116 protein-coding genes and 5 tRNA genes (2 of these 121 only partly in view) are annotated in these 109,588 nt (G+C 67.9%); 53 read left to right on the forward strand and 68 right to left on the reverse strand.

Annotation, left to right across the window (positions count from 1 at the left end; genetic code table 11):
• The 6 genes from EP28_RS06500 to carB all read left to right on the forward strand — a co-directional run.
• On the forward strand, positions 1-1,074 hold the 3' portion of the coding sequence (locus EP28_RS06500) for a sodium:solute symporter family transporter (protein ID WP_080506079.1). Its footprint begins 528 nt before the window's first position; the window shows 1,074 of its 1,602 coding nt (coding positions 529-1,602); the start codon falls outside the window, past its left edge; its stop codon occupies positions 1,072-1,074.
• Positions 1,075-1,082: 8 nt separating this feature from the next.
• Positions 1,083-1,229, forward strand: coding sequence for a hypothetical protein (locus EP28_RS14385; protein WP_196219625.1), 147 nt, complete (start codon positions 1,083-1,085; stop codon positions 1,227-1,229).
• A 68-nt stretch (positions 1,230-1,297) separates the two neighbouring features.
• Positions 1,298-2,302 (forward strand): GTP 3',8-cyclase MoaA, encoded by a 1,005-nt coding sequence (gene moaA, locus EP28_RS06505; RefSeq protein ID WP_049983190.1) that lies wholly within the window; start codon positions 1,298-1,300, stop codon positions 2,300-2,302.
• Positions 2,303-2,397: 95 nt separating this feature from the next.
• Positions 2,398-2,931 (forward strand): DUF5815 family protein, encoded by a 534-nt coding sequence (locus EP28_RS06510; protein ID WP_049983191.1) that lies wholly within the window; start codon positions 2,398-2,400, stop codon positions 2,929-2,931.
• Between the two features lie 131 nt (positions 2,932-3,062).
• Entirely contained in the window at positions 3,063-3,278 is a 216-nt protein-coding gene (locus EP28_RS06515; RefSeq protein WP_049983192.1) for a hypothetical protein, read from the forward strand.
• A 150-nt stretch (positions 3,279-3,428) separates the two neighbouring features.
• Positions 3,429-6,659 (forward strand): carbamoyl-phosphate synthase large subunit, encoded by a 3,231-nt coding sequence (gene carB, locus EP28_RS06520; protein ID WP_049983193.1) that lies wholly within the window; start codon positions 3,429-3,431, stop codon positions 6,657-6,659.
• A gap of 14 nt (positions 6,660-6,673) precedes the next feature.
• On the opposite strand, the gene EP28_RS06525 is transcribed toward carB, so the two are convergent.
• Entirely contained in the window at positions 6,674-7,288 is a 615-nt protein-coding gene (locus tag EP28_RS06525; protein ID WP_230455268.1) for a nitrous oxide reductase accessory protein NosL, read from the reverse strand.
• Between the two features lie 111 nt (positions 7,289-7,399).
• Here EP28_RS06525 and EP28_RS06530 point away from each other — a divergent pair, with 111 nt between their 5' ends.
• Genes EP28_RS06530 through EP28_RS06540 form a run of 3 tightly spaced genes read left to right on the forward strand, consistent with a single transcriptional unit; the run spans position 7,400 to position 11,108 of the window.
• Positions 7,400-9,436: a NosD domain-containing protein gene (locus EP28_RS06530; RefSeq protein WP_049983194.1), complete on the forward strand. Its 2,037-nt coding sequence runs from the start codon at positions 7,400-7,402 to the stop codon at positions 9,434-9,436.
• Between the two features lie 32 nt (positions 9,437-9,468).
• The gene (locus tag EP28_RS06535; RefSeq protein WP_049983621.1) at positions 9,469-10,224 is read left to right on the forward strand and encodes an ABC transporter ATP-binding protein; all 756 of its coding nucleotides are present in this window, start codon (positions 9,469-9,471) and stop codon (positions 10,222-10,224) included.
• On the forward strand, positions 10,221-11,108 hold the full coding sequence (locus tag EP28_RS06540) for a hypothetical protein (protein ID WP_049983195.1): 888 nt from the start codon (positions 10,221-10,223) through the stop codon (positions 11,106-11,108). Before EP28_RS06535 ends, EP28_RS06540 begins: the two co-directional genes overlap by 4 nt.
• Positions 11,109-11,114: 6 nt before the next feature.
• Here EP28_RS06540 and EP28_RS06545 read toward each other — a convergent pair whose 3' ends face one another.
• Positions 11,115-11,489 carry a DUF7471 family protein gene (locus EP28_RS06545; RefSeq protein ID WP_049983196.1) on the reverse strand — a complete coding sequence of 125 codons (375 nt, stop codon included), beginning with the start codon at positions 11,487-11,489 and terminating at the stop codon, positions 11,115-11,117.
• Between the two features lie 140 nt (positions 11,490-11,629).
• Here EP28_RS06545 and EP28_RS06550 point away from each other — a divergent pair, with 140 nt between their 5' ends.
• On the forward strand, positions 11,630-12,133 hold the full coding sequence (locus EP28_RS06550; RefSeq protein ID WP_049983197.1) for a winged helix-turn-helix transcriptional regulator: 504 nt from the start codon (positions 11,630-11,632) through the stop codon (positions 12,131-12,133).
• A 13-nt stretch (positions 12,134-12,146) separates the two neighbouring features.
• On the opposite strand, the gene EP28_RS06555 is transcribed toward EP28_RS06550, so the two are convergent.
• Positions 12,147-13,889, reverse strand: coding sequence for a cryptochrome/photolyase family protein (locus EP28_RS06555; protein WP_049983198.1), 1,743 nt, complete (start codon positions 13,887-13,889; stop codon positions 12,147-12,149).
• Positions 13,890-14,024: 135 nt separating this feature from the next.
• On the opposite strand from EP28_RS06555, the gene EP28_RS06560 reads away from it, so the two are divergent.
• The 5 genes from EP28_RS06560 (at position 14,025) to EP28_RS06575 (ending at position 17,007) form a co-directional block, all read left to right on the forward strand.
• Positions 14,025-14,711, forward strand: coding sequence for an SDR family NAD(P)-dependent oxidoreductase (locus EP28_RS06560; RefSeq protein WP_049983199.1), 687 nt, complete (start codon positions 14,025-14,027; stop codon positions 14,709-14,711).
• Between the two features lie 181 nt (positions 14,712-14,892).
• The gene (locus tag EP28_RS06565) at positions 14,893-15,090 is read left to right on the forward strand and encodes a hypothetical protein (protein ID WP_049983200.1); all 198 of its coding nucleotides are present in this window, start codon (positions 14,893-14,895) and stop codon (positions 15,088-15,090) included.
• A gap of 86 nt (positions 15,091-15,176) precedes the next feature.
• On the forward strand, positions 15,177-16,154 hold the full coding sequence (locus tag EP28_RS06570; protein ID WP_049983201.1) for an aldo/keto reductase: 978 nt from the start codon (positions 15,177-15,179) through the stop codon (positions 16,152-16,154).
• A 153-nt stretch (positions 16,155-16,307) separates the two neighbouring features.
• Positions 16,308-16,463, forward strand: a complete 156-nt coding sequence (locus EP28_RS14390; protein WP_196219615.1) for a hypothetical protein — start codon at positions 16,308-16,310, stop codon at positions 16,461-16,463.
• Positions 16,464-16,557: 94 nt separating this feature from the next.
• Positions 16,558-17,007, forward strand: a complete 450-nt coding sequence (locus EP28_RS06575) for a hypothetical protein (protein ID WP_049983202.1) — start codon at positions 16,558-16,560, stop codon at positions 17,005-17,007.
• Positions 17,008-17,038: 31 nt separating this feature from the next.
• Here EP28_RS06575 and EP28_RS06580 read toward each other — a convergent pair whose 3' ends face one another.
• Positions 17,039-17,452 (reverse strand): Lrp/AsnC family transcriptional regulator, encoded by a 414-nt coding sequence (locus tag EP28_RS06580; protein WP_049983203.1) that lies wholly within the window; start codon positions 17,450-17,452, stop codon positions 17,039-17,041.
• Positions 17,453-17,548: 96 nt separating this feature from the next.
• Here EP28_RS06580 and carA point away from each other — a divergent pair, with 96 nt between their 5' ends.
• Both carA and surE read left to right on the forward strand, forming a co-directional pair.
• Positions 17,549-18,610, forward strand: a complete 1,062-nt coding sequence (gene carA / locus EP28_RS06585; RefSeq protein ID WP_049983204.1) for a glutamine-hydrolyzing carbamoyl-phosphate synthase small subunit — start codon at positions 17,549-17,551, stop codon at positions 18,608-18,610.
• A gap of 51 nt (positions 18,611-18,661) precedes the next feature.
• Complete coding sequence (surE, locus tag EP28_RS06590) at positions 18,662-19,534, forward strand: 5'/3'-nucleotidase SurE (RefSeq protein WP_049983205.1); 873 nt, start codon at positions 18,662-18,664, stop codon at positions 19,532-19,534.
• 65 nt (positions 19,535-19,599) lie between these two features.
• On the opposite strand, the gene EP28_RS06595 is transcribed toward surE, so the two are convergent.
• The 27 genes from EP28_RS06595 to EP28_RS06725 form a co-directional block, all read right to left on the reverse strand.
• Entirely contained in the window at positions 19,600-19,824 is a 225-nt protein-coding gene (locus tag EP28_RS06595; protein ID WP_049983206.1) for a hypothetical protein, read from the reverse strand.
• Between the two features lie 343 nt (positions 19,825-20,167).
• Positions 20,168-21,646, reverse strand: a complete 1,479-nt coding sequence (gene secY / locus EP28_RS06600) for a preprotein translocase subunit SecY (protein WP_049983207.1) — start codon at positions 21,644-21,646, stop codon at positions 20,168-20,170.
• A gap of 2 nt (positions 21,647-21,648) precedes the next feature.
• On the reverse strand, positions 21,649-22,143 hold the full coding sequence (locus tag EP28_RS06605) for an uL15m family ribosomal protein (protein ID WP_049983208.1): 495 nt from the start codon (positions 22,141-22,143) through the stop codon (positions 21,649-21,651).
• Positions 22,140-22,604 carry a 50S ribosomal protein L30 gene (locus EP28_RS06610; RefSeq protein WP_049983209.1) on the reverse strand — a complete coding sequence of 155 codons (465 nt, stop codon included), beginning with the start codon at positions 22,602-22,604 and terminating at the stop codon, positions 22,140-22,142. Before EP28_RS06610 ends, EP28_RS06605 begins: the two co-directional genes overlap by 4 nt.
• Entirely contained in the window at positions 22,604-23,251 is a 648-nt protein-coding gene (locus tag EP28_RS06615; RefSeq protein ID WP_049983210.1) for a 30S ribosomal protein S5, read from the reverse strand. Before EP28_RS06615 ends, EP28_RS06610 begins: the two co-directional genes overlap by 1 nt.
• Positions 23,244-23,801, reverse strand: a complete 558-nt coding sequence (locus EP28_RS06620) for a 50S ribosomal protein L18 (RefSeq protein ID WP_049983211.1) — start codon at positions 23,799-23,801, stop codon at positions 23,244-23,246. Before EP28_RS06620 ends, EP28_RS06615 begins: the two co-directional genes overlap by 8 nt.
• Positions 23,801-24,262, reverse strand: a complete 462-nt coding sequence (locus EP28_RS06625) for a 50S ribosomal protein L19e (protein WP_049983212.1) — start codon at positions 24,260-24,262, stop codon at positions 23,801-23,803. Before EP28_RS06625 ends, EP28_RS06620 begins: the two co-directional genes overlap by 1 nt.
• Positions 24,255-24,962, reverse strand: coding sequence for a 50S ribosomal protein L32e (locus tag EP28_RS06630; protein ID WP_049983213.1), 708 nt, complete (start codon positions 24,960-24,962; stop codon positions 24,255-24,257). Before EP28_RS06630 ends, EP28_RS06625 begins: the two co-directional genes overlap by 8 nt.
• A 3-nt stretch (positions 24,963-24,965) precedes the next feature.
• Positions 24,966-25,499 carry a 50S ribosomal protein L6 gene (locus EP28_RS06635; RefSeq protein ID WP_004047214.1) on the reverse strand — a complete coding sequence of 178 codons (534 nt, stop codon included), beginning with the start codon at positions 25,497-25,499 and terminating at the stop codon, positions 24,966-24,968.
• A 2-nt stretch (positions 25,500-25,501) separates the two neighbouring features.
• Positions 25,502-25,894, reverse strand: a complete 393-nt coding sequence (locus EP28_RS06640) for a 30S ribosomal protein S8 (RefSeq protein WP_004047215.1) — start codon at positions 25,892-25,894, stop codon at positions 25,502-25,504.
• 2 nt (positions 25,895-25,896) lie between these two features.
• Positions 25,897-26,070 (reverse strand): 30S ribosomal protein S14, encoded by a 174-nt coding sequence (locus tag EP28_RS06645; protein ID WP_049983214.1) that lies wholly within the window; start codon positions 26,068-26,070, stop codon positions 25,897-25,899.
• On the reverse strand, positions 26,067-26,591 hold the full coding sequence (locus EP28_RS06650) for a 50S ribosomal protein L5 (protein WP_049983215.1): 525 nt from the start codon (positions 26,589-26,591) through the stop codon (positions 26,067-26,069). Before EP28_RS06650 ends, EP28_RS06645 begins: the two co-directional genes overlap by 4 nt.
• Positions 26,584-27,309 carry a 30S ribosomal protein S4e gene (locus EP28_RS06655; protein ID WP_049983216.1) on the reverse strand — a complete coding sequence of 242 codons (726 nt, stop codon included), beginning with the start codon at positions 27,307-27,309 and terminating at the stop codon, positions 26,584-26,586. The genes EP28_RS06650 and EP28_RS06655 overlap by 8 nt, the downstream gene beginning before the upstream one ends.
• Positions 27,306-27,662, reverse strand: coding sequence for a 50S ribosomal protein L24 (gene rplX, locus EP28_RS06660; protein ID WP_049983217.1), 357 nt, complete (start codon positions 27,660-27,662; stop codon positions 27,306-27,308). The genes EP28_RS06655 and rplX overlap by 4 nt, the downstream gene beginning before the upstream one ends.
• Before the next feature lie 2 nt (positions 27,663-27,664).
• Entirely contained in the window at positions 27,665-28,063 is a 399-nt protein-coding gene (locus EP28_RS06665) for a 50S ribosomal protein L14 (RefSeq protein ID WP_049983218.1), read from the reverse strand.
• Positions 28,063-28,407 carry a 30S ribosomal protein S17 gene (locus tag EP28_RS06670; protein ID WP_049983219.1) on the reverse strand — a complete coding sequence of 115 codons (345 nt, stop codon included), beginning with the start codon at positions 28,405-28,407 and terminating at the stop codon, positions 28,063-28,065. The genes EP28_RS06665 and EP28_RS06670 overlap by 1 nt, the downstream gene beginning before the upstream one ends.
• Entirely contained in the window at positions 28,398-28,856 is a 459-nt protein-coding gene (locus EP28_RS06675; RefSeq protein WP_049983220.1) for a ribonuclease P protein component 1, read from the reverse strand. The genes EP28_RS06670 and EP28_RS06675 overlap by 10 nt, the downstream gene beginning before the upstream one ends.
• A 2-nt stretch (positions 28,857-28,858) precedes the next feature.
• Complete coding sequence (gene rpmC / locus EP28_RS06680; protein ID WP_049983221.1) at positions 28,859-29,071, reverse strand: 50S ribosomal protein L29; 213 nt, start codon at positions 29,069-29,071, stop codon at positions 28,859-28,861.
• Complete coding sequence (locus EP28_RS06685) at positions 29,071-30,003, reverse strand: 30S ribosomal protein S3 (RefSeq protein ID WP_049983222.1); 933 nt, start codon at positions 30,001-30,003, stop codon at positions 29,071-29,073. The genes rpmC and EP28_RS06685 overlap by 1 nt, the downstream gene beginning before the upstream one ends.
• Entirely contained in the window at positions 30,003-30,467 is a 465-nt protein-coding gene (locus tag EP28_RS06690) for a 50S ribosomal protein L22 (RefSeq protein WP_049983223.1), read from the reverse strand. The genes EP28_RS06685 and EP28_RS06690 overlap by 1 nt, the downstream gene beginning before the upstream one ends.
• A gap of 3 nt (positions 30,468-30,470) precedes the next feature.
• Entirely contained in the window at positions 30,471-30,896 is a 426-nt protein-coding gene (locus tag EP28_RS06695) for a 30S ribosomal protein S19 (protein ID WP_049983224.1), read from the reverse strand.
• Positions 30,893-31,615 (reverse strand): 50S ribosomal protein L2, encoded by a 723-nt coding sequence (locus EP28_RS06700; RefSeq protein ID WP_049983225.1) that lies wholly within the window; start codon positions 31,613-31,615, stop codon positions 30,893-30,895. The genes EP28_RS06695 and EP28_RS06700 overlap by 4 nt, the downstream gene beginning before the upstream one ends.
• Position 31,616: 1 nt before the next feature.
• Positions 31,617-31,871: a 50S ribosomal protein L23 gene (locus EP28_RS06705; protein WP_049983226.1), complete on the reverse strand. Its 255-nt coding sequence runs from the start codon at positions 31,869-31,871 to the stop codon at positions 31,617-31,619.
• Complete coding sequence (gene rpl4p, locus EP28_RS06710; protein ID WP_049983227.1) at positions 31,868-32,614, reverse strand: 50S ribosomal protein L4; 747 nt, start codon at positions 32,612-32,614, stop codon at positions 31,868-31,870. The genes EP28_RS06705 and rpl4p overlap by 4 nt, the downstream gene beginning before the upstream one ends.
• 3 nt (positions 32,615-32,617) lie before the next feature.
• Entirely contained in the window at positions 32,618-33,634 is a 1,017-nt protein-coding gene (locus EP28_RS06715; RefSeq protein ID WP_049983228.1) for a 50S ribosomal protein L3, read from the reverse strand.
• Between the two features lie 4 nt (positions 33,635-33,638).
• On the reverse strand, positions 33,639-34,505 hold the full coding sequence (locus EP28_RS06720; RefSeq protein WP_049983622.1) for a putative RNA uridine N3 methyltransferase: 867 nt from the start codon (positions 34,503-34,505) through the stop codon (positions 33,639-33,641).
• A 170-nt stretch (positions 34,506-34,675) separates the two neighbouring features.
• Entirely contained in the window at positions 34,676-35,965 is a 1,290-nt protein-coding gene (locus EP28_RS06725) for a PQQ-dependent sugar dehydrogenase (protein ID WP_049983229.1), read from the reverse strand.
• Between the two features lie 122 nt (positions 35,966-36,087).
• Between EP28_RS06725 and EP28_RS06730 the strand changes: the two genes are divergently transcribed.
• Together EP28_RS06730 and EP28_RS06735 are read left to right on the forward strand one after the other, a co-directional pair.
• Positions 36,088-36,158: transfer RNA gene (locus EP28_RS06730), tRNA-Gly, on the forward strand.
• Positions 36,159-36,392: 234 nt separating this feature from the next.
• Entirely contained in the window at positions 36,393-36,941 is a 549-nt protein-coding gene (locus tag EP28_RS06735) for a DedA family protein (protein ID WP_049983230.1), read from the forward strand.
• Positions 36,942-36,970: 29 nt separating this feature from the next.
• Here the strand turns inward: EP28_RS06735 and EP28_RS06740 are convergent, their stop codons facing one another.
• Together EP28_RS06740 and EP28_RS06745 are read right to left on the reverse strand one after the other, a co-directional pair.
• Positions 36,971-37,927, reverse strand: coding sequence for a class 1 fructose-bisphosphatase (locus EP28_RS06740; protein WP_049983231.1), 957 nt, complete (start codon positions 37,925-37,927; stop codon positions 36,971-36,973).
• 3 nt (positions 37,928-37,930) lie between these two features.
• Complete coding sequence (locus tag EP28_RS06745) at positions 37,931-38,734, reverse strand: class I fructose-bisphosphate aldolase (protein WP_049983232.1); 804 nt, start codon at positions 38,732-38,734, stop codon at positions 37,931-37,933.
• Between the two features lie 389 nt (positions 38,735-39,123).
• Here EP28_RS06745 and EP28_RS06750 point away from each other — a divergent pair, with 389 nt between their 5' ends.
• The 3 genes from EP28_RS06750 (at position 39,124) to EP28_RS06760 (ending at position 42,762) form a co-directional block, all read left to right on the forward strand.
• Positions 39,124-40,065 carry a UbiA family prenyltransferase gene (locus EP28_RS06750; protein ID WP_049983233.1) on the forward strand — a complete coding sequence of 314 codons (942 nt, stop codon included), beginning with the start codon at positions 39,124-39,126 and terminating at the stop codon, positions 40,063-40,065.
• A gap of 84 nt (positions 40,066-40,149) precedes the next feature.
• Positions 40,150-41,838 (forward strand): histidine kinase N-terminal 7TM domain-containing protein, encoded by a 1,689-nt coding sequence (locus EP28_RS06755; protein WP_049983623.1) that lies wholly within the window; start codon positions 40,150-40,152, stop codon positions 41,836-41,838.
• A 63-nt stretch (positions 41,839-41,901) separates the two neighbouring features.
• On the forward strand, positions 41,902-42,762 hold the full coding sequence (locus EP28_RS06760; RefSeq protein WP_049983234.1) for a 3-hydroxyacyl-CoA dehydrogenase family protein: 861 nt from the start codon (positions 41,902-41,904) through the stop codon (positions 42,760-42,762).
• 25 nt (positions 42,763-42,787) lie between these two features.
• On the opposite strand, the gene EP28_RS06765 is transcribed toward EP28_RS06760, so the two are convergent.
• The 4 genes from EP28_RS06765 to EP28_RS06780 form a co-directional block, all read right to left on the reverse strand.
• The gene (locus EP28_RS06765; RefSeq protein ID WP_049983235.1) at positions 42,788-43,468 is read right to left on the reverse strand and encodes a hypothetical protein; all 681 of its coding nucleotides are present in this window, start codon (positions 43,466-43,468) and stop codon (positions 42,788-42,790) included.
• A 71-nt stretch (positions 43,469-43,539) separates the two neighbouring features.
• Positions 43,540-43,818 carry a hypothetical protein gene (locus tag EP28_RS06770; RefSeq protein WP_049983236.1) on the reverse strand — a complete coding sequence of 93 codons (279 nt, stop codon included), beginning with the start codon at positions 43,816-43,818 and terminating at the stop codon, positions 43,540-43,542.
• A gap of 35 nt (positions 43,819-43,853) precedes the next feature.
• The gene (locus EP28_RS06775; protein WP_049983237.1) at positions 43,854-45,167 is read right to left on the reverse strand and encodes an MFS transporter; all 1,314 of its coding nucleotides are present in this window, start codon (positions 45,165-45,167) and stop codon (positions 43,854-43,856) included.
• Positions 45,168-45,328: 161 nt separating this feature from the next.
• On the reverse strand, positions 45,329-47,113 hold the full coding sequence (locus EP28_RS06780; protein ID WP_049983238.1) for a PAS domain S-box protein: 1,785 nt from the start codon (positions 47,111-47,113) through the stop codon (positions 45,329-45,331).
• A 142-nt stretch (positions 47,114-47,255) separates the two neighbouring features.
• On the opposite strand from EP28_RS06780, the gene EP28_RS06785 reads away from it, so the two are divergent.
• The 5 genes from EP28_RS06785 to EP28_RS06805 all read left to right on the forward strand — a co-directional run bounded on the left by EP28_RS06785 (position 47,256) and on the right by EP28_RS06805 (position 51,204).
• Positions 47,256-48,719 (forward strand): DNA polymerase Y family protein, encoded by a 1,464-nt coding sequence (locus EP28_RS06785; RefSeq protein WP_049983239.1) that lies wholly within the window; start codon positions 47,256-47,258, stop codon positions 48,717-48,719.
• A gap of 64 nt (positions 48,720-48,783) precedes the next feature.
• Entirely contained in the window at positions 48,784-49,227 is a 444-nt protein-coding gene (locus EP28_RS06790; RefSeq protein WP_049983240.1) for a hypothetical protein, read from the forward strand.
• Between the two features lie 22 nt (positions 49,228-49,249).
• Positions 49,250-49,843, forward strand: coding sequence for an NUDIX hydrolase (locus EP28_RS06795; RefSeq protein WP_049983241.1), 594 nt, complete (start codon positions 49,250-49,252; stop codon positions 49,841-49,843).
• 123 nt (positions 49,844-49,966) lie between these two features.
• Positions 49,967-50,935, forward strand: coding sequence for a CPBP family intramembrane glutamic endopeptidase (locus EP28_RS06800; protein ID WP_049983242.1), 969 nt, complete (start codon positions 49,967-49,969; stop codon positions 50,933-50,935).
• Positions 50,936-51,024: 89 nt separating this feature from the next.
• Positions 51,025-51,204, forward strand: a complete 180-nt coding sequence (locus EP28_RS06805; RefSeq protein WP_049983243.1) for a hypothetical protein — start codon at positions 51,025-51,027, stop codon at positions 51,202-51,204.
• A gap of 85 nt (positions 51,205-51,289) precedes the next feature.
• Here EP28_RS06805 and EP28_RS06810 read toward each other — a convergent pair whose 3' ends face one another.
• Complete coding sequence (locus tag EP28_RS06810; protein ID WP_196219616.1) at positions 51,290-52,642, reverse strand: putative ATP-dependent zinc protease; 1,353 nt, start codon at positions 52,640-52,642, stop codon at positions 51,290-51,292.
• A gap of 106 nt (positions 52,643-52,748) precedes the next feature.
• Between EP28_RS06810 and EP28_RS06815 the strand changes: the two genes are divergently transcribed.
• Positions 52,749-53,786 carry a succinylglutamate desuccinylase/aspartoacylase family protein gene (locus EP28_RS06815; protein ID WP_049983244.1) on the forward strand — a complete coding sequence of 346 codons (1,038 nt, stop codon included), beginning with the start codon at positions 52,749-52,751 and terminating at the stop codon, positions 53,784-53,786.
• A gap of 24 nt (positions 53,787-53,810) precedes the next feature.
• On the opposite strand, the gene EP28_RS06820 is transcribed toward EP28_RS06815, so the two are convergent.
• Complete coding sequence (locus EP28_RS06820; protein ID WP_049983245.1) at positions 53,811-54,395, reverse strand: NAD(P)/FAD-dependent oxidoreductase; 585 nt, start codon at positions 54,393-54,395, stop codon at positions 53,811-53,813.
• Between the two features lie 126 nt (positions 54,396-54,521).
• Here EP28_RS06820 and EP28_RS06825 point away from each other — a divergent pair, with 126 nt between their 5' ends.
• Positions 54,522-56,300 carry a S8 family serine peptidase gene (locus EP28_RS06825; RefSeq protein WP_049983246.1) on the forward strand — a complete coding sequence of 593 codons (1,779 nt, stop codon included), beginning with the start codon at positions 54,522-54,524 and terminating at the stop codon, positions 56,298-56,300.
• A 41-nt stretch (positions 56,301-56,341) separates the two neighbouring features.
• Here EP28_RS06825 and EP28_RS06830 read toward each other — a convergent pair whose 3' ends face one another.
• Entirely contained in the window at positions 56,342-57,217 is an 876-nt protein-coding gene (locus tag EP28_RS06830; RefSeq protein ID WP_049983247.1) for a hypothetical protein, read from the reverse strand.
• Positions 57,218-57,381: 164 nt separating this feature from the next.
• On the opposite strand from EP28_RS06830, the gene EP28_RS06835 reads away from it, so the two are divergent.
• Positions 57,382-57,455: transfer RNA gene (locus EP28_RS06835), tRNA-Tyr, on the forward strand.
• A gap of 313 nt (positions 57,456-57,768) precedes the next feature.
• Here the strand turns inward: EP28_RS06835 and EP28_RS06840 are convergent.
• The 3 genes from EP28_RS06840 to EP28_RS06850 form a co-directional block, all read right to left on the reverse strand.
• Complete coding sequence (locus tag EP28_RS06840; protein WP_049983248.1) at positions 57,769-60,213, reverse strand: DUF2309 domain-containing protein; 2,445 nt, start codon at positions 60,211-60,213, stop codon at positions 57,769-57,771.
• On the reverse strand, positions 60,203-61,687 hold the full coding sequence (locus EP28_RS06845) for a proton-conducting transporter transmembrane domain-containing protein (RefSeq protein WP_049983625.1): 1,485 nt from the start codon (positions 61,685-61,687) through the stop codon (positions 60,203-60,205). Before EP28_RS06845 ends, EP28_RS06840 begins: the two co-directional genes overlap by 11 nt.
• A 300-nt stretch (positions 61,688-61,987) precedes the next feature.
• Positions 61,988-62,494, reverse strand: coding sequence for an Lrp/AsnC family transcriptional regulator (locus tag EP28_RS06850; RefSeq protein ID WP_049983249.1), 507 nt, complete (start codon positions 62,492-62,494; stop codon positions 61,988-61,990).
• A gap of 81 nt (positions 62,495-62,575) precedes the next feature.
• Between EP28_RS06850 and EP28_RS06855 the strand changes: the two genes are divergently transcribed.
• Positions 62,576-63,052: a universal stress protein gene (locus EP28_RS06855; protein WP_049983250.1), complete on the forward strand. Its 477-nt coding sequence runs from the start codon at positions 62,576-62,578 to the stop codon at positions 63,050-63,052.
• A 54-nt stretch (positions 63,053-63,106) separates the two neighbouring features.
• Here EP28_RS06855 and EP28_RS06860 read toward each other — a convergent pair whose 3' ends face one another.
• The 5 genes from EP28_RS06860 to EP28_RS06880 form a co-directional block, all read right to left on the reverse strand.
• Positions 63,107-63,730, reverse strand: coding sequence for a DJ-1/PfpI family protein (locus EP28_RS06860; RefSeq protein ID WP_049983251.1), 624 nt, complete (start codon positions 63,728-63,730; stop codon positions 63,107-63,109).
• Between the two features lie 181 nt (positions 63,731-63,911).
• Positions 63,912-64,601, reverse strand: coding sequence for an SCO family protein (locus tag EP28_RS06865; protein ID WP_049983252.1), 690 nt, complete (start codon positions 64,599-64,601; stop codon positions 63,912-63,914).
• Between the two features lie 60 nt (positions 64,602-64,661).
• Positions 64,662-65,525, reverse strand: a complete 864-nt coding sequence (locus EP28_RS06870) for a sulfite exporter TauE/SafE family protein (protein WP_049983253.1) — start codon at positions 65,523-65,525, stop codon at positions 64,662-64,664.
• Between the two features lie 195 nt (positions 65,526-65,720).
• Positions 65,721-65,795 (reverse strand) — tRNA-Glu (locus tag EP28_RS06875).
• 119 nt (positions 65,796-65,914) lie between these two features.
• Positions 65,915-66,979, reverse strand: coding sequence for a zinc-binding metallopeptidase family protein (locus tag EP28_RS06880; protein ID WP_049983254.1), 1,065 nt, complete (start codon positions 66,977-66,979; stop codon positions 65,915-65,917).
• A 138-nt stretch (positions 66,980-67,117) separates the two neighbouring features.
• Here EP28_RS06880 and EP28_RS06885 point away from each other — a divergent pair, with 138 nt between their 5' ends.
• A complete protein-coding gene (locus EP28_RS06885; protein ID WP_049983255.1) occupies positions 67,118-68,182 on the forward strand; it encodes a zinc-dependent metalloprotease in 1,065 nt (354 codons plus the stop codon).
• 80 nt (positions 68,183-68,262) lie between these two features.
• Here EP28_RS06885 and EP28_RS06890 read toward each other — a convergent pair whose 3' ends face one another.
• The gene (locus EP28_RS06890) at positions 68,263-69,018 is read right to left on the reverse strand and encodes a hypothetical protein (RefSeq protein ID WP_049983256.1); all 756 of its coding nucleotides are present in this window, start codon (positions 69,016-69,018) and stop codon (positions 68,263-68,265) included.
• Positions 69,019-69,249: 231 nt separating this feature from the next.
• Here EP28_RS06890 and EP28_RS06895 point away from each other — a divergent pair, with 231 nt between their 5' ends.
• Genes EP28_RS06895 through EP28_RS06905 form a run of 3 tightly spaced genes read left to right on the forward strand, consistent with a single transcriptional unit; the run spans position 69,250 to position 72,778 of the window.
• Positions 69,250-70,383, forward strand: coding sequence for a tRNA (guanine(26)-N(2))-dimethyltransferase (locus tag EP28_RS06895; protein WP_049983257.1), 1,134 nt, complete (start codon positions 69,250-69,252; stop codon positions 70,381-70,383).
• A gap of 60 nt (positions 70,384-70,443) precedes the next feature.
• Positions 70,444-71,760: a YihY/virulence factor BrkB family protein gene (locus EP28_RS06900; RefSeq protein WP_049983258.1), complete on the forward strand. Its 1,317-nt coding sequence runs from the start codon at positions 70,444-70,446 to the stop codon at positions 71,758-71,760.
• A gap of 34 nt (positions 71,761-71,794) precedes the next feature.
• On the forward strand, positions 71,795-72,778 hold the full coding sequence (locus tag EP28_RS06905) for a phosphatase PAP2 family protein (protein WP_049983259.1): 984 nt from the start codon (positions 71,795-71,797) through the stop codon (positions 72,776-72,778).
• Between the two features lie 135 nt (positions 72,779-72,913).
• On the opposite strand, the gene glnA is transcribed toward EP28_RS06905, so the two are convergent.
• Positions 72,914-74,284: a type I glutamate--ammonia ligase gene (gene glnA, locus EP28_RS06910; protein ID WP_049983260.1), complete on the reverse strand. Its 1,371-nt coding sequence runs from the start codon at positions 74,282-74,284 to the stop codon at positions 72,914-72,916.
• Between the two features lie 126 nt (positions 74,285-74,410).
• On the opposite strand from glnA, the gene lrp reads away from it, so the two are divergent.
• Positions 74,411-74,872, forward strand: coding sequence for an HTH-type transcriptional regulator Lrp (gene lrp / locus EP28_RS06915; protein WP_049983261.1), 462 nt, complete (start codon positions 74,411-74,413; stop codon positions 74,870-74,872).
• Between the two features lie 82 nt (positions 74,873-74,954).
• Here the strand turns inward: lrp and EP28_RS06920 are convergent, their stop codons facing one another.
• Together EP28_RS06920 and gap are read right to left on the reverse strand one after the other, a co-directional pair.
• Complete coding sequence (locus EP28_RS06920) at positions 74,955-76,175, reverse strand: phosphoglycerate kinase (RefSeq protein ID WP_049983262.1); 1,221 nt, start codon at positions 76,173-76,175, stop codon at positions 74,955-74,957.
• 100 nt (positions 76,176-76,275) lie between these two features.
• On the reverse strand, positions 76,276-77,328 hold the full coding sequence (gap, locus tag EP28_RS06925; RefSeq protein ID WP_049983263.1) for a type I glyceraldehyde-3-phosphate dehydrogenase: 1,053 nt from the start codon (positions 77,326-77,328) through the stop codon (positions 76,276-76,278).
• Positions 77,329-77,501: 173 nt separating this feature from the next.
• Here gap and EP28_RS06930 point away from each other — a divergent pair, with 173 nt between their 5' ends.
• Entirely contained in the window at positions 77,502-77,891 is a 390-nt protein-coding gene (locus tag EP28_RS06930; RefSeq protein ID WP_049983264.1) for an Hsp20/alpha crystallin family protein, read from the forward strand.
• Positions 77,892-77,939: 48 nt separating this feature from the next.
• Here EP28_RS06930 and EP28_RS06935 read toward each other — a convergent pair whose 3' ends face one another.
• Positions 77,940-78,842: an ATP-grasp domain-containing protein gene (locus tag EP28_RS06935; RefSeq protein ID WP_049983265.1), complete on the reverse strand. Its 903-nt coding sequence runs from the start codon at positions 78,840-78,842 to the stop codon at positions 77,940-77,942.
• Positions 78,843-79,057: 215 nt separating this feature from the next.
• Here EP28_RS06935 and EP28_RS06940 point away from each other — a divergent pair, with 215 nt between their 5' ends.
• A complete protein-coding gene (locus EP28_RS06940; protein WP_049983266.1) occupies positions 79,058-81,568 on the forward strand; it encodes a PAS domain S-box protein in 2,511 nt (836 codons plus the stop codon).
• A 110-nt stretch (positions 81,569-81,678) separates the two neighbouring features.
• Here the strand turns inward: EP28_RS06940 and EP28_RS06945 are convergent, their stop codons facing one another.
• From EP28_RS06945 to EP28_RS06955, 3 genes are all read right to left on the reverse strand, one after another.
• Positions 81,679-82,008: a 4Fe-4S dicluster domain-containing protein gene (locus tag EP28_RS06945; protein ID WP_049983267.1), complete on the reverse strand. Its 330-nt coding sequence runs from the start codon at positions 82,006-82,008 to the stop codon at positions 81,679-81,681.
• A gap of 127 nt (positions 82,009-82,135) precedes the next feature.
• Positions 82,136-83,908, reverse strand: coding sequence for a glutamate--tRNA ligase (locus EP28_RS06950; protein ID WP_049983268.1), 1,773 nt, complete (start codon positions 83,906-83,908; stop codon positions 82,136-82,138).
• A 124-nt stretch (positions 83,909-84,032) separates the two neighbouring features.
• Positions 84,033-84,527, reverse strand: a complete 495-nt coding sequence (locus EP28_RS06955) for a CBS domain-containing protein (RefSeq protein ID WP_049983626.1) — start codon at positions 84,525-84,527, stop codon at positions 84,033-84,035.
• A 132-nt stretch (positions 84,528-84,659) separates the two neighbouring features.
• Between EP28_RS06955 and EP28_RS06960 the strand changes: the two genes are divergently transcribed.
• A complete protein-coding gene (locus tag EP28_RS06960; RefSeq protein ID WP_049983269.1) occupies positions 84,660-84,929 on the forward strand; it encodes a hypothetical protein in 270 nt (89 codons plus the stop codon).
• 19 nt (positions 84,930-84,948) lie between these two features.
• Here EP28_RS06960 and EP28_RS06965 read toward each other — a convergent pair.
• Positions 84,949-85,102, reverse strand: a tRNA-Met gene (locus EP28_RS06965).
• Positions 85,103-85,316: 214 nt separating this feature from the next.
• Between EP28_RS06965 and EP28_RS06970 the strand changes: the two genes are divergently transcribed.
• The 4 genes from EP28_RS06970 (at position 85,317) to EP28_RS06985 (ending at position 89,626) form a co-directional block, all read left to right on the forward strand.
• Entirely contained in the window at positions 85,317-86,573 is a 1,257-nt protein-coding gene (locus EP28_RS06970; protein ID WP_049983270.1) for a DUF7115 domain-containing protein, read from the forward strand.
• 105 nt (positions 86,574-86,678) lie between these two features.
• On the forward strand, positions 86,679-87,419 hold the full coding sequence (locus EP28_RS06975; protein ID WP_049983271.1) for a hypothetical protein: 741 nt from the start codon (positions 86,679-86,681) through the stop codon (positions 87,417-87,419).
• 265 nt (positions 87,420-87,684) lie between these two features.
• Positions 87,685-89,253, forward strand: a complete 1,569-nt coding sequence (locus EP28_RS06980; protein ID WP_196219624.1) for a (R)-citramalate synthase — start codon at positions 87,685-87,687, stop codon at positions 89,251-89,253.
• Between the two features lie 61 nt (positions 89,254-89,314).
• The gene (locus EP28_RS06985) at positions 89,315-89,626 is read left to right on the forward strand and encodes a DUF8081 domain-containing protein (RefSeq protein ID WP_049983273.1); all 312 of its coding nucleotides are present in this window, start codon (positions 89,315-89,317) and stop codon (positions 89,624-89,626) included.
• A gap of 49 nt (positions 89,627-89,675) precedes the next feature.
• Here the strand turns inward: EP28_RS06985 and EP28_RS06990 are convergent, their stop codons facing one another.
• Positions 89,676-90,041: a group I truncated hemoglobin gene (locus EP28_RS06990; protein ID WP_049983274.1), complete on the reverse strand. Its 366-nt coding sequence runs from the start codon at positions 90,039-90,041 to the stop codon at positions 89,676-89,678.
• Between the two features lie 24 nt (positions 90,042-90,065).
• Here EP28_RS06990 and EP28_RS14105 point away from each other — a divergent pair, with 24 nt between their 5' ends.
• Positions 90,066-90,212, forward strand: a complete 147-nt coding sequence (locus EP28_RS14105; RefSeq protein WP_155118440.1) for a hypothetical protein — start codon at positions 90,066-90,068, stop codon at positions 90,210-90,212.
• Here EP28_RS14105 and EP28_RS06995 read toward each other — a convergent pair.
• The 3 genes from EP28_RS06995 to EP28_RS07005 form a co-directional block, all read right to left on the reverse strand.
• Positions 90,194-90,278, reverse strand: a tRNA-Ser gene (locus EP28_RS06995). The genes EP28_RS14105 and EP28_RS06995 overlap by 19 nt on opposite strands.
• A gap of 89 nt (positions 90,279-90,367) precedes the next feature.
• On the reverse strand, positions 90,368-90,919 hold the full coding sequence (pyrE, locus tag EP28_RS07000) for an orotate phosphoribosyltransferase (protein ID WP_080506080.1): 552 nt from the start codon (positions 90,917-90,919) through the stop codon (positions 90,368-90,370).
• 116 nt (positions 90,920-91,035) lie between these two features.
• Positions 91,036-94,566 (reverse strand): PAS domain-containing protein, encoded by a 3,531-nt coding sequence (locus tag EP28_RS07005; protein ID WP_049983628.1) that lies wholly within the window; start codon positions 94,564-94,566, stop codon positions 91,036-91,038.
• Positions 94,567-94,887: 321 nt separating this feature from the next.
• Between EP28_RS07005 and EP28_RS07010 the strand changes: the two genes are divergently transcribed.
• Together EP28_RS07010 and EP28_RS07015 are read left to right on the forward strand one after the other, a co-directional pair.
• A complete protein-coding gene (locus tag EP28_RS07010) occupies positions 94,888-96,204 on the forward strand; it encodes an HAD family hydrolase (RefSeq protein WP_049983275.1) in 1,317 nt (438 codons plus the stop codon).
• Between the two features lie 76 nt (positions 96,205-96,280).
• Complete coding sequence (locus EP28_RS07015; protein ID WP_049983276.1) at positions 96,281-97,381, forward strand: geranylgeranyl reductase family protein; 1,101 nt, start codon at positions 96,281-96,283, stop codon at positions 97,379-97,381.
• A gap of 38 nt (positions 97,382-97,419) precedes the next feature.
• Here the strand turns inward: EP28_RS07015 and EP28_RS07020 are convergent, their stop codons facing one another.
• Positions 97,420-97,884, reverse strand: coding sequence for a TRAM domain-containing protein (locus EP28_RS07020; RefSeq protein ID WP_049983277.1), 465 nt, complete (start codon positions 97,882-97,884; stop codon positions 97,420-97,422).
• 110 nt (positions 97,885-97,994) lie between these two features.
• On the opposite strand from EP28_RS07020, the gene EP28_RS07025 reads away from it, so the two are divergent.
• The 4 genes from EP28_RS07025 (at position 97,995) to EP28_RS07040 (ending at position 101,905) form a co-directional block, all read left to right on the forward strand.
• Positions 97,995-99,233, forward strand: coding sequence for a mandelate racemase/muconate lactonizing enzyme family protein (locus EP28_RS07025; RefSeq protein WP_049983278.1), 1,239 nt, complete (start codon positions 97,995-97,997; stop codon positions 99,231-99,233).
• 214 nt (positions 99,234-99,447) lie between these two features.
• Positions 99,448-100,422 (forward strand): ABC transporter substrate-binding protein, encoded by a 975-nt coding sequence (locus tag EP28_RS07030; RefSeq protein WP_049983279.1) that lies wholly within the window; start codon positions 99,448-99,450, stop codon positions 100,420-100,422.
• Positions 100,419-101,141, forward strand: coding sequence for an ABC transporter permease (locus EP28_RS07035; RefSeq protein ID WP_049983280.1), 723 nt, complete (start codon positions 100,419-100,421; stop codon positions 101,139-101,141). Before EP28_RS07030 ends, EP28_RS07035 begins: the two co-directional genes overlap by 4 nt.
• A complete protein-coding gene (locus tag EP28_RS07040) occupies positions 101,141-101,905 on the forward strand; it encodes an amino acid ABC transporter ATP-binding protein (RefSeq protein WP_049983281.1) in 765 nt (254 codons plus the stop codon). Before EP28_RS07035 ends, EP28_RS07040 begins: the two co-directional genes overlap by 1 nt.
• Before the next feature lie 118 nt (positions 101,906-102,023).
• On the opposite strand, the gene EP28_RS07045 is transcribed toward EP28_RS07040, so the two are convergent.
• Positions 102,024-102,380, reverse strand: a complete 357-nt coding sequence (locus EP28_RS07045; protein ID WP_049983282.1) for an RNA polymerase Rpb4 family protein — start codon at positions 102,378-102,380, stop codon at positions 102,024-102,026.
• A gap of 1 nt (position 102,381) precedes the next feature.
• The gene (locus EP28_RS07050) at positions 102,382-102,675 is read right to left on the reverse strand and encodes a 50S ribosomal protein L21e (protein ID WP_049983283.1); all 294 of its coding nucleotides are present in this window, start codon (positions 102,673-102,675) and stop codon (positions 102,382-102,384) included.
• 220 nt (positions 102,676-102,895) lie between these two features.
• Here EP28_RS07050 and mptA point away from each other — a divergent pair, with 220 nt between their 5' ends.
• Positions 102,896-103,825 (forward strand): GTP cyclohydrolase MptA, encoded by a 930-nt coding sequence (gene mptA / locus EP28_RS07055; protein ID WP_049983284.1) that lies wholly within the window; start codon positions 102,896-102,898, stop codon positions 103,823-103,825.
• 27 nt (positions 103,826-103,852) lie between these two features.
• Here mptA and EP28_RS07060 read toward each other — a convergent pair whose 3' ends face one another.
• Together EP28_RS07060 and EP28_RS07065 are read right to left on the reverse strand one after the other, a co-directional pair.
• Positions 103,853-105,511, reverse strand: coding sequence for a DUF255 domain-containing protein (locus EP28_RS07060; protein WP_049983285.1), 1,659 nt, complete (start codon positions 105,509-105,511; stop codon positions 103,853-103,855).
• A 196-nt stretch (positions 105,512-105,707) separates the two neighbouring features.
• On the reverse strand, positions 105,708-105,929 hold the full coding sequence (locus tag EP28_RS07065; RefSeq protein WP_049983286.1) for a DUF8028 family protein: 222 nt from the start codon (positions 105,927-105,929) through the stop codon (positions 105,708-105,710).
• A gap of 220 nt (positions 105,930-106,149) precedes the next feature.
• Here EP28_RS07065 and EP28_RS07070 point away from each other — a divergent pair, with 220 nt between their 5' ends.
• Complete coding sequence (locus EP28_RS07070) at positions 106,150-107,385, forward strand: hypothetical protein (protein WP_049983287.1); 1,236 nt, start codon at positions 106,150-106,152, stop codon at positions 107,383-107,385.
• Between the two features lie 67 nt (positions 107,386-107,452).
• Here the strand turns inward: EP28_RS07070 and EP28_RS07075 are convergent, their stop codons facing one another.
• Complete coding sequence (locus EP28_RS07075) at positions 107,453-108,250, reverse strand: inositol monophosphatase family protein (protein WP_049983288.1); 798 nt, start codon at positions 108,248-108,250, stop codon at positions 107,453-107,455.
• A gap of 134 nt (positions 108,251-108,384) precedes the next feature.
• Here EP28_RS07075 and EP28_RS07080 point away from each other — a divergent pair, with 134 nt between their 5' ends.
• Positions 108,385-108,642, forward strand: coding sequence for a hypothetical protein (locus EP28_RS07080; RefSeq protein ID WP_049983289.1), 258 nt, complete (start codon positions 108,385-108,387; stop codon positions 108,640-108,642).
• 15 nt (positions 108,643-108,657) lie between these two features.
• Here the strand turns inward: EP28_RS07080 and EP28_RS07085 are convergent, their stop codons facing one another.
• Positions 108,658-109,588 carry the 3' portion of an MBL fold metallo-hydrolase gene (locus EP28_RS07085; RefSeq protein WP_049983290.1) on the reverse strand. 314 nt of this gene lie beyond the right edge of the window, so only the last 931 of its 1,245 coding nucleotides appear in the window; its start codon lies beyond the right edge, outside the window; its stop codon occupies positions 108,658-108,660.

Here is a 109,588-nt window from a genome sequence, read left to right on the forward strand (position 1 = left end):
GTCGCCAGCGTGTTCACGGACACGCTTCAGGCGATCGTGATCTTGCCGCTTCTGGCGGTGAGCTTCGCCGGAGCGGTCCTCGCGCTCGGCGGGGCGGGGTCGCTCCACGCCGCAGCGACGTCGGCCGACCCGACGCTTCTCGACCCGACGTTCGGACCGGGCGTCGCCTTCGGCGTGTACGTCGCGTTCGCGGTGCTCGGCGCGAACATGCTGAATCAGGGCGTGTGGCAGCGCGTGTACGCCGCGCGCGACGACGAGTCGGTTCGCCGCGGGTTCGTCGTGGCGGCGGTGGCCGTGATCCCGCTGGTGTTGCTCGCGGGGCTGTTCGGGATCGCCTCCGCGGCGCTCGGGCTCACCGCCGACGGCGGCGCGTCGGTCGCCTTCTTCCTCCTCGTGGTCGAGGCGTTCCCGGAGTGGGTGGCGCTGTCCGTCGTCGTCCTCGCGGTGCTTCTCGTCGCCAGCTCCGCCGACACGATGTGTAACGCCATCGCGAGCCTCGTCACCGTCGACCTCGCGCGGGTGGTCGACGCCGAGGGGCGAACGCTCGGTCGCGCCGGTCGCCTGCTCACCGCGCTCGTCGCGGTCGGCGCGGCCGTCGTCGGCGCGCAGGGGTACAGCGTGCTCGCGCTGTTCCTCACCGCGGACCTCGTCGCGGCGGCCGTCTTCGTCCCGTTCCTCGCCGGCCTCTGGTCGACGAGCCTCTCGGACCGCGGCGCGGTCGCCGCCAGCCTCGTCGGGCTGGCGGTCGGCATCGCGTACTTTCCGCAGTTCGCCCCGGCGCTCGCGGCGCTCCCGATTCCGACGCCGACCCCGTCGTTCCTCGTCTCGTTCGCCGGCGCGACGATCGTCTCAACTGCCGCCACCGCGGTCGCTCACGTCGTCGGCGGCGAACAGGCCGATCTCGGAACCCTCGGCGCGGAGATCCGACGACTCGATAGCCCGATGACCGACGGGGGCGTGGTCGCGGAGAGCGGCGACGGCGACGTGACCGCTGAGGGCGGCGACGAGAGAGGCACCAGACCCACCGACGGCGACGACGCGGCCGAGCGGACCGACGGGGGTGTGGAGGCGTGACGCCGCCCGTGCTCGCAACGCTCGGACCGACCGCGTTCGCCGCGCTCGTGTGGGGGTCGCTCGCGCTCGTCGCGGTCGTGTTCGGGTACGTGGTGACAGCGTACGCGCGGGAGGCGCTGGGGGCTGTCGGCGTCGACGACGGCGGGAGAAGATAACCGAATTCGGTTTCCTCACCCGCCGATCGAACCAGATATTTAAGCGATCCCAGCGGGTTCGTGTGAACATGAACGGGCCGCTCGCGGACGACTTCGGACGGGAGGTGACAGGGGTGCGGATCTCGCTTACCGACCGGTGTAACTTCGACTGCGTCTACTGTCACAACGAGGGGCTCGGCGACACGCGCGGCCCGATGGAGCCGAGCGAATCGGAGATGAGCGCGGACGACGTGGTTCGATTCCTGGAGGTCGTCGAGGGGTACGGCGTCGACTCCGTGAAGTTCACCGGCGGCGAGCCGATGTTGCGACAGGATCTAGAGGAGATAATCGAGCGCACGCCGGAGTCGATGGAGGTGTCGATGACGACCAACGGGACGTTCCTGCCGGGGCGCGCCGCGGACCTGAAGGCGGCCGGACTCGACCGGGTGAACGTCTCGCAGGACGCGCTCGACCCCGACGACTTCGCCGAGGTGACGAAATCGGGCGCGTACGAGCAGGTGTTAGAAGGCGTGAAAGCCGCCGTCGACGCCGGACTCGACCCCGTAAAGCTCAACATGGTCGTGTTCTCGCACACCGCGGGCTACGTCGAGGAGATGGTCGAGCACGTCGCCGACAACGAGGGACTCCAGCTCCAGCTCATCGAGTACATGCCGGAGCTGACGGGCAAGCCCGAGTGGAACATCGACATCGGGCGCGTCCACGACTGGCTCGCGGCGGAGGCCGACCGCGTCGAGCACCGCGAGATGCACGACCGCAAGCGGTACTTCGTCGGCGAGGACGCTGATGGAGCGGGCGGCGGCATGGTCGAGATCGTCGACCCCGTCGAAAACGAGGAGTTCTGTGCGAACTGCGGCCGCGTGCGCGTCACGCACGAGGGGTACCTGAAGGGGTGTCTCAACCGCAACGACGACCTCCGGTCGATGGGCGAGATGACCCGCGAGGAGATAGCCGAGACGTTCGAGGCGGTCGTCGCGAACCGCGTCCCCTACTACGGCGAGTACCTGATAGAGAACGACGACGGCGAGTACGAGATCAACGACGCGTACCTCGGGACGCCGCCCGCGGCGGACTGACGTCGCGCCGTCCGCGGCGGGCTGCCCGTGTCCGAGGTCGCCGGCGAGTCGTTCCGTTCCGCGCCTTTTAATCCCGTGAGCGGCCAAGTGCGCCCATGTCCCAGCCGCGCGTCCCCGGTGGCGATGAGAACACGCTGGAGCTGCCGTGCGGAGAGACGATCGGCGTCGGCGATCTGGATCTCGGGATGCGCGAGTTCGCGTGCGACTGCGGCGAGACGCACGCGGTCGTGATGGACGTCCACCCCCCGGAGCGCTTCCTCCCCGACTTCCTCGTCGACGTGCTCCGCGAGGCGATCGAGACGACGAGCGAAGAGATGCCGGAGTTCGACACGCCGCACCTGCTCGGCGTCGTGTTAGAGGAGTTTCCCGACCGGGTCGTCGCGCACGACGCGACCGAGAACGCCGACGTCGGCTACGCGATGGCGTGGGTGACGGCGTTCGACTCTCGTCGACTCCACGAGATCGTCGTCGAACTCGTTGTCGAACTGATGGAACACGCCGTGAGCCACGCCGACGACGACGAGGCGCTGTCGGCGTTCGAAGCGGAGATGGTCGAGTTCGACGTGAGCGAGTTCGTCGACCAATACCGCGCCGAGCGTGACCTCGAAGCAGAGGACCCGTACGCCTGACGATCCCGTCCGCTGACGCGGCCGACATCGGACGAAACGCGTGTGAACCGCCGTCTCAGCGGGCGTGTCAGACAGTTGTCCGACTCGTGTCTCACTGAACCCTATATGCACCGGGACCGTACGTAAGACGTATGAGCACCGGTGAATTCGACCGGTACGAGCGCATCCGCGACGTGCTCGCCGACGCCGACGAGCCGCTCACGGCGCGGGAGATCCTCGCGCTCGTGGAGGAGCGCGACGGCATCGACAGTCCACACCGCGTTGCGACCGTGCTGGGGCGGCGAGCCGAACGCGGGGAAGTAGAGGTCATCGCTGACCGACCGTACCGCTACGCGCTCGACGCGTGATGCGACCGCGGCCGCTCGCGGCGTCACGCCACGACGCGTGTGTCGCATCGCCGCAATATGACACACCATACCTTGCGAAAATCGCAAACTGATTGCGAGATTCGTATTCTATCGTCGGCCTTATTACGATGAACGTATTCCGTCCGCTCAATGAGCGAGGACCGGACCATACTGCTCATCGGTAGCGGACCGATACAGATTGGACAGGCGGCGGAGTTCGACTACTCCGGAGCGCAGGCGTGCCGCGCGCTTCAGGAGGAGGGCGCGCGCGTCGTCTTGGTGAACTCGAATCCGGCGACTATCATGACCGACCCGGATACGGCGGACCGGGTCTACATCGAGCCGATCACGCCGGAGGCGATAGCGGAGGTCATCCGGATCGAAGAGCCCGATGGCGTCATCGCCGGGCTCGGCGGACAGACCGGGCTGAACGTCACCGCCGAACTCGCCGAGCAGGGCATTCTCGAAGAGCACGACGTGGATGTGATGGGGACGCCGCTCGACACAATCTACGCGACGGAGGACCGCGACCTGTTCCGCCAGCGGATGGAGAACATCGGCCAGCCGGTACCCAAGTCGACGACCATCTCGCTCGGTGAGGACGAGTCGGTCACGGACTTCGACGAGGCGGCGTTCCGCGAGCGCGTCAGGGACGCCGTCGATTCGGTCGGCGGGCTTCCCGTCATCTCGCGGACGACGTACACGCTCGGCGGCTCCGGCTCCGGCGTCGTCGAGGAGTTCGACGAGCTGGTCGAGCGCGTCCGCAAGGGGCTGCGGCTCTCGCGCAACAGCGAGGTGCTCATCACCGAGTCCATCGCGGGCTGGGTCGAACTGGAGTACGAGGTGATGCGGGACGCCGACGACTCCTGTATCATCATCTGCAACATGGAGAACATCGACCCGATGGGGATCCACACCGGCGAGTCGACGGTCGTGACCCCCTCGCAGGTGATCCCGGACGACGGCCACCAGGAGATGCGCGACGCAGCGCTCGGCGTCATCCGCGAACTTGGGATCCAGGGCGGCTGTAACATCCAGTTCGCGTGGCACGACGACGGTACTCCCGGCGGCGAGTACCGCGTCGTCGAGGTGAACCCGCGCGTCTCCCGGTCCTCGGCGCTCGCCTCGAAGGCGACCGGCTACCCGATCGCCCGCGTGACCGCGAAGGTCGCCTTGGGCAAGCGGCTCCACGAGATCGAAAACGAGATCACCGGCGAGACGACGGCCGCCTTCGAACCCGCGATCGACTACGTGGTGACGAAGGTGCCGCGCTGGCCGATCGACAAGTTTGACGATGTGGACTTCGAGCTCGGGACGGCGATGAAGTCGACGGGCGAGGCGATGTCCATCGGACGGACGTTCGAGGAGAGCATGGTGAAGGCGCTCCGCTCGTCGGAGTACGACCCGGCCGTCGACTTCGGCGAAGTGGCAGACGCCGAGCTGGAGTCGGCGTACCTCGAACGCCCGAGCCCCGACCGGCCGTACGCGATGTTCGAGGCGTTCGATCGCGGCTACAGCGTCGACGACGTGATCGACCTGACTGGGATCCACCGCTGGTACGTCGAGCGCTTCGAGAAGATCGCCGACGGGACGGCCGCGGCCGCGGAGGGCGACTTCACCGAGGCCGCCATGGTCGGCCGGACGGACGCCGAGATCGCGGCGACCGCGACCGCCGGCGGCGTCGAGGCGGACGTGAGCGACGTGGAGACACAGGTGCCGGACCGGACGTACAAGCAGGTCGACACCTGCGCCGGCGAGTTCGAGGCGTCCACGCCGTACTACTACTCCGCACGGCTCCCCGAATTCATCCAGGACGCAGACACCGCGGGCGCGGCCGACGAGGTCCGCGTCGACCCCGACGTCGAGAGCGTCGTGGTCGTCGGCGGCGGCCCGATCCGCATCGGGCAAGGCGTCGAGTTCGACTACTGCGCGGTCCACGCGGTCCGCGCGCTCCGCGAACTCGGCATCGACGCGCACGTCATCAACAACAACCCCGAGACGGTCTCGACGGACTACGACACCTCCGACGGGCTGTTCTTCGAACCCATCTCTGCTGAGGAGGTCGCAGACGTGATAGAGACGACCGGCGCGGACGGTGTGATGGTCCAGTTCGGCGGGCAGACCTCCGTGAACGTGGGCGAACCGCTCAAAGCGGAGATCGACCGCCGCGGGCTCGACTGCAAGGTGCTGGGCACGAGCGTTGAGGCGATGGATCTGGCGGAAGACCGGGACCGCTTCAACGTCCTGATGGACGAGATTGGCGTCGCCCAGCCGGAAGGAGGAACCGCCACGAGCGAGGCCGAAGCGCTCGATTTGGCCCACCAGATCGGCTACCCCGTCCTCGTCCGTCCCTCCTACGTGCTCGGCGGCCGCGCGATGCGGGTCGTCGACAACGACGCGGAACTCGAAGAGTACATCGAGGAGGCGGTCCGGGTCTCGCCCGACAAGCCGATCTTGGTCGACCAGTTCCTCGCCGACGCGGTCGAACTGGACGTCGACGCCGTCGCGGACGGTGAAGACGTACTGATCGGCGGCGTGATGGAACACGTCGAGAGCGCCGGTGTCCACTCCGGCGACTCCGCCTGTATGATCCCGCCCCGCTCGCTCGACGACGACACCCTCTCGCGTGTTCGCGAGGTGACGGAGGACATCGCCCGCGCGCTCGACACCGTCGGGCTGCTCAACGTCCAGCTCGCCGTCACGAGCGTCCACGACGACGACACAGAAAGCGAGGTGTTCGTGCTGGAGGCGAACCCACGCTCCTCGCGGACGGTCCCGTTCGTCTCGAAGGCGACGGGCGTCCCGATCGCGAAGCTCGCGGCGAAGGTGATGACGGACGGTGTCTCGCTCGCCGACCTCGACGCGGCAGAGCAGATCCCGGAGCACCTGAGCGTGAAGGAGGTTGTCCTCCCGTTCGACCGCCTGCCGGGGTCGGACCCGCGGCTCGGCCCGGAGATGAAATCGACCGGCGAGGTCATGGGCACCGCCCGGTCGTTCGGAAAGGCGTACGACAAGGCGCAGGACGCGACGAGCAAGCCGATCCCCGAGTCCGGCACCGCCGTCGTCGACCTGTCGGCCGAGGAGTTCCCCGATCCCGACACGGAGGCGGGCGAGGCGCTCGTCGAAGGGTACGCAGAGCACTTCCAGTTGAGCGAGGCGACGGACCTGATCGAGGCCGCGAAACACGGCGAGATCGACCTCATCGTCTCGCGCCAGCGCGAGCTGCTGGAAACAGCCGTCGAAGAGGAGATAACGTACTTCTCGACGTACGCCTCCGCGCAGGCGGCGCTCGAAGCGATCGAGCACGCGGACGACGACATCGACGTGATGGCCGTCTCAGACCGGCCGAAGCGCGTCGAGAAGTGGGGCGCGACCGAGTGAGCGGCCGAAGCTGATTATAACGCTTCGAGCGTCGCCCGGTCGACCTCGGTCGCCGGCATCGACTCGCCGCCGTACTCGGCGACGAAGGACTCGGCGTCTGCGTCCTCGCTGAACGGGACTAGATCCGGCCCCATCGCGCCGACGATCTCGCTCCGCGCGACGATCGTGAGAGCCGTGGCCCGCGCGAACGCGTCCGCGTCGGTGTGCGACGAGAGCATCGTGTCTGACCCCTCCTCGTACACCTCGTAGTCGACGGTCGAGTAGTCGGTGAGGAACGTGGCGAGCGGCGTTCGACCGTTGTCTTCGGCGTCGAACCGGTAGGTGTACGTGCAGGTGCCGCTGCAGAACTGGGCGGGGCGGCCGCCCTCGGGCTCGTCGTCCTCGAAGTGGACCTGACCGACCGTCCCCGGGTGGTCGGCGATGATCATCCCGCACTGGTCACAGGCCTGATCGTCGGCGATCGAGACGGGCGTGATCGACTCGCTCGTCTCGTTCGAGCCGCCGAGACACCCGGCCGCCGCCGTCGCGAGGCCGCCGCCGATCCCGGCCAGCGCGCGGCGGCGCGACACTGTCGTTCGGATCCCGTTCGACCGCTGCGGTTCCGGTGGTGAGGCGTCGTGGTCTGTCACGTACACGAGTAGGGATACGTCGGTCTTAGACCCTCGGGAGCCGTTCAGCGACCCGTTCGAGGAACAAACCAAACCGGCTAAACGGACGGAGGACGAACGGTTCCGCAATCAGTGTTCGATCCATACCGCGATCGGTCCGGACGCGCGCTCGCGGCACTCCTCCTGTTCGCGCTCGCGACCGCGGTCGCGACGGGCGCGGCGTTCGCCGCGGACCCGAGCGACGCCGCGCCGTCGCCGGTGGCGTACGACGACGTCGTCGAACTGGGGCTCTCGAGCGAGACAGACGCGCTCATGGCGGGCGACGCGACGCTTCCACGGGTGCAAGTGTTCTACTCGCAGCTGCAGTACGTCGTCGGCTACAACGGCGTCGAGTCGTTTGCGTCGGCGCTCGCAGCCGACCGCACCGAGCGGCAGTTCGGCTACCCGATCGCGGCATACGTCGAGACGTTCGATTCGAGCCGCCCGGGCGTCACCGACGAGGGGCTGTTCGCCGCCGAGCTCGCCGGGGAGTGGACGCCCGCGTCCGAGGCGGTCTACGTCGTCGGCAGCGAGGCGCGCTCGCCGGCAGGCGAAACCGTGGTGCCGTTTCGCGACCGTGACGCCGCGGCGGCCTTCGTCGACGACCACGGCGGAACCGTGATCGGGTGGGAGACGCTTCGGAGCCGCTCGTTCGACACGGACACCGCGGCGGTCGTGCGGGAGACGGCACCGCGACGCTGGGGCGAAGCCGACCGGCGGATCGCGGCCGCGGCGCGCCGGAGCGACCGTCCGGTCTCGGTCGTCGTCGGCGAGGACGCACCCACGATACAGGCCGCGGTCGACGCCGCTCCGGCGGACACGACCGTCGTCGTTCCGCCCGGAACCTACGATGAGACGGTTGCTATCACGAAGTCGGTGACGGTGTCGGGCGGCGGGACGGGCGGCGACGGCGGGTCGCAGAGTGAGGCGACACGGCTTCGCGGCGACGGGAACGGGTCGGTCCTCACCGTTCGTGCGCCGAACGTCTCTATCACCGGACTGCGGATTTCGGGTACCGGAACGCAGACGCGGGACCCGGAGGCCGCGAGCCGCCCGCCCGAGGAGGGCGAGGCGTGGGACACGAACATCCGGCTCGGGTACGGGCACGGCGACGCAGGAGTGAAAGCGGTCGCCGCCCCGGGGCTCTTTATCGACGACGTGACCGTCGACACCGAGGCCAGCGGACTGCTCCTCCGCGAGGAGTCCGACACCGTGGTCCGCAGGCTCCGCGTCGACGGGACCGAGGCGTGGCAGGACGGATTCATGGGTATCGTCGGAATGCAGTCGCGCGTGACGGTGACCGACAGCGCGTTCGTCGGCGGGCGCGACGGGGTGTACCTCCACCGCGCTGACGGGTCGATCGTCCGAAACTCCTCGTTCGCCGGCAACCGGTACGGGACACATCTGATGTACACGGGCGAGACGCTCATCGCCGACAACGCGTTCCGGAACGAGACGTTCGGCGGGATCACGGTGATGACGCGTCCGGCGGGCAACGCCATCGTCGGCAACGACGTGCGGGACTCCAGCGCGGGGATACAGGCCTCGGGAACGCGCACGTACGTCGGGTACAACACCCTCGCCGGCAACGACCTTGGGTTCTCGACGAGCGCGCGCGGGTCGCTGTACGAGCACAACGTGGCCGCGAACAACGCGCTCGGCGCGCGCGCGACGACCGTCGTTCCGTCGAGCCGAGTCGTCGCGAACGACTTCGTCGGCAACGACGTCCACGCCGACGCCGGACCGGGCGCGCTCCGCGTCTGGGCCGACGACGACCGCGGCAACTACTGGGAGGGGGCGGGCGTGAGCGCCGAACTCGGCCTCGCCGCGCCCGGCGAGCGGGCCTACCGGCCGACCGCGCCGGTCGACGCCGCGCTCGCCCGCGAGCCGGCGGCGATCCTCGCGAGCGAGTCCCCAGCGGCCACCCTCCTCGATCGGCTCCGCGGGACGGTTCCAGGGGCCCGCACGGGCGGTATCCTCGACCCCGCGCCGTCTCCCGAACCGCACGCTCCCGACCGGGTCGCGAGCGCGACGGACCCAGACGGTGACCCCGTCCACGGCGACTGGCGGGGACGCTCCGACAACGCGACCGCGGCGACAGACGACGCGACCGCGGAGGTGGTCGCGTGAGCGACGACGTCGACGAGGACGCGCTCGCTGCGATGTCCGACGTCTCCCGGAGCTACGGCGGCGTCACGGTGCTCGGTGACGTTTCGCTGTCCGTCTCGCCCGGCGTCACCGCGGTCGTCGGGCCGAACGGTTCCGGGAAGTCGACGCTTCTCGGCATACTCGCCGGCGTGACCGAGCCGACGACCGGGGAGGTCAGCCACGGCGGCGCAGACGCGCGCAAACCGATCGGCTATCTTCCGCAGCGCGTGCCGTTCCGCGACGGGTTCACCGCACGGGAGACGCTCGCATTCTACGGGCGACTCGTCGACGCCGACCCGGACGCCGCGCTCGAACGAGTCGGGCTCGCCGACGCCGCCGGCAAGCGCGTCGAGTCGCTGTCAGGTGGAATGCGCCGCCTGCTCGGAATCGCACAGGCGCTCCTCGGCGATCCGCCCGTCGCGGTGCTCGATGAGCCCGCGAGCGGTCTCGACCCGACGATGCGCGAGCGAGCGTTCCGGACCGCCACCGAGCGCGCGCCCGAGGGGACCGCCGTGGTGATCAGCTCTCACAATCTCGAACTCGTCGAGGCGCACGCGGACCACCTCGTCGTCCTCGACCGTGGCCGCGTCGCCGCAGCCGGCCCGCTCGATCGGCTGCGTGTCGACTACGACGCCGAGAGCGTCGACGAACTGTACCGCGCCGCGACCGGACGGGAGGGGGAGACCGAAGCGGAGTCGGCCGCCTCTGTCGACGGGGACGAACGCGAGACGGACGACTCCGTCCATGTGACGGGGGTGTCCGACCGATGACGGGAGCCAAGCGCGATCGGATCGGTCTCGGGGTCCGGCTGCGCGGGGTCGACACCGTGTTCCGGCGCGAGTTGGCCACAGTGGCGCGAACACCGGGATACGCCGCACTTGCCGTCGGTCTCGGTATCGCGCTGTTCGGATTGGTCGCCGTCGGCGGCGGCGGCGCGACCGGATTCGTCCCGGCGATTGTCGACCTGCTCTTACCGGTCGAGGCGCTCGTGCCCGCGGCCGCGGTCGTGCTCGGGTACCGCGCGCTGCTCGCTGACGGGGCCACAGGCGAGCTCGCGGTGATCCGGACGTATCCGGTCGGCGTCGCGAGCTACGTCACCGGCGTGTTGCTGGCGCGGTTCGTCGCGCTCGCGGTCGTGGTCGGCGGTCCCGCGGCGCTCGTCGGCGTGTACGTCGGCCTGACGGCGGCCCCCGACACCGGCATCTTCGCCACGCACGCCGGCGTCGACTCGCCGTTCTTGTACGTGCGGTTCCTCGCGTTCGTGCTCGGACTCGGCGCGGCGTACCTGTCGGTCGCGGCGGCCGTCTCCGCGGTCGCGTCGAGCCGCCGGAGCGCGATCGCGCTCGGCGCGCTCGTGCTCGGCGGCGGGGTTCTCGGCGGCGATCTCGCTCTCTTGGAGTCTCTTTCCGCCGGAACCGCGGCCGCGGCGACGCCGGATCTGCTCGCGCTGACGCCGAACGGCGCCTTCCGCGGACTCGTCTTCGAACATGTGATCGGGGTGGCCTTCCAGCCCGAGACCGACTTCGTTCCGACCGGGCGAGCGCTCGCGTCGCTCGCTGGGTGGACGCTCGCCGGCGCGGTCGGCGGCGGCGCGTCGCTCGCGCTTGCTCGACACGTCGACGCGGCGATAGAACGGGTCCGCTCCGGCGAGTGAGGCAAGTCAGTCGTCGGACGGATCGTCCGTCTCGGAGCGTGTCTCAGCCGTTTCCGGAACCGACCCCGGCGCGTGCGCGTACACCGCGTACAACACGATCGCCGACACCAGGAAGTCGAGGCTGTGTTCGACGAAGTGGTGGACCAGCATCGGGACGACGCCGAGCACGGTGCCCGCACCGACGACGGAGCGAGCCAAGAGCGCGCCGACGGCAAGGCTTATCAGCCGGTACTGCAGTGACCGCCGCCGGCGATACGCCAGCAGGCTCACGAGAAAGAGGAGGCCCGTTCCGACGCCCGCGACGGCGACGACGACGAGCAGGGGAAGCGATCCCTCTACGCCCCAGCTACCGGCCGTCGACGACGCCGCAATCGGACTCACGCGTGACTACGGATTACGCCGCGATGGATAAGAAGCCACGCCTCGTGAGCCTCGCGGCCGCCTCGGACCGGGCCGGTCTCGCGAACGGAGAACGCGCGGACGCCTTTTATTCGGGCGACCGGTAGCGTCGACGACAACCGATGCCGGACACCAGAGCCCGGGTCCGCGAACACGTCCGCGAGACCCCCGGCGTACACTTCAACCGAGTGAGCCGCGACCTCGAGATCGCAACCGGACAGGCGCAGTATCACCTGCGGCGGCTGGTCGGCGACGGCGAGGTCACGGCCGACCGGATCGCCGGACAGACGCACTACTTCGACCCGCAGTTCGACCCGTGGGAGCGGGCGGTGATCGCGTTCCTCCGGCGCGAGACCGCCCGCGGTATCATCGTCCGCCTTCACGCAGACGGGCCGGCGCGCCCGGTCGATCTGGCGGACGACCTCGGTCTGGCGCGCAGCACGGTGTCGTGGCACGTCTCGAACCTGACAGAGCGCGGCGTCGTCGAGAAGTCGACCGACCACCCGATGACACTCTCTCTCTCGCGGCCCGAACGGACGGCCGACCTGCTCGATGCGGTGTCGCCGTCGCTCCCGGACCGGATCGTCGACCGGTTCGTTCGTACCGTGGACAGCCTGTTCGAGTGACGGTCACGTCGGGCTACAGCTCGCCGGCTTCGGCCAGTTTCCGGACCTCTCGCGCGCGCTCGCGGATCGCCGCCCACTCCGCGTCGTCTTTGTCGTCGACGTGCGAGTACATCAGCCCCATGCGCCCGGTGCCGCGAAGCGTCTCCTCGTGGTCGGCGAGAAACTCCCAGTAGAGCGCGTTGAACGGGCAGGCCCCCTCGCCGGTCGTTCGGGAGACGGCGTACGGACAGTCGGCGCAGTGGTCGCTCATCCGGTTCACGTAGCTTCCGGAGGCGGCGTACGGCTTCGAGGAGAGGAGATCGGTGCCGAACGACCCCATTCCGACGACGTTCGGCGTCGTCACCCAGTGGTAGGCGTCGACAAACCCGAGGTGGAACCACTCGTTGAGCGCGGCCGGCCGGGTCCCGTAGAGCAGCGCGAAGTTCGACAACACCATCAGCCGTTCGATGTGGTGGGCGTAGCCGTGCTCGCGGACGTGGCCCACCGCCGCGGAGAGACACCGCATCTCCGTCTCGCCGTCCCAGTATGCGGGCGGGAGGTCCCGCGTCTGGTCCAGCCGGTTCGCCGTCGCCAGTCCGGGCATCGCCTCGCGGTAGACGTGACGGACGAACTCGCGCCAGCCGAGCACCTGCCGAATGAACCCCTCCGCCGCGTTGAGCGGGACGGGCGGGAGGTCGGCGTCGATCGTCGACCCGTCGTCCCCGTCGATGCTCGCGCCGTCGGCGGCGAAGTCGTCGAGCGAGGTCGCGGCGGCCCCACCGCCGCGCCCGTGCGCCGCGCGGTCGTACGCGCCAGGCTCGACGCCGCGCGCCTCGTAGGCCGCCTCGACGGCGCGGACGGGCTCGCGCGGGTCGAGCAGCCCGAGGTTGATCGCGGGCGAGAGCAGCGAATGCGCGAGGAACGGCTCGCCGCCGACCATGGCGTCCTGGTACCGGCCGAACGCGGGGAGTCCCTCGCGGACGAACGCGTTGAGCGCCCGTTCGGCCTCCTCGCGCGTGACGGGCCACGCGAAGCCGGGTCCGTCGTCGGTCCCGTCGAGCGACTCGGCTCCCCATGTGTCGAACCGATCCACAACCCACGCGTGGGTCTCGCGGGTCAGCTCGTCGGGCTCGAACCGTGGCCGTTCCGGCGGGGTCCAGTCGTCCGGCGGCGTCTCCCGGTTCAGGTCGTCGTAGTTCCACTCGCCGCCGACCGGGTCGTCGCCGTCCATCAGCACGCCAGTCTCGCGGCGGACGTGTCGGTACCACCCCTCCTGTCGGTACGTGCGGGTCGCGGTGCCGTCGTCGGTAATCGTAGTCTTGCCCGCATCCGACTCCCGCCGGTCGTCAGCCCACGCCCGCCACGCTGCCGGCGTCGTCCAGAACAGTTCGTTGTCGAGGAGGGTCAGAGTCGCACCGCGCTCGCAGACCAGTTCGCGGAGCCGCTCGCCCGCCCCGTGGCTCGCAGGACGCATGAGCCGGAGGTCGGCGTCGGCGGTGTCTCCCGGACCGCCCCCGTCCCGGTCGGCGAGGAACGCATCGAGACCCTCGCCGAACGACTCGGCGCGGACGTATCGGACGTCGTGTCCGCGGTCGCGGAGATCGTCGCGGAAGTGGCGCATCGCCGAGAAGACGAGCGTCAGCTTGTGCGCGTGGTACGGCTTCCGGTCGGCGAACCCGTGGGCTTCGATCAGGAGGACCTCGTCCGCGTCGACGAGCGCGTCGAGGTCGCGGTTGAGCTGGTCGCCGAGCAGCCACAGCGTCGTCCGGTCGCTCACGCGCCGGCTACGGGCGGGGGAGACATAGCTTTCGGGGGCGACCCGTTGAGTCGAGGCTCTCGTCGCCGCGGGCGTCGACGTGGTCTCGGTCGCCGGCGAGCGCACGCTTTTGTCGCCGGCGACTCTTGTGTGTCCATGCCACGAACTGCAGTCGTCGCGGGTGTCGGTCCGGGACTCGGAGAGTCGATCGCGCGTCGCTTCCACGAGGAGGGGTGTCGCGTCGCACTGCTTTCGCGTTCGACCGACCACACCGAATCGGTCGCGGCGGACCTCGGCGAGCGCGCGCTGACCGTCGCGGCTGACGTGACCGACCCGGACGCGGTCGACGCCGCCTTCGAGACGGTTCGAGACGCGTTCGGCCCGATCGACGCGCTCGTCTTCAACGCCAGCGGTGGGGCGTGGAAGGGCGTCCGCGACATCTCGCTTTCGGAGTTCGAGCACGCGCTCGGCGTTTCTGCGACCGGCGCGCTGTGCTGCGTACAGGCGGCTATCGACGACATGCTCGACGGAGACGGCGGAACGGTCATCTTCACCGGCGCGACCTCCTCGGTCCGGGGACGCGGCGGAGCCGCCGGATTCAGCGCTGGCAAGTTCGCCGCTCGCGGGCTCGCGGAGTCGATGGCCCGGGAACTCGGTCCTGAGGGGATCCACGTCGCTCACACCGTGATCGACGGGCAGATAGCCCCGCCGTCAGGAACGGACGACCCCGAGTCGTTCCTCGATCCCGACGCGATCGCGGACGCCTACTGGACCCTCGTCACCCAAGACCGCTCGGCGTGGACGCTGGAACTGGATCTCAGACCGCACGTCGAAGAGTTTTGAGCCGGGACCGCGGCGGCCGACCCGGTCCCGCGACGGCCGACGGTCCCGGCCCCGTCCGGTTCGGTGGCAGCCCCGCATCGGAGGGGAGCGGAGGCGACCGCCGATATTCCGTATCGGGGAGGGCGTAGAGACGACCGGCAACATCCCGCGTTTTTATGCCGCGTCACGGAGAGTCGGTCGCATGGACAACGTCCTCACGAACTGGCTGCTCGGCCTGATCGCCGCCCTCCTCGCCGTGCTGGTGCTCGCGACGACCGGCCCGGAGTTCCTGTTTCCGCTCGCCCCGGTCGCGAACGTCCTCGCGCTCGTCACCTTCCTCGCCTTTGTCATTCTCACCGGGGCGTTCCTCGTCTACACGGCGTCGTTCCGGAACCGGTGAGCCGGACCGGGCTGCAAGACGCCAGACGCGAGCGGTGAAGCCTCCCGCCCGGGTGCATTTTTGTGCCGGGCCGTCGTGGCCCGCGTATGGAGTACACGACGCTCGGGAACACGGGCGTGACCGTCTCGAAAATCTGTCTCGGCTGCATGAGCTTCGGCGACCCCGACTGGCGCGAGTGGGTCCTAGACGAGGAGGCGGGTCGCGAACTGATCGACCGGGCGATCGAACTCGGGGTGACGTTCTTCGACACCGCGAACATGTACTCGAACGGTGCCTCAGAGCGCGTCCTCGGCGACGCGCTCACGGAGTACGACCGCGATCAGTTCACCGTCGCCACGAAGGGGTACTTCCAGATGGACGAGTCGAACCCGAACTCGGGCGGGCTCTCGCGGAAGGCCATCGAGCAAGAGCTCGCGAACAGCCTCGATAGGCTCGGGATGGACACCATCGACCTGTACCAGATCCACCGCTGGGACTACGACACCCCGATCGACGAGACGCTCGCGGCGCTCGACGACGCGGTCCGTCGCGGAGATATTCGATATCCGGGTGCCTCCTCGATGTGGGCTCACCAGTTCGCCGAGTCGCTGCGCGTGAGCGAGCGCGAGGGGTACGAGCGGTTCGCCACGATGCAGAACCACTACAACCTCGCGTACCGCGAGGAGGAGCGTGAGATGCTTCCGCTGTGTGACAAAGAGGACGTCGGCGTGATGCCGTGGAGCCCGCTCGCGCGCGGCTACCTCACCCGACCGCACGAGGACGTCGACGCCACGCTGCGCGGCGAGACGGAAGAACATCTCTACGAGCACCCCTACCGCGAGGGCGGCGGGCCGGCCGTCAACGAACGGGTCGCCGAACTGGCCGACGAGAAGGGCGTGAAGATGGCGCAGATCGGACTCGCGTGGCTGTTCCACAAAGACCGCGTCGACACGCCCATCGTCGGGACCACGAGCGTCGAACACCTCGAAGACGCCGTCGAGGCGCTCGACATCGACCTGTCCACGTCGGACATGGACTGGCTGGAAGAGCCGTACGAGCCGGTTCGGGTGTCCGGACACGAGTGAGGGATGCGATCGCCGTCGGCGCGGCCGTCGCAACTGTCGGTGTCCCCGGCGGTATCGTCGCGGCCGTTCGCGTCGCCGGCATCAATATTGTATGCGGTGTTTTAGGGGGTATATAGGCAAGCCATATGTCGTGTGAGACATCCACACGCACGTATGAGCGATGGCACAGACCACACGCCCGTCCGGTCGAGCACCGAGTACGCCCGCACGCGGACGCGGTGCCCGAACTGCGGCGACCACGTACCGGCCGTCGGTCGCGACACGGAGACGACCGAGTGTCCGAACTGCCAGACGCCGGTCCGAGCCTGAACGCGGATCCGGGGTGACTCCGGCCGCTTTCGTCGAGAGGCGCGCGGAGCCCGGAGCGACAACCCTTTTCGGCCGGGGAATCGAACCCTCTCGCATGGCAGACGACGACGCCGAAGACGCCGAGACCGGCGACGAACAGGGCGACGCCACGAGTCAGGACGCTGACGCCGGCGACGGAGAAGAAAAGTCCTTTCGCGAGCGCGTCGAGGAGATCCGCGAGCGACGCGAACAGGAGCGCGAGGAGGGCGACCGTCCCAGTCCCGAGGAGATGATGGGCGGCGGTGGCGGCGGCCCGCCGGGCATGGGCGGCGGCGGTGGCGGCAACCCCTTCGCGCAGATGATGTCCGGGATGATGGGCGGCGGCGGTCCCGGCGGCGCGGGCGGTCCGCCCGGCATGGGCGGCGGGCCGGGCGGCCGCGGCGAGGAGGGGGGCGACCAGGCCGGCAACGAGGAGCTCGTTCGCGAGGTTCGCCAGCTCCGCGACGAGGTCCGCGACGCGACGCGACAGCTTCAGCGCATCGCCCAGGCGCTCGAAGACGACTGAGCTACGGAAGCGACGTGACGACCGGCCGCGTTCAGCCGAGTCGCTCGTCGAGGATCAACCGGGTCTTCGTAGATTTGACCTCGTCCATCTCTCGTGTGTGGGAGATCAGTTCGTTGACGGCGCGCGTGTCCACGGCGTCGACGACGAGGACGATGTCGTCTTCGCCGGAGACCTGCCAGACAAAATCGACCTCTTCCCAGTCGACCATCCGATCGCTGACCGCGGCGGTATCGACGTTCATCTCCACCGAGATCTCGATCATCGCCTTCACGTTTCCCGTCCGAGTGGTGACGGTGAACCGCTCTATGATCCCCTCGTCAGTCATGCGATCGACGCGATTGCGCACGGTTCCCTCCGAGGTACCCACCTGATCGGCGATCTCCGTGTACGGCGTTCGCGCGTCCCGGCGCAGGATTGAGAGGATCCGGCGGTCGAGGTCGTCCATACGTCACACACTTTCGCCGGTGACTTACTCGTTACGAATATCGTAACAGAGCTTCGAACGACGCATTTATTAGCCTATACACGTACGTATCTCGTAATGTCGGACGCCTATATCGCGCTGGCTGACGGACGCGTGCTCGAAGCGCGCGCTCGTGCGCCGGGGCGCACCCGTGGCGAACTTGTGTTTACGACCGCGTACACAGGCTACGAGGAGTCGCTCACCGACCCCTCCTACGCCGAGCAAGTCCTCACGTTCTCGTACCCGTTGATCGGAAACTACGGCGTCCGAACCGAGCGGTTCGAGTCGGAGTCGGTCCAGCCTCGCGCGGCGGTCGCACGCGAGTTGACCGACGACGTCGCCGACTGGCTCGCCGAGGAAGGCGTCCCGGCGATCGACCACCTCGACACCCGCGAGATCGTCACCACGGTCCGCGAGGAGGGCGCGATGGCCTGCGGCATCGCCGCCGGACCGGACGCGACCCCCGAAGACGCGGTCGAGGAGATGGAAGCGTGCAAGCCGATGAGCGACCACGTCGACATCGGCGCGCAGGTGTCCGTCTCCGAGCCGACCGTCACCGAGGGCGGCGGCGAGGCCGACGTCGCGCTGCTCGACTGCGGCGCAAAGGGCTCTATCATCTCGTCTCTCACGGAGCGCGGAGCCGACGTTCACGTCCTCCCGTACGACGCGACCCCTGCGGACGTGGCCGCGGTCGACCCGGACGTGTTGTTCGTTTCGAACGGCCCCGGCGACCCAGAGAACTTCGTCGCCGCACAGGAGGTCGTCGACGAGTTCGCGGGTGAACTGCCGATGGCCGGCATCTGTCTCGGTCAGCAGGTGATAACGAGCGCGCTCGGCGGGTCTACCGAGAAGATGGCGTTCGGCCACCGCGGCGTCAACCAGCCGGTCAAGGACCTCCGCACCGACAAGGTCGTGATGACGACACAGAACCACGGCTACACCGTCGACGACACGGGGCCGCTCGACGTGACACAAGTGAACGTCAACGACGACACGGTCGAGGGGCTCGACAACGAGGAACTGGATATTATCACCCGTCAGTACCACCCCGAAGCGAACCCCGGCCCGCACGACTCGCTCGGCTTCTTCGACGAGGTCATGGATCTCGCCGAGTCCACGCCGCACGTCACGGCCGACTAAAACGCGGGCTCGACCGGCGACGTTTTGACTCCTCCGTGCCGAGTGACTCGCATGCCTCCGACGGTCCTACTCACCAACGACGACGGCATCGATGCCGTCGGGCTCCGTGCGCTCTCGGACGCGCTCGACGCGTTCGACGTGACGGTCGTCGCGCCCGCGACCAACCAGTCCGGCGTCGGGGGCGCGCGCTCGTGGTGGGACGCGACGGTGGAGTACGAGGAGACAGAGACCGGCTACGCGGTCGAAGGCACGCCGGCCGACTGCGTCGCCGTCGCAGACGTCGCCCTCGATCTGGATCCGGACATCGTCGTCTCCGGCTGTAACCACGGACCAAACATCGGCGCGCACATCCTCGGACAGTCCGGGACGGTCGGGGCGGCGATGGAGGCGTCGTTCCTCGGGACGCCCGCGGTCGCGGTGTCGCTGTACGACCGCGGAAACCTCCCCGTGCCGCCGACGCTCGGGACCGATGCGTTTGCGCTCGCTGCAGAGGTCGTCTCCGACATCCTCGACGACGCGACGCGTTCCGGCGGCGACGTCGCGCTCCCTTTCGGCGCGGACGTGTTGAACGTCAACGTTCCGGCCGCCGACGACGAAGCCGCCGACCGGCCGACGTACCGGCTGACCGAACCCGCCCGCGGATTCGACGTGATCGAGTTCCGTCCCGGTGAGACGGAGGCCGGTGAGAGCGGATTCGACGAACGGCGCGGCGAGATGGGAATGGAACTTCGTGACCGGTTCTGGCGGGAGTTCCTCCGCGGCGACGTGCCCGACGACCCCGGATCGGATCGGCGCGCGGCCGTCGAGGGCGAAGTGAGTATCTCGCCGCTGTCGTCGTCACGGTCCGTCGCCACCGACCGAGCGGGCGACGTCGTCGCGATCCGCGGAGACGAGACCGCGCCGCCGGAGCGGCAGTCGGAGTAGTCTCCGAGTCACGCGTGCTGTCTCGCTGTCCGTCTGGTTCTCGTCGAGTGTAACCCGTCCCACCGCTACCTGCGTCTCGGGCGACGCGCTTCCCCGGTGAACTCCTTTGCGAGCCGACCGAGATACCACACCAACGCCAGTCCGAGAACCACACCGACGGCGAGCGCGACGACCAACTGTATGGGCGTCGCTCCCCACTGGAGGGCGATGAGCGGCGGTGACACCGCGACGAGAAGCAGAAAGCCGGCCTTGATCTTACGGTTCCCCGCCTCGCGCTCGGCGTCGGACATGGGACCTACCACACGTCCCACCCCGCCGTCCGAGTGGCGTCCGCGATTGCGCCCGCGTTCATGGTCGCACAACGGCGCGCGCGAGTATCAACCCGGCGGAGTGTCCCGCGGCCTCCGGGTGCCGCGGATCGACAGGCGACCGGACACGGCAGACTCGACGAACGAACTGGTCGCGGGCAATGTGATGAGACTCTACACAGAGTTCGATGAGACGCGTCGCCGGGGACAAGGCCGGTAGGACACGGACGGGTCCAAGCGGCGGTCGGCGGCTCGGTCGCTGGTCGGTCGAGCGGTGAAAAATGAGGAAGCTACAGCGCCGATACCGCGACCGATGGCGTCTGTGTCACTCGTCGCCGAACATCTGGCGCATCATCGGGTGCATCTCCATTAGCTGCTCCTCGGCGATCTCCTCGTACAGCTTGTACGTGATGGAGACCGCAAGCAGCAGACCGGTTCCGGAGACGCCGCCGATAGTGCCGAGCAGGTTCGCCATGACGGCGAGGAACCCGACCAGCGCACCGCCGATGACGGTCACCTGCGGGATGTATCGCTCCATGACCTTCTCTACGACCTGCGGATTCCGACGGAAGCCGGGGATCTGCATCCCCGAGCCCTGGATCTGCTGTGCGGTCGCTTCCGGGCCCATCCCGGTCGTTTCCACCCAGAAGATGGCGAAGATGGCTCCGCCCACGATCATGAAGGTTAGGTCGATCGCGAGCCGAACGGCAATCATCCACGGCTCGACGCTCGCCGGGATCTCGCCGAGGAACCACATCCACTCGCTCCGCGTCTGGATCGGGTTCAGGTAGTAGAACAGCCCGGATATGGGCTGGCCCTGCTGGCTGTACTGCCCGAGCCACGCCGGCATCCCCGCCCACTGCGAGGAGAGGATCTGTCCGAGGAACTGGATGTTCGCCTGCAGCGCACGAACGAGGATCATCGGCAGGACGGACGCGTAGATGAGCTTCACGGGGAAGCGTCCACGGGCACCCTTCACGCGGGCGTGTGACAGCGGAATCTCGACCCGAACCGACTCGGCGTACACGACGATTCCGAAGATGAAAAGCGTCGTGAACAGCGCGAGGATGTTACCCGGATCGAAGAGCAGATTCTGGAGTCCCTCGCTCGTGAACGGCGACAGCGTGCTCGGGTTGCCGCCGAAGATGAGCGAGTACCAGTTGGCGAAGAAGCCGTTTGCACCGAGCGCCGAGAAGCTGAAGAAGCCACCGACGATCTGCTGGCTGACCGCGGCGATAATGAACAGTCCGACGCCGGAGCCGACGCCCCACTTGCTCACGATCTCGTCCATGAACAGGATGAGGACACCGCCGGCGAAGATCTGTGCGAATATCAGCAGCTCAACGCCGAACACGCCGATGCCGAGCGACTGCGCGACGGCCGGATCCGCTGGGAGGAACTCTCCCGTGAAGACCATCGGCGCGGCAGTGAGCGCAGCGACGATGATCACCAGCAGCTTCTGGAGGCCCTGATACAGCACCTGGTCGCGTGGGTCGTCCGTGTCGAGTCCCAGCAGGTTTGCCCCGCCGAGAAGCTGTAAGACGATGGACGCCGTGACGATCGGACCGATACCGACCTGCAGCAGCGAGCCGGACGAACCGGCGAGCACTGACCGGAACTGTCCGAAGAAGTCAGACCCCTGCCCGACCGCCAACCCGAACGGGTTGATGTTGGTCAGGAAGAAGTAGACGATCAGGACACCTGCCGTCCATGTGAGCTTCCGTTTGAACGGGACGTGACCCGCCGGCCGCTCCACGACGGGCATCCGCGAGAGCACCGGTTCGGCGGCCTCCTTCCAGCTCATGATTACGCCTCGTCGGCCTCGTCGTCTGAAGTGTTTTCTGATTCGGCAGCGGCCTCGGCGCGCTCAGAGAGCGTCGCCGCACCGTCCGCCTCCTCGATGAGTTCGACCGCGCCAGCGGTGAACGCGTCTGCCGTGACGCGAAGCTCGCGGCGGACCTGTCCGCCGCCGAGCACCTTCACGACGTCGGCGTCGTAACCGTCGTCGACGACGTCGCGCGCGTCGATGACGTACGCGTCACCGTCCTCCTCGGCGAGGCCCTCCGCGGCGTACAGCGCCGCATCCTCGTCGAGCTTCTGGATCTTGACTTCGAGGACGTCCGTCTGGGAGTCCTCGGGCCGCTTGAATCCGTGTTTACCGAGCGGACCGTAGTTGTGGTACTCGTGTTTCGCGCGGCCGGCCGCGCCGCGACCGCCGCGGTGACCGGCACCGCGTCGGTTCTTATGCGTTCCGCCGCCGTGGGTCCGAGACCCACGCTGTTTGCGTTTCTTGCTCGTCATCGCATGGCCTCCAGGAGAGTATCGATCTCCTCGGTAGTGTGGCGACCGAGCTCGCCGCCCTCGATCACCGGGTGCTTGATGCCCTCGTGACCGCCGCGGGGGGCGTGGAGTCGTAGCGTCGGCGAGAGGCCCTGCTCTCGCAGAGACGTCTCCTCGTCGACGAGCGCCTCGGCCAGCGCTTCGAGGTCGGCGTAGTCGGTGTTGTCGTCGATCCACTCGTCGTCGATGTCAGCAGAGCCGTCGAGCGGCTCGCCGCGGCGCGCGATGGTCCGCGCGACCGCGTCGACGCTCGGCTCGCCGAAGGCGACGATGTCGTTCACCTTCGTGATCATGCCTCGGTACGAGTCCGTCTCCGGCACGAACGTCGCGTGGTTGACGCGCCCGACGTTCAGCATGTCGAGCGTGTCCTCGACGCCGTATTCGAGGTTCACGTCGCCGCGGAGCTGCACGATCGCTTGCATCACTCACTCACCTCGTCGTAGTGGACTTCGCGCGCGTGCTGGGGAGTGCGGGACTGCGCCGCGTTCTCCAAGGCGTTGAACGTCGCCTTCGCGAGGTTCACCGTCGTGCGCGTGTTGCCGTCGGAGTTCGTCCAAGCGTCCTCGACGCCGGCAAGCTCCAAGATATTTCGAACGGTCTCCGCTGCCGCCAGCCCGAGCCCCTGGGGGGCGGGCTTGATCTCGACAGTGACGGAACCGGCTTTCCCCTCAGCCTTCCGGGTGAGAGAGTTCGTGCCGCCGGGCTGGTCCTCCCAGGACCCGGAGCCGCGGTCAACCTTGATGATGTTCAGCTTCGCGACGTCTATCGCCTTCTGGATCGCACCGCCGACCTGATCGTCGCGGGCCTGCGCGTACCCGAGGTAGCCGTCGCGGTTGCCCACGGCGACCACACAGCGGAACTTCACGCGCCGGCCGGAGTCGGTCATACGCTGGACCATGTTGATGTCCAGCACCTCGTCTTCGAGGCCCGGAAGTAGCTGGTCGACTATCTCGGCCTCCTTCAGCGGGAGCCCGGAGTCGAGCGCCTGTTCCATCGACGAGATATCGCCGTTCTGTACCTTGCGGCCGAGCCGCGTCCGCGGTTCCCAGCCGTCGTTGTGTCTACTCATGGTCCTCCTGGATTGTCGCGAGCACGTCGTCGAAGTGCTCGGGTAGGTCGGCCGCGTCGAAATCGCCGCTGTACAGCGGCTCGTCGAGCTGCTCGTCGTACGCGGCGATGTGCTCGCCACGCGTACGCGACCAGTCGGCAAGCACGTCGTCGTTGTGCGGGATCTCGAGGCCGGCGTCGATCGCTCCTTCCTGTACTGCGAACGTCTTGTTGCCGGGCGTCGCCGTGTTGAGCCCGATGTCGAGCACGGCCTCGTCGAGGCCGGCGTCGACAGCGCGGGCACCCGCGAGATACCCCGTGAGGTACGCGCTGGGGAGGTTGCCCGTGGGGGCGTCCCAGCCGTACTCCGCGAGGTCCTCGCTGGAGGCGGCCGCGTGGGTCTCGTCGCCGTCGGATCCGGGTGTGATCAGCTGCGCCCTGACGTGAGCGTTGCTCACCCGAGCGACCAGGCGAGGCTTGCCCGATTTCAGCAGGCGCAACCTCTGGTGGTAATCCGTCCGGACCTCGCGGCGGCGGCGCATCGGCACCTTGTATCGTGGTCCTGTCGCCATTACTCTGTCACCTCGTAACCGTACTGCGTCTGGATGTACGCCTCCAGTCGCGCGACGTCCTCGAAGTCGCCACCGCTCGCCTTGTTGTAGAGCGTGCGGTACTCGCTTGCGTCGAGGACGTCCTCGTCGTCGCGGAGTTCCTTCAGGCGGGCGCGCTGTGCGCGGATCCGCGCCTTCCAGTCGTCTTTCGTGTTCTGTCGCGCGCCGGCTTTCCCCTTCCGGGTTCCCGCGCCCGACTGGTGGCCGTACGAGCGTTTCTCGGCGCGCTCGCGGGCCCGGCCGCGGGAGTTCGTCTTCGCGTCCTTCGCGCGGATCGTCCCCTGATCTATCAGATCACGGATGTCCTCGCGAGTGATCGCGTCTTCGATTTCCTCTTGTGCCTCCGGGTCGAGCCAGACGCGGCCCTTGCCGACGTCGAGCTCGTCTGCTGCGAGTCGTTTCTGCGCTTTCAGGTCACTCATCGTCGACCTCCACTTCGATATAGGTCGGGTTGAGCACGCGAATGCCGCGCTCTTCGGCCTCGTCTTCGATCAGTTCGCGCTTGCGACCGCCAACCTTCGAGGCGATTCGCACCGCCTGCGTGTCGCCGTCGACGCCTTCGAGATCGTCCGTGTTGTGCACACGAACCTCCTCGAATCCGCTCGGGTGCAGATCACGAGAGGCTTTCGGCGAGCGGAACCCCGCCTCGACGACGGGACCTTTCGCTTTCATGCGGCGACGCTGCTTGGAGAGCCCGCCGCGCGGCTTGCGCCACGACGTCGGGATCCGCTTTTTCTTGTGGTAGTCCTGCCGGTTGAACTGCGGTTTCCCCTCGCGGTGCTTCTGTGCGAGCGCGCGAGCGGTCTCGTCGTCCAGTTCCGGCGTCTTCTCGGCGTGGCCGCGGGGGCGAAGCTCCGTCTCGACCGCCTCGTCGGATTCGGCCTCCGCAGCCTCCTCCTCGTCGGTCTCGTCTTCGATCTCCGCGTCCGCTTCCTCGTCGACCTCCAGCCCGCCGACGTCGGCTTTGATACGCGCGGCGAGCGCGTTCCCGACGCCGTCGACCTCAGAGAGCTCGGACTGAGAAGCGGCCTTCACGTCCTCGACCGTCTCGTAGCCGGCCTCGCGAAGCGCGTCCGCCTTCGAGGGACCGACACCGCTGATGTCTTCCAGTTCGTCTGCCATCGGTTAGGCACCTCCGGTGGGTTTCTCGACGATGTACACGCCGTCTTGGAAGACGCGCGTGTCCTTGTCGGTCACCTTCGTCAGCTGTTCGATGTCGGCGGCGGTCTGCCCGACGGCCTCCTTGTCGGAGCCCGAAAGCGTGACCGTCTCGCCGTCGATCTGTACGTCCGTGTCCCCGCGAATGGGCGTGCGTCGCTGTGCGCGCTCGCCGAGGAAGTTCTCGATGACGACCTCGTCGCCCTCCACCGTCACCTGCATCGGGAAGTGGGCGTAGTACACTTCCATCGTGTACTCCCACCCGTCGGTGACGCCGTGGATCATGTTAGCGACGTGGCTCTCGAAGGTGCCGACCGTGGCGTTCGTCTTCGCGTCCTCGTTCTCGGAAGCGATTGCGACGACACCGTCCTCGACCGTGACCTCGACGTCGGGGTACCAGAGGCGTCGCGTGACGCTCCCGTTGGGACCCTCGACGGTGAGTTCGAGGTGGTCGGTCTCTGCGGAGACGTCGTCCGGAATCTCGATTTCGACTCTGTTCATTGTTAGTAGACGTATGCGATCACTTGGCCGCCGATGCCCTCTTCGCGGGCCTCGTAGTGGCTCATGACGCCGTGGCTCGTCGTGACGATGAGCGTCCCGTAGTCACGGGCGGGGAGGTATCGCTTCTCCCACTTCTCGAATTCGTCTGCACCCGCCGAATAGCGGGGTTTGACGGCGCCACACTCGTTGATCGCGCCTTTTAGTTCAACCTCGAACTTCCCGGCTTTCCCGTCGTCGACGTACTCGAAGCCGTCGACGTACCCGCGGTCGTAGAGGACCTCGAGGACGGAGCCGATGATGTTTGAGGCGGGCTCAACCGTGTACGACAGATGGCCAACGCTCTCGGCGTTGTCCATGCCGGCGAGCGCGTTGGTGAATGGATCGTTTCCCGTCATGTTCAGCTGTACTTCTCGAATCCCATGTCTCGGGCGACCTCGCGGAAGCACTGCCGGCAAAGGTTGATATCGTACTTGCCGACGAGTCCCTGCTCGCGGTCGCACCGCCGGCAGGTGTGCCGGGAATCGGTGCGCTTTGCGGCGTGTTCGCCCGTCTCGTTGTTCGCTTCACTCATGCCGTTACCTCGACGTCGAAGTTCGTTTCGAGGAACGCGGCCGCGTCCTCGGCGGTCATCCGGTGGCTGGCCGGGATCGACGTGGTTTCCTTGTCGCGCTTGGAGACGCGGTAGCCGGGGCGGACGATCGTCGTCGTCACGTCGAGCCCGTAGATCCCGATACTGGGATCGTACTCCTGGCTCGGGAAGTCGGTGTGGTCTTCGACGCCGAAGCTCAGGTTGCCGGTATCGTCGAACTGGCTCCTGTCGACGTCGACGATGTCCAGTGCGGTCTCCAAGAACGCGTGTGCGTCCTCGCCCCGCAGCGTCACCTTGACGCCGATCGGGTCGCCCTTGCGGATGCCGAACTCGGCGATGGTGCGCTTCGAGGTGGTCCGGACCGACTGCTGGTCCGTGATCTCCTCGATTATCTCCTCGGCGTCAGCGAGGGGTTCACCGCCCTGCCCGACGCCCATGTGGACGACGACCTTCTCGAGATACGGCTCGCGCATCTCGTGTGTGGCGCTCTCGGATTCACTCATCCGAATCACCTGCCTCGTTGGCGTCGTCGCCGGTGAAGTTCTCGTCGATGACGACGAGATACTCCTCGACCGTCTCGTAGCCGTCGGCGTCGTCGCCGACGGTGACGGTGTTGGACCCAGAGCCGAGCGTCACGTCGATCTCGTCGACTTCGCCGATACGACCGGCGTGTTGGCCGGCGACGGCGGTAACAAGTGCGCCCTCCTCGTACTCGAAGTGGGCGACGATCTCCTTCGACTCGTTGTCGACGACGATCGAGTCTTTGGTGTCGTACTCGGTGCCGGCGTCGACGCGAACGTTCGTTCCGTCGTGGAGCGTCAGCTGGGCGTCGCCGCCGGAAACGACGGTCTTGTTCGTGATCTTCCCGAGCCGGCTTCCGGCGGCCTCCTCGTCGACGGGGGTCAGCGCGAGCCGACCGCCCTCGTCGGGGAAGACGCGGAAGTACTCCCCGCGCTCGGGGAACGCCAGGATGTCGAACATCCCGATCGGACGCTGCTCGTCCGAGATGGCGTCCCCGTTGACGAGGACCGAGTCGTTGTTCAGCGCGTAACGCGCCTCCTTGGTCGAGTCGACGTATCCGAGCACGTCCCGCAGCAGGACGACGAGCGGAACGCCCGCCTCACCGTGCGGGCCGGCGTCGGCCTTGACGGTGAACGTGTCGGTCTTGCGCTCGACCGGCCAGGAGTTCGGTACTGCCAGTCGCTTCTGATGTCGCGTCATTCGTTATCCTCCTGGAGCCGCGCCTCCCGGCGATCGTCTTCCAGGTTCAGGTCGGTCACCCGGACGTTGCTCGCCGGGAGGGGACGGGGAACTTCCTCTCCGTCCGCCTTCTCGACGGTGACGTCCTCGACGGTGATCCGTTCTGCGGACAGGTCGACGGAGACGACCTCCGCCTCCGTGCCGGCCGCGTCGCCGCGAAGCACCTCGACGGTGTCGCCGGCGTTGACGCGGACGTTCCGCTGTCCGTACTCCTCGCGGAGTTCGTCCGTGAGGGTGGCCCGAACCTGCTTTTGCCGCTCGTGGAGCGGCGCGGTCTCCGACCGTTTTCGCTGTTTGCGTGGCTGGTTCGTCATGATTAGACGATCATCGTCGCGGTCGAGGCGATGCTCCCGAATCGCTCGGCGACCTCGCGAGCGATGGGGCCTTTGATCTCTGTGCCCCGGGGCTCTTCGAGGTCGTCGATAACGACGGCCGCGTTGTCCTCGAACTTCACGCGGGTTCCGCTCGGACGGCGGATCGGCTTGCGCTGGCGGACGACGACCGCCTCCAGCACCTGCCGCCGCATCTCCGGGGTTCCCTTGGTGACCGAGACGGTCACCTTGTCGCCGATACCTGCCTTCGGGTGGCGGTTCTTCGTGCCGGAGTAGCCCGACACGGAGATAACCTTCAGCTCGCGCGCGCCGGTGTTGTCGGCACACGTGATAAGAGAGCCCTTCGAGAGGCCCTGCGTGACGTCGGCTTTGAGCGCCTCCATCACAGATCACCCGTCAGGTTCTCGACGACGACGTGAGACTTCGTCTTCGAGAGCGGTCGCGTCTCCGCGATCGTCACTTCGTCACCGACTTCGAGCGGCTCGAGCACGCCCGGCACGTGAGCCGGGATGCGCGAGCGACGCTTCATGTACCGGTCGTATTTCGGTACGAACACGTCGTATTCTCGCTCGACGATGACGGTCTTTTCCATGTCCGTCGACACGACCGTTCCCTCACGGGTCTGGCCGCGGACGGAGAGCTGCCCGTAGAACGGGCACTTCTCGTAGTCGTAATCCTCCGGGTTGTCTGGCTCCGGAGGCGTGGGTACGTCGATTCCTATCGCCATTGTGTGACACCTCGTTCGGTGCGTTCGGCGGGTCGATACCGCAACCGATCGCCATCCACCGTCGCGTAGACCACGTCTTTGCACTCGCCCTGTCGGCTCGCCGGACCCGCGTCGTCACCGTCGACGACGCCCGTGGATCCGGACGGGCCAGACTGACGGGGGCGAACCCCCGTAGTATCCGACCCGAGTTGGGACGCAGACCCCGACGACTGGCAGTCGTCGGCGGCTTCATCTGTGTGAACGGTCGGTCGATCGACGACACCGAACTCGAACGTCGCGCCCGACTTGGGCACGCGTTTGTCCCCCGACTCCGTTCGGACCACGAGGGTGCCGAACGTCTCGGACGACACGCGACCGGCGACGCCAACGTGGGCGTCGCTGTCGGCGTCGACCACCCGAACCGGGAGGCCGACGAGTTCGTGCCGTACGACGTTGTCGGGAGAGATCATCGTTATTCGTCGTCGAAGTCGCCTTCTTCCTGCTGGATCGTCTTGATCCGCGCGATCGTCTTCTTCAGCTCCTTGACGCGACCGGGGCTCTCGGGCATCCCGCCTGCAGCCCGCTGGGCCTTCGAGTTGAGCAGTTCGGTCTCGAGTTCCTCGAGTTCGACCTGCCGCTCTGCCGCGGTCATGTCGCGGATCTCCTCGGTGTAGAGGATCGCCATTATTCGTCCTCCTCGTCTTCGTCGGCCGCTTCCATCTCTGCGACGAGGTCTGCGGCCTCCTCTTCTATCTCTTCGTCAAGCTCATCGATGTCGTCCGCGTCTGCGTCGCCGACCGGTTCCTCGGCGGCGACGTCGGTCGCGTCCGTGGCCGTGTCCTGCGTCTCCTCGACGACTTCCTCGACGACTTCCTCGTCGATGACCTCGGCAGGGTCCTCGTCGGGCACGTCGACGTCCTCGTCGGCACCGACATCGGGGACCTCCTCGGGCTCCTCTTCGAGAAGAGATTCGACGCCCTCGTCGGCGTCGACCGCCGCCTGCTCGACCTCTGGGACCTCGGCGTCCTCGCGGATGTCGAAGTCGTCCGGGAGCTGTGCACCCGGCGGGATGATCTTCACGTTGACGCCGATCGTCCCGAGCTTCATCACCGCGACGCCCTGGCCGTGGTCGACGACCTCCTCTGCGGGCTCGCCGTTGTGCTTGATGTAGCCGCGGTTGAACTTCTCGACGCGCGAGCGCGCCCCGGTGACCTTCCCGCTCAGCACGATCTCGGCGCCCAGTGCGCCGGCGTCCATGATGCGGTCGATAGTCGTGTGTCCGGCCTTCCGGAAGTACCAACCGCGTTCGAGGGCGTTCGCGAGACGGTCCGCGACGATCTGGGCGTTCAGGTCGGGCTCGTCGACCTCCTGAACGTCGATCTGCGGGTCGTCCATGTCGAAGCGGTCCTCTAACTCGGTGGTGATCTTGCGGATGTTCTTCCCGCCCTTCCCGATCACCATGCCGGGCTTTTCGGCCTTCAGGACGATCTGCGTCCCCATCGGCGTCTGAGCGACGTCCATGCCGCCGTAGCCGGCGCGGCCGAGTTCGTCCGCGAAGAACTCGTTGATCTGTGAACGGCGCAGGCCGTCCTCGATGAATTGGTGTTCGTCTGCCATTAGTCGTCAGCCTCCGGTTCCTCGATGATGAGTTCGACGTCGGCGAGCGTGGTGTTCCACTGCGTCGCGCCCGCGGCACGCGGATTGCGTCCCGGGCGTTCGCCGACCTTGTGCGGTGCGACGTGTTTGATGATCATCTCGTCGCCGTCGAACCCCTGTTCGTCCGCGTTGTTCTTGACGTTCTCCAAGAGCTTGAGGAAGTCTTTTGCGGCCTTCTCCGGGTATCGACCCGCGTCCCAGCCGTCGATGTCGGAGCGGTGGCCCGCGCCGGCGTTGTGCTGGCGCATGGGCACCGACGTCTCCTCGTCGATGACTTCCTGGAGGAACTCCTCGGCGTCGGCGACCGTCTCGCCTTTGATCTCCCGGGAGATCTCCTTGCTGTCCTTCACGCTGATGGGCCGGTCGCGGAGCATCCCCTTGGCGGTGGTCTCCGGGTCGGCCTCGACGCTGTAATTGATTCCCATGGGTTACTTGAGGGGCACGAACTTCGAGGACCGGGTCGCGCCGATGCCGGCCTGACCGTGTTCGACGGTGCTTCGAGTGAGGTGGAACTCACCGAGGTAGTGTCCGATCATCTGGGGTTCGACCTGCACGCGCTCGAAGCTGTGTCCGTTGTACACGGCGAAGGTGACGCCGACGAACTCCGGTAGTATCGGCATGTCACGGAGGTGCGTCCGGATCGGGTCGTCCGCGGTCGTCTCCTCGTCGCGACTCCGGACCGTCTCCAGCAGCTTCTGCTGTTCGGTCCCGAGCCCGCGAACGATGCTTCGCCGCTGGCGTGCGGGGAGCAGTTCCGCGACCTCGTCTACGTCCATCTCCTGCAGCTCGTCGAGCGAGTGACCGCGGTAGGCGAACTCTTTGCCCTCGCGGCCGGTGCGGTAATCTGAACTCATTTGTTGCCACCTCGTCCGGTGCGCTTGGATGCGATGTCACCGACCTTCCGTCCCGGCGGGGCGTCCCGCGAGACCGACTTCGGCTGTCCGGGGTGTTGGCGACCACCGCCACCGAAGGGGTGGTCGACGGCGTTCATCGCGACGCCGCGCACGCGCGGGTATTTGGTCCCGCGCGCTTTCATCTTGTGGTACTTGTTACCGGCCTTGACGAAGGGCTTCTCCGTCCGGCCGCCGCCGGCGACCACGCCGATCGTGGCGCGGCACTGGGGGTCAAGCCGTTTGACTTCCCCGCTGGGGAGCTGAACGACCGCGACGTCGCGGTCGTGGGTGAGAAGCGTCGCGGACACGCCGGAGGCGCGCGCGAACTTCCCGCCGTCCCCGCGGTTGCTCTCGACGTTACAGACCGGGACGCCCTCCGGGATCTCAGCCAGCGGGAGCGTGTTTCCGGGTTTGATCTCCGCCGAGACGCCGACCTGGATCGTCTCGCCCACGCGCACGCCTTCCGGCGCGAGCACGAGCCGACGGTCGTCGTCCTCGAACTCGATCTCCGCGAGCGGAGCCGAGCGGGCGGGGTCGTGTTCGATCCCGACGATCTCGCCGGTGACCGTGTCCACGTCTTCGAGCTTCTTGTGCGACAGTTCCGCCTTGTAGCGGTGGGAGGGGGCCCGGAACGTCGGGCCGCCGCGTCCACGCCGCTGTCCTTGAATTCGTCGTCCCATCTCAGAACACCCCGATGCGCGACGCGATCTCCGTCGCGTCGTCGTCCTCGGAGAGCGTGACCGTCGCCTTCTTTTCGCCCTTCGAGGTCACTTGCGTGTTCACGTCGACGACGCGAACGTCGTACCGCTCGGAGACCTCGTCGCGGACCTCCGGTTTGGTCGCGTCGACGTCGACGATGAACACCAGCTTGTTCTTGAAGTCCATCTGGTTCATCGCCTGCTCGGTGACGAGCGGGTGCTCGATGATCGAGTTCATCGCTCGGCCACCTCCTCGACGGCGCTTTCGGTCCACAGCGTGAGTCGGCCCGGGTGCGCGCCCGGCGCGAGGTCCTCCGCGTTGACCTCGCCGGCTGTCGCGACATCGACGCCCGAGAGGTTTCGGGCGGCGCGGGACGGCTCCTCGCTCGTGACGACCAGAACGGACTTCGGCTGACTGTACTTGCGCCCGCGGGTCTTCCCGCGGCCGGACCGAACGGAACGGCCCTCCTCTGCGCGCTCGATGTCGGCGTCGACGCCGACCGCTTCGAGGACGCCGAGGGCCTCCTGGGTCTTTTTGAGATCCTCGAACTCGTCGCTCACGACGAGCGGGAGGTCGAGGTCCTCGTCGAACGCGTGACCGCGTTCTGCGACGAGCTCGGCGTCGGCGGTGGCGGCGATCGCGGACCGGATGGCGAGCTGTCGCTCCTTGTCGTTCAGTTTCTTCGACTGGTCCTTCTCGGCCTTCGGCGGGTGCGCGGCGCGCCCCGACACGGCGTTCGGGACGCGGCGGGCGACGTTCTCGGAGCGCGGGATGTGGGCGAGCCCGCGTCCGGAGCCGAACGACTCCGCGGGGGTTCGAAGCCCGGCGAACTCGTCGGCACCGTAAGCCTGCTTCCGGTTGGCCTGTGCGGCGGCGACCGCCCGACCGATGAGGTCCGGTCGGAACGCGGTCTCGAAGATCGCCGGCAGCTCGATACTACCCGCGTCCCCGCCGTCCAGGTCGTGTACTGTTGTGCTCATGAATTATCCCTGGTTGGATGCGGTGGATACGTACCGGACCTCGGGGTCGAGGCGCGGCTGGTCGTTCGGCCGGATGGCCGGGCGGAAGCGCAGCAGGCGCTTGTCCGGACCGGGCACTGAACCCTTGATGAGCGCATACTCGCCGTCGACCTCGCCGTAGTTGACGAAGCCGCCGTCGACGGAGGCGTCGTCGCCCTCGCCGAAGTCGATGAGGCGCTTGTTGAGCTCGGTGCGCTGGTGGTAGCCGGTCTGCCCCTGCTGGGGAACGGTGGAGCGCACGCGGGAGGGGTTCCACGGACCGAGGTTGCCGATCCGACGCCGCCATCCCTGGCGGGCGTGTTTGCCCTTCCGCTTTTGGACGCCCCAGCGTTTGACGGGACCCTGCGTCCCCTTCCCCTTCGTGATGCCCGACACGTCGGTGTACTGCCCCGCGCGGAAGACGTCGCCGAACTCGTGGGCGCCGCCCTCCGCGACGAGATCGAGCCCGAAGTCGACGCGCTCCTCCAGGGAGCCGCCGCCGACTCGAGTCTCCATCACGTCGGGCTTCTTCTTGGGTACGTTCGAAAGCTCCGAGGGCGCCGTGTGCGTGATGACGCGAACGTCGTCGACGACGTCGTCGTCGAGCAGTTCGCGGAGCGCGTCGGCGTCCTCCTCGAAGGTGTCTTCCGCCGGGAGGTCGAGCGCGCGGTCGAGCTCCTCGTGGAACTCGGTCGCCCAGACCTCTTCGACCGGCTTCTGTCCGTACGGCGTCTCTTCGTAGGCGCGCAGGGCCACCGCGTACATCGGTGGCGTCTCGACGACCGTGACGGGGACGGACTCTTCCATCCCCTCACGCGGCGAGTTGGCCTCGTCGTTGACCATGACGACGTGTGTCATCCCGGCTTTGTAGCCGGCAAAGCCCTGTAGCGCGGGGGCTCCGTCGTCGTCTGGCCACGAACGGATACGCGGTACCTCGCTGTCGGCGCGGGTCCGCGGGCCGTAGCCCAGCGAGCCTTTTCGTGGTCGGCTTGGTTGTGGCATGTGTTTACTCCGTGAGTGTGAGCGAGCCGAGAGTCACGAACAGAGCCTCCTCCGTCCGGACGACCTCGCTCGCCTGTGCCGGGATCGTGTTCAGCCAGAGGTCGAACCCCGGATCGGGTTCGACCGGGCGACCGTCGGCAACGGCCGTCCGAATGTCGTCGGGCGACAGCCCGAGCATCTCCGGAAGCCCCCGCTCGGGCGCGCCGAAGGCGACGGTGTAGCCGCCGGCCTTCCGCGCGTCCGAGACGACGTCGCCGAGCCGCGAGACGGAGAGTTCCTCCCCGTGTCGCGACGTGGCGACGGTCAGTCCGTCGCCGGCGAGCGCTTCCGATAGGTCCGCGGCCACGACCTGGAAACCGTCCTCCGGCTTCCCGGTGATGCGGGCGCGGACCGGTTCTCTCGAAGAGACCCTGATGGTGACGCGCTCCCCCCGCTCGACCTCCATTCCGGAGGGGACGAGCAGGGAGATCGGGTGTTCCCGCAGCGGGGAATTGACCCGGACGCGGCCTTCAGGTCCGACCTCGGTCACGAGTCCCTGTGTTTTCGACTCTTCCCCGCTCGGGGTCGAGCCGGTCCGCCACGGCACGCGGAGCGGTGGGAGCACGCCGACGTACCGGAGTTCGTCGCGCTCCCCCCAGAGGTCCTTTCGGAGCCTCGGCGGAGTCGCGGCGTACCCCAGCACGGTTCGGACGTACTCGCCGCCCCGTCGCCGTTCGCCCTCCCCGTCGGGGAAGACGACCAGTCGATCCGCCCGGAACACCGCCGCCGCACGGGCGACGTAGCCGAGTTTGCGAGTCGCCTCGCGGTCGTCCTCGGCCTCCCGGACGACCGAAGACGGAACGCAGATCGTGAGTCCGTCTTCGGTACGCATCGTGGCGAGACTGTACCCCTCGATTTCGGACGGCATCGTAAAAGGGTAGCGGTCCGGGTTTCGGGCTGTGGAGCGTTCACACGGCCCCTGACGGGAGGTTCGGCCTCGCGATCGAGCGAACGCATCGCACGGATCGACGATTCGGCTAGTGTGGTCTGGATCCGCGAGGTTCAGGCCGGGACGAGTCGGACCACCGGCGCGTCCGCGGCGTCGACGGCGACGTAGAGGTGTCCGGTCGTCGGCTCGACCGCGAGCGCCCGCACGCGCCAGTCGCGGTCGGCGAGCAGCGGCTCTCGCTCGGTCACCGCTGCCTCGGTAGCGCCAGCGCCCTCGACCGTGAACCGACCGAGGTACTGGGCAGCGAGCGTGCCCGCGAACAGATCGCCGCGCCACTCGGGGAAGGCGTCGCCTTCGTAAAAGACCGCGCCGCTCGGCGGGAACCCGCCGGAGCCGCAGGGCCAGTAGTGGACCGGCGCGACCGCGTCGCCGCGCTCGCGGTGGCTTGGGGCGACGCGCTCGTCGGTACCGTAGTTACACGCCTCGCTGGCGACCGGCCATCCGTAGTTCCCGCCGCGTTCGATGACGTTGATCTCGTCGCCGTCGCGCTCGCCGTGTTCGCACTGCCAGATCCGTCCCGTTTCGGAACGGACGGCCATCCCCTGCGGGTTGCGGTGGCCGTAGCTGTATATGGTGTCACGCGCGTTCGGGTCGTCGACGAACGGGTTGTCCGGGTGGGGGTCGCCGTCGGCCGTCAGCCGGAGCGTCGACCCCAGCTCGTTCGAGCGATCCTGCGAGACGTGGTCCGGCCCGAACTCCGTGTCGCGCCGGTCGCCCACCGTGACGAATAACGCGCCGTCGGGACCGAACGTCACCCGTGACCCGAAATGGAGCTCGGAGTCGCGGAACGGTTCCGCGACGCAGATCGGCTCGAACCCGTCGAGCGCGGGTGCGTCGGACCCGTCGAGCCGAAGCCGGCCGCTTCCGACGTGCGTCGCCGCCGCGCCCGAGTCGTCGCTCGCCGCGTACGTGAGGTACACGCGTGGATCGGTCGGATACGCCGGGTGAATCTCGATGTCGAGCAGCCCGCCTTGTCCGCGCGAGAAGACTTCAGGCGCTCCCGCGACCGTTCGCGTCGAGCCGTCCGCGGGGTCGACGAGCGAGAGCCGCCCGAGACGCTCCGTCACCAAGAGCCGACCGTCGCCGGGGAGGAAGGCGAGCCCCCACGGGTTCTCGAATCCCTCCGCGACGCGCTCGACGGCGTAGTCGACGTCGGCCCCATCGTCTGCGGACGCGCCGTCTCCTGACGCGTTGCCGGCTGTGCCGTCGACTCCGTCGTCCGCGCCGTCGGTCGAGTCGCCGCCGAGACAGCCGGCGAACGAGAACGCCGCGAGGCCGGCGGTCGCTCGGAGGGCGGTGCGTCTGTCGGGGCGCGGGAACGAGTCGGGGTTCGGGTTCGTCATGGGGGTCGTCGGTCCGTGTCGAACGGTGGAGAGACAGCCGGATGACGCTTGCGGCGAGGGTCGGCATCCAGCGTTCGGAACGCTTATATCTCTCACTCGGGCTATGATCGACTGCGAAGCACGCACCGGTAGTGTAGTGGTATCACGCAACCTTGCCATGGTTGCAACCCGAGTTCAAATCTCGGCCGGTGCACTTCTAAGGTCGTACACCGACCGTACTCCCGTTCGCTTCGCTCACGAGAGTCTCGGCCGGTGCATTTCTCGAACGCAGTGAGAGAAATTACTGAGAGCGTGAACGTGCGCTGCGCGTCGTCTTCGTTGTGGCCGACGGCCGCGGGAGCGGCGAAATCGGACGCTCTAACGCCGTATCGATCATAGATAGCAGTGCTCACGACGTCTCTATACGTGGTGGCCACCGAAGAGGGACGTGTTCGGCTCTCAGACCGCGACGGCACTCGCCCTCGTCGACAGCTACGGGGCCGTCGCGGTCTTCGCCGTGTTCGCGCTGGAGGGAGCGCTCGTCGGGAAGGTGCTCCCGGCGCGGACGCTGTTCGTCGCGTCCGTCGTCGCCGTCGGCGTCGAGGCGGTCGCGGTCGTGCCGGTGTTCGCCGCGGCGGTTGTCGGCGCGACCGTCGGCCAATCCGTCGTGTTCGCGGCCGTCCGCCGATTCGACGCCGACCCTACGTCACTCCCGCTCGTTTCGATCGGCGACGACACGCTCGACGGGGCGAGCCGCTGGCTCGACCGGTGGGGGCTACCGGCGGTGGCGGCCTCGAACGCGGTCCCCGGCACGCGAGGGTGGGTCGCCGTCCCCACCGCGAACGCCTCGTCGGTCTCCGCTCCGCGGTTCGCCGCGGCGTCGCTGGTCGGTTCCGCCGTGTACGCGGGAGCGCTTCTGGCGGTCGGGCTCGCGGTTTCTCTCGGGCTCGGAAGCGCACCCGAACTCGTCGGTATCGGATTGATCGCCGCAGTATAGCGACTGACACCGCGCGCCTGCGGGGCGGGTCAGTCTGAGAGCGCAGCGTCCAGCCGTTCGATGAGCGTCTCGTTGCCGACGTACAGCGGAACGCGGTCGTGGAGTCCCTCGGGTTCGACGTCGAGGATATCGGTCCGGCCATCGGTGGCCGCGCCGCCCGCGCGCTCGACGATGTAGGCGATCGGGTTCGCCTCGAACTGGAGCCGGAGCTTTCCGTCCGGGGCATCGACGAGGGCGGGATACGCGAACACGCCGCCGTAGGTGAGCACTTGGTTCACGTCGCCGACCATCGCTCCGCCGTACCGCAGCTTTAGTTCAGATTCGATCTTGCGGGCGTAGCGGGTGAAGTCGTCGGGCCAGTCGGGAACGCGGCCGCCGAAGCCGTAGACGGTCGGCTCGGCGGGGAGCCGCAGGTCGTCCTCGACGACCGCGCGGGCGACGCCGCGCTCGGCGGCGTCACCGCCGTCGGGGTCGCCCCCGTCGTCGTCCGGGTCGACCACCTCCTCGCGCACGCCCGACTCGTCGGCGACGACCATCGTCGTGATCGGTCCGTAGAGCACGTAGCCGGCGGCGACGAGGTCGCGCCCGGTCGCGGGCAGCGGGGCGTCGTAGATCCCGACGACGGTCCCCATGGCGTTGTTCGACCGGAGGTTCGAGGAGCCGTCGAGGGGGTCGATGGCGACCGCGTACGCGCCGTCACCGCCGTTGCCGACCGAGCCGCCGACATCGACTGCGGTCTCGCGTTCCTCGCTGACGAACGAGCCGACGCCGTCGACCGCGGCGATCGCCTCGCCGAGGAGCTTGTCGGCGTACAGATCGCCGGCCATCACGCTCTCACCGGAGGCGTTCTCGGTGCCGCTCTCGACGCGGCGGCCGGGGAGCGCGGCGCGGATCTCGGGGGCGGTGGCCGCGACCGCGTCGAACACCGCGTCGACGACCGAATCGACCGGTTCAGCGCCGCCGTCGGCGTCGCGAGCGTCGTCCATCGGTCACGCTCCCGCGTCGGTCTCGGCGAGCGCCTCCTCCGTGGACGCGCCCTCGAAGACGACGAGTTCCAAGGCGTCGAGGATCGCCGTCGGGTTGTCGCGCTGGAACACGTTCCGCCCGACTGCGAGGCCGGACGCGCCCGCGTTCATCGCGGACTCGACCGTGCGGAGGAACGACTCGTCGTTCGTCTTCGAGCCGCCGGACATGACGACGTCCGTTCGTCCCGACATCCTGACCGTCTCGGCCATCGCGTCCGGCGAGCCCGGGTACTTCACCTTCGCGATGTCAGCGCCGAGCTCGTGAGCGATCCGGGCGGAGTACGCGATCGTCCGGTCGTCGGTCTCGTTGCGGACGCCCTGGCCGCGGGGATACGCCCACATGACGACGCCCATGTCGTGTTCGCGCGCGCCCTCGTGGACCTCGCGGAACTCCTCTGCCATGCCGATCTCGTTGTTCGAGCCGCCGTAGAGCGTGAACCCGACGGCGTCGGCACCGAGTTCGGCGGCGTACTCGGGCGAACAGTTGACGGGCGTGTCCGGCTCGCCCATCCAGAGGTTCGAGGTGCCGTTCATCTTCAACAGCAGCGATACCGCGTCCTCGTAGTCCGAGTAGTACGCCTCCGCGAGCCCCTTTTGTACGGCGATCGCGGTGACCGCGTCGTGTGTCGCCAGCTCGAACACCCGCTCCGGGTCGGCGGTGTCGGGATTCGGATCGAAGTCGACCGGGCCGTGTTCGAGCCCGTGGTCGTACGCGAGGATCAGCGATTTCCCGTCTCGTGAGATGGCATCGGCGGCGGTTGGGAGCATCACTCGTAGTTCCAGTCACATTACCAAAAAGGCCTATGGTCGATCCGGGTCGCGGAGAGACGAAACGGGCAATAAACCGGCACGAGACCCCCACTGTCACCGGAAAATCAGATTGACAACTACCGGAGTAGTAAATAAACTCAGTGGCGTGGTGGCCTCGTGATAGGTACGCGCGCGTCTGTGCGCTCTATCCTCGTCGCGTGGGGACGCCGCCGGCAACGCGGCACAGCCGCGCGGACGCCGTGGAGCCACGAACGTCGCGGAGCGACTGAGAGACCGGCGTATTCGACGCGTTCGGGGGATGTCGACCCATCCATTGAGGAATTCGTGGTCACACGTTCGACACGGCGGCCGGCCGGACCGTCCGATGACCGGTCGCCGTCGAACCCATGGCTAGCAAAACGAACGATCCGGCGGCGCACGCGGACGACATCGTCTCGCGGCGAGGCGAGGTGTCCGCGTCGCTCGCGCACACCTGTTCCCGGATCAAAGACGTTCTGACGTACAGTTCCGCCTACCTCGTGTTCATCGCGATGATCGAGGTGTTGACCGTGCATCTCGTGTTGTCGCTGCCGCTGAATCCGGCACCGGTCGTCGTCGGCCTCGTCACCTTCTCGGTGTACGCCGGAGACAGGATCGCCGACGCCGACAGCGACGCGCTCTCGACGCCGGAGCGGAGCGCGTTCGTGACGCGCCATCGCGAGGCGCTGTCGCTTCTCACGGCCGGTGCCTACGGTGTCGCGATCGCGATCGCGATCACCGGCGGCCCGCTCGCGCTCGCGATCACCCTCCTTCCCGGCGGGTTCTGGATCCTCTACGCATCCGACTGGTTCCCGACCCTCGGACGGCGGTTCAAACGGCTGAAACAGATCCTCGTGGTGAACTCGGCGATGGTCGCCTCGGCGTGGGCGATCGCGGTCGTCGGGCTCCCGCTGGCGTTCGCCGAGGCGACGGTCACGCCTCTTTCCGGGGTGGTGTTCGTGTACTTCCTCGTCGACACGTTCGTCAACACGGAGATTCCGAACGTGCGGGACGTGGAGGCCGACGCCGCGGACGGCGTCTCGACGCTCCCCGTCGTCTTCGGAATCCGGCGGACGCGACACGCCCTGTACGGGCTGGATCTGTTCCTCGTCGCGTTCGTCGCCCTGACGCTCGCGTTCGGTCCGCTCACAGTCGCGCTCGCGGGAGCGATCCTCGTCGGACTCGGCTACGCGCTCGTCCTCGCGTGGTTCGTCGGCCGGACGAACGCGCCCGGGCGGCTCGCCATCGCCGGCGAGTCAAAACACCTCGTGGTGTTCGCGCTGCTCCTCGTCTCGACGGCGGGGATCTGAGCGGGATCCTCCGAGGTCCCGAGCCCGCTTTTTTCCCGCCGCCCGCCGGGTGATTCATATACTCCGGTGTCGTGTGTTCCGCACGTGCATCCCCCAACGACGGTCGTCGTCCCGCTCCTGTTCGGCTCGATCGCTACCGGGAGCGGTGCCGCGATCCTCGCGTGGCGGGAACGGCCGAACCCCGGCGCGACCCCCCTCGTGTGGCTGCTCGGCGGGCAGTCCGTGTGGGCGACGTGTATCATCTTCAGCCTCTCCGCCGAGTCGGTAAGCGAGACGCTGACGTGGACGAAGCTCGGCTGGATCGGCGTCATGATCGTTCCCGTCGCGTGGATCCTGTTCGCACTGGAGTACACGGGGCGGGACCAGTACATCACGCGGCGAAGCGTCGCGCTGTTGTCCGTCGTTCCGGTTCTCACGGTGTGTCTCGCCGTTACCGAGCAGTACCACGGGCTCCTCTACGTCCGCCCGGCGGGCGTCACCGTGGACGGCGCGGTCGTCGCCGAACAGGGGGGCCTCTGGTACGGCGTCGCCGCGGCGTACACCTACCTGCTCGGCGTGCTCGGAATCGTCCCGATACTCGGGCTGGTGTCGAGCCGCGCGACCGCGTTTCGCGGGCAGAGCGCCGCGTTGCTCGTCGGAATCACGACCCCGTGGGCCACGAACATCCTGTATAACGCCGGCGCGCTCCCCTCCGCGGGCATCGACCCGACGCCGATCGCGTTCGCGGTCTCCGGCGTCGCGTACCTCGGCGCTATCAGGCGGTTCCGAATGTTCGGAGCCAACCCGGCCCCGACGTGGCGCGCCAAGGAGTTCCTGTTCGACCACATCCATGAGGGCGCGATCGTCGTCGACGGTCACGACACGATAGTCGAGATCAACCAGACGGGTGCCGCGGTCCTCGGCGTCGACGTGGACCGCGCGCTGGGCTCGCCTGCGTCCGAGCTGCTCCCGGTGAACGGACCGATACAGGCCGACGGCGGCCGCGACTTCCTGACCGTCGGGACCGAGTCGACCTCACAGTCGTACGACGTGACAGTGACCGAACTCACCGATCGCCGCGACCACACGCTGGGATTCGTGTTCACACTTCACAACGTCACGCGGTACCTCCAGCAACAGCAGCGGCTGAAGGTGCTCAACCGAGTCCTCAGACACAACATCCGGACCGAAGCGAACATCATTCAGGGGTACGCCGAGCGCACCGCAGACGAGACAGCCGAGACGATCAAACGGCGGACCATGCGGATCGTCGAACTCAGCGAGAAGGGTCGGGACGCGATCGACCTGTTCGAGGACGCCGTCGGCGAGTGGAACCAGTCGTCTCTCGATTCGATCGTCGGGGACTGTCTCGCCGGTGCCCGCGACGCGTTCCCCGACGTCGCCTTCGAACTGGAGCGACCCACCGAGGACGCGACGATTCCCGACGGCGCTGCGGTCGTGGTGAACAACCTGATCGAGAACGCCGCGGTACACAACGCCGGTTCGGACCCGCGCGTGAGCGTCTCCGCGTGGGTCGAGAGCGACCGAGCCGTGGTGCAGATCGCCGACAACGGACCCGGGATCGACGAGTACGAGTTGGACATCCTCGACTCGGGGACCGAGACCCCCCTCCGCCACGGGAGCGGGCTCGGCCTCTGGCTCGTGAAGTGGGGGACGGAGACGATCGGCGGTTCGGTCGATTTCGAGCCCGCCGAGCCGACCGGTACGATCGCCACGCTCACCGTCCCGCTGAGCGGTTCGGACGGACGGACGCCCGCACCGAGAGACGGGTGACGGCGCGCTCTCACAACCGAGGGTTCCACAACGCTTACCCCGTCGAGTGAGGCAGTGAGTCGCATGCGAGCGCTCTCCGAGATCGAAACAGTCGGCGTCGTCGGCGCGGGCACGATGGGCAGCGGGATCGCACAGGTCGCGGCGACGGCCGGCTACGAGGTCGTGATGCGCGACGTCGAGACCGAGTACGTCGAGCGGGGACTCGACGGCGTCGACGACAGCCTGTCGCGGCTCGACGCGACGGACGCGATCGACGAGGAGCCGGCCGCGATCCGCGATCGCATCGCCGGGACGACGGACCTCGCCGACCTCGCGGACGTCGACCTCGTGATCGAGGCCGCGGTCGAAGACCTCGACGTGAAACGCGAGATCTTCGCGGACCTCGCGGACGTGACCGACTGCGACGTGGTGCTCGCGACGAACACCTCGACGCTCTCTATCACGGCCATCGCGAGCGCGACCGACCGCGCGAGCGACGTGATCGGGCTCCATTTTATGAACCCCGTTCCGGTCATGGAGGGCGTGGAGGTCGTTGTCGGCGAGCGCACCGATCCGGCGGTCGCCGAGTTCGCGCACGCGTTCGCCGAGGCTCTGGACAAGACGACCTGGGAGTCCGACGACAAGCCCGGCTTCGTCACGAACCGGATCCTGATGCCGTGGATAAACGAAGGGATCCGCGCGTACGACGAGGGCGTCGCCGAGAAACGGGACATCGACCGCGGGATGACACTGGGCACGAACGTTCCGATGGGGCCGCTCGAACTGGCCGACCACATCGGCCTCGACGTGGTGCTCGACGCCAGCGAGACGCTGCACGACGAGCTCGGCGACCGCTACCAGCCGGCGTACCTCCTGAAGCGCAAGGTCGCGGCCGGGGACCTCGGAAAGAAATCCGGGCGGGGATTCTACCAGTACGACGACTGAGCCGACTCCGGCGACAGGCCGGGGGTCACGTCCTCGTCGCGTTGCCGTCGCCCTCGTCGCCCGCCGTCCACCGCCGCGCGCCGGGCAGGAGCCCGACCAGCGTCGTCACGTACCCGAACCTGAACAGCCCGAGCTGTGAGAGTCCGCCGAGGACGAACACGGCGAGGAACGCGGGCGCGGAGAGATCGAACAGCAGCGGCCCGACGGTCGGCCCCGCGGCGGCCGCCTCTAAGCTCGCGGGCGTGACCGACCGGGAGGCGAACGCCGCGCCGATGAACGCCGTCGAGACGACGAGCGTCGTCCGGCTCGCCACGAAGCCGATCAGCGCGCCGACCGCGACGCCGGCCAGCGTCGCGCCGCCGAGAAGCAGCGTGCCCTCGATGCCGGCGGCGTCGGCCGCGTAGATCGGCCCGACCGCGAACCGCCCGGCGAACCCGCCGACGAGGCCGCCGATAGCGACGACCGCGAACGAGAGCCCGGCGTACGCGAGGAAGCCGCCGACCGCCGCACCGACCGCGACGGCCCCGCCGGTCAGGGCGACGCCGTCGACCGCGACGACGCCGAGGAGGCTCGGCGCGGCGACGTAGCCCGCGCCGCCCCCGACGAGGACGCCGGTCAGCGTCACCGCGTACACGGAGACGGCGGCACCGACGAACGCGAGCAACAGCCCGGCGAGGACGAGTCCGGCGGTGAGTGGCGTGATCATATGGGGACGTGGCCCCCGATCGAACTTAAATTGTCGCGGGACGGTGCGGCCGCGGTCGAGATTCGGGGAGATCACCGCGCCCGCCGGCCCGCCTGTCGGTCGATGTGACGCGTGTAGCCGCCGACGCCGAGGCCGAAGCCGACCACGATCAGGACGAAGCCGAGCATGCGCGTCGTCCCGACCGTCATCAGCGTCAGGATCACGCCGAACACGAACGCGAACACGCCGGCGACGACGACGCCGGCGTCGACGAGCGGGGAGGGCTGGACCGCCTCGCAGTGGGGGCAGATCCGCGCGTCGCTCGGGATCGGCTCGCGACAGTCGACGCAGTAGACGCGGTCGCGGGACACGAGGTGAGTGTTGTGGTTGATGGGACGTCAATCTGTCAGTCCGCGGCCGTCGCGGCCGCGTCGTCGCTCGCGCCGAGCGTCTCCTCGACCTGCGTCACGACGCCGACGAGCGCGACGGCCGCGAGCACCGCGCCGACGGCGAAGGGGACGACGAACCCGAAGCCGACGAGCCAGCCGGACGCGAGCGGCCCGAGCGCGATGCCGAAGCCGAATCCCATCGTGAGCACCGACAGCGTCGTCCCGGACTCCCCCTCCCGCGCGAGGTCGCCCGCGAGCGCGAGCGACGGCGCGAACACGAACGCGACGGCGACGCCCTGCCCGAGCCGAACGAGCGTCATGACGATCGGATCGGTGACGATCCCCTGCAGTAGCGTCGTCGGGGCGAGCAACACGAAGCCGGCGAGCAGGAACGGTCGCCGGCCGATCCGGTCGCTCGCCTGTCCCACGGGCACCTGTAAGAGGACGTTCGCGATGGTGACCGCGCCGAACTGAATCCCGAACCAGACGGGAGCTTGGTCGAGTCGGACGTTGATCTGGTTCTGGAGCGTGGCGAACATCGCGATACACAGCCCCATCGCGACGGTCGCCAGCCCGAGCGCGAACACGGGGTCGAGCAGGCGGTCCTCGCCGCGCACCCGGATCGAGAGGTCGTCGCTCGCCGCGCTCGACTCGGCGGCGTCGCGGACGAGAAGGAACACTAAGACGAAGCTGAGGTACGCCCCGGCACAGGCCGCGACGAAGGCGGCGTCGAATCCGTCGAGCGTCGGGAGCCCGATCGGCGAGAGGTCGTACGGCCCGCCCTCGACGACGGCCCCCGCGAGCACCGGACCGAAGCCGAACCCGATCAGCCGGAACGTGTTGTAGACGCCGAAGTTCCCGCCGCGGTCGCTGTCGCTCGCGGCGTACTCGTTGACGAGCGCGACCGTCGCCGGGATGATGAGCGCCGCGCCGAACCCCTGTGCCGCCCGGAGGGCGACGAGGTGCCAGTACGTGTCGGCGATAATGTAGAGTCCGCTCGCGGTTCCGAGAAGCAGGATGCCGGCCAGCACGAACGGCCGCCGGACGCCCATCCGGTCCGAGAGCCGTCCGGTCAGCGGCTGTGAGAAGCTGTTGAGAAAGCCGAAAAGCGAGAGGACGATTCCGATGAGGAGCGGCTCGGTCAGCGTCACCTCCGCAGCCCCGATCCCGACCGCGGAGCCAATCAGCGCGTCGACATCGATCAGGTCGCTGGCGATGTACAGCGGCAACACGACGATGAGAAACGAGTTCCCGGCCGCCCCGACCATCCGCGCGAGTGCCAGCACGATGACGCGCCGGTCGGTCGCCGCCGCCCGCGAGAGTAGCCCCATTCACTCGCGCTTCGGGAGGCGAAGCAAAGGCGCTTGTGGACCACCGAGAATCGATCCGGTTCCGCATCCAGACGAGGGGGACCGCATGAGCCGCGACCGGCGTGAGAGCCACGATAGCCAAGCAGGTCACCCGACCGGAGACGTGAGAGATCGGGTGAGGCTCACGCGGCCTCGACGCGCCGCGTCACGCCGCGGATCTCGAACCGCGCGCCGCCGGTTTCGGCGTCCGTCACAGACACGTCCCAGCCGTGTGCGGTGGCGATCTCGTGGACGATCGCGAGGCCGAATCCGGTGTTCCCGTCGACGCCGCTTTCGCCCGGTTCGAAGAGGTCATCACGGATCGCCTCCGGGATACCCGGACCGTCGTCTTCGACGTAGAAGCCGTCCGGGAGGTCACCGACCCGGACCGTGATGTTGTCGCCCGCGTGTTCCACCGCGTTGCGAATCAGGTTCTCGAACAGGTTCCGGAGACGGTCGGGGTCGGCGCGCACCGCGCCGTCAGTCTCGATTTCCATCGCGGCCACGTCGGTGTCGACCGTGTCCCAGCTGTCGGCGGCGACGGCGGCGAGCGAGACGGCCTCCGGGTCGCCGACGGACTCGCCCTCGCGGGCCAGCGTGAGGGTGTGGTCGACGATCGTCTCGATGCGGTCGAGCGCGTCGGCCGCGGTCGAGAGGTGCTCGTCGTCGCCGTCACGGGCCTTCGCCGCGAGGTCGACGCGGCCCTGTGCGACGTTGAGCGGGTTCCGGAGGTCGTGGCTCACGATCCCGGCGAACGAGTCGAGCCGCTCGTTCTGCCGTTTTAGCGCGGCCTCGCGCTCTTTGAATGCGGTGATGTCTTCCTGGAATCCGACCCACTCCGTGACCTGTCCGTCGTCGTCGCGGATCGGCGCGATGCTGACGCGGTTCCAGAACTCCGTGCCGTCCTTGCGGTAATTCAGCATTTCGACGCTCTCGGGTTCGCCCGCGTTGATGGCGCGCCGGAGTCGCTCGATGGACGCCTCGTCTGTGTCGTCGCCCTGCAGGAATCGACAGTTGACACCGACGGCCTCCTCGCGGCCGTACCCGGTCATCTCGACGAACCGGTCGTTGACGTACACCATGGGATTGTCCGACCGATCCGGGTCCGTGATCGTGATCCCGACCGGGGCCTCGTCGAGCGCCCGAGTCTTCGTCTCCAGTTCCTCGCGTCGCTCGTGCTCGTCGGAGACGTCTCGCAGGATGCCGACGCTCCCCTCGAAGCACTCGCCCTCGTACGGGAGCGCGGCCATGTGGTCGCGACACGGGATCGGCTCGCCGTCCTTCGGGACGATGTCGACGCCGAAGTGCTCGACGTTCGGGCTGGTACTCGACAGGACGTTCCCGAGCCGGTTCTCGGCCTCGGCAACCGCATCTGGTCCCTTTATCAGATCGGGCGTGCTACCGATTATCTCCTCGCGGTCGTAGCCGGTGAGCGCCGCGAACGGCTCGTTGACGAAGGTGAACACGCCGCTATCGTCGACGACGTACACCGGATACGCGAGCGCGTCGATGACCGTCGAGTAACGGTCTGCGACCTCCCGCGTCCGGTGTTCCTCGACCGCTTGGTCGACCCGGTTCGCGAGCCGCCGGAGCTGCTCGGGGCCGCCCTTCTGGAAGTATCCCGTGACGCCGGCGTTGAGCGCCTGACTCGCGATCTCCTCCGACCCCTTCCCCGTGTAGAGCACGAACGGCACCCGTCGGTCGCGCTTGCGGAGCGCGTCGAAGAACGCAAGCCCGTCCATGCCGGGCATGTCGTAGTCGCTGACGACGCAGTCGAACGACCTCTCGCTCAACCGGTCGAGCGCGTCGGTCGGGTCCGTGACGCTCGTTACCGCCACCGCCGAAAGCTCGCGATCGAGATACGCCGCCGTCAGATCCAGCACGGACGGGTCGTCGTCGACGTGCAACACGTCGATCTGCTCGGGCATAGCCGATCAGTAGGGCGGCCGGTAATAAACGAATGTCGGCCGAAGTAGCCGTTCTGGATCCGAGTTCAGACAGCCCTCTGTCGGCGAGCGCGTTCGCCGCGCGTGGCCGGTCTTAAGACCGACGAGCGCGGAGGCCTCCCCGATGGGTGGCGAGACGCTCCCCGGGACGGCCGCGGCCGACGGCGACGAGGCGAGCGACCGCGTCGTCCTGCATGTGGATATGGACTGTTTTTACGCCTCCTGTGAGCGACTGCGTCGCCCCGAACTCGCCGACGAGCCCGTCGTCGTGGGCATGGGCTACGAAGCGGGCGAGACGGGCGGCGCAGTCGCGACCGCGAGCTACGAGGCCCGCGCGTTCGGCGTCGAGAGCGCGATGCCGATCTCCGAGGCGTTGGAGTTGCTCCCCCGACGCGCCGACGCCGACCCAGACGACCCGGACGCGCCGAACCCCGAGGAGACCGGACGATACCTCCCCGTCGACCTCGACTTCTACAAGGACGTCGCGAGCGAGGTGAAAGCGATCGTCCGCGACTGCGCCGACACGCGGCGGGAAGTGAGCATCGACGAGGCGTACCTCGACGTCACCGACCGCACCTCGTGGGCCGTCGCCGGTGGCGGGCCCGACGCCGATGACGCGCCGCCCCCGAGCGCCGCGGCCGGTCCCGCCGACGCCCGAACGCTCGCGGAGGGGTACGCCCGCCACGTTAAATCCCGGATCGAACGCGAGGCGGGCGTGCCGGCGAGCGTCGGCGTCGCCCCCAACATGTCGGCAGCGAAGGTCGCGAGCGACGCCGACAAGCCCGACGGACTCGTCGTCGTCCCGCCCGGATCGGTCGCCGACTTCCTCGCGCCGCTGCCGACTGCAGACGTCCACGGCGTCGGCCCCGTGACGGAGCGGACCCTCGCCGACATGGGGATAGAGACCGCGGGCGATCTCGCCGACGCCGACCCCGACCGGCTCGCCGCGGAACTCGGCGACCGCGGACGGGAGCTGTCGCGCCGCGCCCGCGGAGACGACGATCGACCGGTGACGCCGACCGGCCTCCCGAAGAGCCTCTCACGAGAGTCGTCGCTGCCGGCCACCGCCGACGACGAGACGAAGCGGGCGACGGTGTCGGCGCTGGCGACCGACGTGGCCCGCCGCGCCCGCGAGCGGGGCTGCCTGTACCGAACCATCGGGATCAAGGTAGTTGAGCCGCCGTTCGAGGTGAACACTCGCGCGCGGAGCCTCCCCGGCCCCGTCGACGACCCCGACCTCGTCGAGGAGGTCGCGCTCGATCGCCTCACCGAGTTCGCCGACGCTCGAGTCCGCAAGCTCGGCGTCCGCGTCTCGAATCTCGATTTCGCGGAGAGCGATCAGGCGACGCTCGCCGGGTTTGATGCGGCCGATCGGTCCGGTGGCGAGGGCTCCGAGCCGTCCGGTTCCCGGTCGACCGACGACGCCGGCGGCAGCACGCTCACGGACTGGGTCGGCACAGAGCCGAGCGTCGAGACCGACGGACAAAGCGAGACCGACGGAGGCGACGGAGGCGGGAGAGACGACGGAAGCGACGGTCGGCCGCGACGCCCCGAGGACGGACAGGCCTCGCTCGACGAGTGGGACTGAGCGACCCGCCCGGCGAGCCACTTGACGGACCGGTCTTTTTCTGCTACCGCGGTCATCGCCGAGTGTGGGCTCCCTGCGCGCGCTCCTCCTCGGTCCCCCTCGTGACCGCCCGCGTCCCGATCCGCGAATCGCGGTGCCGCCGGCGTGTTTCGCGCTCGTGTTCGCCGCGTACGCGGTCGGCGCGTTCGCGATCGACGGCGGCGTCGTGTTCCTCGCGGGACACGCGGCCGTCGTCGGGGTCCTCGGGGCCGCGGGCCTCGCGGTTCGCCGGGGTGGTCTGATCGCCGCGTGGGCGACCGTCTACGCCGCGCTGCTCGGATACAGCGCGAACCACTACCTCCTCGGTCTCCCCGGACGACCGCTCGCGGAGCGGCTGGTCGCCCTGTTCGGCCTCGACGGGCTGGTCTATCTCGGCGTGCAGGCGCTCGCGTTGGGGACGCTCGCGTGGGTGTTCGGGACTCTCGCGGCGCGAGGAAAAGAGTGGATCCGCGAGCGTGCGGCTATTTAGCCCCGAGCGCCGAGTGCGACCCATGGACGACTCCGCCGACCTCTCGTGGGAGACGCTCGCGACCGACATCGACTACCGCTGTCCCGGGTTCGACGTGCGCCGCGACGAGGTGCGGTTCCCGGACAGCGAGACCGACGGCTTCCACTACGTCGACGAGCCGCCGGCGGTCGTGGTCCTGCCTTTTACCCCCGACGGCGACGTGGTCGTGATAGACGAGTGGCGGCAGGCGGTCGGGCGGGTGAACCGCGGGCTCCCCGCGGGAACGGTCGAGCCCGAGGATGCGGGAGGCCCCGAAGACGCCGAGGACCCAGACGGCGACGCCGCCGACCTCGAAGCCGCCGCGGCCCGCGAACTCGCCGAGGAGACCGGCTACGAGGCGGCCGCGTTCGAGCGGCTGACGACGGTCGAGCCGACGAACGGGATGGCGAACGCGGTCCACCACCACTTCCTCGCGACGGGCTGTGAGCCGACCGCCGACCGCGACCTCGACCACAACGAGTCGATCGCGGTCGAGACGGTCCCGTACGACGACCTCCTCGAAGCCGTCGTCGACGACGGGCTCCGCGACGGCCGCGCCGTGACCGCGGTGTTGTGGTACGAGCTGACGCGGCGGTGAGCGACGCGGAGACCGAGCGACGAGGTGGCGGCGGCGGCGGAGGCGGGCGAGTCTCGAACCCGCGGACGCGCCGGCGGCGTATCGACGAACAGGCCTATGCCTGCCCGGTCCCTACCGTCGGCAATGACCGATCCCTCCAGCGACGATCCCGGCGGCTCGCCGGCGAGTGCGCCGGACGGCGGCTCCCCGACAGACGGCGGACCACCGACAGACGGTGGTTCGCCGGGGAAGGCGGCAGAGACGGGCGCTACTGCGTCGACCGACCGAACCAGACCTAGTGATCGCGTCGTTCCGGCCGGCGACCCGTCTACCGGCGGCGACTCGCTCGCGAGGACGGTCGGCTCCGCGGTCGCCGTCGGCGTGCTCGGCGTTCTCGCGTACGTCGCCGTCTCGCTCGTCTTCGCGACGGTCGGCCAGTTTGTCGGCGGCTTCTCGCTCGGAGTCTCGCTCGCGCTCTCGCTCGTCGTGGGACAGTACGTCGCGTTCGTCGGGACAGGTCTCGCGTACCTGCGTCTCCGCGGCTTCGACCGGGCGCGGATCGTCGAGTACCTCGGGATCGAGCGCCCGAGTCTCCTCGGGCTCGTGATCGCCGTCGTCGGGGCGGTGGCGACGTTCGCAGTCGCGCTGACGCTGTCCGCGGTCGTGGCGAGTTCGGGCGTCGAGCCCGCGCAGAATCAGGGCGCGGCGGTGGCGATGCAGAACCCGGCCATCATCCCCGCGATCGTCCTCGCGATGTTCCTCGTCGTCGGCCCCTGCGAGGAGTTCCTCTTCCGCGGCGTCGTCCAGAGCCGGCTGCGCGAGTCGCTGCCGGCGGCCCCGGCCATCGTCGTCGCGAGCGCGGTGTTCGCCCCCGCGCACGTCATCTCGCTGTCCGGCGGCGGCGCGTCGGGCGTGGCGATCGCGATCGGCCTCCTCGTGTTCCCGAGCCTCCTGTTCGGCGTGGTGTACGAGTACACTGGGAACCTCGTCGTCGTCGCCCTGATGCACGCGCTGTACAACAGCATCCTCCTGTCTCTCCTCTACATCGTGATCGCGTATGGTCCGGAACTGGAGCGCGCAGCCGCCGGCGGAGCGGCGCTGCTGCCGGTCTGATAGGTGGAAAAAAACTGAACCGACGCGAATCGGTCCAGCGGCGGAGGCCGGCCGGACCGCACACCGAAGAACACCCGGACCGCAGACGGTTGACGAGACCGCTACTCGACGAGTTGGGCGGCCTGTTCGTAGCGGGCGGCGAGCTCGTCCCAGTCGACGACATCGAGGACGGATCCGTGGATCTCACCGACGACGACTACGACTACGTCCGCGACGGGCCGGCGGACGAGGACGACGGACCGGCGTCGACGTCGCACGTCGGCTTTTGACGCGACCGGACGCGGCGATCGGTCTGTCGTGACCGGACGCGGTGACCGGTACGTCGGAGTCCGCGTGCGTCCGACGCCGCACTCGCTACTCCTCCTCGAGTATCTCGCCGCCCTCGGCGCGTTCCGCCTCGTCGGCGTCCGCGCGGCGGCGCACGTCGACGCGGTAGTCGCTGAGGATGTCGCGGCCCAACAACAGCGGGTATTCCATGTGTCCGCGGTCCTCGACGCTCGCGGTGACGGTGTGTTGGTTCCCGCCGATGCCGATGACGAGATCGACGACCGGACGCGCCTTTCCGCCCTTCATGCTCCCTGATTTTACGCGCGTCATGCTCTTTATCGGGCCTGCGCCGATCTCGGCGGCAAGCTGGGTATCGATGCTGGTCCGTGTCGCGCCCGTGTCCGACTTCGCGAGCGCCTGCGTCGATCCCGAGGTGCCCGTTACGACGACCTCCTCGATGTAGCCGATGTCGGGCTGTTCGGAGCTCGTCGTCTTCGGGACCGGCGCACAGGAGGGACGCGAGTCGTCGAGCGTCGCGGCGATCCGGTCGACTGCGTCGTCGTCGACCTCGCCGCCGACCGTCTCGATCGCGAGCCTCGCGATGTGCGGCGCGGGGCTCGTGCCCGTCGCCTCATACAGTCCCTTGAACCCGGCCGTCGGATTGACTTCGAGGACGTACCAGCCGTCGTATCCCTCGACGAGGTCGACGCCGGCGTAGTCGAGGTCCATCACTTCGGCCGCGTAGAGGGCGGTCTCTGCGGCTTCCTCCGGCATATCGTCGGTCGCGTCCTCGACCGCGCCGCCGAGCGCGACGTTCGTGCGCCAGTCGCCCTCGGGCGCGTAGCGGTACATCGAGCCGACGATCTCGTCGCCGACGATGTACACGCGCAAGTCGCGGTGCTGTGCGTCGTCGCGGTCGATGAGCTTCTGGAGGAACGCCTGTCGGTTCCCCACCTTGGGATTCACTCGTTCCGTAAGATCGACCTTCCACGTCCCGCCGCCGTGGGTGCCGATAGCGGTCTTGTACACGCCAACGTCGCCGAAGCGCTCGCGGCCCTGATTGAGCCGTTCGTTCGAGAGCGCGAGTAAGGCGTCCGGCACGCGGATGTTCCAGTCGGCGAGCGTCGCGGCCGTCGCGAACTTGTGGATCGCGGCGAGCACCGCGTCCGGCTCGTTGAGCATCGGCCGGATCCGCTCGAAGGTCGTCGCGAGCCCCAGAAGCTCCGCGGGCTGATCGGTGTTCGACAACAGCAGGCGGTTGGCGATGACGTCGACGGCGGGTTCAACCGAGACATCGCCGTCCTCGACGCTTATCGCGGCGTTCTCCTCGCGGAGCCACACCGGCTCGTGGCCCAGATCCTCGACCGCGTTGCAGATCGCCTTCGTCTCCTTGCTGTTGTGTAACGACAGCACTCCCACCCGTACCGAATCCGAACTCATGCGTGTGGCTGTGAGGGCCGACCTAAAAGGCGCGCCGATCGACGTGCCGTCTCCCGCGGCTCACTCGGTCGCCATATATATACCCCGCCCACTGCTCCGCTCTGACATGAGCGACGACCGGGTGTTCACGTACAACGGCGGCGCGGTGCCGCCCGGCGAGACGCAGAACATCCGCTACGGAATCAGCGAGACGTACCTCGGCGACCCGGTTCGGATCCCCGTGACGATCGTCAACGGCGAGCGCGACGGCCCGACCGTCTTCCTCACCGCGGCCGCCCACGGCGACGAACTCAACGGCATCGAGGTCGTCCGCGAGGTCGCCCACGAGTGGGACCTCTCTTCTCTCGCCGGCACCCTCGTCTGTCTCCCAGTACTCAACGTTCCCGGTTTCATCGCCCAGCAGCGCTACCTCCCCGTCTACGACCGCGATCTGAACCGCTCGTTCCCCGGGAAGGAGGGGTCGACAAGTTCGAAGCGAATGGCCCACCAGATCTACGAGAACTTCATCGCGCCCTGCGATTTCGGGCTCGACTTCCACACCTCCACCCGCGGTCGGACCAACATGCTCCACGTCCGCGGGGACATGACCGAGAAGGGCGTCCACCGCCTCGCGATGGCGTTCGGGTCGAACGTGATCATCGACAGCGACGGCCCGAGCGGCACGCTCCGGGGCGAGGCGACCGACGACGATATCCCCACGATCACGATAGAGATGGGCGAGGCGCACCGGTTCCAGCGCGGGCTGATAGACGACGCGCTCGCCGGCGTCCGGTCGGTGTTCGCGGAGTACGAACTGCTCGACGCCGACACGGTGCGCTGGCCCGGATGGCGGACGATCGTCGCCGGCGCGGGCGAGAAGACGTGGCTGCGCGCCGACTCCGGCGGTATCGTCGACACGCACTTCGAGAGCGGATCGCTCGTCCGCGAGGGCGAGCGGATCGCGACGATCACAAACCCGTTCAAGGAAGACGCCGTCGGCGTCGAAGCGCCGTTCACCGGACTGCTCATCGGGCTCTTGGAGAACCCGGTCGTCTACCCGGGGAACCCGCTCTGTCACCTCGTCGAACTCGACGAGGCGACGCGGCGCGCGATCGAGGCCGGCGACGCCCCGAAGCCGGTGGGACAGCCAGACTCGGCGGACTGAAAACGACGGCAGTCAGACCGGTCGCTACTCGTCGTCGATGAGGCCGCCGAACACCGAACTCGCGGTGTCTGGGACGTCGAAGTCGTGGTAGTGCTCGCCCTTCTCGGCCGAGAGAATGTTGAGCGCGGCGGCCGCGCCGTCGCCGGCCGAGATGACCGCCTGCCACTCCTCCGCGCGGACCATCGCGCCGGTCGCGTACGCGCCCTCGACGCTCGTCTCCATCGAGACGCCGACGGCGACGAGGTCGCCGTCGAACTCGCAGCCGAGCGACTCCGCGAGGTCGCGGTTCGCGCCGGTGGCTAACACGACGTAGTCGGCGTCGTACTCGCCGTCGTCTGTCGTCACGGTGAACCCGTCGTCCGACGCCGCGACGTCCGTGACTTCCTCGCCCTGGTGTCGGTCGACGCCGAAGTCGTCGACCTGCTGTCGGGCGGTCGCCATGAACTCGCTCCCCCCGACGGATCCGACGCCGAGATAATTGAACAGATGTGCTTTGTGCATCCATGTGCCGTCGGTGTCGAACAAGAGGGTGTCGAGGCCGTTCTTGCCCGCAAACAGTCCCGCACTGAGACCTGCCGGTCCACCGCCGACGATTGCGACGTCTACCATAGGCAACTTATCGCTCGCGCGTCAATAAGAGTTGGCGGAAGCGGCCACACACGGGGGAGAGATTCGACCCTGCGCGTTGACCGGGCGAGCCGAAGCTATTTGTCGTACCCTCTCTGCGGGTCGACTATGGGCAATTGGCGAGGCGCGAAGTCGGCGGATTCGGTGGGGACTCACCGCCGGCTCACCGCCGTCAGAGCGGCCGTCACAGCGATCTGCATCGCGCTCCTCGCCGGCGTGCTCCTCGTCGCGCTCACGTCGGGAGCCGCCGCCGTCGGCGTCGCGGGCGTGACCGCCACGCCGCTCGACCACACAAACACCGCCACGCCGCTCGACGACGCGAACGGTACGGTGGAGGTCGTGGTCCGGTTCACGCCGATCGAGACTCCCGCCGACCTCGGCGCGGTCGACGCCGACGGCACGTCTGCTACGACCGCCACGTCTGAGATGGCTAACACGTCCGGGACGGCCGCCACGTCCGAGGATCACCGCGACGCCGTGGTCGACGACCTCCGCGAACACGCGGCCGCCGAACAGGGCGCGTTCGCGGAGTTCGCCGCCGCACGCGAGGGGGTCACGGTCGAACGCAAACTGTGGCTGGCGAACGCGATGGTCGTAACGGTCGATACAGACGCCGTGTCCGCGAGCGCGCTGCTGTCGGTCCAGAACGTCACCGCGGTCCACGAGAACGTCGAGATCGAACCGGTCGGCGGCGCGTCGTCGGCACCGAGCGGATCTTCCACCACACCTCGGCCGCGCACCGCCGCCCCCGCCCAGATCACAGCAGACCCCAGCGGCCGGACCACAGCGGGGCTCCGACAGATCGACGTCCCCGCCGCGTGGGAGCGGTTCGGAACCCGCGGCGCGGGCGCGACGGTGGCCGTCATCGACACCGGTGCCGACTCCCGGCATCAGGACATCGATCTGGACGGATGGGCGGCGTTCGATCAGCAGGGTGCGCTCGTGAGCGACGACCTCGCGGACGCGGGCGACTCGGACGGCCACGGAACTCACGTCGCCGGCACGGTCGCGGGCGGAAACGCGTCGGGGACACACATCGGCGTCGCTCCGGCGGCCGAACTCCACGCGATCGACGTGTTCGCCGAGAACGAGACGGCGACGTTTGCGGGCGTGATCGCGGCCATGGAGTACGCGACGACGGACGGCGACGCCGACGTGCTCCAGATGAGCCTCGGCGCGCCGGGCGCGTTCCGCGAGTTCGTCGCCCCGGTGCGGAACGCCCGCGCCGCGGGCGCGATCGTCGTCGTGGCCGCCGGAAACGAGGGCGAGAACACCTCTACGAGCCCCGGTAACGTCCACGACGCTCTCGCGGTCGGCGCGGTCAACCGCGACCGAGAGGTGCCGCCGTTCTCCAGCGGGGAGTCGGTCAACGCGACCGCGGCCTTCGAGACGTATCCGGACGATTGGCCGGACCGGTACGTCGTCCCGGACGTGACGGCACCGGGCGTCGGCGTCGTCAGCGCCGAGGCGAACACGACCGCCACCTACGTCCAGCGGCAGGGAACGAGCATGGCGGCTCCACACGTCGCCGGCGTCGCCGCGCTCGCGGTCGCCGCGACCGACGGACGAGTCGACGACGCGACGTTGCAGGCCGCGATCGTCGAGACCGCGATCCATCCCGCGAACGCGACCGCCCCCGACGACCGGTACGGACACGGCGTCGTCGACGCGCCGGCGGCGGTCGGTGAGGCAGTCGAACGAACGACGCCGGAACCGAGCGCGACGGACGAAGCCGAGGGGAACGTCGAAACCGGCGGGACCGATTCTGATCCCCCGGACGGCGGTGCCGCGACCGACGGCGCGACGCCCGGGTTCGGCCCCGTCCCCGCGCTCGTCGCGCTCGTGGTCGCCGCGGCGTTCGCGCCCGTCGGAGTTCGGGACCCGTGAACCACGAGTCGTGTCTGGCGGGCGGTCGCGGCGAGTTCAGTTCACTCGGAGAAGTCTGACAGCGAGCCGTGGGGGTCGCCGTCGGGGGTGTCGCCCTCGGTGGTGTCGCCCTCGCCGCTCTCGTCCGCGCGATCGGCGTCGCCGCCGATGGTCTCGGGTTCGGCCCACGGATCGTCCGGGTCGACCGGCTCGACGGCCCGGTCGAGCTCCGCTTCGGTGTAGTCGTGGTCCTCGTCGAGCAGCATGGCGAGCCGCTGCCACCGAGCGCTGTGTTCGCCTTCGCCTTCCGGTCCCACCCGCGCGCCGCGCGTCTTGAAAAACTCCGTGCCGCGGCCGAGTCGCGACCCCTCGCCGGTGTGGCCGTCGAAGACCGCGTCGAACTCGCCGCCCGGTTCGAGGTCGCCGACCGGGAAGTCGTGAGCGGGCTCCTCGCCGCGTTCACGGGCCTCGGCGCGGCGATCGGCGACGGCCCGAAAATACTCGTCTGCGTTCGGTCCCTCGCGGGTCGACTGCGCGCGCGCGGCGGCGAGCGCGGCGTGGATCGCACAGAGTCGCCCTTTCCACTCGGCGGGCTCCCACCGCTCGGTGGCGAGTTCCTCGTAGCGCTGGATGGTGAGCGCGACCTCGCTGCCGGCGCGGAGGTCCTCGACGATGTACAGCGTCAGGCGGTCCCAGAGGTTCCACGCGTAGCCTGAGCGCGAAAGCTCCCACGCGGCCCACGCGGCGACCTCCTCGTCGGAGCGTCTCACGGCCTTCTGGAGGAGGCTGGAGACGGCGTAGCGGTTGTAGCCACCGTCGGTCTCGTTCGGCTCTTTCGGCTCGCCGAAGTCGTTCTCGCCGGTCGCGTCGGGCGTCGTGTCGGTCTCCAAGCTGCCGTCCGACCCGAACGTCGCCTGTCTGTCGTCGCCGTCGGCCATACGCCCGCTCCCGGCGCGAGCGACTTAAAAACCGCGCGGAGGCGTCGGCGGTTCGTCGGTGAAATCGAAGACCGTTCCGTCGTCGGATCGGACCGCGGTACGACTGCCCACACCGGGGGCGAAAGAGAACCCTTAAGTTGGATCCGGCGGCTACGATTCAGTGACCGCCCTTAGCTCAGCCTGGTAGAGCAGTCGACTGTAGATCGACTTGTCCCCCGTTCAATTCGGGGAGGGCGGACGTTCTCTGAGGCCGGTGACGAATCGGCTGCCGATCGACTTGTCCCCCGCTTCCGTGAGCGGAGCGAACGAGAGGCAGCGAGTCGCCCGAAGGGCGTCTCGCCCGCTTCAATTCGGGGAGGGCAGACGTTCTTTCCGACCGATCCGCGACAGCTATAGATCGACTTGTCTCCCGTCCCCGCGAGCGAAGCGAGCGGAAAACAGCGAGACGACAGTAGAGAGTCTCGCGCGTTTCAATTTCGGGGAGGGCGGACGCTCCTTCCGGCCGATCCGTGACCGACTGCGAACCCTGAGTCTGTTGACGCCGTCCGTGCCTAGTCGTCCGCGACGGCGGGCACAGTCGGCGTCGCCGCCTCCGTGTCGACCGCGTCGGGCGCCGCTGTCCACTCCAGTTCCTCCTCATAGTGGAACGCGCGGTGGTCCTGCGTCGGGTCGACGACGGTCACCGAGAGCCAGTCGTTGTCGAGGAGTTCGGTCAGTTCCTCGTGGGCGGCCAAGACGTCGGTGACGCGGTCGACGGGCGCGTGGATCACGGTCGAGAGGCGGAGCGGCTGGTGGTACGGCGTGTCGTCGGCGGCGAAAAGCGACTGCGAGGGGAGTCCGGTCATCAGGTCGCCGCCGTTGCCCTGATACACGCCGACGTTTCCGACCGGGTTCTGCGTCACCTTCGACCCGCCGCCGTAGACGGCGTTATCGACCGTCGAGAAGTAGTACTGGGCGTTGATCCACTGGGTGACGACCATCGGCCCCGTGAGGATCGCTTCGAGCGCGTCGCCGTCGGGGTCCGTCGACCAGTCGTACGAGTGGAGGAAGGCGCGACCGTCGAGGTCGAGGCCGCTCGTCAGGTCGCGCGGGCCGACGACGAACCCGGCGTTGCCGGCGAGCCCCCATTCCGGACGCGTCTCGGCCCAGTCGGCGGCGCGGCGTTCGGCTTCGGCGACGCTCTGTGAGCCGTCCGCGCCCATCGATTCGAGGCGTTCGGCCGCCGCGTTCTCCCGGGCGGTCGCGAGGTCCGCACGGAGCCGGTCGAGGTCGTCGGCGTGGCTCTCGGGGACGCCGTCGTCGAAGAGTTCCACCTCGTCCGTCGTCGTGTTGTGTTGACCGGCCAGAAAGACCGTGTCGTCGGGGATATCGAACCCGCGGTCACGGAGGTCTGCCCTGACGGCCTCGTCGTTGCAGATCGCCGCGAGGATGCGGGCGTTCGGACCGCCGGGGTTGCCGGCGCAGGCGCCGCAGTCGAGGCTCGAACCGTACGGGTTGTTCGCCGTCTCGCTCGCGTGACCCGTGAAGACGACGAGCCGACCGAACGCCTCCCAGCCCATCAGTTCAAAGGCGGTGGCGGCGTACTCGACCTTCTCGTCGCGGGTCAGTCCCACGGGCAGGTCGCCGGCGTAGGTGTGCTGATGGTCGACGAGTTGGTCGCAGAACTCGTGGCTGTCGGGCGTCGCGTCGTCCGCGGTTTCGATGACGTCGCGGACGCGACCGGGGACGAGCGTGCGGGCCGCGAGCGCGAGCCCGTACCCGCTGCCGGCGCTCTCGACGAAGCCGAACGCGGTGGCGGGGTTCGTCTTCAGCGTCTCGATCACCTCGCTCGCGGCCTCTCGGAGGTTCGAGAGGCGGTCGTGGGTCGTCTGCGTGTCCCTGTCGACCGGGACCTCGGAAACCCGGTGTTGCGGGTCGAGGATGGGTGGACAGGCGTCGACAGCCACGTCGGAGCCGTACTCCCGATACTCGACGGGAACGCCGAAGAAGCCGGCGTACCCGTGCGTCTCGTACTCGCCGGTCGCCTCGACGTGACGGCGGAGTATCTCCGAACGCGTGTCGATACAGAAGACGAGTTGCGCGTCGGGACGACCGTCCGCGTCGCTCTCTGCGACGACTTCGTCGGCGGCGCGAGCCTCGCTCGCGTCCGCGACGCGAGCGACGAGGTCGTCGCGGTACGTCGCCTCCCACGCGCTCAAGAACGCGTCTGCGAGCGCGTCGTCCGGCCGGGGCTCGGGGTCGTCTGAACCGACCGACGGCTCGATGTCGACATCGAAAGCGCAAAGCAGCGCGAGCCGGGCCGCGAGATACCCTTCGAGCGTGATCGGATGCGCGGACTGCCACGCGCCGCCGTCGGCCGCGCGTTGTTTGATCAGACCGGTCCAGCCGGGGAGCGCGGCGAGCTGTTCTTCGAAGATGGGGACGAACTGGCTCTCGGGGTGGGCGTCGAGCACGGCGTCGATGGCGTCGATCGGCGACGCCGGAAGCTCCGCGATGCGCTCGCCGTCCGGAACCCGTCCGTCGATCGCGGCCACCGAGCGGAAGGCGCTGTAGAACCCGTCCTCGCGGTTCGGCATCGACCACTTCGCCTGTCCCTCGTCGAGGAACGCCGACAGCCACTTCGTCAGCACGCGGTCGACCCGGTCGGCGTCCGAGCGCTCCGCGCCGGCGTCGGCGTCCGGACGCTCCGCGTGAGCCCCGGTTTCAAGCCGGTCTAGGAGGGTTTCGGGGTCGGCGTCGTAGCCGCGCTCTGCGAGTTCCGCCCGGAGGGCCTCGGGATCTATCTGTCCGTGATCGAGGGCCGCCCGGAACGTCTCGGGACTCGGGTACCCGCGGCCGCCGAAGAGGGCAGACGCCTGCGTGACGGCCTCCCCGAACGGCACGTCCTCGAAGCCGGACAGCGGGTTGGCCGTCACGAACGAGTGAATCGGCCACGTCGGTCCGACGGTGGCTGCTGCTTTGTCGATACGATCTGCTATCGTGTGGTCAGTGCTCATCGTAGTCCTCCGTGGCGGTCAAGACGGTACTCGAGACGGGCTGGCTCGCGTTCAACAGCGCGACGTAGAGGCGCTGGCTCCGCTCGTGGACGCCGGTCTCTATCGCGACGTAGACGGCGAGGAAGACGGCCGCGACGAGCGCGTGCGCGGCGCTCAGTTGGGTCGGAGATGCGACGACCGGAAGCCCCGACAGGACGCCCGAGATCGCCTCGTAGACGAGCGCGTAGACGGCGATGGCCGGGAGAAAGACGAGCGGAACCGCGCCGTAGCGGGCGTTCGCGGAGAGGGAGGTGTGCGTGACGGCGCTGCGAGCCGCGTGGAGCGTCGTGAGCACGACGAACACCACGAGCAGGAGGCCGCTGTCGACGCTCATTCCCTTGCCGGTGAGGACTGCGAACAGCGCGCCGCCCGCGACGCCGGTCGCAAGGACGACCGCGGTGCCCGCGAGACTCGTCTCGCGGGTGTCTCCCTCGGCCGCACTGGTGTGTTCGACCTGTCCGCCCGCGCTGAGAAAGTGGTACGCCTTGTAGAATCCGTGCAGAACGAGGTGTGTGACGGCCGCACCGAAGAAGCCGAGGCCGGCCTGCATGATCATGAATCCCATCTGTCCGACCGTCGAGCAGCCCAGCTCGCTCTTGGCCGCTGCCTGAACGGATTTGAGCAGCTTTCCGAGCAGGGCGCTCGTCGCGCCGACGGCCACGACAGCGAGCATGAACGTGGCGTCGACGGTCACGACCGGCGCGAAGCGGAGGAGCAGGATCCCGCCCGCGTTGACGAACCCGGCGTGCATCAGGGCCGAGGCGGGGGTCGGAGCCGTCATCGAGGAGAGCAGCCACCGGTGGAACGGGACGAGCGCGGACTGAATCATCGCGGCGAGGAGGAGCGCGGTCACGGCGACGAGCCACGCCGGCCCCCCGAGGCCGTCGGCGGCAGCGGCGACGCCCGATACCGAGGTCGCGCTGGTCGCCCACCACAGCGCCGTCAGCGCGACACCGAGCAGCGCGCTGCTGGCGAGGAAGTACCGCCGGGCGACGCGCGCGGCGGCCCGCGCCTGATTCCAGCCGTCGAGGGTGCCGATGAGGTTCGCCATCACGAGCCCCATCGCCAGCCACAGGCCGGCGAACAGGGCGAGGTGGTCTGCGGCCACGAGCGCCATCACGGCGGCCGTGAATCCGAACACCCCGAGGAAAAAGCCCGTCTCGTGGGCGCTTCCGGCCATGTAGCGGCGCGAGTAGCTGTGGACGATCCCGCTGAAGAAGGTGACGACGACCCACATCAGGGCCGTCAGGCCGTCGACGGCGACCACGCCGGGAACCCCCCACGCGCCCTCGATTCGAACGCGAGCGACGAGGACGGCGACGCTCGCGGCGAACAGCGACCACACGAGCCACGTTAGTGCGACGGGCACGAGCGACGACTCCGCCGTCGTGTCCGGAAGTGCTCCGACCGTCGGCTTCGAACTGTGTCCTGACATCGTGTAGCCCATCGGACGACCAGCGCCTGTGAGCGAGACGGGAACTGAATCCTATTCTGGTCGCGTCTACTTGCTTCTAATAACAGAACACGTATTAAATCTGTTTGTATTCACAAACTGTTCGCAATTTTCCCATTATAGAACATTATGTTTTTGCGGCTGTGTCGCGGGGGCTGTCGCGGTCACCTCACTGGGAAGGCGGTGTCTCGGACGGTGAGTCGGTGTTATGTCCGACTGAAAAGGAGGCGTCGTCGACGGACGACGGAGTGTCTTCGGCCGACTACGGGTGCCGTCGACACACTACGGAGTGTCTTCGGCCGACTGAGAACCGCCCTCAGTGTGGTCCCCGGAGTCGAACTTCCCGAACGGGGTCGTCTCGTGGGTTCGCACGAGCACCTCGTCGGCGACGGTGAGGTCCATGTCGATGAGCGCCTGTGCGACGGGCGTGATGTCGCTGTCCGTCTCGCCGACCGCAGTCACGAGGAGGTTCTGTTCGCCGGTGACCAGCTCCTGGACCGAGACGACGCCGTCGATGGATAGAATGTCGTCGATCAGGCCACCGCGCTCCACGATCGACGCGGTACAGTAGAGCAGCATTCTGAGCGGATATCCCGATTTCTGATAGTCGACGCTCGCGCTGTATCCCTTGATTACACCGTCGGATTCGAGCCGTTGAATCCGCTTGCGAACGGTGCTGTCCGAGGTGCCGGTCCGCTCCGCGATGTCGCCTGACGACATGTTCCGCGCGTCTTCCTGAAGCGCGTACAGGATCGCCGTGTCCACGTCGTCGATCTCCTCGTCGGCCATGCCCGTCTCTCCGAGAGGGAGCCACTTTACCTTTTAACGTTACCGACAGCGTATTTATCCCCGGTGTGTAACGTTTCACGCATGACCCTCGTCGTGGTCCCCGTTCGATACCCACCGTCGTCTCACTCGGAGGCGACACTACGGGAGGCCGTCCGCGTCGCGGAAGAGCGCGACGCCGAACTCACGGTCCTCCACGTGGATCTGTACCAGAACTCGGGGGGCGTCTCGCGCAGCGACCTCAAGCGCGCGGTCGAAGAGCGACTGGGCCGACTGGACCGCGCGCGGTACGTGGTCCGCCGCGGCTTCCTCGTCGAGGAGACCATCCTCGAAGAGATCGTCGCCGAGGGCGCGGACGTCGTCGTTATCGGTTCGAAGCAGGCGGGTCGCTGGCGGCGCATGGTCCAGAAGCTGCTCTCGGACCCCGACATCGACTCGTTCCTCCGCAGCGAACTGGACTGCACCGTCATCACCGTGGACGCCGACGGCGGCACGACGAGCAACGAGGCGGGCGAGAGCCCGAGCGACGCGGCACCGCTCCCCGACGACGGCGGCGGCTGACGGGCCGGGCGTTTGCGGGGGTCTTCGAATTTCCCGCGTCCTCGACGCGCTCGCCTACACCGGGCCGGTGACCTCTCCCCGTCGGTCGTATTCGAGCACGGTCGCCACGCGCTCTGCAGTCGACGCCCCGAGTTCCCGTTCGACGAGGTACAACGCGAGGTCGATCCCGGCGGTGATCCCGCCCGCGGTGATCAGGTCGCCGTCGTCGACGACCCGCGCGTCGACGACCCGGGCGCCTGACTCGCGGAGTTCGTCGAGCGCCGACGCGTGCGTAACGGCCCGGCGTCCGTCGGTGACGCCCGCCTCGGCCAACAGCATCGATCCGGTACAGACCGAGGCGATAGTCACGTCAGCGTCGTGGTACCGGGCGAGCGCGTCGGGCAGGTCGCCCCGCTGCGCTTCGGCCCACGCGCTCGCCTCCTCGTCGCGCGCCCGCCACCCGCCGCCGGGGACGACGAGCAGGTCGGGGGCGTTCGCCGCGGTCGGTTCCGGCAGTGCGGCGTCGACCCCGACGCGCGTCCCGTGGCTCGCCGTCACCGTCTCGCGCTCGCCGAGCGTCACGTATCGGACGCGGCCTGCATCGGCCGCGTCGACCGCGAACGCGTGATCGAACACCTCGTACGGGCCGATCCCGTCGAGTTCGTCGAAGCCGTCGTACACCACCACGTCGACGTTCATACCGGCCGTGAGACAGCGACCGGTATGTGTGTTGCCCTCATGTGACAGCTAGGCATGGGAACGACCGGGCGGCGATCGGCGGTGGTCGGTGGTGATCGGCGGTGGTTGGTGGTGATCGGCGGTGGAGTACGATAGATGGCGATCGCGATCGATAAATGGCGATTGCGATCGGCGGGTGACGTCAGCGATCGGCGAACGCTTCGACGACGGAGCTGACGTCGTCCGCGACGCGCTCGCGGTCGATCCGCTCGCCGCGATACGCCCGCTCGACGACGCCGTCGGGATTCACGAGCAGCGTCACGACGAGGTGAGTGAAGTCGTATCCCTCGATCCGCGACCGCTCTGTCGTCCGCTCGAAGCCGATTCCCAGCCGCTCTTGGACAACCGTCTTCGCGCGCTCTCGACTCTCCGGGCGGAGGTAGTGCCAGTTGCCGGCCGCGAGGTCGACGCCGATCGCCTCGGCGTTGCGCCGCAGTTGCGCCTCGTCGTCGCGTTCGGGATCGAACGTGATCGGGAGGAAGAGCGTCTCGTCGGTGAGTCCCGCCTCCGCGATCCGGTGTTGGACGCCGACCAGTCGACGGAGAAGGATGCTACACTCGACGGGACAGGAGGTGAACACGCCCGTCACGAGCGCGGTCCGGTCGAGCGCCTCGCTGTCGATCGTGACGTCGGCGATCGGGTCGGTAAGTTCGAACGAGGGGAGCGGTTGGCCGTACGCGGGATACGCGAGATCCTCGCTGTCGGCGATCTGGTCCTCCTGTGGATCGAGGACGACATCTTCTGGATCGTCTCCGAACAGCCGCGCCGTGCATCCGGCGGTCGCCGCCGCAGTCAGCGCGCCGACGCTCCCGAGCAGCCTCCGGCGTTCCATACCCGATCGCAGGCGCCGTCCGGACATAACGCGTCTGGTGCGTCCGTCGAACGTGCCGGATCAGAGCGGCGAGTAGTAGGGGATCGGTGGGTGAGGAAGCGGAACGCCGATCGTCGCGAGCCCGTGTTGAAGCGGGATATACCCGAGTGCGACGAAGGCGACCCCGAGCACTCGGTGGAGCCGCATCCGCGTCTCGACGCCCACGGACTGGAACACGGTTCCAAAGAGGAACATCGCCGGCACCGTTCCAGCGCCGAGTGCGGCGAGCGCGGCCGCGCCACCGACGGCACTCCCCTGCACGAACGCGTACAGGAACGCCGGGTACAGAAGCGGACACGGGAGGAGTCCGTGGGCAGCGCCGAGGCCGACGATCCGCCAGCCGCCGACCCACGCGTCGACGTGCGGAACGAGTCGGTCGGTGACGACATTCGTCGCCGACGAGAGGCCGGGAACCGGCAGCGCGTGCAGTTGCAGCCGTAGCGCGTATCTGACCCCGATAGCGATGATTGCGCCGCCGACGAGAATCCCGGTGAGCGCGTGCACGTCGTCCGCGACCGTCGTGACCGTCCGCGCGCTGACGAACGCCACGCTCCCCGCGAGGCCGAACAGCCCGCCGATGGCGGCGTAGCTCGTCGTCCGACCGAGGTTGAACAGGGCGTGCTGGCGCACCTGTCGAACCGTGAGACGATCCGCGCGCGACCCGGTGCCGGGACGGTCGGCGTCGCCGCGCATGCGGTCGGCGTACGTCGTGACGAGCGGGCCGCACATGCCGATGCAGTGAGCCCCGCCGAGCAGCCCGACGAGCGCGAACACGACGAGACTCAGCGGCTCCGCCGAATAGATCGATCCGGTCGGTTCGCACGTCGTCGCGGCGGCGCTCGGCTCCGGGCGAAGCGGGGCGAGAAACGTCGCGAGCGCATCCATACACGCCGTAGGCGTCGGCCGACACTAACCGATCTGGTGCGACTGACGAACGAAGTACGACGGAAAGGAAAAGCACGACAGAAAGGGAAAGCACGACAGAAAGGAAAAGCACGACTGGAAGGAACTCAAAATCCTTCGCGCCTGTCGGACCGTCGGCTGCGAAAACTGTCGTTAGGATTGAGAACGGAACGAGAATGCTCCGGCTGGGATTTGAACCCAGGTCATCACCGTGAGAGGGTGATATGATTGGCCGGACTACACCACCAGAGCGCGCGTCTCCTACGCATTCGTCGGTACGAAAGGAGATTGTAAAACAGTTCCGTTTCGCCGCTTCCGTGCCCCAGTTTACCGTGACAGAGACCGGCGCTCACGCGCCGTCGCCGGACCGCTCACACGTCGACGGCGAGCGGCGTCGCGTCGGGTGCGCCGGCAGCGATCGCGGCGAGGAGGTCTGCGACCGCGTCGAGGTCACCGGTGTCTATCACCTCGACCGGCGTGTGCATGTAGCGGTTCGGGATCGAGACGGTGAGCGACGGGACGCCACCGCGGGCGGTGTAGAACGCGTCCGCGTCGGTGCCGGTCCGCGTGCCGGCCGCCTGCAGTTGCACGTCGATGTCGGCGTCGGTCGCGGCGGTCGTGGCGAGGTCGACGAGCGCGGGGTGGTTCGCGCTCCCGCGGCTCACCACCGGTCCGGCTCCGAGTTCGACCGGACCTCGGTGCTCGCGGTCGACATCCGGAGTGTCGGTGGCGTGGGTGACGTCCACTGCGACGAACGCGTCCACATCGTCGAGGTCGACGCCGACCATCCGCGCGCCCTGCAGTCCGACCTCCTCTTGAACCGTGGACACGGCGTAGACGGTCGGAGCCACCTCGGCAGCGGCGGCGCGACGGAGGCCCTCTGCGGCCGCCCACGTCCCGGTTCGGTTGTCGATCCCCCGCGCGGCGATCCGGTCGCCGGCCAGCTCCGCCGCGGCGGTCGAGAACGTGACGGGGTCGCCGATCTCGACGTGCTCGCGAGCCTCGTCGGCGTCGGCCGCGCCGATGTCGACGAACTGCCCGGCGATGTCCTCGTGTTCTTCGTTACCGGTGTCACGGAGGTGGATCGCGGTCTGTCCGATCACGCCGTTGACGGGGTCGTCGGCGTGGACGGTGACGTGTTGTCCCTTCGAGACGGTGCGGTCTGACCCCCCGATCCGACCGATCCGGAGGTAGCCGTCGTCGAGGACGTCTCGAACGATGAATCCGATCTCGTCGGCGTGGCCGGTGAACGCGAACGTCGGTGCCTCGGGGTCTCCCTCGTGGACGGCGACCGCGTTGCCGTACGCGTCGGTCGACACCTCGTCTGCGAACTTGCGGACGTATTCGGTCCAGACGCGCTGGCTCGCCGTCTCGAAACCGGACGGACTGGCGGTCGCGAGCAGGTCGTCGAGGAACGCCCGCTGTGGCTGGTTCATGAGTGTGGCTGTCGCGGCACAAACAATAAATCGCCGGATCCGCCGCTCGAACCGGTGACAGCGTCCGCATTCGGTGTCTCCCTCGGCACTCGACGACACCGCCACAAGGGATTTGAATCGGGTCCACCTCTGATAGGCATGGACATCCTCCGCAGCGCCCGGGTCGTCTCCGAGGCGTCCGGTTCCGGCGTCGCCGATTGGGACCGGGCCGCCGCGGCCGCGAAGACGAGCACCGATCCCGGGTCGCTCGCGCTCACCGGCGCGGATCGAGAGGGCTACGCGACCGACGTTCGCGACGCGAACGCGCGCCTCCGCGACGTCGCCGGGATCGACTTCGACGTGCCGGAGACGATCGAGGTACAGAACCGCCACCACTGGATCGACGCGAGCGCGGACACTTTTCGGCGGGTGATGGCTCCGATCGAGGCGGCCGCGACCGGTTCGAAGGCGACCGATTCGGACGCACCCTATCGAGAGACGGGGGGCTCCGGTGGGCAGTTTGCCCCCGCACTCGGGGACGCCTCCGCGGTCGGCGGGACGTGGGAGCCGGTGCGTGACCTCTCTCGGATCGCCAACACCGGCTCGATGGCGTTCGCGCTCGGGTTCCTCGCGCGAAACGTGCTCGGCCAGTACGATCCACTGTTGCTCGCCGACGAGCCCGACGCCGACCACGGACTGTACTTCGTCCACCCGAACATCGTCCGCGTCGCGGCGACGCTCGACGTCGAATTTCCTCGGTTCAGGCGGTGGATCGCTTTCCACGAGGTGACGCACGCGGCGGAGTTCGGCGCGGCACCGTGGCTCCCCGAGTACCTCGAATCTCGGGTCGAGCGCGGCGTCGACGGCCTCTCAGCCGGCGGGTTCGACCCGGCCGCGTTTGCGGAGCTACAGACCGCGATGACCGCGGTCGAGGGGTACGCGGAGGTGCTCATGGACCGCGCGTTCGACGGCGAGTACGCCGACCTGCGCCGGAAGCTCGACGCCCGGCGCGGAGGCGGCGGCCCGGTACAGCGGCTCGCGCGACGCCTGCTCGGTCTCGGACTCAAACGCCGACAGTACGAGCGCGGCGCGGCGTTTTTCACACACGTCGCCGACGCCCGCGGAATCGAGGCCGCAAGCTCCGTCTGGGACGGCCCCGAGGCCCTTCCGAGCGCTGCCGAGATCGACGACCCGTCGGCGTGGATCTCGCGCGTCGACCCGTGACCGCCTCCCGATCGCTCCTGCGGAAACGCGCGATGTTCGTCCCGCCGGTTCCCGCGTCTGTTCACGGAGCGCCCGCCGTCTTACCGTGAGCTGTCCTCCGCCGCGTCGCCGGGCGTCTCGCTGTCGTCATCCTCGTCTTCGCTCTCCGCGTCGTCCGTCTCATCTTCCGCGGTGGCGCTTTCTACGGTTTCTTCGACCGTTTCTTCGACCGTTTCTTCGACTTTCTCGCCGACTGTCTCCTCGACCGTCTTCTCCACCGTCTCCTCGACTTTCTCACCGACGGTCTCTTCTACCTTCTCGCCGACCGTTTCCTCGACCGTCTTCTCGACCGATTCGCCGACGGTCTTTTCCACCGTCTCCTCGACCTTCTCACCGACCGTTTCTTCTACCTTCTCGCCGACGGTCTTTTCCACCGTTTCTCCGACCGTCTCCTCGACCGTCTTCTCGACCGATTCGCCGACGGTCTTTTCCACCGTCTCCTCGACCGTTTCTTCTACCTTCTCGCCGACGGTCTTTTCCACCGTCTCCTCGACTTTACCGGTCACTTCTTTGTCGACGGTGTCACCGACGGTCTTCTCCACTTCCCTGTTGACCGTGTCACCGACGGTCTTCTCCACTTCCTTACCGACCTGATCTGCGACCTCGCGGGTCATCCAGTCGGGATCGAACCGTGCCATCTTCCAGACGACGTGGACGACGTAGGACGCGAACACACCGATACCGAACGCGACGCCGACGTCGTTGGGTTCGAACGTCGCGATGAGCACGATGGACAACACGATCAGCGCGCCGTACGCGATATCCGTGAGCGCGTCCACGCGGGCGGGACTCGCCATCGTCACCACCCCACCGTACCGGCGTCCCGGGCCGTCGCTCTCGGCTGTCGGCGTTCCTCGATATCCACCCGCCGCTTCGACGTGTTGGGGGTCATATATGCGTCATCCGCGCTGACGGGGTAAAATGACCGTGCTTCTGTGTCGACGCCGCGACCGAGGCCAGAGTCTAGATTCCGCCGATCGCCGCTCGCGGAGCGCGGTCCTTTTGTGCCGGATGGGCGAACGCGGAGCATGGACATAGAGGAGGGCGGCGTCACCGTCTCCGTTCCGGAAGCGCGCGACGGGGCGAGCGAGGGGACCGGCGGCGGTGTCTTCTTCAACCCCACACAGGAGCTGAACCGCGACATCACCGTCGCGGCGCTTCGCGCGTATCGCGACCGCGAGCCGCGCGCCGCCTCGTACCTCGACGCGATGGCGGCCTCCGGGATCCGTGGCGTCCGCGCCGCCGCAGAAGGGTACGACGTGACCTGCGCCGACGTCGACCCCGACGCGGTCGCCCTCGCGGCCGAGAACCTCGCCGACAACGGCCTCGACGGAGCGACCGTCCGGCGCGACGTGAACGCCCTGCTGTACGACGACGGGCCGTTCGACGTCGTCGATCTGGACCCGTACGGAACGCCGATCCCCTTCGCCGACGCGGCGTTCGCGAACGGCCGGAACCTGATCTGCGTCACGGCCACGGACACCGCGCCGCTCTGTGGCGCGCACCTGCAGAGCGGGATCCGCAAGTACGGGGCCGTCCCCCGAAACACCGACTACCACCCCGAGATGGGGCTCCGGACGCTGATCTCGGCGCTCGTCCGGACCGCAGCGCGCTACGACAAGGCGGCGACACCGATCGTCTCGCACGTCTCGCGTCACTACGCTCGGACGTACCTCGAACTGGAGTCCGGCGCGCGGGCGGCGGACGCCTGCGTCGACGAACTCGGCTACGTCGATCACTGCGAGGACTGCCTCTGGCGCGAGCCGACAGCGGGACTGATCGCCGACCCCGCCGACGCCTGCCCGGTCTGCGGGAGCGACCGCGTGCTCACGGCCGGCCCGATCTGGCTCGGTTCCGTCGCCGACGCAGAGTTCGCTCGCGCGGTCCGCGACCGCGTCACGGACGACATGGGCGAGGCGAAGCGCGCTCGAAAGCTGCTCGACACGGTCGCGACCGAGATCGAGACGCCGACGCACTACGACCAACACCGGCTGTACAAGCAGTGGGGCGAGCCCGCGATCGGCATGGACGAGTTCGTCGCGCACCTGCGTGCGGCCGGTCACGAAGCGAGCCGCGCCCACTACCGCGGCACGGCGGTCAAGACCACGGCGTCGATCCCCGAGATGCGCGAGGCGATCCTCGGCGACGACGCGGGCGACTGAGTCGTCTCTCGTCCCACTGAGACCCTCTCGTTTTTGTCGCGATCGCCCGAATCACCCCGTGTGTCCCGCCACGCGACCGCCGCAGTCGATACCGTTCGCCGCGTCGCCGACGTCGCGATCGACCGGCAGGTGACGTTCCTCGCCGCCGCGATCGCCTACTACGCGTTCGTCTCGCTTATCCCCGCGCTGCTGTTGCTCGTCGTCGTCGCGAGCGCGGTGTTCGGCGAGACGATCGCCGCCCGGGTCGTCGCAGCGACGGGAGAGTTCCTCACACCGGCCGGACAGGGCGCGGTCGCCGCGGCGGTCTCGTCGGCCGGCGGCCGGACCGGAGCCGGCGTGCTGGGACTCGCCGTCCTGCTCTGGTCGACGCTGAAGGTGTTCCGCGGGCTCGACACCGCGTTCGGCACGCTGTACGGCGTCGAGAAACGCCCCTCCCTCCCGGAGCAAGTTGTGGACGCGGTCGCGGTCGCGGTCGCCGTCGGCGTCGGCATCGGGACGATGGTCGCCGTCGGCGCGTTCGTCGCGGCCGCGGACGCGGTCCCGGCGGTGGAGGCGGCGAGCCTCCTCGCGCTCCCGACGGTGCTCGCGGTCGTGTTCCTCCCCCTGTACTACCTGCTTCCGGAACCCTCGGTGTCGGTTCGAGAGGCACTGCCCGGTGCGGTGTTCGCCGCGGTCGGCTGGACGCTCCTGCAGGCCGGCTTTCAGGTGTACGCCGCGAGCGCCGGCCAGTACCAGGTGTACGGCGTCATCGGCGGCGTCCTGCTTCTCGTCACGTGGCTGTACCTCGCCGCCGTCGTCGTCGTCCTCGGTGGCGTGGTCAACGTCGTGCTCGCCGCCCGCGATCGCCCCGGAGTGGCCCCGCGGAGATCCCGTCGACCGGACCGCGGTGGGCTCCCGGCCCGCCACGGTGCGGACCGGCAGTTACAACACGCCCGCGACCGACCCCCGAGTATGAACGGCGAGTCGGACGGTGCAGCCGGTGCCGGCGACGAGGAGCGCCCGCGTGGGGCCCCGGACGTCGCGGCGCTGCGAGAGGAACTCAGCGAGCTCCGTGCGGAGTTCGACGAGTTCGAGGACGACGTCGAGGACCGAACCGTCGACAAACCCGCGGTCGAAGCCGAGCTGAAACGGTACGTTCGCAGCCGGATGCGTCGCGGGCACGCCCGCGGTTGGGGACCATACCTCGTGTTGCTGTACGGAACGGTGCTGACGCTCGGGGCGTTCGCGTTGCTCGATGGCCTCTACGCCATCGCCGCCATGGTGATCCTCGGGCTGTCGACGCTCGGGCTGTACACCCTCTTTATCATCGTCGGCATCGGCCTGAACGTGCTTGAGACGCCCGGAAAAGCGCTTGAGTACGCACGCGACCGGAAATGACGGCGGGGGCTGTCAGCCGAACGGTGATCGAGGCGTGACCGGACTCGTCCCGGCCGAACGCGGCGTCGGAGAGACCGCCGTCGTCGACGCGCTCCCGGAGTTCGTGGTCGTCGTCTTCGCCGCCGTCACCCACCTCGCGGACCCGTGGTTCCTTTTCGCCCTGCTCGCGCTCGGCTACTGGTTCGCGGACGAGAGGGTCGCGGGCTCGCCGCGCCGCGCCGGCGCGACGGCGATCGCGGTCGTCACCTGCGCGTACGCCGTCGTCGCGGTCGGCAAGGCGTGGTTCGCGGCCCCGCGACCGCCGGGCGCGATGCCTCCGGCCAATGTGCCGACCTGGCTCCCCGACGTGCTCGGCGGATGGTTCAGAGCGCAGGTTCTCTCCGACGGATTCGGCTTTCCGAGCGGTCACGCAACCGGCGGAGCGGCGGCGTACGGCGCGCTGGCGCTTTTGTACGACCGCGTCTGGACGCATCGCCGACGGCTCCTCGGCGCGGGCGTCGTCGCGGCGTCGGTCGCGGCCTCGCGCGTCGTCATCGAGGTGCACTACCTCGCGGACGTGGTCGTTGGCGTCGCTGTGGGCGCGGGCGTCGTCGCCGGCGGACTCCGGCTCGCCGGCGACCCTCGGTTCCGTTCCGACGGGGGAACTGCGTCCCACGACCCGACGACCGCGCTCGATCCGACGCCGGCGTTCCTGTCCGCCGCGGCGCTCTCCGTCGTCGCCGCCGGTCTCGCCGTCACCGCCGGCCACACCGGCGAGGTCGTCGAGGCGGGGATCGGGATCGCCACCGGCGTCGGCGGCGGGGTCGGCTGGCGGTTCGTCGACGGGGACGAGCCCCCGGTCCCGGTCCGGATCGTCGTCCCCGCGCTGGCGGTCACCGGCGCGCTCTGGGTCGGCGCGTACGCGCTCGCGGACTCGCTTCTCGTCACGCTCGTCGCGACGACAGCCGCGGTCGTCGCCGTGGTCGCGCTGCCGGCCGTGGCGGACGGCGGCCGCGACGCGGTTCTCTCCGGGCGCTGATAGGCGACGCGAACGCCGTTCACGTCGCCGCTCGGACCGAGGATCGATCGCACGGAAAACACGGACGCTGACGAGCGATGCGGGCCACCACGATCGGCCGGTCAACAAAGAAACAAAAAACGTCCTACCGGGCGCTTAGAACGTCTCTAGGTAGCGGTCTTCCTCCCAGCCAGAGACCTGAGTCAGGTACTCGCTGAACTCCTGTGACTTCGCTTCCGCGAACTTCTCTGAGGTGTGGGGGCCGAGCGCGTCCTGAATCACGTCGTCGGCTTCGAGGGCCTCGACCGCCTTGCCGAGGTTCGGCGGGAGCGTGTCGATGCCGTACTCCTCGCGTTTCTCGTCGTCGAACTCGTAGATGTCCTCGCGAACCGGCTCGCCGGGGTCGGCGTCGGTCTCGATGCCGTGGAGTCCGGCGGCGATGAGCGACGCCATCCCGAGGTAGGGGTTACACGACGGGTCGGGGCTGCGGACCTCGAAGCGGGCGGAGACGCCGGCGGCGTCAGGAACGCGGACGAGCGCCGAGCGGTTCGTGTCGGACCACGCGACGTAGATGGGTGCCTCGTAGCCGGGCACCAGCCGCTTGTAGGAGTTCACGGTCGGGTTCGTGACGGCCGTGAACGCCTGCGCGTGGTTCAGGATGCCGCCCATGAACTGGTAGGCAGTCTCGCTCAGGTTGAACTCGTCGTCGTCGTCGGCGAAGGCGTTGCCGTCCTCGTCGAAAAGCGAGATGTGGCTGTGCATCCCCGAGCCGTTGATCTCCGCTATCGGCTTGGGCATGAACGTCGCGTGGAGGTCGTGCTGCTCTGCGACCGCGCGGACGACGGCGCGGAACGTCGCGATGTTATCCGCGGTCGTGAGCGCGTCGTCGTACTTGAAGTTGATCTCGTGTTGGCCCTCGGCGACCTCGTGGTGGGAGGCCTCGATCTCGAAGCCCATCGCTTCGAGCGTGAAGATGATCTCCTTGCGGACGTCGCTCGCGAGGTCCTTGGGAGCCAGATCGAAGTAGCCGCCGTTGTCGTGCGGGATGGTCGTCGCGTTGCCATCCTCGTCTTTCTCGAACAGGAAGAACTCGGGCTCCGGGCCGATGGAGACGGAGTACCCCATGTCGTCCGCCTTCTCGAGGACGCTCTTGAGCACCTGACGCGGGCCGCCGACGAACGGTTCGCCCTCCGTCGTCACGATGTCACAGATGAGTCGCGCGGCCCCGCTGTCGCCGTCGCCGTCGCTGCGCCACGGGAGCACCGCGAACGTGTCGGGGTCGGGGACGAGCCGCATGTCCGACTCCTGGATGCGCACGAACCCCTCGATGGAGGAGCCGTCGAAGTAGATCCCTTCGGTGAACGCCTTCTCGGCCTGGTGAGCAGGCACGGAGACGTTCTTCACGACCCCGAGGATGTCGGTGAACTGGAGCCGGAGGAAGTCGACGTTCTCCTCTTCGATCTCGTCGAGTACCGCCTGTTCTTTCGCCGTTAGACCGCCGTCTGGTTTCGCGTGTTCGTCCGTCATGTTCTGGACGTCTCATTCGTTATCTGCCAGTATAAAGGCCTTATCGCTTGGCGCATGAACCGCCAGTCGCGCAAGAATGCTGGACGTTCGTAAAATTATAAACCCCTGAACACATGGTTAGGTGTGATGACGTACGAAAACCTCGACGCGAAACTCGTCAACTCCCTTCTCAGCAACGGCCGCGCGAGCCTCAGAAGCCTCGGCGACGAACTCGACGTCTCGGTCACCACCGTCTCGAATCACCTGCGCGACCTCGAAGACGAGGGCGTGATCCGCGGCTACACGCCCATCGTCGACTACGACAAGCTCGGATACGACGTGACGGCGGTACTCCAACTCAAGGTAGAGGGGAGCGCGCTCCCCGACGTGACGGAGAAGCTTCGCAAAGAGAAACAGATGGTGAGCGTCTACGAGGTCACCGGCGACTACGACGTGATCGCGATCGGGAAGTTCACCGACACCGACGGGATGAACGACCAGATCAAGGCGATCCTCACGGACGCGGACATCCGCGAATCGAACACGAGCGTCGTGTTGAACGCGGTCTCCGAGAACGAGCAGTTCGACCTCGACCTCAACGAGGAGTAGGCCTCGCGCGCGGTGGCACTGTGTTACCGTCGGCCCAGTCCCGTCGGCCCAGCCCCGTCGGCCCTCGCCCCGACTCCTCTCGCTACCGGTTCGCCGCCGCTTCCAGCGCCTCGACCGCCGGGAGGGGTTCGCCGGTGAGCGCGCGGATGTACGCGCCGCCCGCGATGGAGACGTGCGAGAAATCGTCCTCGTCGAGTCCGTACATCTCGATGGCCCGTGAGGTGTCGCCGCCGCCGACGACGGAGAAGCAGTCAGTCTCAGCGATCGCGTCGAGGACGCCGACGGTCCCGTCGGCGAACCGCTCGTCCTCGAAGACGCCGAGCGCTCCTTTCACGAAGACGGCGTCGGACTCGCGGATCGGCGGCTCGTAGTCGGCGACCGTCGCCGAGCCCACGTCGAGGTAGGCGTCGCGCTTCTCGTCGATATCCTCGACGGCGACCTCGGCGCGGCCGCCGTCTTCCGCCTCGTACGCGAGGTCGGTCGCGAGGCGGATCGCGTCGCCGCGCTCGTCGAGCACCGACTCGATAAGCTCGCGGTTCCGCTCCCACTGCTCGTCGAACAACTCCATGCCCTCAAGATCGTGACCGACCGGGTGGCCCGCGGCGCGCAAGAACAGCTCGCCGGCGACGCCGCCCAGCAGGAACCGGTCGACCCGGTCGTCCAAGGCGTCCATCACGCCGATGACGTCGGTCGCTTTGGTCCCGCCGACGACCATCGTCACGGGGCCGTCGAACTCGCGGGTCGCGATGGCGGTGTTGGCCTCGTACTCCGTCTCCATCACGCGGCCGGCGTACGACGGGAGCACGAGCGGGAACCCGACGAGCGAGGCGTGCTTGCGGTGGGCCGCGGAGTAGGCGTCGTTGACGTACGCGTCGACGTGGCCCGCAAGCGTTCGAACGAACGCCGTCTCGGCCTTCTCCTCCGGGCTCTCCTCCGGCAGTTCGTCGTCGCACATCCGCGTGTTCTCGACGAGGAGAATCTCGCCGGCGTCGAGCGCGTCGATCGCCGCCAGCGCCTCCTCGCCGTAGGTGTCGTCGACGAAGCCGACCGCGCGGCCGACGTGGTCGCCGAGGATGTCGGCGTGGCCCGCGAGGGTGGTGAAGTCGTCGCGGCCGGGGCGGCCCTGATGGGCCAGACAGACGACGCGGTGGCCCGCCTCGGCGAGTTCGCGGACGGTCTCGGCGTGGCGCTCGAAGCGGCGGTTGTCCTGCGGTTTCCCGTCTTCGATCGGTGAGTTCAGATCGAGTCGAACGAGGACGCGCGAGTCGGCTGGCAGGTCGTCGATGGTGGCGAACGTGGACATGAGTGAGCGATGGACGGTGAGCTACTTAGTTACCGGGCGGTCGATCGGCGGTGCTGCGGCGAGGCGGCCTCGTACGGCGGACCGCGTGTGCGTCGACGGCTCACGCCTCGTCGTGGACGTACGCGGCCATGTCCAACATCCGGTTCGAGAAGCCGTACTCGTTGTCGTACCACGTCAGGATCTTCACCAGCTTCCCGCCGGCAATCACGTTCGTCGACCGGAGGTCGACGTAGCTGGAGAACGGAAGCCCGACGATGTCCGAGGAGACGACCTCGTCGTCGGTGTATCCCAAGACGCCGGCGAGCGGTCCCGAATCGGCGGCGTCGCGGAAGGAAGCGTTGATCTCCTCCGCGGTGGCGGTCTCGTCGAGGCTGACGACGAACTCGGTGATGGAGCCGGTCGGGACGGGCACGCGCATCGCCATCCCGTCGATTTTGCCCTCCAGTTGCGGGAGGACCTGTTGGGCGGCACCCGCGGCACCGGTCGAGGTCGGGACGATGTTCTCCGCCGCGGCGCGGCCGCGCCGGGTCTTCGCCTTCGGGCCGTCGATCAGGCTCTGGGAGCCGGTGTAAGCGTGGACGGTAGTGAGCGTCCCGGCGTCGATGCCGAACTCCGCGTCGAGCACCTTCGCGACGGGCGTGATGGAGTTCGTCGTACAGGAGGCGTTCGAGATCACGTCGTCACCCTCGTATTCGTCGTGGTTGACACCGTAGACCAACTGTTTGACCGGATCCTCGCCTTTCGGCGGCGCGGAGATGATGACGGTGTCCGCGCCGCCCTCCAGGTGCGCGCTCGCGTCTTCGCGGGTGCGGAAGACGCCCGTACACTCTAAGGCGACGTCGACATCGAGATCGTCCCACGGGAGGTCGGCGGGGTCTTGCACGTTGTACAGGTCGACCGCGGTGTCGCCGATCGTCAGCGCGTCGCCGTCGCGCCCGACGCCGTCGAGCCGGCCCATGACGGTGTCGTACTTCGCGAGGTACGCCATGTCGTCGAAATCCATGACGTCGTTGATGCCCACGAGTTCGATCCGCGGACTCTCCATGACCGCGCGAAAGACGTTCCGGCCGATTCGTCCGAATCCGTTGAGCCCCACGCGGACGATCTGATCGTCGCTCACGTCGTCGCCCGCAGCGAGATACGATTTACTCATATTCGAAATAGGCTACCCGCAGACACTTAAAACCGACTCAGTCGGGCTGTATCCGTCATAGACGTTCGTATTTGTTACGAACGGTATCGATCACCACCGGCCGGAGTGTATCGAACCGGGTCAATACGGCGACCGACAGAAGGCTTATCGGGATTACCCGCTTCGTGTGAGACATGGACAGAGACGACCGTGACGATCCGTTCGGCGATTTCTTCGAGGAGATCGAACGGATGATGAACGAGATGGCCAACGCGAGCGCCGGCGCGGGAGCCGGACCCGACGACGCCGGATTCGGCTCCGAGACGCATGTGGACGCGTACACGACCGACGACGGTGTCCGACTCATCGCGGACCTCCCGGCGGTCTCGAAAGACGAACTCTCGTTGCAGTGCGACGGTGAGGCGCTCACCATCTCCGCGGTCTCCGACCGGCGAGAGTACGACGAGACGGTCGAGCTCCCGGTCCCGGTCGACGAACGCTCCGCCGAAGCGACGTTCAACAACGGCGTCTTGGAGGTCGAGTTCGACCGCGACGACGACTCCGCGTCGATCGACCTCTCGTAGCTGATCCCCGATCCGCGCCGCGTGCCCGTCCCCGCTCCGCGGCCGCCGCTACCCACTGCCGCTCCGCGCCGTCCGCCGTATCAGCGCCGCGAGCCGGTCGTAAAACCCCGGCTCGTACTTCGTCGCCGCGTCGACGGTTGGGCGCGCGTTCGTCTCGTTGACGACGAGTCGGTCGTCCGTCTCCAGCAGGTCGACGCCGAGGTAGTCGATGTCGAGGACCGCAGCCGCGCGCTCGGCGAGATCGCGGGCCTCGCCGTCGAGGTCAACGCCGACCGCCTCCGCGCCGCGGTGGACGTTGTGCTTCCAGCGGCCCGCTTCGATCGCCTCGGGCGCAAGCGCGCGTCGCACGCCGCCGACGTACTCGCCGTCGACGACCATCGCTCGGAAGTCGGCGGCGTTCGGGAGGAATTCTTGGATGAGGTACGACTTGTCGCCGGTCGCGCGGTAGTCGTGCACGAGGTTCAGGTAGTCGACGACGCCGAGGAGGGAGTCGAGGTCGTCGACGACCGCGACGCCGACGCCGCGAGTCGCCGAGTTCGGCTTGACTACCACGGGGTACGAGAACGCCGCGGCCGCCGCCTCGACGACCGACTCGTCGACCGGGTTCGACACCAGCGTCGTCCGCGGGGTGGGAATCCCGGCATCGTCGAGGGCGGCGAGCACGCCGGCTTTGTTGCGTGAGGTTACCACCGCGCCGCGGCCGTTCACCCACGGAACTCCCAGCCGCCGGTCGACGACGGCACCCTCCATGAGCCGAGAAGGATAGACGAAACCGGCGTCGAAGCCGTCGAACTCGCCGCGCTCGATATCGTTGCCGTGCGTGTCGTTCGCACACACCGACAGCGCGCGCTCTTTCGCCCGTACGTGTTCGACTGCAATATCGCGATCAGCGAGTGGCTCGCGCACGCGCTCAAACGTCTCGGCGGCGGTCGTCATCGCGAGCCGAAGCATACCCGCCCTGGGGTCCGTTTAGACTTAAAAACAGTGCGTAGCGCGTCTTGGATAGCCGACCGAGTTTCGGCACCGAACAGAGACCGGAAACATACGATACCCGATAGTATCTGTCGCGGCAGTCGATGATCAATACGCTTAGGAGCGAAGAACACGAAGCAGCGATAGTTTAACAGAGAGAAGTCTGCGGAACGTCATGATAAACAATCACGTTTATGACAAAAATACTCACCGTCACGGCTGAAGACGAGTTCGCTGCCGCGTGCGCGACCGCACTCCCAGAGCACGATGCTATTCAGGTAGTCTCTGCGGCGTCGGTCGAGGAGGCGATTAATATCTTGGAGCGACAGACGGATATCGAGTGTATTGTCAGCGATCACGACCTGCCAAACACGAACGGGATCGCGTTTCTCGAAGCTGTTCGTGCGAGGAACCCAACGCTTCCGTTCATCCTGTTCACGACTGAGGGTAGCGAAATGGTGGCCAGTCGCGCTATCTCTGCGGGTGTCACCGACTATCTAATCAAAGAGCGTCACAAGAACCAATGGGAGCAGCTTGCGACACTCATCCGAAACGCAGTTCGATACTACCGCGACCGGAGCGGCATTGTCAACACAGAAGAGAGGGCGAAGACGCTCCTCAACGCCGCAAACGATATTATTGCAGTCGTCCGAGACGGGACGGTCGCGTATCTCAACGAGACGGGAATATCGTATATTCGCTACGACACGAAAGACCAGACGTCACCGGTCTCTGTCTCAGACGTTCTCGTTGCGGATGGGACGACGCCTCTCGATGAGCTGCTCGCCGCGGTTCAGTCGGGACGCAAGACGCTCGATCACCGCGACGGGGAGCTGATAACTGCCGAGGGAACGTGCATCCCGGTCGAAATCACGGCAACCCGGGTCACATGGACTGAGACGCCGGCAGTCGTGCTCATCCTCCGTGACGTTAGCGAACAGGAAGACCAAGCGAACGAACTGCGTCTCAAGAATCAGGTCATCGACGAAGCGCCAATCGGTATCACAATTGCTGACGCCACACAGTCGAATACGCCGCTCATCTACGCGAACGACAAGTTCCATGAGGTGACCGGGTACGAAGAAGACGACACGCTTGGTCAGGATTTTCAGTTCCTCCAAGGTGAAAACACGAACCCCAGCCAGATAGCTGAGATACGTGACGTCGCCGACACCGAGGAGTCCGCGACCGTCGAATTACGGAACTACCGTACTGATGGAACCGAGTTCTGGAATCGCGTGACGGTCGCACCGATCACCAATGACACGGGCGATGTCACACACTTCGTCGGGTTCCAAGAGGACGTAACCGAGCGAGTCGAGTATGAGCAGATGCTACGCCGCTTTCAGCGAGCGGTCGAAGCGGCCGGACATGGGATTTACATCACCGATCCAGACGGTGTAATCACCTACGCCAATCCAGCGTTTGAGCGAATTACCGGGTACGATAGCAACGAGATCGTCGGCGAAAACCCCCGTGTTCTCAAATCTGGCGAGATGTCTGATACGTACTACAATCGATTGTGGGCGACGATCTCGCGTGGGCACGTCTGGGAAGAAGAGATTCACGATCAAAAGAAATCGGGCGAACTGTACTACGCACACCAGACGATCGCACCGCTCACTCGCAGCAACGGTGATGTTGAGGCGTATGTTGCTATCCAGCAAGATATCACTGCCCGGAAAAAAGACGAATTCCAGCTTCGGCAGTACGAACGCGCCATTGAAGGTGCTGATGAGTTGATCGCCGCAATCGATCACGAGCGACACTATCTATTTGCCAATGAAGCATATCGCGACTTTCACGGCCTCGATAGTGAGTTGTTGGCTGAGATGACGCTCGCTGATGCCATCGGAACGGAAACGTACGAAACGGTCGAACCCAATCTCGAACGCGCGTTCGACGGTGAGGTAGTTCAGTATCGAATGACTCGCACACGCCCCCACCGATCTGATCGAGTCTTCGATATTCGATACTACCCGCTCACAGATGACACCGGGCACGTCGAGGGGGTCGTCGCCACGATGCGTGACTTGACTGAGCAGGTTGAGCGAGAACAACATCTCACGTCGCTTGACCGGATGTTGCGGCATAATATCCAGAACGAACTGAATCTGATTTTGGGTCACGCGGAGATGATCGACGACCAGGCATCAGATAAAATCGCAGAGCTATCGGCGACGATTGAAGAATCCGCAGATCGCATTCTCGAACAAGCTAACAAAGAGCGCGAAATCGTCGAACTCCTCTCAGACCCGGCCGACCCGACTCACCTCAACCTCGCTGATGTCGTTGGCACCGTCGTTGACCAAGTTCGCGGTGAACACCCGGACGCAAAAATCTCTGTGGAGGTGCCGACAGACCTACAGATACTGTCGATTCCGGAAGTACAGCGAGCGATAGAAGAACTCGTCAAAAATGCGGTTATTCACAGTGACGACAGGCCGCCGCAGGTGCGGATAACGGTGACGAAACACGAGGCAACCGTCGAGATTCAGGTTGCAGACGACGGTCCGGGAATTCCGCCAAACGAACGGCGCGTGATTACGGGTGACAGTGAAATCGATGATGTCACCCACAGTAGCGGAATGGGCCTGTGGCTGGTCAAACGGATCGTGTCCCGAATTGACGGAGATATCCAGTTCGAAGAGCTAGCCGACAGCGGCAGCGTCGTCACACTTCTGTTACCGTTCTATGACACCTGAGCACGCGACCGCTTCGAGATGTCGCCGACGTTCACGGTCGCGTACGGATGCACGTTTCGGCTCAGTCCGGTGAGGGACACACATCGGCACGTAGGACGCGAACCGGCCGCTCAGAGTCGGTTTTCGCGGCCCGGGTCGACGTCGATCGCGTCGACCGGACAGACGTCAACACAGAGCATACAGTCGATACACTGGTCTTCGTCTGCGGGGTTCGCCTTCCGCTCTGACTCGGGGTGGTCCGGGGTGTCGACCCACTCGAACACGTCGACCGGACAGTCCTCCAGACACGCGCCGTCGGCGAGACAGATATCGAAATCGACCGCGACGTGGGTCCCGCGAATCCCCTGTTTCTCCGGCGGCTCGACCGGTCCCCACACGGCGACGCCGTCTTCCTCGCCGACCTGTTCGCGGTTCTGTTCGAAGTTCGGGTCGATGGCCATCGTGGGCGTGATTCGCCGCTCGGGGGTATAAACTCCGCGACGCGGAACGGAAGCCCGGGAGCCGTCGCTGATCCGCGAACAGACGGAGAGGGTGGCGACGCGCTCGGAGCGCCGGCCGCGAGCGCGCCTACGGGTGCGCGTAGTATGCGAGCAGGTCCTCTGAGCCGTCGGGTCCGTCGGCCTCGTCGGTCGCGGCCGGGGCGAACGAGTCGATCCGGGCGAATCCGACGCGCTCGAACTGGATCACGTCGTCGACGGCAGCGTCGGCGACCGCCGGCTCGGCGTACCCCCGCACGTCGCCATCGACCGTCCGCAAGAGCGTCTCGCGGCTCTCTCCGGCCGGAGCCCAGTGGATCACGTCCACGTCGCCGTCGCGGACCACGTCGATGTCGGCGTCGAGGAAGGTGAGCGCGTCGTCCGCGTACCGGACGGGGCCGTACCCCTTGAGCCAGACGCGCTCGCCTTCGGGCGGGAGGTCCGAGGACTCGACGACGACCCGCCCGGCGGGCACCTCGCGGTCGCCGCGATCCGGGTGGTCGGGGTGACGCGGCGGGTGGCCGGCGGCGGGCGCGGGCGCGTCGCCGTCGACCACATCGAGTTCGACCGCCGGGTCGTCCTCGCGGTCGCGCACGAGGAAGTAGCGGTCGGCCGCGTCGTCGACGATGTCGCGGTTGTTGGCGTAGACGGACGACATCGCGAGGTCGACGTCGGAGGTGGACAGGCCAAGTTCGATCATCGACTCGACTATCGCCTCGCCGCGGATTCCGCGGCGGCGGACCGACCGGATCGTCGGGGCGCGCGGGTCGTCCCAGCCCGTCAGCTCGCCGGTCTCGATCAGCGCTTTGATCGTCGACGTGGAGAGTGACACGTCGTACTCGTCGACCTGGACGTGGCCCCAGTGGAGCACCTCGGGGTACTCCCAGCCGAAGTAGTCGTAGACGAACCGCTGGCGCTTCGCCGAGTCTTGGAGGTCGATACCGCGGATGATGTGGGTGACGCCCGTGAGGTGGTCGTCGACGCCGGACTGGAAATCAAGCATGGGCCAGCAGCGGTACTCGCTGGCTTCCTCGCGCGGGTGCGGTGTGTCGATCATGCGGAACGCGACCCAATCGCGCAGCGCGGGGTTCTTGTGCTCGATGTCGGTCCGCACGCGGAGGACCATCTCACCGGCGTCGTACTCGCCCGCGACCATCGCCTCGAACTCCTCGTGAACGGTCTCCGCGTCCTTCTCGCGGTGCGGGCACGGCTCGCCTGCGTTCTTCAGTTCGGAGAAATCGTCACCGGAACACGAGCAGGTGTACGCGCCGCCGGCGTCGATCAGCTCGCGGGCGTGGTCGTAGTACGTCTCCAGCCGATCGGACGCCTTCAGCACGCGGTCGGCCTCGAACCCGAGGTAGTCGATGTCCTCTAAGATGGCGTCGTACGCGTCCAAGTCCGGGCGTTTCGTTTCGGGGTCGGTATCGTCGAACCGGCAGACGAACTCGCCGTCGTACCGCTGTTTGTACGTCCCGATGACCGCGGGCATCCGCGCGTGGCCCATGTGCCACGGACCGTTCGGGTTTGGGGCCGCGCGCATCACGACCGCCCCGTTCTCCGCGTTCGGCAGGTCCGGGAGGACGTGCTCGTCCCCCTCGTCTTCGGCCTCCAACTCGTCGAGCCGATCGGGAGCCAGCTCTCCGAGCCGGTCGCGTCGCTCCGCCTCGTCCATCGCGGCGACTCGGTTCACCACGGGAGCGACGATCCCCGGAATCTCGTCGCCGTGCGGGCGGAACTCTGGGTTCTCTCCCATGAGCGGCCCCATGATCGCGCCCACGTCCGGGTCGCTGTCGTGTTTGAGCGCGTTATATAGCGCGGCGGTCTCGCCCGCCGCCTCGACGCGCTCGCGGAGTTCGTCGTCCATGCCCCCGCTACCCGGGGCGGCTAAAAAAACGCCGCGGAACCGCGGTACCGGTCGAACCGCTCTCCCGGACGCCGGTCGGGCCAGGCTGAGTCAGTTCGGCCCGTTCCAGGCGATCCCGTCCGCCTCACTCCAGCCGCCGGTCCCGAAACGCCCGGACGACGTCCTGTCGGGCGATGATCCCGACGAGCGTTCCCTCGTCGTCGACGACGGGAACGCGATTGATGTTCGGATCGTCGCTCGCGAGCAGGTCGAGCACCTCGTCGACGTCCGTCTCCGGAGTGACCGTCACCACGTCCGCGCTCATCACGTCGGAGATGGGGCGGTCTGCGTTGCGGACCATGTCGACGCCCAAGTCGAGGTCGCTCCACGGCGGCTTTATCTGGTACGTGAGGGTGTCGACGAAGGGCGGGAGTCCGATCGGGATCCACAGCGTCTCGTCGTCCGGCTCGAACAGGTCGACGAGGTCGGACTCGGTGACGACGCCGACGACGCGTCCCCCCTCGTCGACGACCGGAAACCCGCTGAAGGAGTACCGGGCGAACCGCTTGAATGCGTCCGCCACGTCGTCGTCGGGAGCGACAGTCTTCACGTCGGTTACCATCAGGTCACGCGCGTGCATGTCCTCGCCGTCTCGTCGCGGCGTGGTAGGCGTTTCGGCCGACCGGCGCACGCCGCCGCGGTCCGACCCGTCGGTCGTGATGAAAGTTATCAAATAGAATGACATATACCGACCGGGAGTCAACTGGTTGCCATGACCGCACCGCGGCCGGGTGACGACGGGCCGACCGACGGATCGGCCACCGGTCTCCGCGACGGTCGCGTCAAGGCGCTCGGCGCGGTCCTCTGGACGCTCACGTTCCTCTCGGTGACGGTGGTGATACTCGTCTCCGGGGATCGGCTCGCAGCCCTCAGTCTTCGGGGCGCGCTCTTCGTGCTCCTCCGAACCTTCGGCGGCGTCCTCGTGTTTTTCGTCGTCTTCCCGGTGATAGTGAACGCGCTTTCGGCGTCGCGGTTCCGCTGACGAGAGGACGGAATAAGAATGGCCGGGGTGGGCTCCGAACCCACGATCTCCGCATGTCCCAGGTCCGAGGCTCGGCGGAGCCACGGGAAGGACGCGGACGCTTCCAAGGCGTCACCGCACCGAATCTCTGAACCCTATGAGTGCGGCGCTATGTCCAGCTAAGCCACCCGGCCTCACGTCTCCGTACCGCCATGATACTCTTTAACCTTCCCATCCGTTCGACGCATGCGAGTTGATGACAGAGGATCGTTCGAGCCGATGCAGAGGCGAACCGACGGAGAGCGAGCCGATGGAAAGCGACCCGATGGACGGACTGGCCGGCAGGGCGTGCGTGATCGGGACCGCAGACCCCGCGGATTTATGCCGGGCGGGGCGGATATCCGCGATATGAGCCTTCCCGACCTGCTCGCCGAGACCGTCGGCGACGAGAGCGTCGTCGCCGAGGTCTCGCTCGGGGGAGACGACCGGCTCGCGGTCACGCCGACGCGGACGCTCGTGTACCGCAGCGACGGGCTGCTGTCGGACGAGTCGGTCGCGGAATACTCCCACGACGTCGAGCGAATCGCGGTCTCTTCGGGCCGCCGCAAGGCGAAACTCACGCTCAGCTACGGCCTCGACGGCGACGAGACGATATCGGTGCCGGCGAAGCGTGTCGACGACGTACTCCACCCGATCCTCGCCGGCATCCTCTCCGCGACGGGCGTCACGGACCCCGGCGAGTCGGTCGTCCGGACGTTCCGGTTCTCGGAGCTGACGCTCGTCGTCACCAGCGACCGACTCGTCAAGCACATCGGGTCGGTCGTCTGGGACGAGGAGTTCGAGGAGTTCCACTACGCCGACCTCACCGACCTCGACTTCGAGGAAGGAACGGTCGCGACCGCCGTCGTGCTCGCGCTCGACAACCGCTCCGAGCGGTTCAAGGCCCCGAACGAGTCCGCTCGGGCGGTCCGCGAGACCCTCGTCGACGCGGTCTGCTCGTTCTACGGCGTCGACAGCCTCGGCGAGTTCCGGGCGACCGTCGCCGCGGACGCAGACGACGCCGACGGGCGGTCAGACAGCGCCGAGAGCACCACGGACTTCGGCGAGGGTCCCGATCCGCTGTCGGCGTCGCCCGTCGCGGATGCGGAGGCCGAGTCCGAGTCCGACGCCGCACCAGACGTCGACGCCCGCGACGAGGCGGTACGCGGTATCGGCGAGGCCGAGGCGGGTTCGACGCCCGGAGCGTCGCCGCGAGCGGAGAGCGACCGACCGACGGAGCCGGCGGACGCCCGGGGAGACGAGTCGTCTATCGACCCGGTTGTGGACGCGACCGAGGGGTCGACGGCAGCGGGTGACGCGAACGCGGACGCTCCGACCGAGCCGCAACACACCGACGACGCGGCGACCGAGTCGCCGAGCGCGCCCTCGACTTCGACCTCCACGGACGTGCTCGACGACCCCGTCTCAGAGCCGTCAGACGACACCGGACCGATCGAGTCCGACGCGTTCGACGAGTCGCCGTTCGAGAGCGCCGGGATCGAAGGCGAGGACCTCGCGACGGAGGTCGCCGCGCTCCGCCGCGAAGTCGAGACGCAGTCCGAGCGGCTCGAACGGCAGTCCGCCCTCATCGAACAGCTAATCGAAGAGCTCCGTCGCGGCCGCTAATCGGTCGGTCGTCGATATTTTTCACGACGTACCCCCGTCACGCGAGCGGCGTTCGTTCGCCCCGGCTGGCCGTCACTTTATCACCGAAGCGGGCACAGTCCCGCCGTGATCTCGTTCAGCGACGTGGCCCGCGCGGCCTACTGTCCGCGGCAGCTCTACTACGTCCGGCGCGCAGAGGAGCGACGGATCCCGCCGGAAGCGCGCGCTCGAATCGATCTCGCCTACCGCTACCCGTCTCTCGTCGACGCGCCGGACGCGACGCTCCGGCGGCTCCCGATCCGCCGATCGCCGGCCGCTTACCGGCGGAACCTTTCCCGGCTCCGCGAGCGCGACGACTACGACCGCCTCGTCGCTCCCGACCGGACGCGCGCGTTCTGCGCCGGCAAGGACTGTCACGGGCGGATCCACAAGCTGCTCGCGGACAGCGGGGCGGACGGCGGAGCGGATGACAGGGCGGACAGCGGGGCGGGCGGCGGAGCGGATGACAGGGCGGACGGCGGGGCGGACGGCGACGCCGCACCGATCCCGGTGATCGTCTCGCCGGGCGAGCCGCCGGAGAACGGGGTCTGGGAGCCGCAGGCGGTCAGGTCCGTCGCAGCCGCGACGGCGCTCTCGTGGGAGCACGAGCGGACGGTGCCGCGCGCTCTCGTCGAGTATCCGAGCGTCGGCGTTATCCGATCGGTCCGGCTCACGCGCCGGAAGCGCGCTGCCTACCGCCGGGCGCTCCGGGCCGCCCGGGCGATCGACGGGCCGCCGCCCCGCGTCGACGACGACCGCTGTTCGGCGTGTGAGTACCGCGAGCAGTGCGGGACCGGCCGTCGATCGCTGCGCTCGCTTTTAAGATGACCGGCGAGATCCGCCGCCGCCCGTCGAACCGATCCGATCGGGCTCCGGCGGCGCTCGTCGCGATCGGCGGAATCCGACCATTTATTTGTGTGTGACGCATCGGCACGCACACGAATGACACGAGACGATCGTGATCGTTCGGGGGATAGAGGAAGTCGCCTCACGGCGGCTGGCCGCGAAATTCTCCGACGATAACGACGCCGGGGCACGCCCGCCCCGCGGCGGCACCGACCCCGAGACAGCCGACACAGTTACGGATCCGCTTTTGACTCAAACACCACTCACCACCCTCGACGAGGTACAGCTCTTAGACACCACCCTGCGCGACGGCGAGCAGATGCCCGGCGTCTCGCTCTCCCCCGAGGAGAAAGTCGACATCGCGAGCGAACTCGACGCGGCGGGCGTCCACCTCGTCGAGGCGGGCTCGGCGTGTACCTCCGCGGGAGAGCGCGAGGCCATTCGTCGAGTGGCCGACGAGGGGCTCTCGGCGACGGTGACGAGCTTCGCTCGCGGAGTCAGATCCGACGTCGACCACGCCCTGGACTGCGGCGTCGACGGCGTGAACCTCGTCGTGCCCGCCTCCGACAAACACGTCGAGACGAAGGTCGGGTCGAGCCGCGACGAAGTCGTCGAGACGACAGTCGAGCTCGTCGAGTACGCGAAAGACCACGGACTGTGGGTCGAGGTGCTCGGCGAGGACGGCTCGCGGGCCGACCTCGACTACCTCGAACGCCTGCTCGGTGCGGGCCTCGACGCCGGCGCTGACCGAATCTGTTACTGTGACACCGTCGGCGCGGCGGACCCCGAACGCACCGGCGAGGTCGTCTCCCGGCTCGCCGACCTCGGCCCGACGAGCCTCCACACCCACGACGACCTCGGGTTCGGGATGGCGAACGTCCACGCGGGGCTGCGCGCCGGTGCCGACACCGTCCACGGCACGGTGATGGGCGTCGGCGAACGCGCCGGCAACGTCGCCCTCGAAGAGGTCGCGATCGCGCTCGACCGCTCGTATGACGTGGACACCGTCGAACTGGCGCGGCTCTACCGGCTCTGCCGGACAGTGAGCGACGCGACCGGCGTCGCGCTCCCGCCGAACAAGGCGGTCTGCGGGACGAACGCCTTCGCCCACGAGTCGGGGATCCACACCGACGGGACCCTCAAGGACGGGACGATGTACGAACCGTACCCGCCGGAGACGGTCGGCAGAGAGCGGCGGCTCGTGCTCGGGAAACACGCGGGACGCGCAGGTGTCAAGGCCGCGCTCGCCGAACAGGACGTGGCCGTCGACGACGACGAACTGAGCGAGGTGGTGAGCCGCGTGAAAGAGCTCGGCGACCGCGGCAAGCGCGTCACCGACGCCGACCTGCTTGCGATCACCGAGGACGTGCAGGGCCGCGAGCGCGACCGCCACGTTGAACTCGTCGATCTGTCCGCGACCTCCGGCGGCAACCTCCCGACTGCGTCGGTCCGACTCCGCGTCGGCGACGACGAGCGCGTCGCCTCCGGCACCGGTGCCGGCCCGGTCGACGCGGGGCTCGAAGCGGTTCGGGCCGCGCTCGCGGGCGGTGACGGCACGGGCGACGCCGCGGACGGGTCGCCCGGCGTCTCCTTCGATCTCGACTCCTACCACGTCGACGCGATCACGGGCGGCACCGACGCGGTCGTCACCGTCGAGGTCGACCTCTCCCGCGGCGACCGGTCGGTGAGCGTCTCGGCGACGGACGCCGACATCACCCGCGCCAGCGTCGTCGCGATGGTCGACGGGCTCGACCGCCTCTTGGCCGCCGAGGCCGACGCGGCCGGCACGGAACCGAGCGCCGTCGCAGACGACTGAACCGCTCGCTCGCCGTGACCGTCTGACGGGGGTTTTAATCGATGACGCACCAATCAGACCCGTGAGCGTCGTCGTCGCGGTCAAACCGTCTGCTCGCAAGCGCAACGCGAAGGTGGGACGGCTGGTCTTCGAGGACGGGAGCCGTCACGCCTTCGAGAGTCGCGTCGCCGCCGAGCGGTGGGCGGACGACTTGTCTACGGGCGACGGACACGTCTGGGTCGCGAGCGCGCATCCTCGCGACGAGGGGGACGCCGACCTCTATTTAGTCTCTCGGGCGACGAACGCGAAGCTCGAAGCGGCCTACGACAAGCGTCGGCGTCGCCTTCGTGGCGACCCGACACCAGAACAGAAGTCGCTTGGCGGCGAGCCGTAGCCCCCGTAGCCCTCTCACCGGGGAGCGACTATCAGGCGCTCTGGCGTCGCTACGGTGGCTCCACGATGTCGTCGCGGAACTCCTCTACGGTCTCCAGTACGGCCGTTCGGTCCGCGTCGGCGACGTCGAACTCGCGGAGCGCGTCGTCAAGGTGTCCGGCGAGCGCGTCGAACTCTGCGGCGGTAACGCCCATACCCTCGTGAGCCGTTTCCATGTCGTCGCCCTCGTACTGCATCGGGCCACCGGTGACCGCGCTCAGAAACTTCGTCTGGTGGGAACGCTGTTCGCTCATGTCGATGTCGTCGAAGTGGTGTGCGACCCCGTCGTCGGCCACCACCCGGTCGTAGAACTCGGTGACAACCGCCCCGACCGCCGGCTCGCCGCCGAGCCGGTCGTACAGCGTCGCGTCGGGCATACTCTCTAGATGCGGCGTCGAGGTATGGTTCTTTCCCTCATGGCAGTGAGTGTGTACGCGCTCCGATTCAGGAGCGATGCGACCGAGATCCGACGGGCGGACCACGAGAGAGGCGAAAACGCGACTCGACGGGGGAAGAGAAACTGGAAAAGCGCCGAGGCGGAGATTTGAACTCCGGTGTCCGAATGGACAGTAGATTTCGAATCTACCGCCTTGGCCAGGCTAGGCTACCTCGGCTCGTCTTCGGGTTGGCCGGTTCCGCTGTTATGCGTTTCGATCGCGGACGGCGGCGGGACGCTCGGTCCCCCGAGATCTGTCGACCGCCGCTACTCGTCGGCGTCGCGTTCCGCCAACAGCGCCGAGGCGGATATCAGCGACTCCAGTTCCACGTCGTGGTCGGCGAGCAGTTCGCCGGCACCCTCCTCGCGGTCGACCACGACGAGCACGCGGTTCACGGTCGCACCCGCCTCGCGAAGCGCCTCGACGGCGTCGACGGCGGACTGCCCGGTCGTCGCGATGTCCTCGATCACGATGACCTCCTCGCCGTCTTCCAGCGCTCCTTCGATCCGGTTGGCCGTGCCGTACTCTTTCGTCTGTTTACGGGCGATGACGTACGGTCGGCCCAGTTCCGCGGCCGTCACGGCGACGAGCGGAACCGCACCGAGCGCGACACCGGCGAGCTTGACGTCCGTCCCGGCAAGCTCGTCGGCGAACGCCTCGCTGACGAGGGTGAGTGCCTCCGGATCCGTTTCGAACCGGTACTTGTCGACGTAGTAGTCGCTCGTCCCCCCGTGTGAGAGTTCGAACTCGCCGAACCTGACGGCGTCGGCCGCCCGAAGCGCGGCGATGAGGTCGCGTCGTCGCTCGTCGTCGATCATACTGGAGAGGCGCTCGCGGGCGATTATAAACCGGTCGGAACGCCATCGGTGACGCACCGCCGAGCCTCGCATCCGCGCCGGCGACCTCAGCGCGGGGGCGTCTCGGCGATCGACCGTCACTCGGCCGCCGGAATCCGCAGCGTGACGGTCGTTCCCGCACCGCCGATTCCGGGGCCGAACGCGATCTCGCCGCCGTACGATTCGACTATCCACGCGACGATCCAGAGCCCGATCCCCGTGTTGTGCGTGAGCTGTGTCACCTCCGCATCGCCGGTGATCACGGCGCGGACCGGCTCCGGGATCCCGGAACCGTCGTCGGCGACGCGAACGGTGACGGTGCCGGTCGCGGGGTCGCGGTCGGCGGAGATCTCGATCCGAGGCGCGCCCGCGCTCCCGTGCGCGACCGCGTTCTCGACGAGTTGGTCGAGGGCGTCTTCGAAACGCTCGTCGCCTCGTATCTCGACGTCGTCTGGAACCGAGACCGAAATCCGCGCGCCGGGGTATACCTCTGCGTAGCGGTCTCGAACGGCCTCTGCGGCCGGCCTAACGGGGATCGAGTCGGGGTCTGTCACGCTCCCGTTCTCGACGACGTGTTTGATCGTCGCCGCGCCCTCGGCGAGTTCGGAGAGCCGCTTCCCGGTCGTCTCGATCCGTCGGGCGAAGTCGGCGATCCGATCGTCGTCGGTGGTGAGTTCGATCTCGCTCGCGAAGCCGAAGACGACGTTCAGCTCGTTCCGAAGGTTGTGTCGGAGGATACGGTTGATGACGCGAACGTATCGCTCCCGCCGCTTTCGGTCCGTGATGTCGGTGTAGATGCCGAACGCCCGGCGGCCGTCGGTCGTCTCGTACGAGAATCCTCGGAAGAGGAACTCTCTCGGCCCGTCAACCGTTTGACGGGTGACCTCCGCCGTGACCGACCCCTCCTCTCGGACGCGCTGGTCGAGCGACTTCGCCTCCGCGGGAACCCGGCCGCTGTCGGCCGGGGCGGCCGCGTCCGTACCGCCGTCTCGATCGCCGTCGCCGTGGTGCCGATCGGGGTCGATATCCAACGCGTCTGTCGACTGGCCTCGCAACGTCGACGGGTCGTGTCCGAACTGCGACGCGAACGCGGAGTTGATCCCGGTCACGACCGTCTCCTCGGATTCGAGCGAGACCTCCATCACCGGATCCGGGAGTCGCTCGAACAGGCGATCGAACCGGTCGCGCTCCCGAGAGAGCGCAGTCCGCGTCCGCCGGAGGTCAGTCGTGTCGGTGAGCGACACGACCGCGCCGGAGACCCCTCCAGAAAGCGCCGAGAGGCGCAGTTCGCCGTGTCGCTCCGGACCACCTGCTCCGCCGATCGTGACGTCGATCCGCCGCCTTCCGGTGGCGTCGGTGCCGCTGTCGTCGCCGGCGGTGTCGGCGGCGGCGGTGTCGTCGCCGGCGGTGCCGTCGCAGACGGTGTCGTCGTCCTCACCCCCGTGCGCCTCGGCGTCAATCGCATCGCGAGCCACGAGCCCGTCGAGCGCACCCGCGACGCGGTCGGCGGTCGGATCCGGGAGCACCGCACAAAGCGGCGACCCGATAAGCTCGGCCTCGTCGACGCCGAGCCACGAGATAAACGACGGCGTGGCGTACGTTACGTCACCGGACCCATCGAGCACGCAGACCATGTCGTCGACGTTCTGCAGGGCGTTCTCGTAGGTTCTGAGACGCTCTTGTCTGCGCTGGGCGTCGAGCGTCGCCGTCGCGTTCATCGCTAACAGCTCCACAACCGAGACGTCAGAGTCGTCGAACGCGTCCGGCTCGGTCGAGCCGACGACGAAGCTGCCGTGATCGCCCAGGGGGACGCCGATCACGGATTGGATCCCGTGGTACTCGCGGCCGTCGTCGCGGGCGTTCAGGTCGTCGTACGTCTGTGTCTCACCGGTCTCGAACGCGGTCCCCGCGACGCCGTCGCCCGGTACCCGCGGGTCGCGGTCCGCGTACGCCTCGCCCTTGTCGCCGCCGGTCGAGACGAGCCGGAGACGCTCGGTGTCGGGGTCGAAGAACCGAACCCCGCCGATGTCGAATCCGAGGATGTCGTCGACGGCGTCGTTCAGGCGATCGGCGACGCTCTCCGGGTCCGGGTCGCGCTGCATCCGCTCTGCGGTTCGAAGGAGCCGTTCGAGCGTCTCTTCGCGCCGCCGCTGCTCGGTGACGTCCGCGAAGAACACGGACAGCCCCTCGGGTGAGGGATACGCGGTCACTTCGGTCCACAGATCCAGCGGCGCGTAGTGGTCCACGAACGAGACCGTCTCTTGCGTCTCCATGGCGCGTCGGTAGCTCGTCTCGTATGCCCGGCCGAGCGCGGCGGGGAACTCGTCCCAGACGACGGAGCCGATCAGCTCGTCGGCAGGGCGGTCGAGCAGCGCTGCGGCCCGGTCGTTGACGTAGGTGAACCGCCACTCCGTGTCGAGCGCGAAGAACCCGTCGTCGATCCGCGACAGTGTGTTTTCCAGCTCTCTGACGGCCTCCTCTCGCCGCTCGCGGTCCTTTCGCCGCTCTATCGCCCGGCCGAGCCAGTCGGCGAGAAGCTCGACGAAGAGGAGTTCGTCCTCGGTGAACGGCCGCTCGCGGCTGTCCTCGTCGACAAAACAGAGGGTCCCGTACACCCCGTCGTCGACGACGACGCGGCCGCCCACGTAGCTACCGAGGCCGAACAGTTCGTGTGCCGGGTCGCCGTCCCACCCCGCCTCGGTCGGGTCCGTGAACGCGACGACCTCGTGAGCGCCGCTCCCGGCGACCACCGAGGCGTCGCCCGACTCACCGGACACGCGATCTGTCGTGCCGCCCGCGGTGCCGGCGGGTTCACTAACTGTGTCACCGCCGAACGCGCCGCGTGCGTCGTTGCCGGGGTCACCGCCCGCGTCGCCGGGATCACTGTCCGCGTCGTCGACCCCCGCATACCCTCCGACCGTTCGCCGGCAGTACGTCTTCGAGAGCGGAAGCGACCCGTCGGAGTCGATAACACCGCGGTCTTCGAGCGACTCCACGAGCGCGGACCCGCCGCGGTGCCGGTCGAGGGTGAATCGGTCCTCCGTCGTCCGGGACGCGTAGCCGATAGAGAGGTCTAAGCGCGCTCGCCCGAGATCCAAGAGCGCGTCGAGCTTCGCTTCGAGTCCCGTCGTCCGGTCGGAGACGATCCGGACGAACGATTCGAGGAACGCGGGTTCGCCGGTCTCCGTCGGCGTCGCTCGATCAGCGATGCGCGCTTCGAGCGTCTCGTCGTCGGCGATGAGCCGTCGACCGGAGACGTACTCGGCGTCGAATCGGCTGGCGTCGATCGCGGCGTCTGGGTCGTCTTCGGCGGAGTACACGAGGATCCGGGCCTCCGGGAGCCGCGCCCTGATCGAGCGCAACACCCCCGAAGTGTCGGTGTCGAGGTGACTGAGCGCGGACCCGGACGCGGTCCCCACGCGCACGACCACGACGGGGTCCGTCGCAGTCGCCGCCGCGTCTTCGTGCGTGCCGTCGGGCGCGGACGCCCGCGTGGACACCGCCGTCGCGATGTCGTCGCCGAGATCCGAGCGATCGGCCGGGGAAAGGAAGATCGTGTCCGCAGGCAGCACCGCCCACGCCGCGTCGAGACGGTCGCCGACGTGAACGACTGGTCGATCAGGTCGCATTTCCTCCGGTCGCGCCGCGTCGACCGGACCGGGCGGCACAGCCGACCGACCGGCCGGTCAGGACCGGCCGTCGACGGCCGCCGGAGAGCGGTACGATCATTACGCGAATCACGAGAGCGCCGCACATAACGCTTATTTCAACTTCTCGAAAGTACCGGTCGACGTCCGTCGAGGCGGTCCACGGCAGGCCCCTCAGTGCGGGTGGATCGACCGTCACAGCGCGCGTGACAGCAGCTGACACGCCGCAATGCGGTTCCGAATGAGCCGGACCACCCGACCGCGAGACGGCACGTTTTACGCGGTCCGGATCGCAGGATCGCTATGGAGCGGTACGACCTTCTCTATCGGCTGTACGACGAGTTCGACGTGGAGACGCTGCGTGAGTATCAGTCGTTCGTGGATCTCTTTCCGCCGGTCGACTCGCGTGTGGCGCTCGATCACTGGGAGGAGGTCAGCGACGAGCTCGATCGGTTAAAACGGCAGATCCGCGAGTCGTTTCCGGCCGGGAGCACGTTCGCAGAAATCGCGGCGCACGCCGACAGAGAGACGGCCTTCACCGCGCTCGACCTGTTCGCGCGATACGACCGCGCCGTCAACGCACTCGTGTTGGACGTCGACGAGACGCTGCGGTCTGCGGGACAGACCGACAACGAGATCCCCCGCGAGACGCTCCACATCCTGACGGAGATACACGAGTCCGGCGTCCCAATAGTCATCTGTACCGGCCAGACGCTGGAGAACGTGAAGGGGTTCATGATTCAGGGGCTCGGCAACGAACTGGTTCACTCCGGAAACCTCTCTATCGTGTACGAGGCCGGAAACGGCGTGTTCACGCCGAGCCACGGGTCAGAGACGAAGCGGCTGCTGTATCAGGACCTCGGCGCTGACGTCCGGAGCATCTTCGAGCGGGTCCGAACGCGCGCGCTGTCGGCTGCCCCAGACAACGTCCGGCGAGGCTGTCACCTCCAGGGCAACGAGTTCAACGTCACGCTGAAGCCGAACTTCGAGACGGGGAGCGCGGACGCCGAGGCCGTGATCGACGACGGGCTCGTCCATCTGATCGACGCGCTCGGGGCGGCGGTGGCCGAGCGGGTCGCAGACGAGGTCGACGAGCCGGTCGACGGAGCCGCCGCCAACGCAGACCGCGACGCCCAGCCCGTCCGCGCGGAACGCGGTGCGGCGTGGGCTCGGGCGCACTACGCGGCCGCCGACCCGGAGATCCGCGACGTCCTCGAGGCGGCGGGGATCGAGCCGGCGGCCGGCGAGCCGAGCAGGTCACCCGACATCCCCGCTCCCGTCGCGTCGCTTTTCGACGAGATCGATGTCGCCTACTACCGGGGGGACGCCGCGGAGATCGGATCGCTGGAACTCGACAAGGTCGCCGGGGTGGACGCCGCCTTCGACGTGCTCGACGTGGCCGACCCCTTCGCGCTCGTGATGGGCGACAGCAAGTCTGATCTCAGGGTGATGGAGTGGGCCGCCGCCAACGACGCCGGGATCGCGGCCGCGCCGGAGCACGCCTCCGCCGACGTGCTCTCACACGTCCTCGATCACGACGAACTGGTGTTCGATCGGGGCCAGTCCGCGAAGATGCTCCGGACCGCGTACGTCATGAACCTGTTCGCGCGGCTGGAGTGACTCGCGGCGTACGGCCCGATCGCGCGCTGGAGTCCGGCTCGTCGCAGTTATGTATCGTCGTCACGACCGTCCGGACATGTACGACTTCGTCGTGGTCGGTGCCGGTCCCCCCGGCTCGCGGTTCGCCCGCCGCGCGGCCGCCGCGGGCCGCGACGTGCTCCTCGTAGAGAAGGGGACGGTCGGCGAGCCGCTGGCCTGCTCCGGGCACGTCTCCGACGACGTCTGGGCGTTCGTCCCCGATGACGCCCGCGATCGACTCCTCCAGAACCGGGTGTACGGCGCGCGCTTTCACGTCGGCGGCCCGGATTCGACAGCGTACCCGTTCTACAAGCGCGAGCCAGTCTCGAACGTGATCGACCGGGTCGAGTTGGATCGGACGCTCGCAGACGCGGCCCGCGACGCGGGTGCCGACGTGCGCGAGGGCCACACGGTCGTCTCGGTCGAGGAACGCGCGGATCGCGTGAGCGTCGAGGCGAGCGTCGCCGACGGCGGCACGGAGCGCTTCGAGGCGCGGATGGTCGCCGGCTGTGACGGTCCCACCTCGCGGGTCCGGCGGTCGCTCGGCCTCCCCGAGCCGGACGAGTTGCTCCACGGAGTGCTCGCGTTCGACGACGATCCGGACGACGGCGACCTCGTCGACGTGCACCTCACCGCGCCGACGTTCTTCGCATGGCGGATCCCGCGGGGGGACGCGGGCGTGGAGTACGGGCTCGCCGCGCCGCCGGGCGAGGACGTCTCGGCGCGGTTCGACGACCTCACCGACGCCTACGGCGTGACGACGGATCGGTTCTGTTCGGGAGCGATCCCGATCGGCCCGCCCGACCGAGTGACCACTGACCGAGCGTTCCTGATCGGGGACGCCGCGGCGCAGACGAAGCCGTTCACCGGCGGCGGGATCCTGTACGGGATGACCGCGGCGGACGCGGCAGCGGAGACGATCGACCCGACCGACCCCGACACGCTCGCCGACTACGAGGCGGCGTGGCGCGACGCGTTGGGTACTGAGATCCGGCTCGGTCACGCGATACGGACCTGCTACTCGCTGCCGGAGTCGGTCCAGCGGGCCGGACTGTGGGCGCTGTCCGGCGAGATCGGCGTGCACATGGACCGGCCGACGTCCGTCTTCTCACCGGCGCACCTCCGCAAGCTGTTTGCGCGAAGCGACCCGCCGGAGTGAGTGGCCTGCGAGAGTGAAGCGAGCGGCGAGAGGCTCCCCTACTCCTCGATGACGTCGGCGAAGGAGACGTTCTCGCGGACGCTCGTGATCTCCACCGTCGGCTGGTCGCCCGGTTCGGAGTCGGGGACGATGACGACGTAGCCCCGCTCGATCTTCGCGATTCCGTCGCCTTTGTCGCCGAGTGTCTCGATCGTCACTTCGCGGACGTCGCCCTCTGACACGGGAGGACCGGAGGGCGCGGCGTCGGTCGACGACTGCGACGTCCTCGGACTCGCGCCGTTTCCGGAAGGGGACCGATCTGCCGTCGGTTCTGTCACGTCTCCGGCGCTGGCGGTCGGCGATTCCGACGTCTCCCGTGCGATCAGCGCGACGCGGTACGACTCGCCCGGTTCGAGGGTGCCGTGTTCGATCTCGGACGACGGGACCGTGACAACGTGATCGCCGTCGCGCTCTTCGATCTCGCCGGTGAAGAGACACGCCAGCGAATCAGTAATTTCGACCATGCACCCCGTTGCGGGTGCGTCGTTGAAAAACTCCCTATCTTCGTGTCCGAGGCGGCCGGCCCGGCGGTCAAACATAAACGTTTACCCTGTTTCGAATAAATGATTGGACCATGAGCCGAAACTACGAGTCGCTTCACGACCCGAACGCGGAGTACACGATGCGAGAGCTCTCCGCGGGAACGATGGAGGTCACCGGGTCGCGCGGCGGCGGTCGCGACGTCGAGATCACGGACGTACAGACCACCATGGTCGACGGGAACTTCCCGTGGACGCTCGTCCGCGTGTACACCGACGCGGGGGTCGTCGGGACGGGCGAGGCGTACTGGGGCGCGGGTGTGCCGGAGCTCATCGAGCGCATGAAGCCGTTCGTGATCGGCGAGAACCCGCTCGACATCGACCGCCTGTACGAGCACTTGATCCAGAAGATGTCCGGGGAGGGCTCCGTCGAGGGCGTCACGGTCACCGCGATCTCCGGGATCGAGGTGGCGTTACACGATCTGGCCGGCAAGATCCTCGACGTGCCCGCCTACCAGCTGCTCGGCGGGAAGTACCGCGATCGGATGCGCGTCTACTGCGACTGTCACACCGAAGACGAGGCGGACCCGGAGGCGTGCGCCGACGAGGCCGAGCGCGTCGTCGACGAACTCGGCTACGACGCGCTGAAGTTCGACCTCGACGTGCCGAGCGGCCACGAGAAGGACCGCGCGAACCGCCACCTGCGCCCCGGCGAGATCCGCCACAAGGCGGAGATCGTCGAGAAGGTCACGGAGCGTGTCAAAGACAAGGCCGACGTCTCCTTCGATTGCCACTGGACGTTCTCCGGCGGCTCCGCGAAGCGGCTCGCCGACGCCATCGAGGAGTACGACGTGTGGTGGCTCGAAGATCCCGTGCCGCCGGAGAACCTGGAGGTCCAAGAGGAAGTGACGAAAAACACCGTCACGCCGATCGCGGTCGGCGAGAACCGCTACCGCGTCACCGAACTCCGCCGGCTCATCGAAAACCAAGCGGTCGACATCGTCGCGCCGGACCTCCCGAAGGTCGGCGGGATGCGCGAGACGCGGAAGATCGCCGACGTGGCGAACCAGTACTACGTGCCGGTCGCGATGCACAACGTCGCATCGCCGGTCGCGACGATGGCGGCCGCCCACGTCGGCACGTCGATTCCGAACTCGCTCGCGATCGAGTACCACTCCTACGAGCTGGGTTGGTGGGAGGACCTCGTCGAGGAGGACGTCATCGAGGACGGCTACATCGAGATCCCCGAGAAGCCGGGGCTCGGCGTCACGCTCGACATGGACGCCGTCGAGGCGCACATGGTCGACGGCGAGGAGCTGTTCGACGAAGCGTAGCTTCGTCGGGCTCGATAGGCGAGCGTAGCTTCGTCGAGCTAGCAGCGCGGAAGGGGTATTTTGACGGAACGAAGCGACTGCCTGCGGACAGCCATACTCGCCAGCGACAGCGCCCCCGTCGGCAACGACAGTTCAGCGCGATTCTCTCTGCTACGATATCGGATTGCAAATGCGTATCAGAATATATATTTAGTATCAGTTCAACGGTGTATCCATGACGATACAACGGCGGGAGTTCATCGCGGCGATCGGCGCTGGAGCGGTCGCGAGCACGGCGGGTTGTTCACAGTCGAACGGAGGATCCGGTGGCGAAGACGGCGAAGACGGCGGCAATGGGGGAGAGAGCGACGCCGGCAACGAGGCGGGCGTCGCGGGCGAGACGCTCACCCTCACGACGACGACGAGCACCTACGACACGGGACTGCTCGACGAGATCCACGGCGACTTCGAGGAGATGTACGGCGTGTCCGTCGACGCGGTCGCACAGGGGACCGGCGCGGCCTTAGAGTCGGCGCGCAACGGCGACGCCGACGTGGTGATGGTCCACGCCCGCGGGCTCGAAGACGAGTTCATGCGCAACGGATACGGGATCAACCGCCGCGATCTGATGTTCAACGACTTCGTTATCATCGGTCCCGACGCCGACCCGGCCGGAATTCAGGGAATGGGGTCGGCGACCGACGCGCTCACGGCCATCGCCGACGCCGAAGCGACGTTCGTCTCGCGCGGGGACAACTCCGGTACCCACACCAAGGAACTCAACCTCTGGGAGGCCGCGGGCACCGATCCGGGCGGCGACTGGTACCAAGAGACCGGGACGGGGATGGGCGAGGCGCTGAACATCGCCAACCAGCAGGGCGCGTACACGCTCTCTGACCGCGGCACGTTCATTTCACAGCGGTCGGAGATCGACCTCGGCATCCTCGTGCAGGGACCGATCGAGGGCGGTCCGGAGATCCTCGCGAACCCCTACGGAGTCATGGCCGTCAACCCCGGCGTGCACGACAACGCCAACTACGACCTCGCGATGGCGTACATCGGCTGGATCACGAGCCCCGGCGTGCAAGACGCCATCTCGGAGTACCAAGTGAACGGCGAACAGCTGTTCTTCCCCGAGGCCGTTTCGGAGGATCCGAACTTCCAGCAGTACGTTCCGGAAGGCTGGAGTAGCGAGTCCGCGGACGAGTGAGCGTGCCGTTCGATCCGATAGTACAGTTCGTGCCGGCGCTTTTTGATCTGTCGTTCAGGGAGGGGTACGTCTCCAGTATCATCTACGTCTCGCTGTACGTCAGCCTCGCCGCCGTGGCGTTGAGCACGCTGTGCAGTATTCCGATCGCCATCGTCGTGGGGCTCACCGACTTCCCCGGAAAGCAGTTCGTGAAGTCGGTCATCAACACGGGCATGGGATTCCCGAGCGTGGTCGTCGGGCTGATCGTGTTGTTCGCCGTCTCGAATCAGGGACCGCTCGGCTCGCTCGAACTCATCTTCACCAAACAGGCGATGATCATGTCACAGTTCGTGCTCGCGACGCCCCCTATCACGGCGATCAGCCTCGCCGCGGTCACCGGCGTCGACGAGTCCGTTCGCGACGCCGCGCGCGCGCTCGGCGGCACCCGCTTCGACGTCGCGCTCGTGATCGTTAAGGAAGCGAGGTACGGCATCGCGACGGCCGTCTTAGCCGGGTTCGGCCGCGCGATAAGCGAGGTCGGCTCCGTGCTCATCGTCGGCGGTAACATCACGAGCGCGGACGGCATCTCGAAGACACGGACGCTCACGACCGCCATCCAGTTGGAGGCGAGGCAGGGACAGTACGAGACGGCGATGGTCCTCGGAGTCGTGCTCGTCGCGCTCGTGTTGACGGTCAACGCTGTGGTCGTCCGCTTCGGCGATCAGGGGGTACAGCGGTGATGCTCCGCGCGACCGACGTGACGAAGGCGTACGGCACGGACCCCGTTTTCGACGATCTGTCGATCGATGTCGACGCGGGAGAGGTCGTCGCCGTCATTGGTCCTTCGGGCGTCGGGAAGAGCACGCTTCTCAGACTGCTCGCGCTGTCCCTTGAACCCGACGAAGGAACCGTCACGCTCGACGGAACGAGCGTCTGGGACACGGACGAATCGGAGCGACTCTCGCTGCGGCGGCGCATCGGCATGGTGTTTCAGGAGGCGAGCCTGTTCGACGCCTCCGTCGCCCGCAACGTCGAGTACGGGCTTCGCGTCCGCCGACCGTGGAGCGATCGCCTCCGAAACGGGGTCGCGTCGCTCGTCGGAGCGAACTCGACGAGCGACGCGGTCCGCGAGTCACTCGACGTCGTCGGGCTCGCGGACGCGCTCGACCAGCACGCCGGGTCGCTCTCTGGCGGCGAGGCACAGCGCGTCTCCTTCGCTCGCGCGCTGGCGTACCGGCCCGATGTCCTGCTGCTTGATGAACCGACCTCGGACCTCGATCCGCGAAACACTGCCGTCATCGAATCGGCGATCGACGCGGCGCGCGACCGTGGCATCGGCGTCGTCGTGGCGACACACGATATGCATCAGGCGCGACGCGTGGCCGACCGTGTCGCGGTGTTACTGGATCAGGGAATCACAGAGATGGCTCCGACGGAGATCGTCTTCGAAGACCCTTCAGACGAGCGCACGCGGCAGTTCATCAACGGCGAACTAGTGTACTGACGCGGTCGAAAACGGTCCGCTGTGTCCAGCCGCGCGCATCGGTCGGGAAACGCCTCGCGCGCATCAGTCGGAAACCGTCACCGTAGTCGGTGAGAACGGAGAGTCGGCGACGGTCGATTCAGGCGTACTTCGCGACGACGTTCAGGACGTCGTCGAGTTCGTCGCCGTCGAGCGAGTAGCGCTCCTGTGCGAACACCGAACGGAGTTCGGTCCGATCCTCGGGCAAGAGGTCGGCGACCTTCACGGCGGTGGGCACGTCGATCTGCTCTAACTCCGCCAACTCTTCGACGAGTTCGCGAGACTCGTCGGCGTCGAGGTGGGCGAACCGATTGACGTGCTCGATCGCGCGGGCGAGTTCATATCGGAGGTCGCGCTCCTCGTCGTCCGCTCGCTCGGCTTCGATCTCGACGAGGATCTCTTTCGCCTCCGACGTGGTCACGAACTCTTCGTCGACCTTCTCTTTGAATATCGTCATCTCAGTTCTGCTGTGCGCTCATGTGAGCGGCCCGGACGATGAGCGTCTTCGTCTTGCCACCGTCGGGGATCGCCACCTTGAACGCGGCACCCTGCTTGCCGGTCACCGTTCCGGTACGGCCGTCAAATCGCGGGTGGAACCGGCCCTCCTGAACGCTCGGGTCGATCTTGAGGTGGACCTGTGACCCCTCCTCGAACTCCTGGATCGCGCGCTGCGGCGGCGACGTGCCGCGGTCGCGGGGTTTATTCGAGAGCTTATCGCGAGTCGCCTTCTGGGGCCCATTGGAACTCGGCATGGTCTTGGGCTGTCTTCCGCTGCCGCAGGTATAAATGGTGCGTTACGGTCCGGGACCGGGAGCCAATCGCACACTCGTCGTCTGGGGGCGTACGGCGTCGCTCCCGAAGTCGAGAGCCAGACGCCGATACGGCGCGTACCCCGGTAGCGACGCTCGAAACACCCGCTCGGAGCCCCCCTTTCGAAAGGGCTAATCCTGTGACTTCCCTACCGTGTGTGTAATGAGCCATCAGCTGCCGGACGTACAGGCGTCGGCACCCGACGTGACCGTCGGGCTCTCGCAGGTCGGAGTCACCGGCGTGGAGAAGCTCGTCAAGATCTCGCGGAACGGCGACCGACCGATCGTCCTCATGGCCGAGTTCGAGGTGTTCGTGGACCTGCCAAGCGGCCGCAAGGGGATAGACATGTCTCGGAATCTCGCGACCATCGACGAGATCTTAGAAGAGATCACCCGTGAGGAGGCGTACCGCGTCGAGGAGGTCTGCGGCGACGCCGCAGAGCGGCTCTTGGAGAAACACGACTACACCACGACGGCCGAGGTGTCGATGTCGGCCGAACTCGTCACCCGAGAGGACACGCCCGCGTCCGAAATCGAGACCCAGAGCACGGCGACGATCGTCGCGAGCGCCACCGCGACCGAGGAGGGCACCCGCGAGGAGATCGGCGCGGAGGTGACGGGGATGACCGTCTGTCCCTGCTCACAGGGGATGAGCGAGTCGCGCGCTCGCGAGAAGCTCGCAGAACTCGGCGTCGACGAGGAAACCACGGAGGAGTTCCTAGACGCCGTCCCGCAGCCGGGGCACTCACAGCGCGGTCACGCCACGCTCACGGTGACCACAAACGGCCATCCCGAGATCGACTTGCGCGACCTGATCGACGTCGCCCGCGACTCGATGAGCGCGCGCATCTACAACATGGCGAAACGGCCCGACGAAGACCACATGACGTATCAGGCACACGCCGACGCGAAGTTCGTCGAGGACTGCGTCCGCGCGCTGGCCGAGGGGACCGTCTCGGAGTTCGACCACCTCCCGGACGACGCGGTCATTCACATGAAACAGTCGAACGACGAGTCGATCCACCAGCACAACGCCCACGCCGAGCGCGAGGTCCGGATGGGCGACCTCCGCGACGAACTGGACGTCGCGTAGGCGTCTCCGGCGAGAGGCCGAACCGACCTACTCTGCGGTTTTCGCCACCTGCTCCAGCAGCGCGTCCGGCGATTCGGCAGGCTCCGAGACGGCGTCGCCAGCGAGAACGACCGCCGACCCCTCCGGAACCGTCTCTGGGGCGGCCGACCCGTCTAGGTGGGCGTTCGGCGCGACGACCTTCTCGTGGTCGGCGACGCGCCACGCGGCGCGGTGAAGGTCGCTCCCGGGGTCGGTGCCGACGGCGATCACCGTCGTCCCTCGGAGGAGTCGGCCGACGAGGCTCCCGTAGCCGGCGACTTGGACGCCGAGCCGCTCTGTCGCGCCCGCGAACGACTCCGCGGTCTCGCGAGCGACCGCCCGGTACCGGTCCTCGCCGGTCAGCGCCGCCAGATCGGAAAGCGCGGTCGCCATCTCTACGTTCCCGTCGAGCGGCCGGAACGGGCGGTCGAGCAGACCGGCACCAGACCGCGGGCCGTCGACGAACGAGCCGTCGACGTGGAGGCGGTCGATCGCCCGATCTGCGACCGCGCGAGCGACGGCCGCACCCTCGCCGAGCACGCCCGCGGCGCGGGTGTACGCGCTCACGACGTGGGCGGCGTCGTTGAGCAGGTCCGACTCGCCGACCTCGTCGCTGCCGCGGTAGCGGGTCACTTCTCCGGAGTCGACGTCGATCAGGTCGCGTTCGAGTCCGTCGAGGATCCGACGCGCGTACTCGCGGGCGCGGTCGTCGTCGGTGTAGGCGGCGACGGCGAGCAGCGCGTCGGCCGCCAGCGCGTTGCCGCCCGCGAACACGGTGAGGTCGCGGCGCGGCGAGTCGAGGTCGGCGCGGTCCTCGGCGGGCGCGGCGTAGTAGGCGCGACCGAGTCCCGGGCCGAGGCTCCCACCCACGCCGTAGCCGGTCCAGAGATCGTCGGTGAGAAAGGAGACGGCGTCGAGCGCCGGGTCGAGATACGCGTCGTCGCCGGTGTAGAGGTACGCGTTCGCGAACGCGCGGGTGACCGCGGCGTTCGTGTCGATCGGCTTCTCGTAGGCCACATCGCCCCAGTCGCGGGTCCCCGCGAACCGGAAGAAGCCGCCGGCGACCTCGTCCGCGAGGTGGTCTCGGACCGCGTCGAGCGTGCGGAGCGCGCGGTCGCGGTCGCGCTTCAGCGCGAACTCGGCGGTCCGCGGGAGCGGGAACTTCGCGTCCGTTCCCCAGCCGGCGTACTCCTCGTCGTATTTTACCTCCAGTTGCCCGGCGAGGTGGCTCTCGACGGCGTCGGTCAGCTCGCCCCGCGGCGGCAGGTCGGCATCGAGAGCGCGGGGGACACGTCCCGCCGACCGCCCCTTCTCCGACCACATCTGTCGGACGGATTCGAGCACCTGTCGCATGCCGTCGACGTCGAGGTAGCCGGCACCGGTGAGCAGTTCCCCCTCCGGCGTGAGGAAGGCCGTCGTCGGGAACCCGCCCATGTTGTACCGCTCGCGCACCCGCGGATGACGGTCGACATCGACACGAACCGGGACGAACCCCTCGTTGACGTTGGCGGCGATGCGCGGTTCGGCGTACGTGACCGCGTCCATCTCGTGACAGCCCTCACACCACGTCGCGGACAGCGACAGAAGCACCGGGCGGTCCCGGTCGTCGGCCTCGGCGAACGCCTCGGGGCCCCAGTCGCGCCACTCGACGTGCGTCTCGTCGGTCATACCCGCAGTCGGGTCGGACCGTGGGTAAGCGCTTCGAGACGGAGCGACACGGTGTCAGTCGGTCGCGAACGCTGAGGCGCACTGATAGACGGTACGGGACGGCTGTGGAGGGATCGTCGGGGGCCGTGGAGGGATCGTCGGGGGCCGTGGAGGGCGTGTCGATCGGTTCGTCGGTTAGATGCGTCCTGTCGGTCGATCAGCGCTTGTGGTCGTGGCCGAGCGCGAGCGCCACGACGTTGGCGACGAGCAGGCCGACGAACAACAGACCGGTCGTCCCGTCGAGACCCACGTACAACAACGCGGGATACGCGAGCGGGATAGCGATGGCCGCCCAGAAGGCGACCGCTTTCACCGTGCCGGTCATCAGGCCGGCGACGTGCCGGCCGGAGGCGAGACGAGTGGGAGCGGGGGTTGACATGCTCGGTTCACACTACGACGGGGACCCACATATAGCCGGGCGAGGGTTCGGGGATTTTTATCTCATTTCTCGGATGACTCAGGACGTTTCACAACGCCCTCAGAAATCTTTTGATTGTTTATAACGCGTTTTGAGACAGTTATCTCTCACAGAGCGTGTGAGACAAAGAGCGGCTTGTCCGTACACGAGACACTTATTCGGTGGCGGCGTAGGGCGTGACATGATCGACATCACGCGCCGACTGGCGCTCCGCGGCGTCGCGGCTGGAGGAGTCTGCGCGTTCGCCGGGTGCGGAGGCGGCGACGGCGGCGACGGGAGCGACGGTAATGACGGCGGTTCTGGCGGCGGGACCGACGGCAGCGACCGCAGCGACGCCCAGCCCCCGATCGAGACCGTTCGACAGGTCGAGACGCCGCTCTCCGGGCCGGCGTGGGACCGCAGATCGCGACGAGGGTTCTGTACGCGCATCGCGGCCGAAGCGGACGCAGGGTGGCTGCTCGCCGACGCCTCCGAGGAGACGCGCGAGTTCATCTCGGAGACCGACTTCGAGCGCGCCGTCGTCGTGTACGTCGAGTCGGTCGGGCCCACGACGTGTCACGACGAGCTGTCGTTCGCCGACGTCGACGTCGAAGACGGAGTGGTTTCCGCGAGCGTACGGGTCGAAGACACCTCGGCGGCGAACGAGGGATGCGGACAGGCGATCACCTATCCGGCCGCGATGGTGCGTGTCGAGTCCGACCCCCGCCCGGAGTCGGTGCAGTTGCAGGTCACCGACGGCTGGGGTGAGACGGGAACGGTGCGCGACGACGGCGTGATCGATCCCGAGACGCTGCCCGGCGTCGTTCGCCCGGACGGTGAACCGAACGCGATTCCCGCCTCGTTCGACTGCGAGGTGGCGGGGTTCGAGCGACATCCGCAGGTCTACGAGGGCGCGGTCAACTGGGGCGGCGGAGCCGGCCTCGACGGTGACGGCTCCGACAGCGGCGATGATGCGACCGACGACGCTGCGGGTCCGCTCGCGCTACGGATCGTGACCGCAGCCGACGAGCGTGGTGACGACGACAGCACCGACGACGAGTCGAGAGACGACTCCCGCTCCGACGGCGAGCCGCTCGCCCGCGGCGATCCGTTCCGGATCGAACTGACGAACGTTTCCGGCCGTTCGGCGTACGTCGGCAATCAGGGCAAGTACAACCTCGAAGTTCGCACGGCGGACGGCTGGACGGAGGTCCGAGGGACAGACGGCGAGGCACTGTTCGGGTACACGGACGAGGCGATCGGCGTCGAACCGGGCGAGACGCTCGCGTGGGAGTTCGAGATGACGGAGTCGGGGCTGGTCGAGGGGGGACCACACGCCGACGCCCTCCGCGTCTGTCCCGACCTCGTGGCCGGTCGATACCGGTTCGTCTTCTGGGGCGGCGACGACCTCGCCGTCGCGTTCGACTACGTCGGCTGACCGACCGTCCACCGTCCGGTCGCGTCGGCCGGCGATCCGGAGCCGTCGGGCCCGAGGCCGTGGCCGATCACGTCGACTCCTCGACCGCTCTCGCGGTCGCAAGCACCTCGTCGTGGAGGTCCCCGTTCGAGACGACGAGGCCGGTCGAGTCGTGTCGCCAGCGGTCGCCCTCCAGATCCGTGGCGCGACCGCCGGCCTGTCGGACGATGAACACGCCCGCGACGGAGTCCCATGGGTTCGCGCGCAGGTTCGAGACGACTCCTTCGAGCCCGCCGGCGGCGGCGGTCGACAGCACGACCTGCGCGGAGCCGAGCCGTCGCATGTCGCCGAACCGGCGGACGATCGCCTCGCAGGCCGCCGCATACTCGTCGCGGGCGTCGAACTCCCACCACAGCGTCGGGGCGACGGTGGCCCGCCGCGTCTCGCTCACATCGCTGACCGCGATCGGCTCGCCGTTGCGGTACGCGCCCTCTGCGTCGGCGGTGTAGACGTCGTCGAGGGCGGGCGCGACGACCGCGGCCGCGACCGGTTCGCCGTCGACGACCGCCGCGACCGCCGTCGCCCACACCCGGATGTCCCTGACGTAGTTGTCCGTGCCGTCGATCGGGTCGATCACCCACGCCGCGCCCTCGGAGGGGACCGTCTTGCGTTCGTCTTCCTCCTCGCCGACGATCACGTCGTCGGGAAACGACTCCTGAATCTCCGCGATCACGGTCCGCTGCGCCGCGCGATCGGCCTCCGTCACCACGTCGACCTCGCCTTTCGTTTCGACCGCGATGTCGCTCCGGAACCGGTCGTGTGCGACCTGCGCGCCGGCCCGCGCCGCGCGCTCCGCGACCGCGGCGCGTACGTCTGCATCTGTCATGCCGGCATTCCGCGCTCCTGACGCGTATGGCCGTCGATCCTCGGTGGGGGGAGCGCCACCGCCACACCTGTGCTACTATTAACTCAATTTCGAATCAGAGTACCTTTAAGTGGGCCGGGAGGGATGCAGAGGACATGGAACCAGAGGAAGCGGTTCGTCAGCTCGAATACGCCATCGACGCCTCGCTCGACGAGATCGGCCAGCGCGCCGCCGCCGGGTACCGACCGACCTTCGAGCGCGTCGCCGACCGAGCGGACGGAGCGGCCGTCTACGCGCTCGCGGGAGCGCTCTCGGACGAGGTCGTCGACGGCTGCTGTCCGTCCCCGGCCGAGGCGAACGCGACCGCAGAGCGCGTGCTCGACGACTGGGCGTACACCGACGGCGGAGCCTGATCCGCCCGACCCGTCTCACGCCTCGATTCGGTCTCCGAGTTCGGGCGCGCTCGCGTCGAATCCAGCGTTTTTGAGGTCGGCCGCGAACGACGCACAGCGGTCGCCGTGAACGATCGCCACCCGCGCGTCCGCGTAGTCTGCGAGGAACGACTCCAGCCCGTCTCTGTCCGCGTGCGCGGAGAAGTCGTACGACTCGACGGTGGCACTCACGGGCCTGACCCGACCGTTCAGCTCCATCCGGCCGTGGTCCTGTAGCTCTCGGCCGGGCGTTCCCTCCACCTGATAGCCGGTCAGCGTGACCGCGTTCGTCGGATTCGAGCGGACTTTGGGGAGATACGATCGAACCGGGCCGCCGGCGAGCATCCCCGACGTGGTGACGATCAGCTCGTTGTCGCCGGCGATCCGCTCGCGCTGTCCGTCGCGTCCCGTCACGAACCGGGCCCCGCCCGTCGCTCGGCGGAATGCCTCGGGATCGCGCAGGAACGACGGGTGCTGTCGGAGCATCCGCGTCACGTCCACGCCCATCCCGTCGACGTAGGGGTGAACGTCGGCGGCGTCGGCGACCAGCAGCATCTCTTGGGTTCGCCCGATCGCGAACGCGGGCGCGACGACGGTCCCGCCCTCCCAGATCGTCGTCCGTACGCGCTCGGTCCAGCGCGTCTCGACCGCGCGCCGGTCCTCGTGGCGCACGTCGGCGTACGTCGACTCACAGACCACGATATCGGCGTCGGGTCGCGCGGTCGTCCCCGACACCAGCCGCTGGTCGTCGGTGTGAAAGTCGCCGGTGTACAGGAGGCGGGTGTCTCCGCTGTCCACAAGTACATGTGCGGAACCGGGGATGTGGCCCGCGTCGAAAAGCGTCACCTCGTACTCGCGACCGCCGGCCGCGACGGTGAACGGCTCCGCGTAGCCGTGTCGCGCCTCTACCTCGCCGAGGCGCGCAACG

The organism is Halorubrum sp. BV1, assembly GCF_000746205.1.
Taxonomy (GTDB): Archaea; Halobacteriota; Halobacteria; order Halobacteriales; family Haloferacaceae; genus Halorubrum.

What these genes read in the sequence shown, in the direction of transcription:
- EP28_RS06850 (WP_049983249.1), bottom strand. Translation starts at nt 62,494, where the DNA reads ATGGCCGACGAGGAGATCGACGACGTGGACACGGCGATCCTGTACGCG.
- EP28_RS06675 (WP_049983220.1), bottom strand. Translation starts at nt 28,856, where the DNA reads ATGATCTCTCCCGACAACGTCGTACGGCACGAACTCGTCGGCCTCCCG.
- EP28_RS06885 (WP_049983255.1), top strand. Translation starts at nt 67,118, where the DNA reads ATGGACATCCTCCGCAGCGCCCGGGTCGTCTCCGAGGCGTCCGGTTCC.
- EP28_RS06700 (WP_049983225.1), bottom strand. Translation starts at nt 31,615, where the DNA reads ATGGGACGACGAATTCAAGGACAGCGGCGTGGACGCGGCGGCCCGACG.
- EP28_RS06610 (WP_049983209.1), bottom strand. Translation starts at nt 22,604, where the DNA reads ATGCAAGCGATCGTGCAGCTCCGCGGCGACGTGAACCTCGAATACGGC.
- EP28_RS06920 (WP_049983262.1), bottom strand. Translation starts at nt 76,175, where the DNA reads ATGTCCACGTTCGCCACCATCGACGACCTGCCAGCCGACTCGCGCGTC.
- EP28_RS06515 (WP_049983192.1), top strand. Translation starts at nt 3,063, where the DNA reads ATGAGCACCGGTGAATTCGACCGGTACGAGCGCATCCGCGACGTGCTC.
- EP28_RS06930 (WP_049983264.1), top strand. Translation starts at nt 77,502, where the DNA reads ATGGACAGAGACGACCGTGACGATCCGTTCGGCGATTTCTTCGAGGAG.
- EP28_RS14390 (WP_196219615.1), top strand. Translation starts at nt 16,308, where the DNA reads ATGAGCGATGGCACAGACCACACGCCCGTCCGGTCGAGCACCGAGTAC.
- carA (WP_049983204.1), top strand. Translation starts at nt 17,549, where the DNA reads ATGTCGGACGCCTATATCGCGCTGGCTGACGGACGCGTGCTCGAAGCG.
- EP28_RS06950 (WP_049983268.1), bottom strand. Translation starts at nt 83,908, where the DNA reads ATGGACGACGAACTCCGCGAGCGCGTCGAGGCGGCGGGCGAGACCGCC.
- EP28_RS06765 (WP_049983235.1), bottom strand. Translation starts at nt 43,468, where the DNA reads ATGATCACGCCACTCACCGCCGGACTCGTCCTCGCCGGGCTGTTGCTC.
- pyrE (WP_080506080.1), bottom strand. Translation starts at nt 90,919, where the DNA reads ATGATCGACGACGAGCGACGACGCGACCTCATCGCCGCGCTTCGGGCG.
- EP28_RS06760 (WP_049983234.1), top strand. Translation starts at nt 41,902, where the DNA reads ATGCGAGCGCTCTCCGAGATCGAAACAGTCGGCGTCGTCGGCGCGGGC.
- EP28_RS06630 (WP_049983213.1), bottom strand. Translation starts at nt 24,962, where the DNA reads ATGGCAGACGAACTGGAAGACATCAGCGGTGTCGGTCCCTCGAAGGCG.
- EP28_RS06625 (WP_049983212.1), bottom strand. Translation starts at nt 24,262, where the DNA reads ATGAGTGACCTGAAAGCGCAGAAACGACTCGCAGCAGACGAGCTCGAC.
- EP28_RS06785 (WP_049983239.1), top strand. Translation starts at nt 47,256, where the DNA reads ATGGGTGGCGAGACGCTCCCCGGGACGGCCGCGGCCGACGGCGACGAG.
- EP28_RS07060 (WP_049983285.1), bottom strand. Translation starts at nt 105,511, where the DNA reads ATGACCGACGAGACGCACGTCGAGTGGCGCGACTGGGGCCCCGAGGCG.
- EP28_RS06825 (WP_049983246.1), top strand. Translation starts at nt 54,522, where the DNA reads ATGGGCAATTGGCGAGGCGCGAAGTCGGCGGATTCGGTGGGGACTCAC.
- EP28_RS06565 (WP_049983200.1), top strand. Translation starts at nt 14,893, where the DNA reads ATGGACAACGTCCTCACGAACTGGCTGCTCGGCCTGATCGCCGCCCTC.
- EP28_RS07065 (WP_049983286.1), bottom strand. Translation starts at nt 105,929, where the DNA reads ATGTCAACCCCCGCTCCCACTCGTCTCGCCTCCGGCCGGCACGTCGCC.
- EP28_RS06550 (WP_049983197.1), top strand. Translation starts at nt 11,630, where the DNA reads ATGCCGGACACCAGAGCCCGGGTCCGCGAACACGTCCGCGAGACCCCC.
- EP28_RS06695 (WP_049983224.1), bottom strand. Translation starts at nt 30,896, where the DNA reads ATGAGTTCAGATTACCGCACCGGCCGCGAGGGCAAAGAGTTCGCCTAC.
- lrp (WP_049983261.1), top strand. Translation starts at nt 74,411, where the DNA reads ATGACGTACGAAAACCTCGACGCGAAACTCGTCAACTCCCTTCTCAGC.
- EP28_RS06705 (WP_049983226.1), bottom strand. Translation starts at nt 31,871, where the DNA reads ATGAACTCGATCATCGAGCACCCGCTCGTCACCGAGCAGGCGATGAAC.
- EP28_RS06840 (WP_049983248.1), bottom strand. Translation starts at nt 60,213, where the DNA reads ATGAGCACTGACCACACGATAGCAGATCGTATCGACAAAGCAGCAGCC.
- EP28_RS06715 (WP_049983228.1), bottom strand. Translation starts at nt 33,634, where the DNA reads ATGCCACAACCAAGCCGACCACGAAAAGGCTCGCTGGGCTACGGCCCG.
- EP28_RS06670 (WP_049983219.1), bottom strand. Translation starts at nt 28,407, where the DNA reads ATGGCGATAGGAATCGACGTACCCACGCCTCCGGAGCCAGACAACCCG.
- EP28_RS06635 (WP_004047214.1), bottom strand. Translation starts at nt 25,499, where the DNA reads ATGAACAGAGTCGAAATCGAGATTCCGGACGACGTCTCCGCAGAGACC.
- EP28_RS06540 (WP_049983195.1), top strand. Translation starts at nt 10,221, where the DNA reads ATGACGGGAGCCAAGCGCGATCGGATCGGTCTCGGGGTCCGGCTGCGC.
- EP28_RS06940 (WP_049983266.1), top strand. Translation starts at nt 79,058, where the DNA reads ATGACAAAAATACTCACCGTCACGGCTGAAGACGAGTTCGCTGCCGCG.
- moaA (WP_049983190.1), top strand. Translation starts at nt 1,298, where the DNA reads ATGAACGGGCCGCTCGCGGACGACTTCGGACGGGAGGTGACAGGGGTG.
- EP28_RS06570 (WP_049983201.1), top strand. Translation starts at nt 15,177, where the DNA reads ATGGAGTACACGACGCTCGGGAACACGGGCGTGACCGTCTCGAAAATC.
- EP28_RS06860 (WP_049983251.1), bottom strand. Translation starts at nt 63,730, where the DNA reads ATGAACGTCGACGTGGTGGTGTACGACGGCTTCGACGAACTCGACGGG.
- EP28_RS06605 (WP_049983208.1), bottom strand. Translation starts at nt 22,143, where the DNA reads ATGACGAGCAAGAAACGCAAACAGCGTGGGTCTCGGACCCACGGCGGC.
- EP28_RS06690 (WP_049983223.1), bottom strand. Translation starts at nt 30,467, where the DNA reads ATGGGAATCAATTACAGCGTCGAGGCCGACCCGGAGACCACCGCCAAG.
- EP28_RS06575 (WP_049983202.1), top strand. Translation starts at nt 16,558, where the DNA reads ATGGCAGACGACGACGCCGAAGACGCCGAGACCGGCGACGAACAGGGC.
- EP28_RS06890 (WP_049983256.1), bottom strand. Translation starts at nt 69,018, where the DNA reads ATGGCGAGTCCCGCCCGCGTGGACGCGCTCACGGATATCGCGTACGGC.
- EP28_RS06810 (WP_196219616.1), bottom strand. Translation starts at nt 52,642, where the DNA reads ATGAGTTCGGATTCGGTACGGGTGGGAGTGCTGTCGTTACACAACAGC.
- EP28_RS07045 (WP_049983282.1), bottom strand. Translation starts at nt 102,380, where the DNA reads ATGACGATATTCAAAGAGAAGGTCGACGAAGAGTTCGTGACCACGTCG.
- rpl4p (WP_049983227.1), bottom strand. Translation starts at nt 32,614, where the DNA reads ATGAGCACAACAGTACACGACCTGGACGGCGGGGACGCGGGTAGTATC.
- carB (WP_049983193.1), top strand. Translation starts at nt 3,429, where the DNA reads ATGAGCGAGGACCGGACCATACTGCTCATCGGTAGCGGACCGATACAG.
- rplX (WP_049983217.1), bottom strand. Translation starts at nt 27,662, where the DNA reads ATGACGAACCAGCCACGCAAACAGCGAAAACGGTCGGAGACCGCGCCG.
- EP28_RS06830 (WP_049983247.1), bottom strand. Translation starts at nt 57,217, where the DNA reads ATGGCCGACGGCGACGACAGACAGGCGACGTTCGGGTCGGACGGCAGC.
- EP28_RS07080 (WP_049983289.1), top strand. Translation starts at nt 108,385, where the DNA reads ATGGAACCAGAGGAAGCGGTTCGTCAGCTCGAATACGCCATCGACGCC.
- mptA (WP_049983284.1), top strand. Translation starts at nt 102,896, where the DNA reads ATGAGCCATCAGCTGCCGGACGTACAGGCGTCGGCACCCGACGTGACC.
- EP28_RS06535 (WP_049983621.1), top strand. Translation starts at nt 9,469, where the DNA reads ATGTCCGACGTCTCCCGGAGCTACGGCGGCGTCACGGTGCTCGGTGAC.
- EP28_RS06645 (WP_049983214.1), bottom strand. Translation starts at nt 26,070, where the DNA reads ATGAGTGAAGCGAACAACGAGACGGGCGAACACGCCGCAAAGCGCACC.
- EP28_RS06895 (WP_049983257.1), top strand. Translation starts at nt 69,250, where the DNA reads ATGGACATAGAGGAGGGCGGCGTCACCGTCTCCGTTCCGGAAGCGCGC.
- EP28_RS06580 (WP_049983203.1), bottom strand. Translation starts at nt 17,452, where the DNA reads ATGGACGACCTCGACCGCCGGATCCTCTCAATCCTGCGCCGGGACGCG.
- EP28_RS07005 (WP_049983628.1), bottom strand. Translation starts at nt 94,566, where the DNA reads ATGCGACCTGATCGACCAGTCGTTCACGTCGGCGACCGTCTCGACGCG.
- EP28_RS14105 (WP_155118440.1), top strand. Translation starts at nt 90,066, where the DNA reads ATGGTTCTTTCCCTCATGGCAGTGAGTGTGTACGCGCTCCGATTCAGG.
- EP28_RS07015 (WP_049983276.1), top strand. Translation starts at nt 96,281, where the DNA reads ATGTACGACTTCGTCGTGGTCGGTGCCGGTCCCCCCGGCTCGCGGTTC.
- EP28_RS07040 (WP_049983281.1), top strand. Translation starts at nt 101,141, where the DNA reads ATGCTCCGCGCGACCGACGTGACGAAGGCGTACGGCACGGACCCCGTT.
- EP28_RS06990 (WP_049983274.1), bottom strand. Translation starts at nt 90,041, where the DNA reads ATGCCCGACGCGACGCTGTACGACCGGCTCGGCGGCGAGCCGGCGGTC.
- EP28_RS06970 (WP_049983270.1), top strand. Translation starts at nt 85,317, where the DNA reads ATGAGCCTTCCCGACCTGCTCGCCGAGACCGTCGGCGACGAGAGCGTC.
- EP28_RS06870 (WP_049983253.1), bottom strand. Translation starts at nt 65,525, where the DNA reads ATGGATGCGCTCGCGACGTTTCTCGCCCCGCTTCGCCCGGAGCCGAGC.
- EP28_RS06655 (WP_049983216.1), bottom strand. Translation starts at nt 27,309, where the DNA reads ATGACGCGACATCAGAAGCGACTGGCAGTACCGAACTCCTGGCCGGTC.
- EP28_RS07030 (WP_049983279.1), top strand. Translation starts at nt 99,448, where the DNA reads ATGACGATACAACGGCGGGAGTTCATCGCGGCGATCGGCGCTGGAGCG.
- EP28_RS06845 (WP_049983625.1), bottom strand. Translation starts at nt 61,687, where the DNA reads ATGTCAGGACACAGTTCGAAGCCGACGGTCGGAGCACTTCCGGACACG.
- EP28_RS06665 (WP_049983218.1), bottom strand. Translation starts at nt 28,063, where the DNA reads ATGGAGGCGCTCAAAGCCGACGTCACGCAGGGCCTCTCGAAGGGCTCT.
- EP28_RS06720 (WP_049983622.1), bottom strand. Translation starts at nt 34,505, where the DNA reads ATGCGTACCGAAGACGGACTCACGATCTGCGTTCCGTCTTCGGTCGTC.
- secY (WP_049983207.1), bottom strand. Translation starts at nt 21,646, where the DNA reads ATGAGCTGGAAGGAGGCCGCCGAACCGGTGCTCTCGCGGATGCCCGTC.
- EP28_RS06615 (WP_049983210.1), bottom strand. Translation starts at nt 23,251, where the DNA reads ATGAGTAGACACAACGACGGCTGGGAACCGCGGACGCGGCTCGGCCGC.
- EP28_RS06560 (WP_049983199.1), top strand. Translation starts at nt 14,025, where the DNA reads ATGCCACGAACTGCAGTCGTCGCGGGTGTCGGTCCGGGACTCGGAGAG.
- EP28_RS06815 (WP_049983244.1), top strand. Translation starts at nt 52,749, where the DNA reads ATGAGCGACGACCGGGTGTTCACGTACAACGGCGGCGCGGTGCCGCCC.
- EP28_RS06750 (WP_049983233.1), top strand. Translation starts at nt 39,124, where the DNA reads ATGGCTAGCAAAACGAACGATCCGGCGGCGCACGCGGACGACATCGTC.
- EP28_RS06745 (WP_049983232.1), bottom strand. Translation starts at nt 38,734, where the DNA reads ATGCTCCCAACCGCCGCCGATGCCATCTCACGAGACGGGAAATCGCTG.
- EP28_RS06955 (WP_049983626.1), bottom strand. Translation starts at nt 84,527, where the DNA reads ATGCACGCGCGTGACCTGATGGTAACCGACGTGAAGACTGTCGCTCCC.
- rpmC (WP_049983221.1), bottom strand. Translation starts at nt 29,071, where the DNA reads ATGGCGATCCTCTACACCGAGGAGATCCGCGACATGACCGCGGCAGAG.
- EP28_RS06740 (WP_049983231.1), bottom strand. Translation starts at nt 37,927, where the DNA reads ATGGACGACGCTCGCGACGCCGACGGCGGCGCTGAACCGGTCGATTCG.
- EP28_RS06795 (WP_049983241.1), top strand. Translation starts at nt 49,250, where the DNA reads ATGGACGACTCCGCCGACCTCTCGTGGGAGACGCTCGCGACCGACATC.
- EP28_RS07070 (WP_049983287.1), top strand. Translation starts at nt 106,150, where the DNA reads ATGATCGACATCACGCGCCGACTGGCGCTCCGCGGCGTCGCGGCTGGA.
- gap (WP_049983263.1), bottom strand. Translation starts at nt 77,328, where the DNA reads ATGAGTAAATCGTATCTCGCTGCGGGCGACGACGTGAGCGACGATCAG.
- EP28_RS07025 (WP_049983278.1), top strand. Translation starts at nt 97,995, where the DNA reads ATGAGCCGAAACTACGAGTCGCTTCACGACCCGAACGCGGAGTACACG.
- EP28_RS07075 (WP_049983288.1), bottom strand. Translation starts at nt 108,250, where the DNA reads ATGACAGATGCAGACGTACGCGCCGCGGTCGCGGAGCGCGCGGCGCGG.
- EP28_RS06865 (WP_049983252.1), bottom strand. Translation starts at nt 64,601, where the DNA reads ATGGAACGCCGGAGGCTGCTCGGGAGCGTCGGCGCGCTGACTGCGGCG.
- EP28_RS07050 (WP_049983283.1), bottom strand. Translation starts at nt 102,675, where the DNA reads ATGCCGAGTTCCAATGGGCCCCAGAAGGCGACTCGCGATAAGCTCTCG.
- EP28_RS06775 (WP_049983237.1), bottom strand. Translation starts at nt 45,167, where the DNA reads ATGGGGCTACTCTCGCGGGCGGCGGCGACCGACCGGCGCGTCATCGTG.
- EP28_RS06780 (WP_049983238.1), bottom strand. Translation starts at nt 47,113, where the DNA reads ATGCCCGAGCAGATCGACGTGTTGCACGTCGACGACGACCCGTCCGTG.
- EP28_RS07020 (WP_049983277.1), bottom strand. Translation starts at nt 97,884, where the DNA reads ATGGTCGAAATTACTGATTCGCTGGCGTGTCTCTTCACCGGCGAGATC.
- EP28_RS06725 (WP_049983229.1), bottom strand. Translation starts at nt 35,965, where the DNA reads ATGACGAACCCGAACCCCGACTCGTTCCCGCGCCCCGACAGACGCACC.
- EP28_RS06685 (WP_049983222.1), bottom strand. Translation starts at nt 30,003, where the DNA reads ATGGCAGACGAACACCAATTCATCGAGGACGGCCTGCGCCGTTCACAG.
- EP28_RS06620 (WP_049983211.1), bottom strand. Translation starts at nt 23,801, where the DNA reads ATGGCGACAGGACCACGATACAAGGTGCCGATGCGCCGCCGCCGCGAG.
- EP28_RS06640 (WP_004047215.1), bottom strand. Translation starts at nt 25,894, where the DNA reads ATGACGGGAAACGATCCATTCACCAACGCGCTCGCCGGCATGGACAAC.
- EP28_RS06820 (WP_049983245.1), bottom strand. Translation starts at nt 54,395, where the DNA reads ATGGTAGACGTCGCAATCGTCGGCGGTGGACCGGCAGGTCTCAGTGCG.
- EP28_RS06880 (WP_049983254.1), bottom strand. Translation starts at nt 66,979, where the DNA reads ATGAACCAGCCACAGCGGGCGTTCCTCGACGACCTGCTCGCGACCGCC.
- EP28_RS06935 (WP_049983265.1), bottom strand. Translation starts at nt 78,842, where the DNA reads ATGCTTCGGCTCGCGATGACGACCGCCGCCGAGACGTTTGAGCGCGTG.
- EP28_RS06595 (WP_049983206.1), bottom strand. Translation starts at nt 19,824, where the DNA reads ATGTCCGACGCCGAGCGCGAGGCGGGGAACCGTAAGATCAAGGCCGGC.
- EP28_RS06945 (WP_049983267.1), bottom strand. Translation starts at nt 82,008, where the DNA reads ATGGCCATCGACCCGAACTTCGAACAGAACCGCGAACAGGTCGGCGAG.
- EP28_RS07010 (WP_049983275.1), top strand. Translation starts at nt 94,888, where the DNA reads ATGGAGCGGTACGACCTTCTCTATCGGCTGTACGACGAGTTCGACGTG.
- EP28_RS06855 (WP_049983250.1), top strand. Translation starts at nt 62,576, where the DNA reads ATGACCCTCGTCGTGGTCCCCGTTCGATACCCACCGTCGTCTCACTCG.
- EP28_RS06960 (WP_049983269.1), top strand. Translation starts at nt 84,660, where the DNA reads ATGACCGCACCGCGGCCGGGTGACGACGGGCCGACCGACGGATCGGCC.
- glnA (WP_049983260.1), bottom strand. Translation starts at nt 74,284, where the DNA reads ATGACGGACGAACACGCGAAACCAGACGGCGGTCTAACGGCGAAAGAA.
- EP28_RS06510 (WP_049983191.1), top strand. Translation starts at nt 2,398, where the DNA reads ATGTCCCAGCCGCGCGTCCCCGGTGGCGATGAGAACACGCTGGAGCTG.
- EP28_RS06650 (WP_049983215.1), bottom strand. Translation starts at nt 26,591, where the DNA reads ATGAGTGAATCCGAGAGCGCCACACACGAGATGCGCGAGCCGTATCTC.
- EP28_RS06800 (WP_049983242.1), top strand. Translation starts at nt 49,967, where the DNA reads ATGACCGATCCCTCCAGCGACGATCCCGGCGGCTCGCCGGCGAGTGCG.
- surE (WP_049983205.1), top strand. Translation starts at nt 18,662, where the DNA reads ATGCCTCCGACGGTCCTACTCACCAACGACGACGGCATCGATGCCGTC.